Consider the following 115343-nt stretch of genomic DNA (forward strand, 5'->3'; position numbering starts at 1 on the left):
CGAGGAGAATCAGCGGGATGAGACCCTCACGCCGGAACCCGTCATCCGGTCGTTTGTGCTCCATGAACAGGAATGGGAACAAGAAGGCCAGGCCTGCGGCGCAGATTCCCATCCACATTGCATCCGCTTCGATGATTTCGAAGTCGTTGCCGACCATCAGCCCCGTCGAGGCGAGCCAGATGAAGAAAGTGAAGAACAGTGCCCCGAACAACGAGATCCCGAGGACGCGCAGAAAGTCGCGTGTCCACGTCGGGACCGGTTCCTCCTCGTGCAACGGAAGCGGACCCGGTGGCGGTGGTCCGGGCGGTGTCTCACTCATGATTTCATCCTCGCACAAGCACGGGCGACTGATGCCGGCAGCGATGTTTCAGATCCGCCACCGCGGACCTCAACCGGTCAGTCGCCGTCCCACAGGCCACGCCTTCAGTCCGGTTTCCGGAACACCGACGGCAGCTTCTTCTTCACCCGCTGCCCGGTGTCCCGGTACGACCATTGCCGCATCGGCTGCGGCACACGCCACTGCAGCTTCCAGGCGAGCATGCGGAAGCCGAAGGCGGCAGCCGCGATGATGAGTGAGGCGATGGCACCCAACAGTCCGGTCACCTCGGCGATGATCGTCAGCCCCGAACCGAACAGGGCGGGGATGAGGTAGAGGTCGGTGCCGCGGAAGATCGCCGGATCCTCACTGGCCACGGCATCGCGCATGAGCCCACCGCCGCACGCGGTCAGCGCACCCATGAGCAGCGCCGCCGGATAGTTCGTCCCGGCGGCGAGCGCGATCGTCGTGCCGGTGACGCTGAACAGGCCGAGGCCCATCGCGTCAAAGGCGACGATCCAGATCCGTGCCCGGGAGATGTGGGAGCCGATGATGTAGATGAGCAGGGTCGCGATCACCGGCGGGGCGAGGTAGATCGGTTGGCCGATGGCGTTGGGCACCCGGTCGAGGAGCACATCGCGGATCATGCCGCCGCCGATGCCCGTCATCGTGCCCAGCACCAACCCGCCGGTGATGTCGAAATTGCGTCGCGCGGCCAGCAGCACTCCGGAGACTGCGAAGACGAAGGTGCCGGTGAGGTCGAGGGCGAGGAACAGGATCTCCTGCAGGTTCATCTCCACCTCGGCCCCTCTCGTCGCTCCGTGCCCGGCCCGGTGCCGAGCGTCCTACCAGCCACTGTAATCCGCTTCGGCATCCAGTGAGCCATTGTCTGGTGTTCCGTTCCCCATCGCCGAGGCGGCCGCTAGGCTGAGGAGATGACGCAGCCGACGCTCATCCTCGTCCACGGCGCTTTCGCCACTTCCTTCTCTTTCGCCCCGCTGCAGGCCGAACTCGCCTTCCACGGAGTGCGCTCGGCTGCGGTCGACCTGCCGGGTCACGGTTTCGCCGCCACCTTCCCGCTCGGATATCAGGCACCTCAGGATCTCGCCCGGTTCACCTCGGAACCGGGATCGATCAGGGGTGTGACCGTCGACGACAATGTCCGGGCTCTCGCCGAGGCGGCCGCCCGTGCCAAGGAGCACGGACCGGTGGTCATCGTCGCCCACAGCCGCGGTGGGGCCACATTGACCGCCTTGGCGAATGCGCATCCGGAGCTCATCGACCACATGGTCTATGTCTCCGCATGGGCACCGGTAGACCTCCCGGCCGCCGAATACAATGCCGAACCCGAAATGAAGACCGTCGACAATGCGGCTCTCGCTCGGGCCCTGGCCGGTGATCCCGGGCAGTTGGGGCTGCTGCGCTGCAATTTCCGCCAGGCCGACCTGGAGGTCCTCGACGGCCTGAAAGCACTCTTCTGCGCCGACGTCAGCGATGACGAATTCCGCATCTTCCTGAACTCACTGCAGCCGGATGAGAACCTCGACGCGGGAGGCCCCGAACACCGGGCGCAGGCGGGCACGTGGGGGACGATCCCGCGCACGTTCGTCCGCCTCGGCGAGGATCGGAGCGTGCCGACCGCGATGCAGGATCGCCTCATCCGCGAAGGTGATGCGCTCACCCCGGACAATCCCTACCGGGTGCGCACGCTGGCGTCGTCCCACGTGGGATGGCTGATCCGCCCCGCCGAGGCGGCCGTGCAGTTGGCGCAGATCGCCGCCGACGTTGCCGCGGAGTCCGACAGGTAAAGCGCAGGTGCCGACGGAAGAGGCCCCGACCCTGACAGTCGGGGCCTCCCCTTTTCCGCTCAGCCGAGTTCAGCTGAGCTGGAAGTTGTCCGGGTTCTTGTACGGTTCGATCTCGACGACCGGGGTGCCCTTGCCCATGAGCAGTTTGGAGATGGGGCAGCGAGCGTGGGCGCGGGCAGCGTACTTCTCGGCGTCGGTGTCCGAGACCCCTTCGATGGAGATGAACGCCTTCGGGGCGAAGTAGAAGCCATTGCCGGAGGGTTCATTGTGCAGCTCGACCTCGACGCGCACGCGTGAGAGCGCCTCGATCTCATTGACCGCGAGGACGACCTTGAGCGTTTCGCCGAGGCAGGTCGACCAGGCCATGGCGAGGAACTGTTCCGGGTTGTTGCCCTCTTCGACCCGTGAGGTCGGGGCGGTGGACAGGGTCTGGCCGTCTTCGACGCGCACCTCGCCAGAGGTGCCGCCGAGGTTCTCGACCTTCGCGGTGTAGATCGGCGCACTCGGGCTCTTCGGCTCATCCGCGTCTCCGGTCGGAGCCTGCGGCTGGGCGTATCCGGGTTTCTCAGTCATTGCACCATGCTACGACAGGCACGCAACAAGGTCACTGGCGTTTCAGTGAATGGTCAGTAACAAAACCCGCAGACCCATCTGCCGTCCAGGCGGCTCCGAATGATCACTATGAATCGGAAAACCCGTGCAACCCACCGTTTCCGCGGCGTCGTGGCAGGCATCGTCGCCACAGTCATGATGTTCGGTCTCGCAGACCTCATCGCGCGTGCCTTCACCCCGAGCGCCGCACCCCTGCTCACCCTCGGTCAGGCGATCATCCCACTGGCTCCCCCGGCTACGATCAAACCCGTCATCGCCCTGTTCGGCGACAACGACAAACTCGTCCTCGTCCTCTCCACCGGCCTCGGTGCGATCGTCCTCGCCGGTCTCATCGGAGCCCTGGCCGTCTCCCGCCGGCGTCTGGCCACGACGCTGCTGGTCGTCGCCGGGCTCGTCCCAGTCATTGTCATCATCATCCGCCCCGAGGCGGGTGCCATCGACGTCATTCCCACGCTCATCGGCATCGCCGTGGGCATCACGGTCTTCCTGCTTCTGCTGCGCTTCGGGGTACCGACTTCCCCCGCCGAGGCGACCGACAGTTCCGATGTCGCGCGCAGTACCGCGCGCAGTTCGCGAACCTCAGACCCGCTCAGCCGCCGCCGTTTCTTCGGCCTCGCCGGTGCCGTCGGTGCCATCGGGGCTGTCACCATCGCCGCTGGTCAGACCGTTGTCTCGCTGACACAGGACGCCGGAGCTGCGATCGCCAAACTGGTTCTGCCCACCCCTGCGAAGAAGGCGGCCGCGATCCCCGACGTCGCGAGCACCGACGTCAAGGGGACTGTCCCCTTCGTCACCGAGGCGAAGGACTTCTACCGCATCGACACGGTGCTCTCACCACCGGTCATCGATCCGGAACAGTGGTCCCTGCGCATCCACGGCATGGTCGAAGAGGAGGTGACCCTGACGATGGACGACGTCCTCGGCCTGCCGCTGGAAGAACACCACATCACTCTCACCTGCGTGTCCAATCCCGTCGGCGGGGACCTCGTCGGCAATGCGACCTGGCTCGGCTATCCCGTGCGCGACCTGCTCGCCCGAGCCCGCCCGAGTTCGCAAGCCGATATGGTTCTCTCCCACTCGTTCGACGGATTCACCGCCTCGACCCCGATCGGTGCACTGACCGATGACCGCGCTGCCCTACTGGCGGTGGGAATGAACGGGGAACCGCTCACCCCGATCCACGGCTCCCCCGCCCGTCTCGTCGTGCCCGGACTCTACGGTTTCGTCTCCGCGACGAAATGGGTGACCGAACTCGAAGTCACCCGCTTCGATGAGAAGACCGCCTACTGGACCGACCGCGGGTGGGATGCCAAGGCCCCCATCCTCGTCGCTTCCCGCATCGAGGTGCCGAGGCCCTTGGCCAAGGTCCCTGCCGGGGACATCCAGGTCGGCGGCACCGCCTGGGCGCAGCGTTCAGGGATCGACCGCGTCGAGGTCAAGCTCGACGACGGCGAATGGACGAAGACGGATCTGGCCGAGGAGGTCACGATCGACACCTGGCGACAGTGGCGGGCCGAATTCGCCGAGGTGGCCGCGGGCTCACATACCCTCACCGTGCGTGCCACGGACAAGGACGGGACCGTGCAGACGTCGAAACGTCGGGATTCGATCCCGAACTCGGCCACCGGGCACCACCACATCCAATTCCGCGTCGAATGAGCCCGTAGCCGCCTCGGCGAAGAGATTCTCAAGATTTCTTCCCCATCCACCCATCCGAACCGGGCACCGCACCGAATACCCAGTACACAGCGAGCAATGGAGATCACTTCACAGCTGTGCGCGAATACGCATCACTGTTGATTAGGAGAAGAACAATGAAGACACTGCTTCGCACACGCACCGCCACCATCCTCTCGGCCGGCGCTATCGGCCTCCTGGCACTGAGCGGCTGCGGAATGGATTCCGGTTCCGGCGGGGAGGAGTCCGGTTCGGAATCGGGCAGCTCCGAATCTCAGCCCGCTGACTCGGGCGAGTCCGAGATGCCCGACGAGTCCGGCGACTCCTCCATGGCCGATTCCGACCTCGTCGGCAAGGGCTGCTCGGCCTACGCCGAGGCGAACCCGGACGGGGCCGGATCCGTCGAGGGCATGGGCCAGGACCCGGTGGCCACTGCCGCCTCGAACAACCCGATGCTCACGACCCTGACCAAGGCTGTCTCGGGCAAGCTCAACCCCGATGTCGACCTCGTCGACACCCTCAACGGCGACGAGTTCACGGTCATCGCCCCGGTCGACGACGCCTTCGCCGATGTGCCGAAGGACGACCTCGACGCCCTGGCCAAGGACTCGGACCAGCTGACGAAGGTGCTGACCTACCACGTCATCCCCGGACAGCTCTCCCCCGATGAGATCGCCGGTGAACACGAGACCGTCGAAGGTTCGAAGGTGAAGATCTCCGGTGAGGGCGAGGACATGAAGTTCGACGACGCCGGACTGGTCTGCGGCGGAGTCAAGACCGCCAACGCCACGGTCTACATGGTCGACGCCGTGATGATGCCGGAGAAGTGACCGGAAAGTCCACAGCGAGAGAACACCACGATGCAGTGGCCGGGAACCGATCAGCAGCAACAGGATCGGCTCCCGGCCGCCTTCGGTTCCTCGCCGGTTCGTGCGGCTTCAGGCGAACGTCGACTGACCGCCTCTGCAGCACACGCTCCGACCACTGCGCCCACCCCGCTCGACTCGCTCACCTGGGAAAGGTGTGATCGGTTTCTGCATGCATGGCATGATTGGGCAATGAGTTCTGATCACCAGCCGGCGGATTCCGCCGATCCCGGCGGTGCCCTGCTGATCCGCATCGCCGAGGGTGACCGGTCCGCATTCGAAGAACTGTTCACCACTCACTCCCGCATCCTCATGGCCGTCATCCTGCGAATCGTCAAGAGCCGAACACTGGCCGAGGAAGTCCTCCAGGACTGCTTTACCGAGGTGTGGACCCGGTGTTCGGGCTTCGACCCGGGGCGCGGCAGCGGACGGGCATGGCTGATCACCCTGTGCCGCAGGCGAGCCATCGACTGTGTGCGCAGCGTCCAGGCTCAACAGGACAGAGACTATGCGGACGGGCTCCGCACCACCGCCGAAGCAGGCGACCAGGTGGAGCAGACCGTCATCGCCCGTGCAGAGTCGGACCGGACCGTCTCGGCTCTGCGGATCCTCCCGGATGAGCAGGCCGAACCGATCGTCATGGCCTTCTACCAAGGCATGACCCACACCCAGATCTCTGAGAATCTCCAGGTGCCCCTGGGTACCATCAAGTCACGGATCAGGGACGGAATGAAGAAGCTGCGAGAAGAGTTGGAGGCAAGCCGATGAGCGCAGATCGTGACTATCTGGCTGCCGGGCTGGCCCTCGGCGGGCTCAGCGACTCAGAACTCACCGAGGCTCAGGCGCTGGCCGATGCCGACGCCGACTTCCGCGCCGAAGTCGCCGCCTATGCCGACGTGATGGCCGACGCGGCCGAATCCGATGAACCGGTCGAGGTCAGCTCGGCGACTCAAGAGGCGATTCTGTCGATCCCCGAGAGCCATGCACAGGAACCGGCTCCGGCAACGTCATCGGCCGCCGAGGCGGAAGGCTCATCGGTCGCGCCTGCCGCCACCGATGCACCGCCTGCACCGACATCGCTCACCGAACATCGGGAGACACGCCGATCCGTTAACCGCGATGGGGGCCGAGGTGAGCCGCAATCCGGCCGCAGTTCCTGGCTGCCCTGGGCGGCAGCTGCGGCGGCGATCGTCGTCGCCGCAGGACTCGGCGCCACCGTCTGGCAGCAGAATCAGCGACAGAATTCCTTGGAAGAGGACTTGGCCGCGACTCAGCAGCAGCTCGATGACTCCGCTCGTCTCATGGAGGCCAGTGACCTGAAGACGAGCACCGCAGACATGCCGGAGGGCGGGTCCGTCACCGTGCTCTCCTCCGAGAGCGAGCAGCTCATCCGCGTCGCTCCCCGTGATGTGGTGTCGACGACGTCGGCCACGTCGATGCAGATGTGGGTCATCGGTGCCGACGGTCCGGAAAGCGCCGGTCTGATGTCGGACGATCCGGTGACCATTGCGGGCGAGACGTTCGCCTCGGGCAGCGTCTTCGGCATCACCGTCGAGCCCGAGGGAGGCTCGAAGCAGCCGACCACGGATCCGATTGTCGCCATCGACCTCTGAGAGCTGTAGGGAGTAGGCTTCCAGGCATCGGCGGCGAAGGAGCTGTGATGTCCGATTTCGAGTGGGATCCGGAGACCTACCTGGCGCTCATGGCCGAAGAGATCCCCGACTACCCGCGTCTGCAGACGGAAGTGGCGGCTGCGGCAGCAACAGGAGCACCGACGTCGATCCTCGACCTGGGCATCGGCAGCGGGCTGACCGCACAGCGCGTTCTCGAAGCCCTGCCGGAGGCGAAACTGCTGGGCGTCGACGCGAGTTCCGAGATGCTCGCGGCCGCCGAGGCGACCCTTGACCCGGATCGCGCCCAGTTGCAGTCGGGTCGCCTGGAAGAACCTCTGCCTGACGGGCCGTTCGATCTGGTCATGTCCATGCTCGCCGTCCATCACCTCGCCGGCTCCGGCAAGGCCGACCTCTTCGTCCGCATCGCGTCGTTGCTCGAGCCCGGCGGGCGGTTCGTCCTCGGTGATCTCGTCGTACCCGCCGACCCGGCGAACGTCGTCACGCCGATCGACTGGATCGACGATACCCCCAGTTCACTCGATGAGCAGCTGACCTGGCTCGCCGAGGCAGGACTGACCACCCACGTGCACTGGCAGCACCGGGATCTGGCCGTCGTCGTCGCTCAGAAGGACTGATTAGGCTTCGCCGGGGCCGGAATCCGATTCAATTGATTCAGCGATCGCTCTCGGGCACCTCGCCGAACCCGGCGATGAGGACGTCGAGTGCGAAATCGAAGCGAGCAGTCGGGGAACGGCGCGCAGCCTTACCTGCTGCCTCGACGAGACGTGGGAAGTCCGCCTCGGAGATTCCCTCGAGATGAGCCGCTTGGCGCAGCTCGCCGCTCATGCCTCCGCCCCGTTCGCCGCCTTCGGCTCGCACCGCGCCTCTGCGGGCGGCCTTTCCAACCTCGGCATTGAGCGCGGCATGCATGAGAACGAACTCATGGATGGTGTAGATCATGTCGAGCCCGCGGCGAGCTGAGAACCCGGCGGCGCAGAGGAAGTCGACGAGTGCCTCCAACAGAGCAAGGTTTCCGGTGGTCACCGCCGGGCGGGTCATGACGAGATCGACGAGGTTCGGATGCTCGGACAGAGTGTTCAGCTGCGACCGGGCGTACCCCCTCAGAACGTCGTCCCACGGTGATCCGGCGATTTCGACTGGCGGCACGGAAGTCGATATCTGCTCGACGACGGCGTCAAGCAGCGCACCCTTGTTCGGGAAATGGTGGTAGAGCGCCATCGCCTCGACCTTGAGTTCGGCGCCGATCCTGCGCATCGACACAGAGGCCAGACCTTCTTCGTCGGCGATGGCAATCGCGGTCCTCACGATCGATTCCGGCTTCAGACCAGCATGCTGGCCCCGCGTACGCGCCGCGCCGGACTCGCTCCGCCTGCCGCTCGAAGTCGCACCTGCTGCGCGATCACTTCGCTTCACCATGGCCGCCTCCCTCACGAACTCTCGGGTTTTCCTCCATTGACCTGCTCTACAGCGTAAAACTAGCATGAGAACCACGTTTTACGCTGTATAACACAAGAGAAAGGGCTCCATCATGAATAGGCAGTATTCTCGTTCGACCTACGTCGCCCTCTGGGTCGGACTCGTCCTCACAGTCCTGGCCATCGTCAGCGCACAGCTGGGCAGGCCGCTCATCGGCGAACACATCCGCAGCGGCTACCCATCGATGTCCCAGGATGAGATCTCCTCAGGCGTGAACTTCTACGCCGCGTCCTTGACGGTCGTCGGTGTGCTCGGCGTCCTCGGCTGGGTCGCAACGATCTGGCGAGCGCATCGGGGCAGCCGCTGGATCCGGTGGGCGGCCGTGGTGCTCGCTCTCACCGGCACTGCAGTTGCGATGTTCGCTCTCCTCGTCCGTGACACTTCGGGAGACACCGGACTGCCGCCGCTCATCGGCACGATCGGGCTCCTCCCCTGTGCGGCAGGGCTTGTCGCGGTCGTCCTCATGTTCACCCAGGCAGCCACCTCGGCGAACAACGATCCACGACCCCTGCACCGTTCACCACGCGCACGAACAGCCTGAAAGGACGACCCATGACATGCCCTATCAGCTCCAAGCTTCACACCCAACGCGACCTGGCCGAGGCGGTGCGCGAGGTCCACCGGGCAGGCATGCCCGGCATCATCGCCGAGGTGGTCGACCATGGAGAGACCATGCGTGAATGCGCAGGTTTCGCCGATACCGGGACGGAGGTACCGATGACCCCCGATCTCCACCACCGGGTCGGCAGCATCGCAAAGACCTTCACGACGGTGGCCCTGCTCCGGCTCGCAGAAGCGGGAACCGTCGACCTCGATGCTCCGATCGGCCGGCACCTTCCCGTACTTGTGCCAGGTGTTAGCGGGGAGGCGATCACCGTGCGGATGCTCGCGAATCATACGAGCGGACTCAACGAGTACCTGCCTGTCATCTACGACTCGCTGCGAGCATTTCCGAACCTTGCGCAGACGAGCCCGCGCAGCCTCATCGAGCTTCAGTTCACCCGCTTCGACCGACGAGAACTCATCGGCATCGGAGTCGGAGCCCCACCGGCAGGCGAGCCCGGCAGTCTGCCCGGCAGGTATTCGAACACGAACTATCTGCTCCTTGCCGAACTCATCGAGTCCGTCACCGGCACCGCTGCCGAAGAGCACATCCGCACCGAAGTCATCGAACCCGCCGGTCTCGACGAGACATACTTCCCCGACGGATCCGTGCTCGCGGCTCCGCACACAAGTCTGTACGAATCATGGTTCGGCATGGCCGATCCACCGGTCGACCTCACCGACTTCGACATGTCGTGGGTGGGGCCCGCCGCTTCATTGGTGTCGACCGCAGCCGATCTCAATCGCTTTTTCGGCCTCCTCATCGACGGTCGACTGCTTCGACCGGAATCGCTCGAACAGATGCAGAGCACAGTTCCGGTGATCTCGTTCGAGGGCACGACGATCGAATACGGGCTCGGCCTGCACCGACGCGAGACCGTCGACGGAACAGTCTGGTGGGGACATGACGGTTCTGTGTGGGGAGGCGGAGCGCTCACATTCACCCGTTCGGACGCAGACAGGCAGGTGACTGTGTTCACCAATCGTCAGCGCTGGAACTCTCTCGATGAGTCCGGGCGCCCGCAGCCGCATCCGATCGACGCGGCACTGGCCAGTGTCGTCACGACGGGGATGGGCTGATCCGGCTTCGGGCAGCTATCCGATCCCGCCCGATCACTTCCTCCACCGATTGTCGGAGCCACGGCGTCTGATTTCCCCACTGCGGCGGATACCGGCAGGGCACGGCACTGTCTAAGCTGGAAGGATGACGGAGGACAGGACGAGAGAACCACGGACCTCGGCACGCCTGTCGGCCGCGGCTCGCAAGCCGAACCGGTCCGACCTCTGGCTCGTTGCCGCCCTCACCGTCGGCTCGCTCATCTTCGCCGTCCTCTATGAGGGCAGCGGGTTCTGGGAGTTCAAAGCACCGCTGTGGGTTGTCTGCGTGCTCTCAATCGCAGTCACCGTTCCCCTGCTGTGGCGTCGTCGTTTCCCGAATTTCGTCGCATGGTCAATCACCACGCTCTACGTCACCGCGCAGATCCTGCAGATGATGGAACCTGGTGTCTCTCAGATCGTCCTCTTCACATCGGTCTACGCGATCGGCGCGTTTCGCTACAGTCAACGCGCGGCTTTCATCTCACGCTGTCTGCTGTGCCTGGCCATCCTCATCTATGTCATCGTCTCGGCGTCCCTGCAGTTCCGGGATCTCGGCGACCTGACTTTCGTCCAGTTCGCCGCGGCTACCGGGGTGACTTTCCTGATCAACACGGTCTTCTTCGGCGGCGCGTGGCTCTTCGGCAACCGCGCATGGAAGCAGCGGCGACTGCTCGAGGAACTCCGTGCGGCCAACGAAGAAGTCCGCGAGCAGGAACAGCAGCTGACTCGGCAAGCCCTCGACCTCGAACGCGTGCGCATCGCGAGGGAACTCCACGACGGAGTCGCCCACCATATCGCCGGGGTCGGCATCCACGCCGCCGCCGCACGTCGCAGCCTCGAGAGGAACCCCGACAAAGCCAAGGAATCGCTCCAGGTCATCGAATCCTCGACTCGCGAGACCGTCGACGAACTCCGAGCCCTCGTCTACACGCTGCGCGACACGGACTCGTCGACCGACGTCACCGCCGCCACGGACAACATCGCCGCGTCTGGCGACCATGCGGCTGAAAGACCGGCCGACACTGCTACGGCGGCTTCGACGAAAGGCAACCCCGGCCTCGGCGACCTTCCGGAACTCATCGAATCGGCCCGACGATTCGACCAAACCGTCGAGTACACGACGATCGGGGCCCCTCGCCCGCTCACTCCGATCACCGAGATGTCGATCTACCGCGTGATTCAGGAATCCCTGACCAACTGTTCCCGCTACGCGGGCGCCGGCGCCGAAGTGGATGTGCGGCTGCGTTACGGCAGCACCGATCTCGAGGTGGAGGTCAGCGATGCCCGGTATGCCGGAAGACCGACATCAGCAGGACCCGACAGCGTTCAGGCAGACTCCGGAGTTCGTTCCACGAGCGAAGGGCTCGGCCTCGGCATCGTCGGCATGAGAGAACGTATGAATGCTCTCGGCGGCAGCCTCGAGGCAGGGCCGAAGTCCCGCGGCGGCTGGATCGTGCGCGCCCGGATCCCCTACCCTCGCAGCACCGCAGCGCAATCGTCCCCCGATACTCCAGCGAAGGCATCCACATGATCCGAGCCCTCCTCGTCGACGACCAGTCGATGGTTCGCACCGGTTTCCGCACGATCCTCGAAAGCGAGGACGGCATTGCTGTCGTCGGCGAGGCTGAGAACGGGCAGATCGCCATCGATAAGGCGCTCGAGCTGTCACCGGATGTCATCTGCATGGATGTGCAGATGCCGGTCATGGACGGGCTCCAGGCGACGGAGGAGATCGTCCGCCGCGGCGCCGCCGGGGCCGTCCTCATGCTCACGACCTTCGACCGCGACGACTTCCTGTTCCGCGCGCTCGATGCCGGTGCCAGCGGATTTCTGCTCAAAACCGCCGAGGCTGAACAGCTCATTGACGCAGTGACCGCTTTGGCGGCAGGCGACGGTCTGCTCTCCCCCGAGGTCACCCGCCGAGTCATCGAACGGTCCGTGTCGACCCCGGAACCGGCGGCACCAAGCGCGCCTGAACTCGAGTACCTCACCGACCGTGAGCTCGAGGTACTGCGGCTGGTGGCTACCGGGGCCAGCAATTCCGAGATCGCAGGGAAGCTCTTCGTCGGTGAGGCGACTGTGAAGACACACGTGTCGAACCTGCTGTCGAAACTCGGCATCCGCGATCGCATCCACGCGGTCATCTGGGCGTATGAGAACGGGGTCATAGCCATCGGTCAGCAGGAACGAATGCGATGAGGTGGTCTGAGTCAGCCGCCTCGGCGAGGGGATCGTCCCTTTCGCCGGAGGTAGCGCATAACAATTTCGGGCAAAGAATACTCCCCCATCGACAACGGGAGTAATGTTGTTCGCGTCGAGTCCCGAAAAGCGACTCGTCCCTCCCCACGGATACCCACCCTCCCATTCACGGTCACCCCCGGCGAACAGGACTGCGGCCCGCACGGCTGCTCCGTTTCGCAGACCGGAAAGGCTGCACCTCCATGCACAGTGTGGACAGTTTCGTCCCAGTCGACCCCGCCTACGACCGCCTCGTACATCTCGCGCCCACACGCAGCAGAGAGTCGACCCAGATCCTCGATCTGCTCCGCTCCGGTCGCTCCGTCATCGTGGTCTGTCTGACCGGCGACGGCGCCCTGGATTTCGGACGGTCGCTGGCCGTTGCTCTTGGTCGTCCCGATCAGTCCCTGCTGCGGATCAGTGCCCACACCACCACCGAGGAGGTCGCGGAGTTCGTCGACGCCGGCAGGATCGCCGGGGGGCCGAGGATCATGAGCGGGGCCCACCTGCTCACGGACGACACCGCGCCGGTGATCGACCAGGCTCTCCACGTCTCTCGAGTACCGGTGGCCTACCTCGTCGATGGTGATCTTCTGCGCACGGTCCATCAGGGCGGCAACAGTGTACTCAAGCAGATCGCCATGAGCTGGAGCGCCGGTGAAGTCGATCGCATCGATCTGGCGCCGCTCACCGGCAGCGAATCCATGGCACTCGTAGCGGGTCTGTCTGCGACGACTCCACTCGATGACCTGCAGCTGCGCACTTTGGCGGCGCTGTGCGGGGGCAGGCCATTGGTGGCAGCCGACCTCGTCGCCTGGGCGGAAGAGGACCCAGATCGAGTTCCCCGCCATTACCCGCACGCCAGCTTCGATACGCCGTTCTTCGGCACCAGGGTGCTGTCGCGACTTGCTCCGCTGTATCCGCGGATGCCTGATTCCACGCTCATCGCTGCTCGCCGCCTCGGCGATCTCAGCCCCATGCCCACCCGCACGGCCAAACAGCTCTTCGGAGAAGCGGTCATCTCCCGCCTTATCGACCTGCGTCTGGCCCGAGAGTTCGAGGTCAGCGGTCAGCCGTCCGTGGCGGTCCCACCTCTGCACATCGATGCCATGGCCAACCAGCTCATCGGAGAGGCCGATTCCGCGGACGAGGAGAAATTCAATCGTCGGCTCGCGGTCCTGTGGCAGGCCGGCTATCCGGTCGGTGAAGCTGCTGAGATCGGTCTGGCTCGTGACGTCATCAGCGAGGGCCGCGAGATCGATCGCTCCGTTGCAATGATTCTGCTCAAGGCGGCGCGCACGCTCAACCGCCTCGGCGATCCGATGGAGGCGACGATCATGCTCCACATGGTCGAGGACGAGGCTCGAGACGAACCGCCGATGTTGCTCGAATGGGAGCTGCAGATGATCACAGCCCGACTGCTGAGCGGCGATCGGGTCGGAGCGATCGCCCTCATCAGAACCGGTGTCGAGCACGGGCCTCTGGGCTGCGACCGCGAAACGGTTCTGTTCGAGCTGCTCTTCACGGCGGCCGCGGCGCTCGCAGGTGAACCCGAGCTTCCTCAGTGGTGGACCGATCACCTGCGAGACGAAGTCGATCCGGTCATTCCGGGTATCGCGAACCTCGTCACCTCGTTCGCCGGGAGCGGCATGACCCGCCTCGATGACGCTCGCGCGGTCGCCGATTCTCAGTCGGCGTCACATGCTCTGCGGTTCGCCGCATATGCGGCTCTGTGCCAGTACCACCTCAAGACGGACAACGCAGAGGCACTCATCGCAGCCGCTGAGGAAGGCTACGAATACTACGTCGGACTCACCGGCGCCAACCCCAGGTCACTCACCGGTTTCACCTACACCATGGCCTGGTACTTCATGGTCGGAGCGACGGTGAATTGCCTGTTGGCCGGAATCGAACCACAGCGATCTGAACTCATCACCCGCAAACTGCTGGAAGCCGCGAGCGGAGCCTCCACCCACAGCGGCTGGCAGCTGAATGCGACGGCATCCTGGTGCATCGGCATCCAGCGCCTGCTTGATGGAGAGACCGATCTGGCCGCACGGGACTATGCGGCCGTCGCAGCCACTGTCACCCCGGCACTGCTGGCGGTGGGATGGGGATTGCGCGACACCCTCGGACGGTGGCAACGCAGCAATGCGCCGTACTATCGCCCGACGTCGGGCGATGGCTCGATTCCGGCCCAGGGCTATCGCTTCCACGATGGCTTGGCCGCCTTCCTGCTGGGTCCTGGGGCGTCGAATCCCGGCCCGATGCCTGCGTGGATGCATACCGTGTTCGCTCATGCGCGAGTCCTCGACGGCACCATCACCGCCGCCGAGGCGGTCCAGAGTCTTCCGGATGAATCCACGGACCTGAATCTGCCCGGGCCGCGTGCCGCGCGGCGTCATCTCGATGCCTCGGCCGCTGAGGACGCCGAGGCGCTCCTGGCCGCCGGTCTGGAACTGCGGTCCGTCGGCTACCGGGGTGCTGCCCGCCACGCCTTCGCCGAGTCCAGGGCTCTGTTCCTCGCTCAACGTCTCAGTTCCCGCGCACGCGTGGCCGGCGAAGCACTCGACGCGCTGCGACAGCGGGCTGCCACGCCTCCGGAAGATCCGCAGCCACGTGAGGACACCGCGATCTCCGATGCTGCGGCTCCGGCCGTCACCCTGACTGAACGGGAGCTCGAGGTATGCCGACTCGTCGCCGAGGGACTGACGAATGTGCAGATCAGTCAACGTCTGGTCCTGTCGGTGCGCACTGTCGAGTCACATGTGCTGCAGGCTCGAGCGAAGCTCGGTGCCGAACGGCGCCGCGACATCCCGAAACACTTGCTCAAGCTCCGCGACACCGGCCGGATCAATGCCGTGGGCCGCGCGAAGGCCTAACCCTCGTCGAACGGGACTGAGCGTCCGCCTCGGCGGGGGTGTCGGTCTTCGGTTTCTCGCCCTTCGGGCGGACCGGACGGCCTGACCACCAGACGTAGATTCCGGCTGCCACGAGACCCGTACCCATGATGACGATCCACCAAGGGAAGCCGGGCAAGTCGGATTCGGCGAGCCCGGATTCCTGATCTGCGGCCGGGGTCGGGTACACGCGTTCAGCGGTGACGAGGATCCTTTGGGAGTTGATGCCCAAGGGCGTGCAGGTAACGAGCGTAACGAGGTCGCGGTCGGAGATCGTGCCCAGAGATTCAGTCTCGTCCGGGTCGACGACTTGGGTGCGCACCACCTGGTAGCTGAGCACCTGTCCGAACGTCGTCAGGGTGAATCGGTCACCCTTGCCCACCTTGTCGAGGTTGGTGAACATGGTCGCGTCGGCCAGACCTCGGTGGCCGGTGATGACCGAATGGGTGCCGTCCCCGCCGACAGGCAGACTCGTGCCCTCGAGGTGGCCGAGCCCTTTGAGCAGGGTCGCGTCGTCGGTGCCGTGGTAGACGGGCAGGTCCACATCGATGGAGGGGATCCGCAGACGGGTCATCACTCCGGGTCCACCGTCGTCGAGCACATCCTCGTACGCCGGGGCGCCCTCGGCCGAGGTCCCTTTCCCCGAAGGCAGACGGTGGTTCGACTCCAGCTGCGCACCGGACTCGAGGGCATGGTTGTACTTGTGGGCGAGCGCGATCTGACGGGCGTTTTCGGCTTTGTCGCCCTCGGTCGTCGTCGCCGAGTTGCCGATGATCTTCGACTGATCGAGCTGGGAGAACCACGCTGCCGCACTCGGGTAGGTCCAGATGCCCAGTCCGGTCAGAGCGATGAGCGCGATGACGAGGGAGAGAATCGGCACGCGCCAGCGGCGCCCGTCGGGGGACGGACGCCGCATGGACGTGCCCGGCACGGCAGCCTCGGTGGACTGCCTGCCCTCAGGTGAGTGGGTCACACCTGGTTCTTGCGGCGGTTGGCTGCGACGATGCCTGCACCGCCGGCGATGAGCATGAGGCCGATTCCGGCGATCATCGCGAGCAGCTTGCCGTCGGCTCCGGTCAGCGGCAGTTCGGGGTGGCCCTGCTGGGTGTTGGCGAACTCGTACTTGACGGCTGCGGTGGTGGCGCCGGCCCTCACGGTCACCTCGTTGAGGGAGTCATCGAGGATATAACCGGTCGGAGCCTTCGTCTCCTTGACCCAGTACTTCTGGGTGGTGTCGTCGTTGTTGCCGACCCACAGGGTGATCGTTGCAGTGCCGTCAGCGGCAGTCTTGACCGAGGCCACCTTGTTCTGGCCGTCCTTGTCGGAGAAGATATCGAACTCGGCTCCGGCGAGGGTGTGTGCCTTGTCGCCGGCGACGTGCTTGATGATCTGCAGCGAGCCCCAATTCGTGCTCACGGCCGGGGTCTCGACGGACGAATCGTTGGTGTTGACGAGCGCAGTGTTCTCGATGGTGCCGTCACCCTGAGAGGTGACCTTCGTGGTAATCGTGGAAACGACCTTCTGTCCGGCCGTGAGCTTGCCGAGTCCGACCTTGGTGAAGTTGATCGTCACGGTCTGACCGTCCCTGACGATGTCGTAATCGGTGCCTTCGGTGAAACCGGCGACTTTGGCAGATACGAATTCCAGGCGCGAGTCGAGCTGGTCGACGATCGAGAACTTTTTGTAGCCGTTGTTCGCGGCAGGAACCGGCGCCGTAATCGTCCAGTCGACAGTCGAACCGATGACGGGCGCAGTCGGGTTGGAGACTTCCTTCGTCGGCTGCGTCTTGTTCACCGAGTTCTTCGGGTAGACGTTGACGTCGTAGAGCCATTTGCCGTTCGACTGTGAGAGCGGCAGCGTGACGAGGAATGGATCCGTGGTCGAGGTCGCGTTCGTCGGAGTCTTGGTCTCTTCCACGAGGTAGAGACCGAGCGGCAGACCTTCGAAGGTCGCGAGTCCGCCGTTTGCGGTGGTCTTCGCGACGCCGTTGCCCAGCGAGAATCCGCCGGCCTTGACCTCGGAGGCCTTGAGCCCGCTGATGAGGTCCCAGCCTTCAGGAGTCTTCAGGTCGATGGCCTGGCCGCCCTTGGCCGTGACCTGCTTGACCGTGAACTCGGCGCCGTCGAGTGGGGTGCCGAGGTTCGAGGTGTCGGTCTTCACCGAGCCGTCACCGCCGTCGGTGCCGTAGGCGCCGTCGTACTTGTGGACGATGATCGAGCCGGAGCGTCCGGTGTCGATGTTGCCGACGTTGCTGTCGGCCTGCGCCGTGCCCGTCATGCCGAGCACGCTCAGCGAGGCGATCGCGGCCACCGCGGTCAGACGCCGCAGAAGACCCAGTTTCTTAGTTTTCATTGTTTCCCTTTCAGTGCTTCCGGTTCCTGCGGCGCAGGCCCTTGAGAAGTGCGATGGCACCGGCGGCTGCGAGCAGAGCTGCTCCGCCGATGAGGTAGATCTGGCTTCCGGTTCCACCCGTGAGCGGCAGCGCCACCTGGGGCTTCTGCTCGTTGGTGTACGACCCGAGCGACTTGTCGAGTGCGGATCCGGAGACCGTGAACGTGTGTGGTGTGTCGTCGAGAATGTATCCGGCCGGGGCTTTCTTCTCCGTCAGCGTGTAGTCGCCCCATTTGAGGCCGGTGACCGAGAATTTCCCTGCCGTCGGGTCCTTGTCGGCTCCGGTGCATTCGCTCGCCGAGGCGGCTGCGCAGTCCTCGATCGTGAGCTCGGCTCCGTCGGGTCCGGTGAGAGTCCACACCGATCCCTTGAGAGCGGCGCCGGATTCGTCGGTCTTGCCCCAGGTCACGGCACCGGTCTTTGCAGTGTTCGTAATAGTGCAGGTGACGTCGTCGCCGGGTCTCAAATTCACCGAACTCTTATCGGAGGTGACTGTTCCGGAGCCGGAGCTCGGTTTGCAAACCCAGTCGGAGGCTTCGTAGCCCTTTAGGGTTCCGGCTTCGGAGAGCGAGTACTTGCCCGCCTTGACTTTGGCCTTCGTGACTTCGGACGATCCGGTCTTGCCTTCGATCGTCTTGTTGCCCGAGGCTGCGTCACCGGCGGCCTTGAGCGTCCAGTCGGTGTCCTTGGCAGTGCCGGCGGCGGCCTTGTTGTCGACCTTCTTCACCAGGGTCAGTGCGGTGTCGCTGACCTTGTTGAGGTAGGTGCAGTCGACGTTGTCGCCGGGCTTGATTCCGGTGAGGTCGGTGCTCTTGTCGCTCGTGAGCTTCGTCGTGGTCTTGGACCCGTCGATTCGAGTGATATCGCAGCTGCCGCTCTTGAACTCGAAGCCGTCCTGCTGGGTTTCAGAGATCGCAACAGTGGCCCGACCGGTGCTCTTCGAGAACTTCAGCCCCCATTTCGCATTGCCGTTCGCGTCGGTCTTCTGCGTGGCTGCCGTCGGAGCCGAAGTCACCGAGTCGGTGGTGGCGGTCGCTTTCGCGCCAACTGTCCAGTCCTTGCCCGGTTTCTTATTCTCACCGTTCTCGTCGACGACGTCCTTGTGGATGGAGACGTTGGCAGTCAGCGGGGCATTCGTGATCGTGCAGACGACGGCGTCACCGGTGTTCGGGATGGTGACTGAGCCTGAGCGACCTTCTCCAGAGACGCCGTTCATAGGTTTGCCGTCGGTTGTGCAGGTATAGGTGATGCCGTAGTCATCCAGCGTCGCACCCCTCGCAGCCGTTTCGGAGAAGGTGATAGCCGCGCCCCGCTTGGCAGGCAGGGGTCCGACGATCTCTTCCTGAATTCCGGTTGCCGAGCCTGTGGTCGTAGCAGATCCCAGTTCTGTGCCTCCCTGCTTAAGGGAGAGAGCGAACTGATCGTCTGCCTTCGCACGCCCGCCTTGGACGTCCTTCTGCAGCGTGATGGTCGCGGGGGACGAGCATGAAGCGAGGTCGGTGCTCGACCACGAGCCGCTGGCGAACGACTGTTTGTTCGACCAGTTGGGCATGTCGTAGGTCGTAATGGTGTCACCGGTGCCGAGATACGCTTTGCCGGCAGCGTCGAATGACACACCGTTGACGTTGGAGTTCGTCGTGAAGCCCGCGGACTTCGCCGAGGCGATGGCGCCACCGTTTGCCTTTGCCAAGTTGGCCGAGGTCACGGAGAAGACGGTCGTTGTGGTTCCAGATCCCCTGACGATGAAGAGGTTGCCGTTGGTATCGAAGGCGATGTCACCGTTGGCCGCGCCACCGGAGTCGGCGCTCGTATCGATGGTGCCCTTCAACGAGATGCTGTTGTCGGACGAATCGTAAGAGTACAGGCTGAACGTCGTACCTCCGCCGTTGAACCCGCCGAAGTAGAAGACGCCGGTGGACAGATCGACTGCACCGCCGATGAACTGGACACCGCTTTTCGACTGAGTGGCTTCGGTTGACTTCCACGAACCCAACGAGGAGTCGAACTGATAGATCTCAACAGTCTGCGCAGAATCAGTCCGTTCGTATGCATATATTGGGGAGCCGTTCTTGCCGATCCCAAGGCCATTGAACGACGTGACGTCAACATCCCGATATCGCCATCCGAGGAGCGTCCAATACCTTTCCTTTTTTGTGGCGTTGTCGGCGACATCTGTCGATCCGGCCGCCGTCACCTTTCGCAGCTGTCCATCTGATGACGCTGAATACGCGATCCCTGGCTCGCAGCTGATCGATACCGGTGCTGCCTGGACAGGTGCGGCCGGAAGCACAATGGCACCGCCGGCAGCAACCATGAGCACAGCTGTGAGTGCAGCCCACCAGGCGCGCACGCGCAGACCTAACCGGGTCATACATTCCTCATTTCGAAGTCGAGCAAGATGTTTCAGCTCGCTTCGAATCCCTGACCGCGCACGACTAAGTGCGATCAAGTTCGGGGACGGGGAGAGAGGAGCTGGTCGAACTCCTCCAAGCTATGGAATTGCAGACTCAACTACATTGCTCAGACCCCGCTCTTCAGCAATAGACAGGTAGTCCGAGGCCGCCTGAGTAGTTTCGGTTTCGACTACTCAGTAGTTTGACTTTCAATTACTGAAACAACTGTCCGACCGCCAGAACACGGACCGATGACGCGCAGAAAGCAGTCAGTCGCCGACGTTGCGGTCGATCATCTCGCGCACGATGTCCGCGTGCCCCGCGTGCCGGCTGGTCTCCAGGATCACGTGCAGGTACACCCACCGCAACGTCAGCTCCCCGCCTGGTGGTACGTAGTCGAGGCTGTGCTGGGCGGCGATCTCTCGGGAACGGTCGCACTCCGCCTGGTAGGCACCGATGACTTCATCCAGCTTCTCGTCCGGCTCCAGCCGCAAGTCGGCCTCCGGTTCCGCGTCGGTCCAGGGCGGCGTGGGCAGCTCCGCGGCAGGGATCTGCCCGATCTGCTCAGCGAACACTCCCAACTCCACCCAACGCAGGTGTTTGATCAAGCCGCCGAGGCTGGTGCCGGTCGGCACTGGGCTGCGCCGAGCATCCTCCTCCGACAGGCCGCTGACTTTGCGCACGACGGCGTCGCGCAGATAATCCAGGAACGTCTCAAGCTGCTCGCGCTCGCTGGCGGCGACTACGCTGCCGAGGATCTCACTCGGTCTCGTCATGGGCTGAATGATACTCGCGTACCGAACCACGCAACAGGGGATATTCGGAGTCTTCGCAAGCGCCGACCGGCCCTACTTGCACCCTCGATGGTGAAGAGCCGCGATCCCCCTCACGCAGGGTCCCGAATTCACCCTCAAGACTGATCCGCTCACGCCGGTCTCCGCATAGCGTTGAGACATGATCACCTTGGAGAACATCAACCGCAGCTTCGGAGACAAGCAGGTGCTGCACGACCTCAGCTTCGACATCGGCGACGGCCGGATGACCGGATTCGTCGGTTCGAACGGCTCCGGCAAGACCACAACCATGCGGATCATCCTCGGCGTCCTGGCCGCCGATTCCGGGCGCATCCTCGTCGACGGTGAACCGATCACCGCGAACCATCGCAGCGCGATCGGCTACATGCCCGAGGAACGCGGCCTCTACCCCAAGATGCCGATCATCGATCAGCTCGTCTACCTCGCCCGCTTCCACGGTCTCACCCGCCATGCGGCGAAGAAGCGCGGACTCGAACTCCTCGAACAGCTCGACCTCAAAGGCAATCCCACCGACACCCTTGAATCAGTCAGCCTCGGCAATCAGCAGAAGGTCCAGATCGCCGCGGCTCTCATCCACGACCCGCAGGCACTCGTCCTCGACGAACCGTTCTCCGGCCTCGACCCCGTAGCCGTCGAACGCACCCTGAGCGTCCTCACCGACTTTGCCTCCTCCGGCGCCCAGGTCCTCTTCTCCAGTCACCAGCTCGACCTCGTCGAACGTCTCGTCGACGACCTCGTCATCATCAATGACGGCCGCCTCGTCGCAGCTGGCACCACCGCGGAACTGCGCCGTCAGCGCAGCCTGCCCGAGTGGACGCTGCAGACGGATGCGGACCTCGGCTGGGTGCGTGGTCTGCCCGATATCGCTGTGGTCGAACTCGACGGAAATTGGGCCCGGTTCACAGCCCCGAACGCCGATACTGCCGAGGCGGTCCTGCGCAAAGCGCTCACCGTCTCGACGGTGTCATCCTTCGGTCCGCACGAAGTCGCCCTCAACCGTCTCTTCCAGGAGGTCACGCAGGCATGAGCACCACAGATACGACCGCCGCAGCCGACAGCACCCGCAAGTCTCCAGTCAGCACGAACCGAGCCGGTTTCACCACTGCCATGGGCCTGGTCATCGAACGCGAGATCATGGTGCGAATCAAGTCGAAGGCGTTCATGGTTTCGACGATCCTGAGCATCGTCCTCTTCGGCGTCCTCGTTGGGGTCTCCGGGGCGCTGCCCTCTTTGTTCTCCTCCACGGACAAGGTGGCGGTCACCTCGGCGGGGGCGAAAGCCGTCGAGGGGATCGACGATATCGAGACCGTCGAAGTCGCTGACGTCGACGAGGCAAAAGCCCTGATCACTTCCGAGGAGGTCGAATCCGCCGTCGTCGAATCGCAGGATTCGCCGACCGGGGTCTCGGTGCTGTCCCTGCGCTCGGCACCGGAATCACTCATCGGGGCACTCAGCCTCACTCCCGAGGTCGAACTCCTCGATCCCGACGCCCCCGACCCGGCGCTCACGTACTTCATCGGGCTCGGCCTCGGCCTGGTGTTCTTCATGGCGGCGATGACGTTCGGGAACACGATCGCTTCGTCCGTGGTGGAGGAGAAGCAGTCGCGGATCGTGGAGATCCTGCTCGCGTCCACCTCGGCGCGGGTGCTCATGTTCGGCAAGGTCATCGCCTGTACGATCCTCGCTTTCGCACAGATCGGACTCACCGCGATTGCGGTCCTCGCGGGTGCCGCCATCAGCGGAAACGACCTGGTACTGGGCAAGGTCGCCGAACCGATCGCCTGGTTCGTCCCGCTCTTCATCGTCGGCTTCGTCATGGTCGCCGCCCTCTATGCGGCGGCCGCCTCGATGGTCTCGCGCACCGAGGACCTGCCGTCGACGAGCACGCCGATCATGATGCTCATCTTCCTGCCCTACATGGGCGTCATCATCTTCTCGTCGAACGAAACGGTCATGGCGGTGCTGTCCTACATTCCGTTCTCCGCGGCGGTGGCAGTGCCGATGCGAGTCTTCCTCGGCACCATCGAATGGTGGGAACCGCTGGTGTCCCTGCTCATCCTCATCGTCACCACACTGCTCGCGCTGCTGCTGGCCACGCGGATCTTCGAACGCTCAATCCTCAAGTCGGGACCGAAGCTGACCTGGGGGCAGGCACTGAAGCGGTCCTGAACCGTCCGAAGAGCCGAACTCGGCGGATCTGCGTCCGACTCTGGAACCGGGGGATTTCCTCGCCTAGACTCGTCAACGGGGCAGTGCACCTTGTCCTCAGCCGAAATCGCGCCGCTGAACTCTCATCGTCAGTCAGGAGGCATCACAGTGTCGGTTCCTCCGGGCACTCCCGACGACCACCTCGCGCCCGGTTCGACGTTCGACCGTTGGAGCCCGTTTCCCGGGCAGATTCTCGGCAGTCTTACGCTGATCGTCGGTCCTCTGGCGTGGACATCGGGCTTGTTTCTGCAGTGGCTGGCAAGGCAGTCAGCGGCCCTGACTCCGACTGAGCTCGATGCACTCGATGCGGATGCGTTTGCCGCACCAATGCTGCTCGTGGTCCATGAACGAGCACCAGGACTCTCCACCGCGGGGTGGACGCTCCAGCTCATCGGCGCCCTCGTACTGATACCGGCGATGATCGCGCTCGCTCACATCGCGTCCCGCCGAGCTCCGCTGATCCCTGCGCTCGGAGCCTGTCTGATGACATTCGGACTCAGCGCGCGGATCTTCTATCTGGGGGTCGATGCCACCGCTTTCAACCTGGTCGAACGATTCGGAAGCGACGCGGCGTCCTCGTTGTTCCTCGACGGCTACGGAGAACTCGCCTATGCGTTCTGGCGAGTTCCTGTGGTCATCTCCGTCGGAACCATTCTCGGCTCTGTTCTCATCGCCGTCGCCGCCTATCGGTCTCGAACTTTCGGATTGATGCGAAGCCTGTTGATCCTTCCGGCCGGCTGGCTCGGCATGGGAATCCTCAAGGAACATGAGCCCGGAATCGGCGGTCTGTGTCTTGCTCTTGCGCTCGTCCCGTGCGGTCTGGTCCTGCTGCGCAATCGTGCTCCGCGCTCCCGTGTCCTGTTCGACGAGTGGTCGCGCGCACCGCGTCCGGTCCGGGACCTCATCAGCTGGTGAACCCGGCCCCGACCTGCAGCGAAATGGGTCATCACCCTCTCGTCCTGCCGGGGCTGACTGCACTTACAGCCAGCCGTTCTCCGCGGCGATCCGTGCGGCATCGGCACGGTTGCGGGCGTTCGTCTTCCCGATCGCCGAGGACAGTCGATTCCGCACGGTGCCGGCCGACAGATAGAGCTGAGCGGCCACCTCGTCGACGCTCGCCCCGTCCGCGGCCGCGCGCAGCACATCGGTCTCCCGCGCGGTCAGCGGTGACGCCCCGTGCATCGTCGATTCGACGACGAGTTCGGGATCGATGACCGACATCCCGGCCATGACCCGGCGGATCCCCTCGGCGAGGTGATCGACCGGAGCGTCCTTCACCATGAACCCGCTGACCCCGGAGTCCAGGGCACGTTTGACCCAACCCGGCCGCCCGTAGGTCGTAACGATGATGACTTTGACCTCGGGAAACTTGTCCTTGAGCGTGGCCGCGACCGAGAGCCCATCGGGTTCCGGCATATCGACATCGAGCAGCGCCACATCCGGCCGCATCGCGGTGATCGCCGGAACGACCTCGGAACCGCGAGCGCACTGGGCGACGACCTCGAAGTCGGATTCCATGCCGAGCAGGGCGGCGAGCGCCTCACGGACCATGGTCTGATCGTCAGCGATGAGCAGCGTCGTCACCGACCCCACCTCTCTGCGTTGAGATCGGCATCGCCCGCGTCGAGTTCGTCGCCGCCTGCGTCCCAGCGGGGACGCGCGAGGTCCGCATCCGGTCCTTCGACAATGAGTTCGAAACCAGCGTCGGTCTGCTGCGTCCGCAGGCTCCCGTCGAGTGCGCGCGCCCGACTCCGCAGTCCCTGCAGACCGGACCCGGCACCCACCTCGCCGAGGTTGAGCTCCGTGACCGGGTGCGCGGGGTCATCACGGCGACCGTTGTCGTTGCTGATGGTCAATCGATTCCTCTCGAGAACGATGGTGGCCCGTCGGGCTCGGGCATGCCGGAGGATGTTCGTGCTGCCTTCCCGCAGGCTCCAGGCGAAGAGTTCTCGCAGCCGTGGGTCGACGACATCGACCGAGGTGGGAGCCTCGACCGTGATGTCGGCGGCGCGCAGCGCACGAGTCGCCTCGACGAGCTCCTCGGCCAGGGAGATCGTCCGTGTCCCCTGCACCGTGGTCCGGACATCGGCCAGCGCACCACGGGCGAGTTCTTCGATCTCGGCGATATGCCGAGCCGCATCAGGCGAGCCGGCCGCTTCGAGTTTCGAGGCCAGTTGCGCCTTGAGCGCGATGACGGTGAGCGAATGTCCGAGCACATCATGAACGACTTGGGACACGCGCAAGCGTTCGGCCTCTCGCTCGAGTCGCCGGTTCTCCTCTTCTGCCGCCCGTGCCGCGCGGGCTCGGTCGCCGGCCATGAGCGCCATGACCATGGCGAACCCCGAGATCGAGATCCCGAAGGTGGAGGACCAATCGTGAGTCCACCCGGGGACGAGACGTTGGGCCGCCTCGGCGACGATGAGCGTTGATGCCGCAATGATGAGGCCGGGAATCACCCGACGAATCGAGACGACGGAGAGGACGGAGATATAGGCGAGGAATGCCAGCGCCTGCTCACCAATGATGGGAACGGCCACCGCAGTGATGACGACCATGCCGGCGATGGAAGCATTGACGATGATGAGCGCCTGGCGGGTGCGGCGGGCGTGGGGATCGCGCATCGTGCGGGCGAAGGTGCCGAGACCGACCCCACCGGCGATCATTCCGCCGTAGAAGATGACGGCGAATGCGACGGTGAGGCTCACGCCCCAGATCCGCTGTGCTCCGCCGAGCTGGAACGATGCGCTCAGGGGGTAGACGAGGAAGACGAGCCAGAAGAACGGGAAGAACCAACTCATGAAGTTGAGCGAACGCAGCCCGACAGGCGGGGACTCTGTCCTCGCCTCGTCGGAGGTGTCGTGCGTGGTCACCGTGGTCCTTCCTCGGTCACTCTGCCCTGGTCGTCATGCTGGTCGTCGTGCTCGTTTCGTTCACGTATGCAGTGTCGTGGCCCGTTCGCGACCATTCGCCTCACACTCTTGCGGTGTCTCGGCGCAGGGCCCAGGCCGAACCTGCCACGAAGATCCCCAGCCACACGATCACGCTGACAATCGCCCAATGATCGTAACCCCCGCCGAGCGGTGCGCGGGCGATTTCGCCGACTCCATACGCCGGGGTGAAGCGGGCGATCGTCTGCAGCGTGTCGGGCCAGATCTCGAGCGGAACGAAGAGTCCGCCGATGAGCGAGAGGATGCCGAGGACCATGCTCGCGACCTGGATCGCGTTTTCGGCCGGCAGCAGGTAGCCGAGCATGACGCCGAAAGCGGCGAAGACCCCGGAGGTGAGGATGACGAGGAGACCGGAGGCGATGAGTGTGCCCAGTGGTGCGTGAACGCCGGTGACGGCGGCAAGAACGAAGACGACGATGACGGACACCGCGCCGAGAGCCATGGACACGATCACCTTGATGAGAATGTAGGCCGCCGGATGCAGCGGCGTCAGTGCGAGCTGCCGGCTCCACCCGAGCGCGCGTTCGATGGCGACCTGCGCACCACCCGTGGTCGTAGCAATCATCGCCCCATACGTGGCCAAGGAGACCGAGATGTAGAGCGCGGCATTCGTGCTCCCGAGCATCTCGTCCTTGTTCGTCAGGCCGAAGATGAGGTAGAAGACCGCGGGCATGATCATCGTGAAGATCAATGTGCGCCGGTTGCGCAGCTTCCGCAGCAGTTCGAGGCGCAGAAGGGTTACTGAGAATCCGCCGAGGCGGGGCACCCGTCGGTTCTCCAGCGAGGTGAGGAACGCCGCCGAGGCGGCGGTGCGGGTTTCGGTGTCAGTGAGCGAGTCGGTGTGGGCAGCGGTGTCGGGGCGAGTGGTTTCGGGGTGGACGGACATGTCAGGCTCCTTTCGAGGTAAGGCTGATAAAGGCGTCTTCAAGGGAATGGGAGGTGATCTCGAGGTCGGTGCACGCGTTGTCGAAGAGCATCTTCGCGGCTGCATCCGAGTCTGTGGTGCGCATCTTCAGACGTCTGGCAGCGACGTCGATGGATTCGACACCGGCCAATCCGCCGAGGCGGTCGAGCAGGTCATTGACGCCCGATTCGGTGGTGTCGTCGGTCATCGGCAGGGTTGCGCTCACGGTCTTCGCGGCGGTCATGCCGCGGATCTCGTGGGCGGGTCCGTCGGCGACGACCCGGCCGTCTGCGACGAGGACGACGCGGTCGGCGAATTCATCGGCCTCTTCGAGGTAGTGGGTGGCGAAGAGGATTGTCTTGCCGGTCAGTGCGTCGGCGCGCATCTGGTGCCAGAAGTCGCGGCGGCCGGTGACGTCCATTCCGGTGGTCGGTTCGTCGAGGACGATGAGGGCGGGGTCCGGCAGCAGGGCCATGGCGAAGCGCAGGCGCTGCTTCTGCCCGCCGGAGCATTTCTTCACCACCGAATCGGCGATGTCGGTGATCCCGGCGCGTTCGAGGACGAGGTCCGTGTCGAGGGAGGAGGCGAAGATCGCCGAGGTGTAGTCGACGGTTTCGCGGACGGTGAGGTCATCGAGCAGTCCACCGGTCTGCATCACCGAACTGACGAGCCCGAGGGCGACCGCTCGCCGAGGCGGCATCCCGAAGATCTCGACAGAGCCGTCATCTGGTCGGCTGAGTCCGAGGAGCATGTCGATGGTCGTTGTCTTACCAGCCCCGTTGGGTCCGAGGAAGGCGACGACTTCGCCGGGGCGAATGTCGAGGTTGAGGCCGTCGACGGCTGTCAGTTCGCCGAAGCTCTTGGTCAGGCGGTTCAGGCTGACAGCTGCAGGGGTCGCGGCGGATGTCCGGGTCGGAGGGGCTGTGTGAGTCGCTGTCTGTGAAGTCATGTCCACAGACTAGAAATCGGAGCCGGTGTGTACAGATGCCATTTGTCATCGGTTGGTCTCCGACAATGCGTCACAAACGCCACGGCAGAAAATTGCTCAATCAACAATCCTGACAACATCGGCTGTCACAAACTGGCAGACTGGAACCATGTCCGATAATTCTTCTGATGACGCCCGGTCGCCGGAGGTCGATCCGCCGCCGGTCAGCCGTCAACAGCGCCGTGAAGAAGAATCCGCGAACTCCCGCTCCCCTTGGAAGCGCCGATTGAGCATCGCCCTGCAAGTGATCGCCTGGACACTGGCCGGCATCTTCGCGCTCATCATCGTGCTCACGGTTGTGGTGCCGAGAATCATCGGAGCAGAGCCGTTCACGGTGATCTCCGGATCGATGGAGCCGACCATTCCGACCGGCTCGATCGTCGTGGCCAAGCATGTCGAAGCTGGCGAGGTCGCTTTCGGCGATGTCGTGACCTATCAGCTGAAGTCTGGAGAGCCTCTGACGGTGACGCACCGCGTCGTGGCGGTGGATGTCGTCGAGGGCAAGACTCGCTATCGGACCCAGGGAGATGCGAACAACGCCGAGGACCCCCTCCCGGTCCGCCCCGAGCAGATCCGCGGAGTCGTCGCCTACCATATTCCGCTAGTCGGGTACCTCGGCCAGCTGGTGCCGATGGGCAACAGGCAGACGATCGCAACGATCGTCGGAATCAGCCTCCTCGGCTACGCAGTCATCATGCTAGTCCGCAGCTTCGTCGAGCATCGACGGACGAAACGTCTTTCACCCGACCCTGATAACAAACAATGAACTCTGCGGTCAAGATCACTTCTTTTTTGCGCAATCTACATTGCCTGTTGTAACTTTCACGGTTACCATCATTCACGGATGCTGAATATCTGCACCATGACGCAGGTGAAGTTCGGTAAGTGACTCTTTGATGACTTCACGCGTCGACAACCACCCCTCCCGTACACACAGGATCACACGTGAAGAAATCAACGAAGGCACTCATCGCAGGCGGCATCGGCGTCGCTCTCCTCGTCGGCGGAGCGAGCACCGTCTCATTCTGGACCGACGAAGCAGAAGGCGGCGACGGAGTCATCTCCTCTGGAACTCTCGACCTCGGCACACCCGCCGGTGGTGGCTGGGAGATCAGCCACGAAGGCGACGGTTCCGGCACCGCGACTGAGCCGGTGGCGTTCAACCCCGGTTCTGACCAGATCGTCCCTGGCGACATTCTCACTTACACTCAGTCGATTCCCGTCACCCTCGAAGGCGAGAACATCAAGGCTGAGTTCAACGGCAATATCGACGTGACTCCGTCAACTGACGCGGCCGCCGATACTGCGCTGTCCGATGCCATCGAGTCCGAAGATCTTGCGGCGACTGGTCTGACCGGAGCAACAGGCGACCTCACACTCGACGGCGAGACTCTCACCGGTGAAGGTGAAGGCACCGTCGAGGTGACGACTACGATCACCTTCCCGTGGGGCACCGAGGGCCAGTACAACGATGCCAAGCTCGGTGCGCTCAACTTCGCTGTGGACTACACCCTCACCCAGGTGCCCGGCAACTGATCAACATCACCTTCAGGGTGGGTTCGGCTGATTCGGACCCACCCTTCGACTCTTCCTCAATCCCCATCTCTACCTGAGGAGTACACACATGTCTCTCCGTCGCGCAGTGTTCGCTGCCGCAGCCGCCGCTGCGGCCGGCGCACTGCTCATCGGCGGCGGAGCGACATACGCGGCATGGTCGGATTCCGCAGAATCCGAATCCTCAACAGTCACGGCGGGGACTCTGACGGCCGCAATCGCACAGAACGGTCCCACCAACGTGTCGACCGGATCGAATCCGAACATCATCGTGCCCACAGGGAGCAAGGGGCTCATTCCCGGAGTCCAAGCTCAACGCTGGACGTACACGGTCACGAACTCCGCTAAGTCGGCGACCGCTGCAGTGGGAACTCTCGATATCGTCGGGTCTCCGTCGAACGCCAATGACTACGCGGCCATGCGAACCTACCTGCGCGCTTCCGCCACCATCGACGGAACGAAGAAGGACATACCCAACTCTGCTTTCACCTCCAGCGGGTTCTCCCACAAAATCGATCTCGGCAAGGCTCTCAAGCCCGGTGATACTGCGACCGTCACTCTCGATCTGTCGATGCCGGCAACTGCGACGAACTCGGCGGGGAAGAAAGTCGACCTCACCGTCGAACTTCTCAACCGCCGCAGCGCCAACTTGGACGTCCAGTCCATCTTTACGATGAGAAACTCGCTTCAGCTCAAACAAGCAGGCAAGCTTTGAAGCATCACTTTTCGAAACCGACAAAACGTAGAGCGTGGATGGTCACGGCAATCCTGGCCGCACTGCTGCTGCTCGTCCCGGTGGGCGTAACGACGGCCTACCTCATCAGCCGAGCGACGGCTGGCCAGACCGCCGGCGGGCTCGGCCGCTGGTGCTCTGTGCCGAACCCCGCCGAACAGCCGAACGTGTATCGGCTGAAGGACTTTCCCACGTACTCATCGAGCGGTTCATCGATGATCATCGTTCCCGTTGTCCGCAACGGTGAGTTCGGTTCCGGTGGCGGCGACGGACGACTGGGCGTAAGGGCGTGGACGTGCAGCTCTTCGGCTTTGACTTCGAATTCGACAGTGAAGGTCACAGCTTGGCGCAATACGGATAAATCGGCGACGCTCAATTGGCTGGCTCCGGTCAATGGCAACGGGTTCCCATCACGTCGTCTCGACCCCGAAAACGGCTTAGGCGCGCAGTTCAAGAAACTGCACCGGACCGGATCGAACGCGGCCGGAAATCCGAACCTCACCCTCAGCGACCGGCAACGGTACACCTGGCTCATGTCAGCGGACCGAACTAAAGCCAACCCGACCGCGGCTGCCTCTTGCGGTCTTCTTGGTTGCGCAATCGTCCGAGTCGGAGACGGCCCGACATTTGCGAACGGTTTCGCCGCTGATACGCCGGGAAGCAGGGTCCCGTCGAACAGCGTCGAATATCTGGGAGCAGGATATTGGAAGAATGCTGACGAGTACGACACGAGCACCGCGCATCCCGTCAACCTTTCCAGCTACGGCAACGACCTCACCAGCTCCGACGGACGTCAGGTCCAATGGGTCGTCATGGAATGGTGGGGTTCGACACCCCCGAGCAATGACATGGTTCTCGAGGTGTTCGTGCGATGACTCGCGCCAACGCACGTCTCACCATCATCTCGGCGGTTGCCGTCGTCCTTGGCCTGATCTTCACAATGACGACTCCCGCCTCGGCGAGCGCCGATGGTCAGATCGTCGTCACCCGGCCCGACGGGAGCGCACCCGGCAAGCTCTTCACCGATCTCACCTTCGTGCCCGGTGACACGAAGACGGAGAAGCTTGTCGTCTCGCAGACCACCGAAGCGGACGTCACGACCGGTATTCGCTTCGAATCCACCTCACCGCACGGTCCGCTCCATGATTCCGCCGAGGTTACGATCAGCGGTTTCGGCGACTCTGTATCCTCACCCCTCGGCGAAGCCCTTGATACCGAATCCCCAGTCTGGCTCGGCACGCTCTCCCCGAGCGACAAGGAATCAATCACGATCTCCGTTCGCCTCCCCGAATCTGCAGGGAACGACACCAAGCAAGAACAAGCGCGGTTCCGCGTCATCGTCACCGCTCAGGGCGACGGCGTCGGCCCCACGACTCCGCCGGAGGACGCCACAGCCGATTCCGACGACAGTGCATCGAGCGATGCAGATGCCTCTGGCTCAGATCAGGATGACGACTCGTCTGCAGACGGCGGCAGCGAAGCCACTGCCACCTCAGATTCGACGTCGAATGGTGACAAGAGCACCGCTGCCGACGGCAGCTCAGGTTCAGGCGCAGATTCGGACGCGGGAAGTGGAAGCAGTTCGGACGCCGGCGGCACAGATCGTGGCAGGGCGAACTCAATCACGGACACAAACGCAGACTCAGATTCCGATGCCGACGGGTCGCTGCCGCGAACAGGACTCGGATCGTTAGCAGTGCTCTTTGTCGGCGCAGGCCTGCTGCTCCTCGGCGCCCTTGCCGTCTCAATCGTCCGGCGACGCAGAGACCGAACTGCGAGTTAACTCAGGCTTCACGTTCCCTCCACTCGCCTTGTGTGAATGCTGAGTAGGTTGGAGGCCGTCTGCTCGCACACGACGCTCACGCACTCGTCCGAGCCCTGCCTCCGGCACCGCTCGAATCGTTCCGACGCCTCCTCTTCGGTGAGCGCCTGTGCACCTCAACGAAAGGACTGCACATGGCCAGGACAACCCTGCGTCTCGCCGCGGCAACCGGCGCACTCAGCCTCGCACTCTTCGGATTCGCAAGTTCCGCCTCGGCGGCAGGAATCGACGAACCCGGCGGAGCCCGCCAACTCGACAGCGACAATACCGACGCCATCCGCGACGCGGTCGAGGACTCCGGTGCGAAGAACGTCATCCTCCTCATCGGCGACGGCATGGGCGATTCGGAGATCACCGCCGCCCGCAACTATGCGAAGGGCGCCCACGGTCGCTTTGACGGCCTCGACGAACTGCCGCTGACCGGGCAGTACACGACGTACGCGGTGGACAAGGACTCCGGCAAGCCGGACTATGTCACCGACTCCGCGGCCAGCGCCACAGGCTGGTCATCGGGAACGAAGACCTACAATGGCGCACTCGGCGTCGACCGGACCGGCAAACCGCACAAGACTCTCATCGAGATGGCCCGCGCCAAGGGCATGAAGACCGGCGACGTCTCGACCGCGGAGATCCAGGACGCGACTCCGGCCGCGCAGCTCGCCCACATCAGCCAGCGCGGCTGCTACGGCCCCGAGGAGACGGCCAAGGACTGCGCGGACGAGACCCTGGAGAACGGCGGCCTCGGCTCGATCAGCGAGCAGATCCTCAACGCTCGCGCCGATGTCACCCTCGGCGGCGGTTCGGCATCCTTCGAACAGAAGGCCACCGCCGGCGATTGGAAGAACAAGACGCTGCGGGAGCAGGCGGAGGAACGTGGCTACCAGCTCGTCGACGACTCCGACTCACTCGACTCCGTCACCGAGGCGAACCAAGATGCACCGGTGCTCGGTCTCTTCACAGAGGGCAATTTCCCCGTTCGCTGGGAGGGACCGAAGGCCACGCACAGAGGCGGCACCGAACCGGCCGTGAAGTGCAAGAACAACCCGGAGCGCACCTCGGACGTACCGAAGCTCGATCAGCTGACGAACAAGGCCGTCGATCTGCTCGACAATGACAAGGGCTTCTTCCTCCAGGTCGAGGGAGCGAGCATCGACAAGCAGGACCACGCGGCCAACCCGTGCGGTCAGATCGGTGAGACCGTCGACCTCGACGAGGCGGTCAAGGCTGCCCTCGACTTCGCGAAGGAAGACGGCGAAACTCTCGTCATCACCACCGCCGATCACGCTCACACCAGCCAGATCGTCAGCACCGGTACGGACACCCCGGGTCTCACCCGGACCCTGACCACCGCCGACGGCAGCGAGATGACGATGAACTACGCGACCGCCGACGAAGAGGAGTCGCAGGGCCACACCGGAACGCAGCTGCGCATCGCGGCCTACGGACCGGGCGCGGCCAATGTCGTCGGGCTGACCGACCAGACCGACATGCACTATACGATCGCAGACGGTCTGGGACTCGACCCCGACGCCGAAGTGCCCGGCGACCCGGGCGACGATGCGAACGGCGATGACGACTCGGCCGGTTCCGATGATGCGAACGGTTCCGACGATGCCGCGGGCTCGTCCGACGCCGGTGGCAATGACGGTGGGGCAGGGACCGAGGACTCGAACTCATCCGAGGACTCCAACGGCTCCTCCGATTCCACCGGAGGCGGCGCCGGCGCCAACGGCGGCTCCGAAGGCGGCGAAGGCAATGCCTCGACCGGCGGCGGAGACGAAGGTCCCGGTCTGGCCGGCGGTGGCGGCGGAACCCTGCCGCGCACCGGCGTTGAGATCGGTGCCGCGATCTTCTTCGGCGTGGCCGCGATCATCGGCGGATCGGCCCTGATCCGCATGGCCAAGCGCCGCGGAATCCTCCCCGCCTGACAACAGCCCGACCACAGCCCGTCTGCGCACGATGCCGGATGCTCCCAGCGAAGCGTCCGGCATCGTTCGTCGTCTCCACAGGTCGACCTGGCAGAGTGGGCCCATGGAACCCATCGAACTTCCGCTGACCACCGACCGACTGCGGCTGCGCACCTATGTCGAATCCGACGTCGACGAGCAGCTGCGGATATTCTCCCGCGAGGACGTCTCCCGGTTCCTCCTCGAAGATCCCTGGACCGCCGAAGTGGCCCGGACCAAGGTCTCAGAACGCATGCAGCACACGGGGCTCGAGACCGAATCCCGTGCCCTGGCCCTGGTCATCGAGACGGCCGACGGTCTCGACTCCCTTGAAGGCTCGCACGTCATCGGCGACATCGCGATCTGGCTCGACGACGACAGTGAGCAGAAGGCCGAGATCGGCTGGATCCTCGATCCGGCCGCCAGTGGCCACGGGTTCGCCACCGAGGCGGCCATCGCGGTCCTCAACGTCGCCTTCGACCACTACGGCCTCCACCGGGTCTTCGCGCAGATGGATTCCCGGAACACCGCCTCGGCGAATCTGGCTCGCAGGATCGGGATGCGGGAGGAAGCGCACCTGCGCAAGGACTGGTGGTCGAAGGGCGAATGGACCGACACCCTCATCTTCGGGATGCTTTCCAGCGATCGGCAGACAGCCTGACTGCTGCGTTCCAGACGCCGGTCCGACCCGATTTTCTGAGATCTCGGACTCTTTGTGCCAGCTTCCGTATTCGCCCGCCGCCCCGGTGTGAGAATCTGAGGTGGCCGTGGAGCCGGGTCCGTCGATCGCATCGGGGCCGAGGCGACCACGGTCAGTCGAGAGAAGAGGACAGCAGACACCGATGGCTCCAGCCGACAAGGACCGCAACGAGGCGCTCCCCAGCGACGCAAACGCTGACGGACATGAAGAGAACGCAGGCCTGAAAAGAGGCCTGACCGCCAGACACATCCGCTTCATGGCCCTCGGCTCCGCCATCGGCACCGGCCTCTTCATGGGCTCCTCGGAGTCGATCCAAGCCGCAGGACCAGCAGTGCTGCTCGCTTACATCATCGGCGGTGCCGCCGTCTTCATGGTCATGCGCGCCCTCGGCGAACTCGTCGTCCGCCATCCCGTCTCCGGCTCCTTCGGCCAGTATGCCTCCCGCTACATCCACCCCTTCGCCGGCTTCCTCGTCGGCTGGACCTTCGCCTTCGAGATGGTCCTCGTCGCCGTCTTCGACGCCACCGCGATCGGCGTGTACATGGGCTTCTGGTTCCCGGGAGTCCCCCGCTGGATCTGGGTGCTCGCCGTCGTCTTCTTCATCGCCGCGATCAACATGATCGGCGTCAAGGTCTTCGGTGAGCTGGAATTCTGGTTCGCGCTCATCAAGATCGTCGCGATCATCGCCCTCATCGCCGCCGGCGTGGCCATCATCATCTTCGGCTTCGGCATCGCCGACCACGATCAGATGGGCCCGCAGGCCCTGTTCGACCACGGCGGCTTCTTCCCCAACGGGTTCTGGGGTCTGCTCTCATCATTCACCATCGTGATGTTCGCCTTCGGCGGCATCGAGATCATCGGCGTCACCGCCGGAGAGGCACAGAATCCAAAACAGGTGCTGCCGGCCGCCATCAACTCGGTGCCGGTGCGCATCCTCCTCTTCTACGTGCTCACCCTCGGCGTGATCATGTGCATCCTGCCGTGGAACCAGATCACCTCCGAGATCAGCCCTTTCGTCGCAATCTTCGACTCCGTCGGCTTCAGTGCAGCGGCCGCCATCCTCCAGGTCGTCCTCATCACGGCGGCCCTGTCGGCCATCAATGCCGACATCTTCGGCGCCGGCAGGATGCTCCACGGCCTCGCCGAACAGGGGCAGGCTCCGCGGTCCTTCGCCCGCACCTCACGCAGCGGCGTGCCCGTGATGACCGTGGTGACGATGATCGTCGCGCTGCTGGCAGGCGTCGTCCTCAACTACCTCTACCCCGACCAGGCCCTGTTCCTGCTCGGAGCATTGGCCACCTTCGCCACGGTGCTGGTGTGGCTGATCATCCTCGCCTCCCATATCCGGATGAAGAAGGTGATCGCCGAGGAGGCGCGCCTTCCCAGCGAATTCCCCATGCCGCTGTGGCCGGTGGGATCGTGGATCACCGTCGCGTTCATCGTCTTCGTCGTCGTCATGGTCGGCATCGTCCCCGACTCACGACCGGCCCTGTGGGTCGGACTGCTGTGGGTCGTCGCGCTGTGGCTGTGCTATTTCGCCTTCGTCCGTGGTCGGGGGCGCCGCCCCTTTGAGCTCACCGACCGCACCGAACCCGTCACGGCGTCCGACGCCGCAGAGTGAGCGAGCCGACGATGACGGCGCCGATGATCCAGCAGGCGATGAAGAGCACCCGCAGCAAGATATAGGCATTGTCCTCATCTCCGGTCGACACGGCGTCCAGCGCATCGATCGCGTGCGAGAGCGGCAGCCAGTCGCCGACCACCCCGAGCACATTGGTGGGTATCACCCGTCGACGCCGCGACGCTGACTGCTCCACCTCCCGAGCCCGAGAAGACTGAGACCGGCGACCAGGACTGTCACAACGGCGAAAGTGATCGTCGAGGTGACGAGCCCTGTCAAGAGTGCGAGCGCGCCGACGCCGATGATCGGCGCGGACATGGCCAGGTAGGCGAGAATGAAGTACGAGGTCGTCACAGCAGTCCTGTTCCGCACCTCGGTGACGGCGGTGATGGCGCGCATGCCCGTCGTGAAGAGGAAGCCCTGCCCGGCCCCACCGAGGATCGCCGAGACGACGAGCAGCAGGGTCGAGTCCGCCAGGAGTGCGAGCGACAGGAACGCCATACAGGCGATCTGAATGATCCCTCCGCACAAGACGAGAGTCCGATCGGCCAGCCCCTGGAACAGCAGCTGGCACGCGGCCGAGGCACCGAAGAGTGCGAAGACCACTGCGCCGATGACGGCGGCGGAGCCGATGTCGAGGGTCTGCTGCATGAAGCTCGGAGCCACGGCGGAATACAGCCCGGCGATCGCGAAGCTCGCGACGGCTCCTGGCACCGCACGGAGAAAGACCGCACGGGACTCTGGCGGGATAGCGGGCAGCTGCAGGCGCAGGGAATGGGAACGCGAGAGCGCACTCTCCCTGACGCCCAGCAGCGCCGCTCCCGCGAGCAGAAGGAGGACGGCGTGAATGAGGAACGGCGTGAACAGAGGGCGCGGCAAAGCCTCGGCGACCGTTCCCGACATGAGGTTGCCCAATCCGAGACCGCCGATGTTCGCCGCCGTGGCCAGTGACGTCGCGAGCCTGCGCCTGCCGGGCGGAGCATTCTCGAGCACTGCGACAGTCCCGGTGGCTGTGAAGATGCCGGCTGCGATCCCGGACAACACCCGTCCGGTGTAGAGCAGACCGAGATGACCACCGGCCATGAACAGCCCCGCCGAGGCGAGGGAGACGAGGACGCCTGCGGCCAGTAGTGGCTTCCGGCCCCAGGCCTCCGAGAGCCTGCCGAAGAAGACGAGCGCGGCGATGACGGCTCCGGCGTATATCGAGAAGAGCAGCGTGGTCTGTGTGCTGCCGAACCCGAACTCGACCTGATAGCTCGGGTAGAGCGGCGTCGGCAGAGTGGTGCCGATCATGACGACCGCGAACACATAGGTCGCCGCGCCCAGCGTCCAGCCGGTGCCCGACCGCTCGCCGACCGCAACACTGTCAGCAGCTGTGCTGCGCTTCATCTCTGTCTCCCCTCTCGGTCCGTTCGCTTCCTCTCCTCCCCCGCCTGACTTCCCGGCTTGAGTTTCCCGGTCCTCACAGGTCGGGACGGCGCCGCGCATGTCCGGTGGCTGCCTCGAAGCCGCGGGCGACGCGGAGCACTGTGGCATCACCACCGACCGGTCCGATGATCTGCAGACCGATCGGCAGACCGGTCGAGCTGAAGCCGGCGGGCAAGCTCAGTGCCGGACAGCCTGTGGCGGAGATGAGAGTCGTCGAGTCGACCCACGCCATGTAGTCCTCGACCGGTCGAGAGTTGATCCGAATGGGATATTCGTCCTCCGCGGAGAACGGGAGGACCTGCGAGGTCACCGTGACCAGGACGTCGTGAGTGGAGAAATAGTCATTCATTGCTGCCCACAGCCCCGCGCGTGCCCGGTCGAAGTCGAAGAGGTCGGGAGCAGTGAGTGCGAGACCGGCATCAACATCGGCCTGCAGGGAGGCCTTCAACCGCCCCGGGTGGGCCGCATCCACCTCCCGCAGGTTCGCCGCGAACTCATAGGCCCTGGCCGTGCGGAACACGTCGCGGGCCGCACGGAGATCCGGCACGGACTCGCTCAGTCGGGCGCCGAGGTCGGCGAACACCGAAGCGGCGCCGGCGACCACGTCGCGGACTTCCGCCTCGAGTTCGAGTAGACCATCGAGGTCGAGGGAGAACCCTGCGGTGATTCCGCTGAGATCGGTCGCCTCCCCGCGCCAAGGCCCGAAACGCGGCGAGGCAGGCCCAGAGCCGGTCCCGCTGCACAGCTCCATGAGCCAGCCGACGTCGTCGACGGTGCGCGCCATGAAGCCCGGCTGGCTCAGCCAATGCCAGGGATCCTCGGGGAAAGTCCGGGGAATCCATCCGTGCGAGGGCCGGAGCCCGACGATGTTGTTGAACGAGGCGGGTAGGCGCAGTGAGCCGCCGGTGTCGGAACCGTCCCCGGCAGCCTGGACTCCGCAGGCGATGGCCGCGGCCGCGCCTCCCGAGGATCCGGCGGCCGACCGAGTGGTATCGAAGGGGTTCCTCGTCGTCCCGAAGACGCGGTTGGTCGTGTGCGCCCCAGCCGCGAATTCGGGCACGTTCGACTTACCCGTGGAGATCACGCCTGCCGCCTGCAGCCGAGCGATCACGCTGCTGCTCCGCTGCGGCACATGATCGGCGAAGAGCTCGCTACCGTAGGTCGTGCGCATACCTGCGGTATCATGCGTGTCCTTGTGGGTCATGGGCACTCCGCAGAGTGGCGGCAGGCCCTTCTCGCCGGCCGCACGCCGCCGGTCCGCCTCACGTGCCGCAGCGAGCGCGCGTTCGGGTTCGAGGGTGACGATCGCATTCGTCACCGAGTTGACCTCAGCGATGCGGTCGAGGTGCGCGGTCACGAGCTCGACGCTGCCGATCTCGCGGCTGGCGAGCGCGGCCGCCTGCTCGGCCAGGGACAGCCAGGCCGGGGAATCCGCCGTCAACGACGACCGGCCAGGAGGCCGAGGCAGACGCCGAGCAGCGCTGCCCCCGCACCGACGGCGGCGCCGACGACGAAGCCGTCGCCGCAGGGTCGGTGGCTGCCGGCCGTCCAGGCGGCGGGAACCGCGGCATTTCCTGGGACGGATGAACCTGCCGGCGCGCCCGCGGCGGCGGTGACCGATGTGACAGGAGCGGCAGCACCGGAACCGGACAGCCCGTCCGCCTCCGCTCCGGTCGAAGCACCTGCAGGCGCACCCTTCTCCGGCACACCGTCGCGGATGGCCGCGTCGATGTCGGCGAAGAACTTCTTCGCGATGCGTTTGGCGACTCCGCCGAGCATCCTCTGTCCGACTCCCCCGATCGGCCCGCCGAGCACGGCATCGGCTTGCCAGGTGATGTCGCTGCCGCCCTCGGCTCCGGAAACCAGTGCCACCGAGATGTCAGCGCCGATAGTGCCGGGTCCGCCCGCACCCTTGGCGCTGAGGACGAACGACGTGCCCTCGACCTCCTCGGAGAAGACGACGGTGCCCTTGTATGTGCCCTTGATGGCGGCGACGCCCATGGTGAGGACGACGTCGAAGCTGCCCTCACCGGTCCGAGTGAAGCTCTCGACTCCCGGAATGGTCGCGGCGAGGATCGACTCGTCGTGGAATGCGGCATAGGCCGTCGCCGGATCGGCGATCATCGTGGCTGTGGAGGAGATGAGCATGGTTCGGATGTCCTTCGGTCGGATTCAGCGGGAGCGATTGAGCTCGCCCGCGGCATGGTTCGTTCTCATATGCCACAGGCTCGAGGGGTCCAGCGGCATCGAGCGGATGGGGATCCCTTCGGCGTCCTCGAGCGCCGAGGCGATGGCAGTGGCGGCGGGAATCGTACCGGCCTCGCCGGCCCCCTTGATGCCGAGCGGATTGAGCGGACTCGGAGTCTCGAGGTGGTCGGTCTCGACGTGAGGGACCTCGGACGCGAAGGGCATGAGGAAGTCCATGAAGGAGGCGTTGAGCAGCTGTCCGTCGGCATCATAGGCCATCTTCTCGTACAGCGCCCCGCCGACTCCTTGGGCCACACCTCCGTGGACCTGCCCTTCGACGACGAGCGGGTTGACCATCGGTCCGCAGTCGTGGACGACACAGTAGCGGAGGATTCTGATGTCCGCGGTCTCCGGATCGGTCTCGACGATCGCGGCATGCATGCCGTTGGCAACGGTTGAGCGCAGCGGCGAGAAGAACTCCTGCTCCTCAAGCCCCGGTTGCTCTCCCGGCCCGATCGAAGGCTCGTCCTCGGCGGAGTCCTTGGCGAACTGGGTGGCCGCCCGTGCACTCTCGTCGAAGGCGTAGCGCAGCGGGTTCGACAGCACCGACACCGCCGCCAACGGCATCGACGCGCTGGGATCGCCCTTGACCTGGATCATGCCCTCGTCGATCTCAAGGTCCTCAGGATCGGCCTCGAGGGACTCACCGGCGATCCGCAGAGCCTTCTGCTTCACCTTCTTCGCGGTGAGGTGGAGTGCGTTACCGGCCATGACCGCTCCGCGCGAACCCCACGTGCCCACCGAATAGGGCAGCTTGCGCGTATCGCCGGTCTTGACATGGACTGTCTCGAGCGGGACTCCCAGCTCATCGGTGACGATCTGGGCGAAGACCGTCGCATGAGCCTGCCCGTGGGTCGTCAGGCCGGTCCAGACATTCACCCGTCCGGAGGACTCGACCTCGATGTGTCCGCCTTCGTAGGGCCCGGCACCGGTGCTCTCGATGTAGCAGGCGAGACCGATGCCCACCCGGCGGCCCTCGCTGCGGGCCTGCTCACGGTAAGTTTCGAACTCGTCCCAGCCGACGATCGACTTGAGTTTGTCCATCGAGGTGACGAAGTCTCCCGAGTCGATGCAGCCCTCGGCTCCGTCCTGCATCCGCAGGCCCATGGGATGCGGGAAGTCGCGGACGAAGTTGCGCAAACGCACCTCGGTGCGATCGAGGCCGAGCTCGGCGGCGATCGCGTCCATCGTCCTCTCCATCATGAACACCGCATGGGCGCGACCGGCACCACGATACGGGGTGACCATGACAGTGTTCGTGTACAGCGACCAGTACTCGACGCGGAACGCCGGGATCACGTACGGGCCCATGATGTGGGTGGAGGTGTTGAGCGGGACGATCACGCCGTAGGGCAGGTAAGCGCCGTTGTCATGCCAGAACTTCACGTCGAGTCCGAGAATCCGACCCTCGTCGTCGAAGCCGACCTTGACCCACTGGGTCTGCGCTCTCTCATGTGCAGAGGAGATGAAGTGCTCGCGACGGTCCTCGGTCCATTTGACCGTGGTCTCGAGCGAACGCGCGGCGCAGGCCACGGCGAGCTCCTCCGGCCAGGGGTGGTTGATCTTCACGCCGAAGGCTCCGCCGACATCGGGGGTGATGACCTCGACCCGGGTCAGCGGGATCTCGAGCTTGGCTGCGAGCACGGCCCGCAGACCTGTGCTCGTCTGCGTCGAGGAGTGAACCTCCAGGCTCTCCTCGCCGGGATCCCACCGCGCCACGACGCCCTTGCCCTCCATCGGCATGCAAGCGCTGCGCTCGAATTCGAGGTCGAGTTCGAGGACATGGGGCGCGTCCTCGAAACCCGCATCGACATCGCCGACGTCCTGCACGATGTGAGCGGCGACGTTGTCCTCCATCCCCTCATGGACGATTCGCGTTCCCTCGCGGGACGCTTCGACGCCGACGACGGCCTCGCGGAAGCTGTACTCGACCTCGATGCGGTTCGCAGCGTCCTCCGCGATGTAGCGGTTCTCGGCGATGACCATGACGATGGGCTCGCCGACGAAGTTCACATGGTCCTTGGCAAGGGCGTAACCGGTGTGCGGGGCGACGATCGAGGGATGCGGAATGAGCATCGGCAACCGTTCCGCGGCCTGTCCGGGCAGGTCCTCGTGCGTCCACACCGCGATGACGCCGCCGACGTCGAGGGCGCCAGTGACGTCGATGTCGAGAATGTCGGCATGGGCGTGAGGGCTGCGCACGAATGCGGCTGCGATCGCCGTTCCCGAGACGTCGTCGACATAGCGGCCGTGGCCGGTGAGCAGGCGTGGGTCTTCGCGTCGGGTGATCTTCTGGCCGAAGAGGCGAGTGGTCATTGCGAAGCCCCCTCTGCGCGCAGTTCGGCGGCTCGACACACTGCGGAGACGATGTTCTGGTAGCCGGTGCAGCGGCAGAGGTTGCCGGATACGGCCTCGCGGGCCTCCTCCTCGGTGGGGTTCGGATTCTCGTAGATGTAGGCGTCGATGGTCGTGACGAAGCCCGGGGTGCAGAAGCCGCACTGGAGACCGTGGCAGTCGATGAAGGCCTGTTGGACGTCAGACGGGTTCTCGGGATCGTCGCCGATACCCTCGACCGTTGTGATCTCATGGCCCTGAGCCGTGACGGCGAACATCAGGCAGGAGCGCACGGGCTCACCGTCGAGCTGGACCGTGCAGGCCCCGCAGACTCCGTGTTCGCAGCCCACATGGGTGCCCGTCAGCTCCAGGTCCTGCCGGAGCACGTCCGAGAGCAGCTTCCGGTCGGGAACCTCGAGCTCGTAGAGGGTGCCGTTGACTGCGAGTCGGATGTTCGATGTCGGTTCTGTGTCGATGTCTTCGGTCATGCTCGCCTTCTCTCCGTGTCGTCACCGGTCGTCACGACCGGGCTGTCCTCGCCGCGCGAATCCGCGGCCGTGCCGCGACCGCTCGCGCCGTCGCTGCGGCACAGGCGCCGGAACAGGCGGGAGGCGATCACTCCGGCAAGGTGTCTCCGGTAGTCCGCCGAGGCATGAATGTCTCCGCCGGGGTCGATGAAGTCGCGCGCCGCCTCGGCGACCGTGGCGGCAACCTCGGAGGCATCGCTGAGCCTTGCGCCCGATACGGCTTCGCCGAGGTCGAGGATGTCGGGAACGTCGGTGACGGAGACGAATCCGCAACGCAGCCCCGTCACAGTCTCGCCGTCGACGTCGAGGATCATCCCCACTCCCGCAAGCGCGTAGTCCCCGCTGCGCCGGGCGAGTTCGTCGAAGCCTGTGCGCGAACCCGCAGGCAGCGCTGGGAAGATCGCACGGGTGATGAGCTCATCGGATTCCAGCGAGGTCTCCAACGGCCCGATGTTGAGTTCCTCGGCGCCCAATGTCCTCTCACCGCGTCGGCTGCGCGCCTCGATGCGACCACCGGTGAGCGCGAGGACCATCGGCATCTCGCCGTTGGGATCGGCATGGGCGATCGAGCCGACGGTCGTGCCCCGATTGCGCACCGCGGGGTGCGCAACGAAACGCAGAGCCTCGCCGAGGAGAGGGTTGGCCCTGGTGACTTCCGCGCTGCGTTCGACCCGTCGATGCGTGACGCTCGCTCCCACGCAGATCTCCTCCGAACCGTCGGCGTCCGAGACCTCGAGCTCGTCGATACCAACCACGGAAGTGATGTCGAAGAGATCGCTAGGAGCGGCCAGGCGCATGTTGAGGACGGGAACGAGGCTCTGGCCTCCGGCGAGGATCTTTCCGGTGTCACCTCGAGCGGCAAGGAGGTCGAGAGTCTCGTCGACTGTCGTCGGTCGATGGATTCGCAGGGGTGATGGCTTCATCGTCTCATTCACTCGATTCCTGACCGCGTCGGCCGCGGTCGCTTTCCGCACCATCGACAACACGTCCTTGGTGCCCTTCCCGCCCGACAGAGAGACCAGCCCCACCGGCACCGCCGTCGGAGTCGGAAAGCATGTCAGCAGGTGCCAACCGGCGGGCAACATGGTACATGACCAGCATAGATATCGTTCCCAAGGCAATTCCCGAGAGGACGAAATCCTCGCTGAAGTTCAGGCTCACATCGCCGATCGCAATGATCAGGCCCGCCGAGACAGGCACGATGTTGAGCGGGTTAGCGAAGTTCACGCGGTTCTCGATCCAGATCTTCGCGCCCAGCATGCCGATCATGCCGTAGAGGACGACGGTGATGCCTCCTAGGACACCTCCGGGTACCGCTGAGATGAGGGCGCCGAACTTCGGCGAGAGGCCGAACAGGATCGCCACCAGAGCGGCAACCCAGTAGGCAGCTGTCGAATAGACCCGAGTCGCTGCCATGACTCCGATGTTTTCCGCGTAAGTCGTCGTCGGAGAACCGCCCACGGAAGTGGCGACGACGGTTGCGACGCCATCGCCGATGACGGCACGCCCCATATACTTGTCGAGCGGGGCTCCCGTCATCTCTTCCACGGCTTTGACGTGACCAGCATTCTCGGCGACGAGGGCGATGATGCCAGGAAGCATGACGATGATAGCCGCGGCATTGAAAACGGGCAGATGGACACCGACGACTCCGGCCGCGGTGTCGGTCATGGGCGGAAATCCGATCCAGGGCGCCGCAGCGACACCAGAGAAGTCGACACGGAAGTGGGTCGTCACCTCACCGGCGGTAGCACTGAAAGAGGTGATCTGGCCGAACACCTGGTCGAAGATCCAGGACAGCACATAACCGAGCACAAGGCCGAGGAAGACAGCGATGCGACCAAGGAAGCCGCGCACCCATACTGATACGAAGACGATGAAGACCATGACGATGACGGCGATCCACTGGTCCTGAGGCCAATAGGTGTTCGCAACCACCGGTGCGAGATTGAAGCCAATAAGCATGACGACGCCGCCGGTGACGACGGGCGGAAGGACTTTCATCAAAGCCGCAGAGCCGATGTAGTGGATGAACGTACCGACGAGGGCAAGGATGACGCCCGAAACCATGATCGCACCGGTGACCTCTGCGGGAGTACCTCCCTGAGCGGTGACAGCTGTGACGCCCCCGACGAAGGCGGCCGAGGTGCCGACATAGCTGGGCACCTTGCCCTTGACGATGAGCAAAAAGATGATCGTGCCGACTCCGGACATCATTACTGCCAGTTGCGGATTGAGCCCCATAATGATCGGGAAGACGAAGGTCGCTCCGAACATCGCAACGACGTGCTGGACGCCGAGCCCTACGGTTCTGCCCCACGTCAGGCGCTCGTCCGGAGCAACAGCCTGCCCAGGCGCTATGGTTTTTCCGTCGCCGTGGAGCTTCCAGGAAAACATCGACATGTGCCTCTCCTCATCGTTGAGAATTGCCGGCTCCGATACATGGTTCATCAGTGATATAGGCCGCTTGACTCGATGTCTGCACGGTTGCGGACCACTCCGACTCAGGAACCGACTCTATTGCGCCCTCGAGTCCTGTATCACGTCATTTCCTGCCAAAGAAAGTCCTGGACCTTCGGCAGTCTTCGCCAATTTCCCTGCTCGCAACATTCCTGCTCCGCAGATCCCGAACCCGCGCCTTCAGGGCAGCTTGACGATCTGCAGGGCGAGCGCGAGGGAGAGCCGCAGGTCCGGGTCCTCGGTGAAGGGACCGACCATCTGCTAATCGACGATGCGTTCGTTGTTCAGCTCCTGGTTGTCGTCGAGAGTAAATCGCCGTTTGTTATCGTCTTCTCCGATCATGCCCGATCGGGATATCTCTCGGGTGTCTGTTGCGGCCGCACGCATAGACGCCGGAGCTAGCCACCGAGCCAGGTGGTACATGGCCAACATGAGTATCGTTCCCAGTGCGATTCCTGAGACGACGAAATCATCCGTAAAATTCACGCTCACGTTGCCGATAGCCATCACAAGGCCGGCTGCCACCGGCACGATGTTCAGAGGATTGCTGAAGTCCACACGATTCTCGATCCAGATCTTCGCACCCAACAGACCGATCATCCCGTAGAGGACAACGGTGATTCCACCGAGAACTCCTCCTGGCACCGCAGCTATCAGAGCACCGAACTTCGGCGAGAGGCCGAAGAGTATGGCGGTTAGGGATGCGACCCAGTACGCCGCGGTCGAGTACACTTTCGTCGCCGCCATCACACCAATGTTCTCAGCGTGCGTCGTTGTCGGGGATCCTCCAATCGCCGTTGCTGCGACTGTTGCCACGGCATCGCCGATCACCGCTCTCCCCATGTACCGGTCCAAGCGCTCTCCCGTCACCTCTTCAACAGCCTTGACGTGACCGATGTTCTCGGCGACGAGGGCGATGATGCCCGGAAGCATCACGATGATGGCGGCGGCATTGAAGACGGGAAGATGGACGCCGACGATACCGGCCGCGGTATCGGTCAGAGGCGGAAAGCCGATCCATGAAGCGGCCTCGACCCCTGAGAAGTCGACCCGAAAGTGGGTCGTCACCTCCCCTGCAGTCGCACTGAAGGAGGTGATCTGGCCGAACACCCGGTCGAAGACCCACGACAGCACATATCCGAACACGAGGCCGAGGAATACAGCGATGCGACCGAGGAAGCCGCGTACCCATACAGACACAGAGACGACGAAGACCATGACGATGATCGCTATCCACTGATCCTGCGGCCAATAGGTGCTGGCCACCACCGGCGCGAGTTTGAAACCGATGAGCATAACCACGCCACCAGTGATGACAGGCGGAAGCAGCTTCATCACCACGGATGCGCCAATGTAATGAATGACGGCGCCGACGAGGGCGAGGATGACGCCGGAGACCATGATCGCACCGGTGACCTCGGCGGGAGTGCCTCCTTGAGCGGTGACAGCGGTGACACCGCCCACGAAGGCCGCCGAAGTGCCGACATAGCTGGGCACCTTCCCGTTGACCACGAGTAGGAAGAGTATCGTGCCGACACCGGACATCATCACAGCGAGCTGGGGATTGAGCCCCATCACGATCGGGAATACGAATGTGCCCCCGAACATGGCGACTACGTGCTGGACACCGAGTCCGACAGTCCGCCCCCCAGTTGAGACGCTCTCCGGGAGCCACGCTGCCACCCGGTTCTATTGTCTTGCCGTCTCCATGCAGCTTCCATTTGAACATCAACATATAAGCCACTCCTCCTCGTTGAGAAATGCCGGCCGTGATTCTTTGCCTGAGGAGCAGAGCCACCTGAAACGGCGCCTCAGCGACGGTGTCTCACCCCGGCTCAGCAAACGACTTTATGACGAGGAAATGATGTTCTTCACGTCATCTTCTGCCGAAAGGTGCGACTAATAATCATCACTATCCGCCAAGCATGTTAATCAGGTAAAAGCGCGCCTTCAGGGCAGCTTGACGATCTGCAGGGCGAGCGCGAGGGAGAGCCGCAGGTCCGGGTCCTCGGTGAAGGGACCGACCATCTGCTCGAGCTTGCCGATCCGGTAACGCAGAGTGTTGTAGTGGAAGAACAGCGCCCGCGCGGTCTCGGCGACGTTGAGATTATGGTCGAGCAGCTCCTGCAGGGTCTCGCGCAGCCCCGCGTACTCCTCCTTGGCATCAGTCGCCAATGGTCCGAGGACCTCTTCGGCGAAGTTGCGCAGCTCCTTCCGCTCCCCGACCTGGAGCAGCAGTCGGTAGACGCCGAGAGAGTCATAGTGACGCAGACCCTGACCGCGGGCGAGCTGCCGGCCGACCTCGAGCGCCCGCATCGCCTCCTGATAGGCCGGTGCCAGACGCGAGACGCCCTCGGCGGGGCGAGAGATCCCGACGGAGAACTGTCGCCGTCCGCCTCCCCCGTGCCCCCTCACCGAGGAGACGAACTCCTCCAAGCGACGGACTATCCTCTCTCGTGGTTCCGCTGCCAGGAGCACGATCACCTGATCGCCCGAGCCGACTACCGCCGCACGAGGATCGAACTGGGAGACGACCTTCGTCCAAGCGTCGGCGAACAGCGACTGCATTGTGCGCTTATTGCTCGCGTCCGTGGAATCGGCTTCGGAATCCACCTCGGCGACCGCGATGCTGATCGGCCGATCGAGGTCCCAGCCGAGCGAGTGCGCGTGGGAGAGCACCCGGTCACTCGAGGCGATGTGACCGCGCAGCACTTCGAGGACGAAGTCGGTGCGGTACTTGCTCTCGACAGCGGTGATGGCCTGCTCGCGGGTGATGACGAGGGCGGCCGCGGCCGCGGCCTGCTCGAGCAGACGGAAGTCGCCCGCTCTCAGCGTCCGGGCGCCGAAGGCGACGATCCGGCCGAGGTTCGAAGCGGCGGGCAGAGTCTCGTCCGCCGGCCGCCGACCACCCTCGATGACGACGTTTCCCCAGTTCAGTGCCTCGTTCGCGGTAGTGTTTTCGTCTCGGCCGGGCCCTGTGCGTGCACTGCGCGCGTCTCCGCTGCCGCCTCGGGGTTCGCCGCGTCGACTGGAGCCGGCGGGTTCGTCCTCGACACGGAACCGACCGGAACGGTCGAAGCACTCGAGAGCGGAGACTTCGGCAGACGAGACCTCCGCATCGGCCGTGCGCAGACATCTCACACGGCCGTCAAGCGTCGTCACCGCAGCGGCCACGCCCGTCCACTGTGCGAGCATGCGGCACACGTCCGCGAGGTCCCCGCCGCCGACCACAACGTCGACGAGTTCGCGCATCGACGCCTCCGTGCGAGCGATGACCTGAGCGCGCCGGTCGAGATTGCCGGTGAGCACCTCCTGCATGATCTCGTCGAAGCCGACGTCCTCGCCGAGGTGGATGAGCGGCAGGCCGAGGGCATCCGCGGCTCTCACGGCAGCCTCGGGGATCTGCTCGAGATAGCGCCCGGATTTGAGGCCGATGGCCGCCAGTCCGTGCCGGTCGAAGGTCTCGAGCAGACCCGCGAGGTCCTCGGGACGGTCACGGATCGGATACGCGGTCGTGAGCATCAGCTCCCCGGGCTTGACCCAGGGCAGGATGTCCGGAACCTCCATGACGTTCGACAACTCGACGACTCTGTCGAGACCGGCGGCACCGCCGATGAGTCTGGCTCCACGCATGCTCGGCAGGCTGAGCACATCCGCCACGGTGAGGGATTCGGCGGAGAAACCGTGTCCTTCTCCCCCGTCGAATGTCAATTCCTGCTGACCACATCCCGAAACCTTGGCATCATTTGACATGCATTGACGATAACAGGGCGGGATACTCTGTCGAAATGAGGTCTCGGTCCGTGGTTCTTCCCGCCACCGCTTCCCTCCTGCCGGTCCCCCGGATCGATGCGGCACGGGTCGGCGGCGCTGAGCATTCCCCGATCGCCCGCGACCCCGCCGAAGTCCGCCGGGCCCCCGCCGAAGTCCGCCACGCTCCCGCCGAAGCCCGCCTGGCTCCCGCCGGGGTCGGCGCTATCCCCGCCGAGGTGGTCCATGTTTTCGCCGCGGGGCTCTACCTCGCAGTCGGCAACAGCGAAGGTCCCCGAGGTACCGGCCGGCGCCTGCTGCCCATCATGGGGCCTGGCGCCCTGGTGCTGCCCTTCGGGGTCAGTGTCCCGCAGCTCGACAGCACGCACCTCGCAACACTGCGGGTCGGAACCATTGCACGGGTGATCCCCGCCGTCTCACCGATGCGACTCGGCTCTCATCCGCCGATCTTCGAGCACCATGTTCCCTCACCTCGGTGGATCGGGTTCCCTGACTTTGCGCTCCACATCGTTCGCACGCACCGGCCGCTTCGTGTGAAGACACAACCGTGGAAGGGCATCGACCCAACAACGCTCGCCGCCCTGGCCGGCCATCTGCGGCCCGGGCTGTCGGATCTGGGCTCCCGTGCCGGTGACCTCGCCTCCGCCCTCCTCGACGAGGACGTCGCCGACACCGAGGCTGGGGTGCAAGCTCTCATCGGCGCCGGACCCGGCAGCACCCCCAGCGGTGACGACGCTCTGTCCGGCATCGCCCTCGCGCTCCGATCCACAGGCAGGAACCCTCCGCTCGATCTGCTTTCGCGCACAGTCGAACCTATTGACCTCGCCCAAGCGACTCCTGCACTGTCGGCAGCGCTCATCCGGGCGGCCGTAGCCGGTCACTGCGTGCCCGAGGTCGCCACGGCGATCGAAGCCGCTCACACGCTGCTCACCACGCACAGGAGAGAACCACCGCCTCGGTCAGCCGCCTTCGCAACCCCGGCAGCGGGTTTCCCCGCCGTGCTCTCTCCGCTCGACCGGATCGGACACAGTTCCGGCCACGACCTGTTCACGGGGTTCCTCGCCGCCCTCACAGCTCTCACCTGCAGCCGCCCAACGCGGCCGGGAGCGAGCCGTTCGCTGTCACCATCCCGGCCTCCAACCGCGGCGACGATCTGCATCCGGGGCGGCGACGGCCCGCGGACTCCGACCCAGCACTCATCGAAAGGGACTCATCCATGCCACGCTCACTGACCGTCCGCCACGGCGTCTACGTCGACTCGGTCGCCCTCATGCAGGTCTCGACCGAGGTCAAGACCACTCCCGGGGTCGACGACGCCCTCATCGGGATGGCCTCGGAGCTCAACCTCGACCTCATCCGTGGAGCCGGTTTCGACATCGCCGAAGAGGTCACTCCGAACGACCTCATCATCGCCATCCGCGCGCAGTCGGAGGCGGCCCTGTCACACGGCAGCGACGCCGTCGACGTCGCCTTCGACAGGCTCACCGCCGCCGCCCGCGAGTCCACTGGCCCGGGCGGCTCCGTGCAGCCGGCGCTCACCGTCGAATCCGCGCTCGCCGGGTCCGACGCCGGGCTCACTCTCGTCTCGGTGCCCGGCGAGAGCGCCGGAGTCGAAACCCTCGCGGCCCTCGATTCCGGGTCCTCGGTGCTTCTCTTCAGCGACAATGTCGATGTCTCGACCGAGGTCGAACTCAAAACTCGTGCCGGCGAGCGCGACCTCATCGTCATGGGCCCAGACTGCGGCACTGCGATCATCTCAGGGGTCGGACTGGGATTCGCCAATGAGGTGCGCCGCGGGACCTTCGGCATCATCGCGGCCTCGGGCACGGGCGCCCAACAAGTCTCGGTCCTCCTCGATGCCGCCGGGGCCGGGGTCAGCCATCTCATCGGCACGGGCGGACGCGATCTCTCCCACGAGGTCGGCGGCCTCAGTGCACGACAGGCCCTACGGGCACTCGCCGTCGACGACGAGACCGAGCACATCATCGTGGTCTCGAAACCCGCCGACGCCGAGGTGGTCGCCGAGATCGAGGACCTCGCCGCCGAACTCGAAGTGCGTGTGAGCTGGGCGATCCTCGGCCCTGATTCCCCGAGTCTCACGGCTGGGGTCGAAACCGCCCTCAGCACAGCCGACTTCACTGTGCCCGAATGGCCGCACTGGGGAGTCTCCGAGCCGGCCGGGGCGCTGACCGGTTCGCTCATCGGCCTGTTCTGCGGTGGGACCATGGCCGATGAGGCGATGCTCATCGCGCGGTCCGCGCTCGGCCCGATCTCTTCGAACATCCCCCTGGCCGGAGCTGAACTGGTGAGCGGAACGGCCGTCAGCGCCGACGCGCACACCGTGATCGACTTCGGTGCCGACGAGATGACCCGAGGCCGGGCCCACCCGATGATCGACCCCTCGCTGCGTCTGCAGGCGATCCGGGATCTCGGCCCTTGGGCCGGTGTGCTGCTGCTCGACCTCGTGCTCGGCCACGGCGCCCACGCGGACCCCGCCGATGATCTGGCCGCAGCGATCACCGAGGCCAAGTCGGCGGCCGCCGAAGAAAGCCGAGTCCTGCCCGTCGTGGTCAGCCTCATCGGCACGAGTGCCGATCCGCAGGGCTTCTCTGCCGCCGTCCGCGCGCTCGTCGCCGCCGGCGCCGAGGTGTTCCTCTCGAACGCTGAGGCGAGCGCCCGTGCACTCGCCCACCTCGGCTACGAGGCACAGGTGAGTACGGTCGCCGAATCCTCGATGCCACCGTCGCGCGCCTGCCCGAATTCCTCCGGCGCACAGGCAGCGACCGACTCAGCCGACACCCAGAGCCTCTCGGGCCTGCTCGAAACCGCACCCTCCGTGGTCTCCGTGGGCCTGAGCCTCTTCGCCGAGGAGCTGCGTGCCCAGGCTGTGCCTGTGACGGAGGTTCCGTGGAAGCCCGCCCTCGGCGATCCGGCTGCGCTCTATCAGGTGATGGCCGACCCCCGTCGCCGTGAGGCGAACGCCCAGGCGGTTGAGCGCATGCTTGCCGCGGGGGCCGAAGTCGTGGGGCTTCGACCGGCCCGCGAGTGCCTCGGATTGCGCGAGGACGAGTTCCTTCACTCCGGCCCTCCGCTCGAGTGGGACCGAGCCTCTGGCCCGATGCGCGGGGCTCTGGCCGGCGCCGTCGTCTTCGAAGGACTCGCCGAGACGTTGGAGGCAGCGGAGGCTGGTCTCGCCGATGGCCGTTTCTCCTTCGCCCCCTGCCATTCCCGTGACGCGGTCGGGCCGATGGCCGGCGTGGTCAGCCCCTCGATGTGGATGTTCGAGCTCGTCGACCCGGTCCACGGCAATCGCGCCTACTGCTCTCTCAACGAGGGCCTCGGCAAGGTGCTGCGCTACGGCGCGAACAACGAGGAAGTGCTCACTCGCCTGAACTGGATGCGCGTTGTGCTCGGCCCCGTGCTCGCCGCGGCCGTGGCCGCCACCGGGCCGCTGGACACGAAGAATTACGTCACGCAGATGCTCCAGTCCGGGGATGAGGGGCACAACCGCAATCGGACGGCGACCCTGCTCTTCCTCCGTGACATCATGCCGAAGCTCTTCACCCTCGACTTCCCCGATGACGACCTCGCCGAGGTCGCGCGCTTCCTCGGGGCCAACGACTACTTCGCGCTCAACCTCGTCATGCCCACGTGCAAGCTCGCCATGGCGGCAGCGAAGGGGGTGCCCGGCTCAACTCTCGTCGTCACCATGGCCCGCAACGGCACGGACTTCGGCATTCAGCTCGCCGGCACCGGTGAGCAGTGGTACTCGGGCCCGGCGCAGATCGCCGACGGTCTCTACCTAGGCTCCTACGGCGTCGAGGACGCCAATCCCGACATCGGCGACTCCGCGATCACGGAGACCGCGGGCATCGGCGGCCTCGCGATGGCCGCAGCCCCCGCGGTCGTGCGTCTCGTCGGAGGGGATGTCGCCTTCGCGGTCGACACCACCCGACGGATGTATGAGATCACCCTCGGCGAGCATCCGCAGCATCAGATCCCCGTCCTCGAGTTCCGCGGGGTGCCGAGCGGAATCGACCTCGCGAAGGTGGTCCGTACGCACGTGCTGCCGCAGATCAACACCGGTATGGCCGGGAAGGTGGCCGGAGTCGGCCAGGTGGGCGCGGGACTCGTCACGCCGCCGGCCGAATGCTTCACCTCGGCAATCGAGGGCCTGAGCGCACATCGGCGCTGATGCCCTGCGCCCATCGGGGCAGACCGCCGTCAGCGGTGGATCGCTCCGGTGGTCGCGCTCAGGGGCGCCCCGGTGCCCTGCGACCTCTCGGCGAGCACTTCGGCGAGGATCGAGAGCGCGGTCGCCTCGGGAGAGCGTGCGCCCAGGTCGAGACCGATGGGACCGTGGATCCGCGCGATCTCCTCCTCGCTCGCCCCGGACTCGAGAAGAGCCTCGGTGCGTCGGGTGTGCGTGCGCCGGCTCCCCAGGGCACCGACATATCCGGCCGCAGACCGGACGGCCTCGAGGAGGACCGGGACGTCGAACTTGAGGTCGTGGGTGAGCACGGCGACCACGGTCGAGGCATCGATGCGACCAGCTGCGGCCTCGGCGGCGAAGTAGCGGTGGGGCCAGCGGACGACGACCTCGTGGGCCGCGGGGAAGCGCTCTGCGGTGGTGAACACCTGCCGGGCGTCGCAGACCGTGACTCGGTAACCGAGGAACCGGCCGAGCTCGGCCAGGGCCGCGGCATAGTCGATGGCACCGAAGATGAGCAGGCGCGGCGGAGGCGTCGAGGTGGTGACGAAGACGCGAGTGCCCGAGCCGAGGCGACGTCCCGTCTCATCGTATTCGAGGATCCCGGTGGCGCCGTCGGCGATCATCGCTCGGGCGTCGGTGGAGATGTGTCCGGTGAGGCGCTCATGAGCGAAGTCACCGTGCGCTCTCCCTTCCGTGTCGAGGGCGAGAATGCGGCTCGGTCCATCAAGTTCTGCGCCATCCTCCTCGGTGGCTCCCGGCAGCTCGAGAGCCAGTGCTGCCGCACGGGATCCGGAGACCGCCTCGAGGTAGATCCGCAGTCGGGAGACAGCGGCGGGCTCGAGGACGGGGGTGACGAGGACGTCGATCTGTCCTCCACAGGCCAGTCCTACTGCGAACGCCTCCGCATCGCTCGTTCCGTAATGGGCCGAGGCGGCACGACCGGTGCTGAGGACCTCGAGTGCGAGTTCGTGCACGGCGGATTCGACGCACCCGCCCGAGAGGCTGCCGATGACCTGTCCGTCCGCGGCGACGGCCATCATCGCGCCCGCCGGTCGCGGCGCCGATGACCAGGTCTTCGTCACCACGGCGAGTGCGAAGTCCCGACCTCCGTCCAGCCAGGCGAGGATCGCGTGGGCCTCGTTCATGCGTGCGCCCCCTGATCGGTCGCTGTCGGCACGGCGCTCGCTGTCGCGTCCACGGCGGTCACAGGCCCACGGGCAGCTCGCGGAGTCGCGAACGCGCCTCCGTCGCCGGTGCCATGCGCCGATCCCGGTGCAGCGATGAGGTCGGCGACGTTCTGCCACTGGGCGACGGTGGTCGCCGGAAGCACGGCCTCGGTATGTGCCGCCGCGACGGCCAGGCCTCGAGTGCGCGCTTCGAATCCTGCGCGTCCGGCGCGGGGATTGACCCAGAGGAACCGATGACTGAGTCGGGCCAGCCGCGCGCAGGCGGTGTCGAGCTCCGCACAGTCCCCGTGTTCCCAACCGTCGCTGATGACGACGAGGATGCTGCCGCGGACCAGGTCCTTCATCCGCCCGCTGAGGAGTTCGGTCAGAGAATCGCCGAGGCGCGTCCCGGCTCCCGCGTCGAGGACATCACTCAGCGCCGAGGCGACACCGTTGCCTCCTCGCCCGTGCCCGGCCGCAGCTCGTGTGCGTCCGTCGACTCTGGTCAGGCGGGTCCCCGCCGTGAAGCAGCGGGCACCGAGCACTGCGGAACCGCGGGCGAGGAAGCGCAGTGCGGGCTCCCGCCATACGGTCATCGAGGCGGACACATCGGCGACGAGGGTGACGGGACGCCGGCGATGGAGGCTGCGCCTGCGCGGGATCGCGGAGATCTCCTCGGAGCGGATGAGCCTGCGCAGGATCCGTGGGGCGTCGATGATGCCGGTGTGTCCCGGGCGAGTCCGATGTGCAGGCCCGCGCGGTGGTCGGAAAACGAGGCCGTCGATGAGGGCGGCAGCTTCACTGCCGTGTTCGAACCCGAGGTCGACATGACGCAGATGTTCGGTCCGGCCCGCTTCGGTGATCTCGCTGGCCTCCCCGCCTGCGCCCTCGGTGCTCATCTCGGGCCGGGGGTATTCGACGTCGATGCCCAGCTCCTCGGCATCCTGTCTGCCTGCCAGTCCGAAGACGGCGTCGAAGATCGCGTCGTGGAGGCGAAGATGTTCGGGTCGGGTGCAGGTCAGCGCACGGGACGCGGCTCGGACCTGCTGCGGATCGAGCGGGTCGAGGCAGGCCGCGGCCGTGATGAGCGACCGCACCGCGTCCGGTTCTGCGGGCAGTCCCGCGGCCCGCAGCCGGATGCCAAGGGTCAGGAAGGTGTCCGTCAGGGTCCTCACGTTCCATCGCCTCCGGATGGGCTTAGAACCGTGCGGGCGGCGGCGAGGTCGTCGGCGTCCTTGAGAACGGCGGAAATCGTCGCCGCGATCGCTGGGTCGTCGAGTTCGCCGAGGCCGAGGGCGTGCAGGGCGCGCAGCCAGTCGATGGCCTCGGCGGTGCCGGGAGGTTTGAGCAGATCGGCGCTGCGGAGTCGGTTGGCCGCAGCGATGACGGCCCGGCGCAGGGACGCGTCGGCCTCGGGGACGTGCAGGGAGAGGATCCGTGATTCCGCCTCGGCGCCGGGCTGGTCGAACCACTGGTAGAGGCAGCGTCTGCGCAGGGCGTCGTGGAGGTCGCGGGTGCGGTTCGAGGTGAGGATGACCAGCGGCGGGGTCTGCGTCGAGATCGTGCCGAGTTCGGGCACGGTGACCGACCAGTCGGCGAGCGCCTCGAGCAGCAGGGCGTCGAATTCGTCGCCGGCGCGATCGATCTCGTCGATGAGCAGCACTGGTCGCGGTTCGTCGGGCCCGAGTCCCCGCGAGTCCTCGATCGCGCGCAGGATCGGACGGGCGAGCAGGAAGGCCCGGTCGTGGAGCTCATCGTCGAGGCGGAGCGCGTCGATGCGCTCCCCCGCCGAGCCGGACGCCGCCTCGATCGTGCGCACGTGGAGGATCTGCTTCGCGAAGTCCCAGTCGTAGAGCGCTTGGCTGGCCTCTAGCCCGTCGTGGCACTGCAGCCGGATGAAGGGGCCGCCGGAGGCGCGGGCGAGCGCGCGGGCCAGACTCGTCTTGCCCACGCCCGGGAAACCCTCGCACAGCAGGGGTTTGCCGAGGCGGTGGGCGAGCACACAGGTGGTCGCGAGTTCGGGTGCGACGATGTGCCCCACGCGCTCCAGCTCCTGTGCCAGGGCACGGGGATCGTCGAAGATCGTCATGGCTGCGTCGCCTCCTCCCGAGTCGAGTCTACTGATCGTCTCTGCTCTCTCGAACGTCCGCTGCCACCCGGTCATCCGAGTGCGTCTGACCGTGCGAACTCACGGCGGTGCCGACTCTCCCGGTCACCGCCGCGGCGAGCTGCGAGAGCTCGGCGATGACGGCTCGTGATCCGCCGTTGTCGACGAAGTCGAGCAGCGCGTCGACCTTCGGTCCCATCGAACCGGAAGCGAAGGTGCCGGTGGCACGCAGGGCTTTGAGCTCGGCTGCGGTGACGGCACCGACATCGCTCGCGTCCGGAGTGCCGAAGCCGGCGACCGCGCAGGGCACATCGGTGGCGATGATGAGCAGATCCGCGCCCACCGAGGCGGCGAGCTTCGCGGCACTGAGGTCCTTGTCGATGACCGCGGAGACCCCGGCACAGCCCCCGTCTCCGGGCACGACGGGAATACCGCCCCCGCCGGCGGCGACGACGATCCAGCCGGAGTCCGCGAGGAAGGAGATCATCGGGGTCTCGAGGATCTCGACGGGGCCCGGAGAGGCCACAACGCGACGCCACCCCTTGTCGCCGAAGTCCTTCCAGGTCTGACCGTGAGCGGTCATCTCCGTGGCGAAGTCCGCATCCTGATAGGACCCGATCGGCTTGACCGGGTCGACGAACGCTGGGTCGTCGGGGTCGACGACGGTGCGGGTGACCACGGCGGCGACCTTGTTCTCCAGCCCGCGGGCTGCGAGTTCGCGTTCGAGGGCGCTGACGATCGTGAAGCCGATGGTGCCCTGGGTCTGCGCTCCGCACCAGTCGAGGCTCACGGGCGGCAGCTCGTGAGCGGAGAGTTCGTTTTTGCGCAGGATGTTGCCGACCTGCGGCCCGTTGCCGTGGGTGATGACGAGTTCGTGTCCGGCCGCGACGAGATCGGCCAGATGCACGGCCGCGGCGGCGATTGCGCGTTGCTGGGCCGACGGAGACGGATCTCCGTCGGGCCCGGTCATCGCATTGCCGCCGAGAGCGACGAGGACTCTCACAGCCAGTCGACCGCCGCAGCTGAGGCTCCGTCGACGGAGAGCTGGGCATAGCCTGGTCCACGGTCGAAGAAGGGCTCGTTCGCATCCCGGGCGGCCCGCATCTGCTCGCGCAGCGCGGTCGTGGCCGCCTCGTCGGCCTCGGCACCGTCGACTCCGGCGGCATCGGCGCCGACGGATGCGTTCGGATCGGCAGTGACGACGACTCCGTAGGACTCACGAGCGCCGGCGATGCTCACCTTGCCCCAGCTGACGTCTCGGACCACCTCGGCGATCGGACGGTCGAGGGGGTCGCCCCAGCCTCCACCGCCCGTGGTGCGGATCCGCACGACCTCACCGGCGCTGATGACCTCGGCATCGGCGAGCGCATCGATCTCACGTTCGTTCGGGCCTCCCGGATCGATGGTCACTTCGAACGGCTTGCCCGCCTTTCCGCCCTTGACGCCCCAGCACGCGAGGATCGAACGGTCGGCGATCGACATGAAGTGTCCGTCGCGCAGCATCCGGATGTGCTTCTCGTAGCCGAGACCGCCGCGGTAACGACCGGCACCGCCTGAGTCGACGGCCAGACCGAGGCGTTCGACGCGGAACGGGAACCGGGACTCAGTGAATTCGGTGGGCAGGTTCCGGGAATCGGGGACGACGTGGATCGTGTCCTCGCCGTCGGAGTAGTAGCGTCCGCCGGAGCCTCCGCCGAGGACCTCGCGCATGAGGTAGTCCTTGCCGTCGCGGTCCTTGCCATAGACCCCGGTGTAGCGGATCGTCTCCTGGTCCGCGGGCATGCGGCCGTCCACGGCCTTCGCGACTACGCCGGCGAGGACACCGAGGAGTCGGAGGATGACGAACGTGCGTGCGTTCGTCGGTCCGGGGAACTCGGGGGTAAGCAGGGTGCCCTTCTCCGGGAAGCGCATCTCGATGAGCGGCACGATGCCCTCGTTGACGTCGAGTTCGCCCATCCGCTCGGGAGTGTCGGCGAGGTTGCGCAGGATCGGGGCGAGCCACTTCTTAAGGAAGTTTCCGCCCACATAGTCACCGCAGTGGTTGATCGGTCCCGCGGCCTGGGCGGCGGTGCCCGTGAAGTCGACGATGAGCCGCGGTCCGTCGTCCGGTCCCCCGGTCGGCGTCTTCGTCAGCGTGATGCGCTGGGTGTGGAGCATTGGGTCCGAGACGCCGTCGTGCTCGGCATAGTCCTCCCAGACGTACTGGCCGTCGGGGATCTTCGACAGGATCTCACGGCGGTAGATCTCAGTGGAGTTCTGCAGAATCGCGTCGAAGGCCGTCTCGACGGTCTCGACTCCGTAGCGGGTGAAGAGTTCCGAGAGACGACGAGCGCCCATCAGGCAGGCCGAGCACTCGGCGTCGAGATCGGCCGACAGCGAATCCGGCATCCTGGAGTTGCGCGACATGATCCGCAGTGCGGACCTGTTCGGAACCCCTTCGGACCACAACTTGATCGGCGGGATCATGAGGCCCTCTTCGAAGACGCTCGTCGCCCCTGAGGGCATCGAACCGGGGCACGCCCCGCCGATGTCGTCGTGGTGGCCGAAAGCCTGGACGAAGCACACGACCCGTCCCTCGGCGAAGACGGGAACGGTCACGCACATGTCCGGCAGGTGGCCGATGCCGCCTTCGGATTCGTAGACGTCGTTGTGGAAGAACACATCGCCTTCGCGCATCTCCTCGATGGGGAAGTCCCGGACGACGGGGTGGACGAGTGCGGAGTACGAACGGCCGGTGAGCTTGCGCAGCTGCCGGTCGTGGATGCCGGCGCGGAAGTCGTGGGCATCGCGGATCATCGGGGAGCGTGAGGTGCGCGAGATCGAGGTCTCGACCTCCATCTCCACACTGGCCAGGGTGCCTTCGACGATCTCGACGATGATCGGGTCGACGCTCGACCCTTCCGCGGTGAGGCGATTGCCGTGCTCGTAGGCGGTCGGCAGGCCGGCCGGGTTGATCGGCGAGGCGGCGATGTAGTCGGCGAGCTCCTGGCCGGTCAGGGGTTCGGTGCGCAGCATCGAACCCGAATCGACGGCGCTCGTGTTCGCTGTGGTGGTCACTTGCTGTCCTCCTGACCGGTGGTGCGGGTGATGATGATGTTGGCCGCGCGATCGATGCGCGCGCTGAACTCGGGGTGCAGAGGCACCGTCGAACCGAACTCCTCGATGATCGCGGGCCCCGCGATCTCGTCACCGGCCAGCAGCTCCTCGCGCCAGTAGACCGGGGTGTCGACGAAGCCGTCGGCGGCGTCGAAGCAGACGGGACGGTGTCCGGTCTTCGCCCTCTCGTCGAGGGCGGGCGCACCGTCAGCCGAGGCGATGCTGCGAGTCTCCGGTCGCGTGATCGGTCCGATGCCGGACACACGGAGGTTGACCCATTCGACGAACTGGTCGTCGGCGGCGGCGAAGTCGTAGCCGTAGAGCTTGCGGTGCTCGGCGTGGAAGGCTCGGGTTACCTCGTCGGCCCATTCCCTCGTGATCGCGCCCGCCGGTGCCGGGACGCGGACCTCGAAGGCCTGTCCGAAGTAGCGCAAGTCGACCGAACGGTCGAACTGGTGCGCCGACGCGGGGAAGCCCTCACCGTCGAGTGCGGCGGCGGCCCGGTCTGTGAGTCCCGTGAAGAGATCGGCCACTTCGGCGATCTCGAGGCGGTCGTCGCGGCTGACGTGGGTCTGCACGTAGTCGTTCTTCACGTCGACGGTGAGCAGACCGTACGCCGAGACGTTGCCCGGGTCGTGCGGGACGACGACGCCGGCGAGGTCGAGGACGTCGACGAGGGTGCAGGCGAGCAGGGAGCCGGAGCCGCCGAAGGTCGCGAGCATGAAGTCGCGGACGTCGAGTCCGCGCTGGACGGAGATCTGGCGCAGGGCATTGGCCTGATTCCAGGCGGAGATCTCGAGGATGCCGGTCGCCGCCTTCTCCGCGTTCAGTCCGAGGCGTTCGGCAATCCGGACGATGCCGGACTTCGCCGCGTCGACGTCGAGCGGGATCTCCCCACCGAGGAGGTGGGGCGGGATCCTTCCGAGGAAGACGTGGGCGTCGGTGATCGTCGGCTCGGTGCCGCCGTTGCCGTAGCAGATGGGGCCGGGATCGGCTCCCGCGGACTGGGGGCCGACCTTGAGCTGGCCCTCCGGTGTGGTCCAGGCGATGGAGCCGCCGCCGGCGCCGACGGTGACGACGTCGATCATCGGGATCTTCGAGGGGTAAACGCCGACGGTTCCCTCAGTGGTCAGGGCCGGTTCTCCGTCGATGACGACGGTGACGTCGGTCGAGGTGCCGCCGCCGTCGCAGGTGAGCACCTGGTCGAAGCCCGCTTCCCGGGCGATGAGCCCGGCGCCGAGCGCACCGGCGGCTGGCCCCGAGAGCACGGTGGTGATGGGCTGGTGGACGACCTCTTCGGCGGAGAGGACCCCGCCGTTGGACTTCATGATGTAGAAGGGCAGAGCGGAGTCCTCGCCGACGCCGGTGTAGGCGTCGAGGCGTTCGTGGATGTTGTGCACGTACTTCGAGACCTTCGGTTTGACGGCCGCGTCGACGAGGGTGGTCATCGACCGCTCGTACTCGCGGTATTCGCGCAGCACCTCGGAGCTCAGCGAGACCGTCGCCTCGGGGTGGATCTCGGTGAGGATCTCCCGCATCCTCTGCTCGTGGGCTGGGTTGGCGTAGGCGTGGAGGAAGTTCACGCCCAGCGTCATCACGCCCTGATCCTTGAACCACTGGGCGACCTCGCGCGCCTGCGCCTCATCGAAGGGACGGACCTCGCCGCCTTCGAAGTCGAGCCGACCGGACACGGTCTTGACGAGGTCGGCGGGGACGATGCGTTCGGGCTTGACCCAGAAATAGGAGTTGCCGTAGCCGTCGGGCACGGCCTGACGGGCGATCTCGAGGACGAACTCATAACCTTCGGTGGTGATGAAGCCGAGACGGTCGAGCTTGCCCTCGAGCAGCTGGTTCGTCGCCACGGTCGTGCCGTGGCTGACTGCGCTGATGTGCTCCGCTGAGACCGAGTCGCCGAGCATGGCCAGCACCTTGTCGATGCCGTTGATGAACCCGTCGGCTGGGTTCGACGGCGTCGACGGAGTCTTCGTCGTCGTCAGAGTGCCGGTGGATTCGTCGAATGCGACGATGTCCGTAAATGTTCCGCCGGTGTCGATGCCGATGCGGATCCGTGGAGCGTGGGGCGACATCTTCGTCCTTCCAGGTCGCGTGGGATTTGTCACCATCTTTCCCGGTAGCCACGCTGACTGAACCGGCAAGAGCTGACAAACGCGAGTGCGTCTGTTGGCGAGAGTTCACAACAGGCTCTCGCCAAGGCTGGTGCGCAGCTCCTCGGCGAGCACCTCATCGAGGCTGCGGGCCTCGCGCCCGAGGATCGCCGGGATCCCGGCACTGCCGCAGGGCAGTCCGTAGCGATCGTAGTAGTCGAACATCGCCGTCAGCCATGCGCGTTCACGGGCGTCAATGCCGGAATCGGCGTGGGCTTCCTGGGCGGCGGCCCAGGCCGCTGGATTCGTCACCTCGAGGCCCACCTTGACGCCGAGGACCTCTCCCGCGGCCCGAGCGACGTCCCGGACGCTGACGAGCTCCGGTCCGCCGAGCTCAAGGGTCGCGCCGAGGTGGTCCTCGGTCGTGAGCAGCCGGGCGGCCGCCTCACCGACATCGCGCAGACCGATGAGCCCGAAGGGAGTGTCGGCGCTGTAGGCGACACTGATGGCGGGTGGAGCCTCGCGCAGTCCGGGCAGGAGGTTCTCCATATAGGCGCAGGGTTGGACGATCGTGAAAGGCAGAGAGCTCCTGCGCACTCGGTCCTCGGCCTCGGCCTTCGCGACGTGGTGCGGCATCGAGGGGGCGTAGGGAGCAGCCACCGAGTGATAGACGATGCGCTCGATGCCTGCTCTGTGTGACGAATCGAGGAGCATCTCGATGAGCCCGAGTTCGTCGCTGTGCAGGTTCGGGGCCATGAGGTAGGCGGCGTGACAGCCGCGCAGAGCGGCAGTGGGATCGGCCAGGTCCCTCCGCCCGAGAGGGACCGGTACATGGCCTGCGGCACTCACTGCGTCTCCGATTGCACGCCCGGTCTTCCCGGTGCCGGAGACGATGGCGACCCTTCGCGCTTCGGCTGCTCTGTTCGATGGGATCTGGGTCATGAGTGGGTTCCTTCCAAGTGCAATCCGAATTGGGCTGCGGCTTCCGGGGTGTCGACGTCGACCAGCCCATCGCTACCCGGCGGCAGCAGGTCCGCGCACTCGACGCCGGTGACGCCGCCGCTTCCCGAGTGGCGTCTGAGCATGGCCCGCAGCCCCTCGTCCCCGGCGGCGGAGGCGAGCGCTTCGGCGATGTGCTCGCGACCGAGGGCGACGGGGTGACCGGGAACCGAGTTCCACTGCGCTCGGGCGAGAGTCTCGGGGGCTGTCACATCGAGCAGGCGACCGTGCGCTTCGGCCGGGACGTCGGGCAGGTCGAGCAGTGAGATGACGACACCAGCGGCCGAGTGCGGCACAGCCCGCAGCCCGGCACACAGGGAGCTGCTCAGACCCTGACGGTGGTCTGAGTTCTCGACGATCCGTGCGCTGCGGGGCACCAGAAGGGACGCCTGCGCCGACACCGGGCCGAGCACGACGATGACGTCCGAGGCGAGTCCTCGTGCGGCTGCCGCCGTCAGCATCCTCTCGACCTGGTCAGTCAGCAGCGCAGTGCCGTCCGTGCGGCGCAACAGGGCCTTCGGCCCGCCCATCCGAGTTCCGCTGCCGGCGGCCAGCAGAAGAAGACTCGGTGCCTCATTCACCTGCTCCATGTGCCCAGACTGGCACCCCTGTCGCCGCTGCGCCACTGCACATCTCACCAAAGACGGACGGGGTCCGTCGTCAGATCTCGTGGTACCGGATGGCCGCCTCCGGGCGTATCGCTCCCGACGTAGCGGGCCGTTGCTTAATACGCTCTTTACTGCGATCTGGCCAGCAAACGGGCGACCACATAGGACCGGCTGGCTGAAGACTTAAGCGACCAAACGCCACCAAACCTCACGGCGTCCGACGCCGCAGAGTGAGCGAGCCGACGATGACGGCGCCGATGATCCAGCAGCCGATGAAGAGCACCCGCAGCCAGATATAGGCATTGTCCTCATCTCCCGTCGAGACCGCCCCGAGCGCGTCGATCGCGTGCGAGAGTGGCAGCCAGTCACCAACCACCTCGAGCACATCGGGCAGCTGATCGCGCGGGAGGAAGATCCCGCCGAGCAGGATCTGAGGGAAGACGAACACGGGCATGAACTGCACGACCTGGAACTCCGTGCGGGCGAAGGCGCTGGCCAAGAGGCCCAACGCCGTGCCGAGCAGAGCATCGGCGATCGCGACGACAAAGAGCAGCCCGACCGATCCTTCGATCTCGAGACCGCACACCAGAGTTGCGTAGCCGACCGCCACGGCCGTCTGCGCTACGGCCAGTAAACCGAACGCCAGGGTGTATCCGAGGATGAAGTCGCCACGGCCCAAGGGCATCGACAGCAGACGTTCGAGCGTTCCGCTGCGGCGTTCGCGCAGGGTGGCGATGCTCGTGACGAGGAACATGACGATGAAGGGGAAGAGCGCGAGCATCGCCGGCCCGATGTCGGCGAACACTTCGGTCTCGTCGAAGATCCACGCCACGAGGCCGATGAGCAGGCTGGGCACGATGAGCAGCAGGGCGATCGTGCGGGGATCGTTGCGGATCTGAGCGAGGACGCGTCCCGTCGTCGCCAGGGTGCGCATCGGATTCATCGCCTGCCTCCTCTGCCCCGGGCATGGCTTCGTCGCCCATGCCCCCTTTTCCCTGGTCCCGCGGCAGCGCGCGAAAGCAGATGAGTCTCCGAACGCCCTCGCCCGGCCGATCCATGACCGGCGGCGTCCCTTTCGATGATGGCGAGGAACGCCTCCTCCGCCGAGGCAGCCCCCATGCCGGCGAGCAGATCGTGCGGTGTCGTGTCCGCGATGATCGCGCCCTCCCGCATGAGCAGCAGCCGGTCACAGCGTGTGGCCTCATCCATGACGTGACTCGAAACGAGCAGCGTGGTCCCCTCCTCCGCGAGCCCACGGAAGAGATCCCACAGATCATTGCGCAGCACCGGGTCGAGTCCCACCGTCGGCTCATCGAGGACGAGCAGGTCCGGAGACCCGAGCATTGCTGCGGCCAGGGACACCCGATTTGCCTGACCACCAGAGAGCGTCCTGGCCAGCTGATCGGCCTGCCCGATGAGGTCCGTGCGTTCGAGCACCCGGTCGACATCGGACTTCGGAGCTCCCTGCACCCGTGCGAAGTAGCGCAGATTCGCCCGCACGCTGAGATCCTCGTAGATGCTCGCCGACTGGGTCATATAGCCGACCCGATGCCGCAGATCCGCCGATCCGGCAGGTCGACCGAGCACCTGCACACGTCCGCCCGCGACGATCTGCACTCCGACGACGGCCCGCATCAGCGTCGTCTTCCCGCTGCCGCTGGGACCCAGCAGACCGACGATCGCGCCCCTGGACACATCTAGATCCAGTGAGTCGATGACGGTCCGTCGACCCCTCCGAACCGTCAGCCCTCGTGCTTCCACCGACTTATTCATCATGTGCTGAATATGACATCCGAGAATGCTCCGGTCAAGGGTTCTCACGGAGAGATCTCATGACTGCCGTACCGCCACCGTTGAGCGGTACCTGCACGGCCGCCGTTCGGGCTCACATCGAGTCGCCGACTCCATCGAGATGGCCCTGCACCGCCGGCGCCAGGCGCGCAGTGAGGTCGTCGACCGGCATCGATGCCAGCGGTTCGAGTTCGAGGACATGGCGAAACATGAGCGCACCCGCCATCTGCGTGAGGACGAGCGTGGCCCGCAGATCTGCTTCGGCGCGGTCGACGCCTCCGTCCGCGATCCTTCCCGCCACTGCTCCTTTGAGCTCGCGCAGGAGAAATTGTCTGATCAGTCGGCCGGCTGCCGAATCGCTCACCGCAGAACGCAGAACGGTCACCCCGATCGACTTCACGCTTGTCTGCTCCCAGGCACTGAGCACCGTGTGCACGAGTGATTCGCCGAGGCGGTCGACCGAGACGTCCAAGGCCGAGCGGATGATGCGGTCCGGCCGCACGGGAAGCTTGACCACCTCGGCGAAGAGGCCGGCCTTGGACTCGAAATAGTGGTGGACGAGTGCGGAGTCGACCTGGGCGCGACGGGCGATTCCACGGATCGACGCCTTGTCGTAGCCCTTCTCGGCGAATTCGGCCGAGGCGGCATCGGTGATCGCTGTCCGCGCATCATTGCCGCTTTCCTTACGGGGGCGTCCCCTCCGGCGGGGCCCCGGCTTCACATCCGCCATGCTCCCCAGAGTATCGTGAGGCCCAGTTGCAAAAGGTCTGCACAACGGTCCTCCGAACCGAGCAAAGGTCTGGGAAACGGGCCTCTGTTTGGTCAGAACCACCTCGGCGGGGGTCCTAGCGTGGATGTAGCAGCAGTCGTATGAAAGGTTTTTCGGTTCACATGTTCAGGCAGTCGTCGAAGTTGGCCAATGTCCTCTATGACATTCGAGGACCTGTCCTCGAAGAGGCCCAGGCGATGGAAGCCGCCGGGCACACGATCCTCAAGCTCAACATCGGCAACCCTGCCCCCTTCGGATTCGAAGCTCCCGAGGCGATCGTCCAGGACATCGCTGCGAACCTGCCGGTGACGCAGGGCTACTCCGACTCGCGGGGAATCCTCTCCGCCCGCCGCGCCGTCGTCCAGTACTACGAGACCCTCGGCATCCACAATCTCGGCACCGACGAGGTCTTCCTCGGCAACGGCGTCAGTGAGCTCATCACGCTCAGCCTGCAGGCCCTGTGCAACCCCGGTGACGAGATCCTCGTGCCCGGGCCCGACTATCCGCTGTGGACCGCCTCGGTGGCGCTGTCCGGCGGCACCCCCGTCCACTACCGCTGTGCGGAAGAGGACGCCTGGCAGCCGGACCTGGACGACCTCGAATCCCGGATCACCGAACGCACCCGCGGAATCGTCGTCATCAACCCGAACAACCCGACCGGGGCGGTGTACTCGAAGGAGACGCTGCAGAAGATCGCCGATATCGCCCGCCGTCACGGTCTCATCGTCTTCTCCGACGAGATCTACGAGAAGATCACCTACAACGGCGTCGAGCTGGTCAATATGACCACGCTCACCGGAGACGACGTGCTGTGCCTGACCTTCTCCGGACTGTCGAAGGCCTACCGGGTCGCCGGCTACCGTTCCGGCTGGTTGGCGATCACCGGACCGCTGGACGAGGCGCACAGCTACCTCGAGGGCATCAAGCTGCTCGCGAATATGCGCATGTGCTCGAACGTTCCGGCCCAGCACGCCATCCAAGCGGCCCTGGGCGGAAAGCAGTCGATCGACGACCTCGTTCTGCCGACCGGCCGCCTCGGCGCGCAGATGCAGGTCGCCTACGAGGGGCTCAATTCGATCGACGGCGTCTCGGCCCACCGGGCCGACGGTGCGCTGTACATGTTCGCAAAGCTCGATGTCGAGAAGTTCGGCATCACCGATGACGAGCAGTTCGCCCTCGACCTGCTGCGCGAACAGAAGATCCTCGTCTCCCACGGCACGGCCTTCAACTGGCCCAAGCCCGACCACTTCCGACTCGTCACCCTGCCGTCCGTCGAGGTGCTCACCGAGGCGATCGAACGCCTCGACACGTTCCTCTCCGGCTACCGGCAGGTCGCTCCGACGACGTGCGAACTGCCTGTGGTGCGCGAAACCGAGCACGCGGGAGCACCTGCGGCCGGCTGACGGCCACGACCGCTCAGGCGAAGCACCCACCCGATGCCGGGTGCGGCGGAGGCACCGAGCCCCTGCGACACTGGTCTCATGACAGAGATCGATGATGAGTCGGGGACCGTGTCCGCCACCGCCGTGGCCGACATCGTCAGAGCCCTCTCCCGCGGGATAGATCTCGACCGGTCGGCCCTATCCCGTGGTCTCGAGGACCACCCCGACCTCATCGACTCCTTCTCCGGTCTCTCCGCGACCATGACCCGGTGGAAGCAGAAAGATCGCGAGCGTTCGGCTCTTCTGGAGAGCGCCTCGGAGCTCATCCGTGTGCGAGACACCGAGAAGCTGCTGCAGAAGCTCGTCGACCGTGCCCGAACACTCATCGGATGCGATATCGCCTACCTCTCCCAGTACTATCCGGAGACCGACGACCTGCGTGTTCAGGCAAGTCGCGGAGCGATCTCGGCGAATCTCAAAGAACTGCGAGTGCCTCCCGGCGTCGGACTGGCAGGACAGGTCGTGCGTGATCGCGCCGCACAGTGGACGTCGAACTACGATCTGACCCGACTGCCTCACGAAAGACGCGTCGACTCCGCGGTGAAGGCCGAGCGCATGGAATCACTCCTCGGAGTGCCGATGGTCGTCGACGGCGAAGTCCTCGGCGCCCTCTTCGCGGCCAACCGCTACCCACATGACTTCACCACCGACGAGATCACCCTGCTCTCGGCTCTCGCGGACCACGCTTCCGTGGTGCTGAAGACGGCGCAGCTGATGGGAGACCTCGCAGAGGCGGCCCACGCCTCCGCGGAAGCCGAGGAGACGGCAGCCGCGCAGGCCAGCACCCTCCAACGGCTCGTCGAGGTCGAGGAGCAGCTGACGCAACTCGTCCTGCAGGGACAAGGAGTCCCCGCAGTTCTCGACGCCATCTCCGAATTGCTCGAGGCTGACGTGATCGTCGTCGACAGCGGACGTCTCGGCTCTCCGCGCTTCCCTGCCGATGAGTCGTTCTTCGACGGCATCACGGTGGACGATGCCGACGTCCGAACGGCACTGAGTCACAGTCGGGCGACAGGCCGAAGCGCGCAGGTCGCTGGTGCGCAGCACATGTACGTCGCTTCGGTGGCGTCCCACCGCCGACAGCACAGCGCACTCTTCGTGCGTTTCAACGACGAACCGGCGGACGGCGACGCGAATATCGTCGCCCAGGCGGCGCAGACGCTCGCGCTCATCCGAATGAACGAACAAGCCCGGGCTGATGCCGAGAACCGAGTCCGTGGAGAACTCGCAGTCGACATCATTGCCGGCACTCGTGATCTCAGTGAGCTCGAGGCCCGTTCCCGAACCGGCAGCTTCAGCCTCTCCGGACCCTGGAGACTCATGACGATTCAGGGCGACATCGAAAACGATGACCGCATCGCCGCTCGCCTGGTCCGCGTAGAGCCGCGCATTCTCATGACGCAGCGATCCCCCGGAATCACGGTGCTCCTCCCCAGCGCCGTGATCCGCGACAGGCCCACCCTGGACACCCTGTTCGAAGAGTCGGGTGCCCTCGACAGTTCGCTGGTGATCATCTCCGAGACCGATTACGACAGGAAGCAGCTGCGCACTGCCGAGGACGAAATGTGGTCGTGCATCCGCATCCTCAATTCACTCGGCATCAGCGAAGGAATCTTTCCCACGGAGGATTTCGCGCCTTACACCGCAATGTTCGGCACCGCGCCGGAGCAGACGGAGAGATTCATGCAACGGCTGCTCGAACCGCTGCGCCGATGGGACCGAACCCATTCAGCCGAGCTGCTCTCGACTCTGCGGGAGTATTTCGAGTCCGGCATGAACATCCGCAGAACCGCGACTCAGATGTCAGTGCATGTCAACACCGTCAAGCAACGGCTGGAGAGAGCCGATCTCGTGCTCGGTCAGGAATGGAGGACACCGGAGCGGGCGTTCCGCCTCCAGGTCGCGCTCCGCCTGGACAAGCTGAAGTCATCCTTCTAAGCCTCCATGTCTGGAACAGCCATAGCTGAGCGATATTCACATCCGAAAAAGACATGGCAGATTCGCGCGTGCATTGTTTGACTGATCTCTGCGGAGGAACTCCGACCGACAGCCGATGTCGGCCAATGACGACCTGACTGGAGATACACGATGGCAGTGAACAGCCGAATTGCCGAATTCCGAAATATGTCGGTCGATGATCGCAGGAAAGCCGTCGCAGCCTCGACTGGGCTCGACGCCGAACTGTTCAGCCAGCTCGATGCGGACGCTTTCGGTCCCGAAGACGCCGCCAACCTCAGCGAGAACATCTTCGGCGTGTTCTCGCTTCCGCTCGGCGCAGCCACCAACTTCACGATCAACGGCACCGATGTGCTCGTACCCATGGCGACCGAAGAGGCCTCGGTCATCGCCGCCGCCAGCAACGCAGCACGAATGGCACGTCCGCACGGCGGTTTCTTCACAAGCTCGACCGAGCCCGTCATGCAGGCACAGATCCAGCTCGTCAACGTGGCGGACCCGCAGGCCGCGCGCACACGTGTCCTCGAACGCCAAGCAGAGATCATCGATCTGGCCAATGCGCAGGACCCCAAGCTCGTCGAGGTCGGCGGCGGAGTCAAAGGCGTCGAGGTCCGCCTCGTCGAGGCACGGACGATGACGTATGTTCTCGTCCACCTCCTCGTCGATGTTCGAGACGCAATGGGGGCGAATGCGGTCAACACGATGGCTGAGGCGGTCTCCGGAACCGTGGCAGCCATCGCCGGAGGTGACGCACTCCTGCGCATCCTCACCAACAAGGCAGACCGTCGACTGTCTCGGGCACGGGCGGTCTTCGACAGGGATCTGCTCGGCGGAGACGAGGTCATCGACAACATCCTCCACGCCTACGAACTCGCCGCAGCCGATCCCTATCGAGCGGCCACTCACAACAAGGGCATCATGAACGGAATCTCCGCAGTCGTCCTCGCCACCGGGAACGACACCCGCGCGGTCGAGGCCGGAGCGCACTCCCATGCACTCGTCGACGGCCGCTACTCTTCCCTCTCGACGTTTGAGAGGAATGCCGACGGTGACCTGGTCGGCACCCTCGAGATGCCCATGCCGGTCGGCCTTGTCGGGGGCGCCACCAAGGTCCATCCCGCCGCGCGCACAGCTCTGCAGATCGCCGAGGTGGCCAGCGCACAGGATCTCGCCGAGATGATCGTCGCCGCCGGCTTGGCGCAGAACCTCGCGGCAATGCGAGTTCTCGCCACCGAGGGCGTGCAGCGCGGACACATGTCACTTCATGCGAAGAACCTCGCGGCCTCTGCCGGAGCGAACGCCGAGGAGACAGCGATCATCGTGGACCGCCTGATCGAAGAGAGGGCCTTCCGGTTCGACAGGGTCCAGTCAATCCTCGACGAACTCCGCTCCGGTGTGTCGCGATGACGGCACAGCTTCCACAGCAGTTCGCGTCGTCGAACCTGCCGACCGAGGTCAGTGTCTGCGAAGTCAGCGCTCGAGATGGTCTGCAGTCGCAAGCACGCACACTTCCTGTCTCAACACGGCTCGAACTGATCCGGCGGCTCTCCGGAGCCGGCCTGAAGACCATCGAAGCCGGAAGCTTCGTCTCTCCGCGGGCCGTTCCCCAGATGGCCGACACCCGATCGGTGCTCGCCGGGCTCGACCTGGACTCCGAAGTCTCGTTCCCCGTCCTCGTCCCGAACCAGCGGGGTCTCGATGATGCCGTTGCGGCGGGAACGAAGGATGCCTCGGTCTTCATCAGCGTCACAGAATCGTTCGCGCAGGCCAACCTCGGCGGTTCCCTTCAGCACACCACCGATCGCAGCCTCGAGGTGGCACGCGCAGCGACTGCGGCGGGCCTGCGGGTGCGCGGCTATCTGTCGATGGTCTTCGGGGACCCTTGGGAAGGCGCGGTCGATCCTGATCGCGTCGCCACGGCTGCGCGTCGCCTCGTCGATGTCGGCTGCCTGACAATCTCGCTCGGCGATACCATCGGAACCGCGACTCCCGGTCATGTGACCGCTGTTCTTGATAGCCTGGTCGGCGCCGGGATACCGATCGATCGGATCGCCCTGCACACCCACAACACCTATGGCCAGGCGCTTGCGAATGTCTATTCCGCGCTTCAAGCAGGTGTCAGTCAGTTCGACGCATCGGCAGGAGGGATCGGTGGCTGCCCCTTCGCCCGCACAGCTTCCGGAAACCTCGCCACTGAGGATCTTCTCTGGATGCTCCAGGGGCTGGGCATCTCCACCGGCGTCGACAACGAGGCCGTGGCGTCGATCAGTCAGTGGCTGGGCGAGCAGCTCGGCATTCCGCTTCCATCCGCAACATCATCGGCCATCCTCGGCCGGTAGTTCCATCGTTCACGTTCCCGACAGCCGTCGGCCGACAGAAGGCAGGCAATGATGCCGCAATTGCTCGAGGTGTGGAATGACACCGTCGACCCCAGACATCTCATCGGCGGTATCGCCATAGCCGTCGGGACAGCAGTCCCGGCCTACCTCATCGCCGATCATCTCTTCGCTGCCGGAGGCGATGAAGCGCTGGGCCACTCCTATGCGCTCCTCATCGGCATCGTCGGCTGCATCGTCGGCGCCGTGATCTCCGGGCTTCTGTTCAAACCCAAGAGAGTGATCACCACCTCGGCGGCCGACACCCGCAACCGGCAGGAGATCATCGACGAGGTCGTCGAGGAATACGGGGATCTCGGTGACCCCCGCGACCTCGGGCCGGGGGTTCAGGCAGAAGTCCGAGCCCTCGGTCTCTTCGACGCCCTCGTCGACAACCATGAGGCGCGCATCCGTGAGAAGGGCGGGCACCAGTGACCGCGGAACTCATCGAACCAGTCCTGTGGGCCGTCGGGATGGCGCTTCTCTCCGGGGTGCTCTTCACCGGAATCGGACTGATCTCGGGCACGGACGAGACGGCGATCGTGGCACCGTTGGCGCTGCTTGTCATCCTCATCGGGGTGCCTCCTGCCGGGGTGCTCGCGTTCTTCCTTGCCGCGATCATTGCCAAGCACATCTCCCACGCCGTACCGACGACTCTCCTCGGGATCCCCGGTGACACCACAGCGGTGCCGATGCTGCGTGAGGCGCAGCTGCTGAGGTCGCTCGGAATCCCGCATATCGCACTGCAGAAGGCGATCTCCGGTGGAGTCGTCTCAGTTGCCATTGCCATTCCGCTGTCGATCGTGTTCGCCCTCGTACTCACCCCTTTCGCCGAGGCGATCGGCGCTGCCGCTCCCTGGATCTTCATCGCCGCGGCCGTCCTCGTCGCCTACACCTCGAAGGGAAAGCTCGCTGCGGTTGCGGGGCTCGTCCCATTCGTCCTGCTCATCGTCGGCCTGCAGGCCTTCATCATGGAACAGAAGGACGCGGCGTTCACGACGTCCTTCTTCCTCGGCATCGCCACCGGGCCGCTCATCTTCGACCTGTTCGCTGCGCTCTCCCCCGCCGGACGCCGCTCGATGCAGCAGTCGGGCAAACGGGAATTCAATCTTGCTCCCGACGTCCGGCCCGCAGGGGGATCGAGGATGCCGAACCCCTTCAGGGTGCTGACCGGAAAGCAACTGGCATACACCAGCGGTTCAGCGGCGATCACCAGCGCGACCTTCGTCTTCTCCCCCGTGGCCATGGCTGTGCTCATGGGCGAGATCGTCGGAAGCCGGGTCAAGAACGGGTACGAACGACTCACCACCGTCATCACTGTCCGCAACGGAACCACAGAGTCGACCTATATCGCCGAGACTCTCATCCCGCTCATCGCGATCGGCCTGCCCCTGTCACCGATGGCAGCCGGTCCCGCAGGACCGCTGTTCAACGCTCCTCCTGTTTATACACTCGATGCCGAGGCAGGGACGACGAACAACCTCCACGACCTGCTCACGACCGGACAGTTCGCGCTCTTCTCCGTGATCGCGGCGGTCATCGCGGTCGCCATCGCCTACCCATTCGTGATGACGAACGCTCACCGAGCGGCGACCTGGGTGATGCGATCGGTCTCCCACGAGGCGATCATCGCCGGCTTCGCCGCTCTCATCTGCGTCATCTGCCTCTACGAAGGCGGACTGCTCGCCCTGGGGGTGACGCTCACCGTCGGCCTCGTCGGCGGACTGTTCAACCGGTTCATCGGCATGCACGCCGGCGTCCAGTTCATGGGCTACTACGTCGCGGTGCTCACCGTGCCCGCGATCCTCGCGCTGTGAGGCACGTTCTGACCGCCGCTCTGAAACCGCAGCATCACCGCCACTGCCGGGTGACGGTACGGACGTCGGCGACCACCTCGGCGATAGCGGAATTGTGCGCATCGACGATCGGATCGTGACGGGGGCGCCCCTGCGGCCGCGAGGACCGGGAGACGAGCAGAACGTCACGGCGGCAGTCGCTGAGCGGCATCGGGATGACGGTGATGTCCGGGTCGGTCGACAGTGATGATTCGGGGATCATCGCCACCGCCAAACCGGCCGAAATCATCCGGTTGATGGCCGCATAGTCGTCCATCCGCATCCCCACCCGCGGCTCGAAGCCCGCGGACAGACAGAAGGAGCGGACCACCTCGTCGATGGCGTCACCGGGGTCGATGCTGAACGCCCAGGTCTGTGAGACGAGTGCCGTGAGGTCCGGCAGACCGTGGTCGTCCACACCGATCGGTCCGATGGTCTTCGGCACGCACAGATACAGCCGCTCCGAATACAGGTGGGCGGCGGTCAGCGTCGCCGGGATCCACGTCCGGTCGAGGTCGGTCGATACGAGCAGGGCGAGGTCGAGGTCCCCGGACTCGAGCCGGGAGACGAGCTTCGCGTGCTCGTCCATCGTCACGTCCAGGGCCGCGGTGAGCACGTCGGTCCGGTCGCCGGCGACCGCCTCGTCACGGGTCTGCCACCTCGGGCGGGCCTGCAGCTGATCGTGCAGACGCGGGATGACGCGAGCACCGACAGTAGGCACGGCCCCGATGCGCACCGGCACGGCCTGAGATTCCCGCCAGAGGGCCACCTCGGCGCCGAGGCGCTGGCACAGTCCGAGGATCTCCACGGCTCGGGTCACCACGAGGCTGCCCACGGTCGTCGGCTGTGATCCGCGCGGTGTGCGATCGAGCAGAGTTGCGCCGAGGGCCCGCTCGAGATTGCGCAGATGATGATTGACCGTCGGCTGGCTCCACTCCAGCTCGGCGGCGGCCGCGGCGACGGATCCGGTGTCAGCCACGGCACGCAGAGCGGTGAGGCCGCGGGTATCGAGTGGTTCCATTGCTCTCCCTCATTGAGTTCAATACTGACTATAGAGCAAGAGAGGAAAGTTGCTATTCTCTCGTACCTGCTCGCCTCCTTAATCTGGACGCATGACCGTGCACCAGGACTCCCCCATGCCCCCGGCCCCGCACTCCTCCTCGGGGTCGCCGATGCATCCTGCCCTCACGCAGTCACGCGCGCCCTATGCCGAAGCTCTGGCGCACGCGGCCGACCGCAATTCGCTGTTCCTGTCCACCCCCGGGCACGGAGGCACGACCGAGGGCATCTCTGCAGGTCAAGCCGAATTCTTCGGCGAGCACACCCTCTCCCTGGACATCCCCCCGCTCTTCGACGGAATCGACCTCGGTGTCGGCACCCCGAAGGACGAAGCACTGCAACTGGCCGCCGAGGCCTGGGGCGCCCGCCGCACCTGGTTCCTCACCAACGGCTCCTCGCAGGGCAACCGCATGGCCGCCCTGGCCATCGGCACCCTCGGGTCCGGTGTCGTCGCCCAGCGCAGCGCGCATTCGAGCTTCATCGACGGCATCGTGCTGGCCGGACTCAACCCCGGCTTCGTCTACCCCAACGTCGACGAAGTCAACGGCATCGCCCACGGCGTCACCCCCGATGCCCTGCGCCAGGCCATCCGCAATCATCCCGAGCCGGTGATCGCCGTCTACCTCGTGACCCCGAGCTACTTCGGTGCCGTCGCCGACGTCGAAGCCCTCGCCGAGGCGGCCCACGAAGCAGGTGCCGCACTGATCATCGACGCCGCCTGGGGTGCCCACTTCGGCTTCCACCCTGACCTGCCGGCCTCCCCCGTCACCCAGGGCGCCGACATCGTCATCATGAGCACGCACAAGCTCGCGGGCTCGCTCACCCAGTCCGCACTCCTCCACCTCGGCGACACCGAATTCGCCGATCGCCTCGAACCGGCGCTGGCCCGGGCCTTCATGATGACCGCCTCGACGAGCGAGAACGCCCACCTCATGGCCTCGATCGACCTCGCCCGCCGCGCACTCATGACCTCGACCGAGGCGATCACGGACTCGCTGGAGAACATCCGCCACATCCGCGCGCAGATCGAAGCCACCGACCGCTACCACCTGCTGTCCGGCGAGTTCCTCGGCCACGCTGACGTCGTCGACATCGACCCGTTCCGCCTGCCCATCGACATCACCGCGACCGGACTCGACGGTCACACGGTGCGCAAACGCCTGGCCGAGGAATTCGACATCTTCCCCGAAATGTCGACGGCGACCACCCTCGTCGCCCTCATCGGCATCGGCAAGTCCCCGGACATCGGCCGCCTCATCGATGCCTTGGAGACCATGCGACTCGAAACCGCGGACTCCGCCACGGCAACGAGCCCGGCCGCCGCCCTCCCGCCGCTGCCGACGGCTGGCCGGTTGGCGATGACCCCGCGTGAGGCGTATTTCGCCGATTCCGAACTCGTCACCGCCGCCGAGGCGGTCGGACGAGTGAGCGTGAGCTCGCTGGCCGCGTACCCGCCAGGCATCCCCAATGTCTTGCCCGGCGAGGAGATCACCGCCGACACCGTCGACTTCCTCCAGGCCGCGGCGGCGAGTCCGTCCGGCCACGTCCGCGGCGCCGTCGATCCCGGCCTCGAGACCTATCGCGTCGTCAGGAACTGATCTCCGCGCAGTCACCGTCCGCCCCGTGCCTGCCGGCCTCAGCTGACAACGCCACTGGACAAGTGACGCTGCGAATTAGGCAACATCTTTCTTGCGTATTTTCTGGACCACTGGACGAATTTCAACGAAGCTATCTGCCATCCGGCGCATTCCTCGTGAACTGTGTCACAATTTTTATTGACACTCCCTGAGTACCAAGCAAGGATGTTCTGCATTGTCGAAATCCGACAGCAACTGCCGCGCAGAGTTCGCACCATTCCGGCGACTCGGCCCTGCAACTTGCCTAGCAGCAGCTGAAACGAGGAACCACTGATGTCAGAAGGCCACGACAGACCCGCGCAGAAAGACAAGAAGCCGACCCGCAAGGAACGGCGTGCAATAAAGAAACAGAAGCGGTTCGAGGCCGATGACTGCATCGTCGTCGAAACCAAATCGATCCGCACCGCCATCGGCGGCACCACAGTCGGCAACTTCATGGAATGGTTCGACTTCGGCGTCTACGGCTACCTGGCCGTGACGATGACCTCCGTCTTCACCGAAGGCATGGACCGACAGATGGGTCTGCTCGTGACCCTCCTCGGCTTCGCCGTGTCCTTCCTCGTCCGCCCGCTCGGCGGCATGGTGCTCGGTCCGCTGGGTGACAAGATCGGCCGCCAGAAGGTCCTGTTCTTCACGATGGCCACGATGGCCACCGCCACCGCCCTCATCGGCGTCCTGCCCACCGCGGCCCAGGTCGGCCTGTGGGTGATCGTCCCCCTCTACCTGCTCAAGATGATCCAGGGCTTCTCCACCGGCGGCGAGTACGCCGGTGCCACCACCTATGTCTCGGAGTTCGCTCCGGACAAGTCCCGCGGATACTGGGCGTCTTGGCTCGATGTCGGCTCGTACCTGGGCTTCGCCGCCGGTGCCGGAACCGTGGCTCTCACGACCGTGATCACCACGTCCATCAACGGCGAGAACGCTATGCTCGACGGCGGCTGGAGGATCCCGTTCCTCATCGCCATCCCGCTCGGTGCCGTCGCCATCTGGTTCCGTCTGAAGATCCCGGAGACCCCGAGCTTCGAATCGAGCGAGGAAGCCGGCCGCGACGTCAAGATCAAGGACGACAAGTACGCCCGCCACGGCCTCATCGGCGTCATCCGTCACTTCTGGAAAGAGATCCTCATCGGCATCGCCGTCGTCGCAGGGTCCCAGACGGTCGGCTACGCGCTGACGAGCTTCATGCCCACCTACCTGGAGGAGACCGTCAAGGTCTCGAATGTCCAGGCTGCCGTGGCCACGATCCCGGTCCTCGTCATCATGTCGCTGTGCCTGCCGCTCATCGGCAAGCTCTCCGACAAGATGGGCCGCAAGTTCGTCTTCCTGGCAGCAGCCATCATGACGATCGTCCTCATCATTCCCGCGTTCGCCGTCATGCAGATCGGTGAGATGTGGGCAGTGATGGTGGCTCTGTTCATGGTCGCCCTGCCCGCCGGGTTCTACATCGCCTGCCTGGCCTCGACGCTGCCGGCGCTGTTCCCGACCGCGTCGCGCTACGGTGCGATGGGCCTGACATTCAACCTCGGCGTCTCTCTGTTCGGCGGCACCACGCCGCTGTTCGCCCAGGCGCTCATCGATGTCACCGGCAACTCGTACATGCCCGCGTTCTACATCATGTTCTTCTCGGTCGTCGCACTCGTCGCCGTGCTGCTCATGAAGGAATCGGCGCACCGACCGCTGCCGGGCTCGTTCCCGACGGTGAACACCCACGAGGAGGCCGAGGAGCTGGCTCGCACCCAGGCCGACAACCCGGACATGGACATCGAGTCCATGCCGATCGTCGACATCGACCCGGACAAGGCACCCGCCTGAACGAGGTGAGAACCTGATCGGCTGCGATGCCTGATCGAGTGCAACGACGCTGGGCCATCCCGTTTCGGGGCGGCCCAGCGTCGTTTCGTCGTTTCGCGGTGCGGTTCGTGGGCGTGGACAGGCAGTCAAGGGTCTTTTGGCACTGTCTTCTCTGAACTGCTCACGTTCCTCCCTGTGCAGTTGAGAAGAAGGTGTACCGATTCGCCAGGTCGCTTCGATGCAACGGCGCCGCAATCGCCTCGTTCAAGCCGCAGCGCGCCTGTCGAAAGGTGCAGAGCTCGACAGTGACGAATCAACCTTCGCCGTCGGCCGTGGCCGGGACGCGTTTGAAGAAGTAGAGGTTCGACGTGACGAGGTCGGCCGCCTCGGCGGCGTTCCCGGACTCGATGAGGTCGACGATCCTCGGCAGCTCGCGAGCGGAATCGACCGCGATGGCCCCGATCTGATCCTGGTGCCGGTAGAGGCGTGACTGATCGCGCAGGCGCAGGCTGATCGCGGCGGCACGCCCGCCGAGGCCGTGCTCGAGCAGAGCCTCATGGAACCTGCGGTCCTGCGTATAGAACTCGGCGAATTCGCCGGCCTCGGCCGCGTCCACGGTCGCCTCGGCGAGTTCGCGCAGTCGGACGATCGCCTCGGATTTGGTCGTTGCCTCGCCGGTCTCGGTCACCGACCCGTCCGTCACCGCCTGCACGCCGTCAGCATTCAGGCCGCGACCGACGATGTCATCGCTGCCGGCCTCTGCCAGACTGCGGGCGGCGGGGACCGCGAGAAGAACGCGGATGGCGATGATCTCCTCGAGGTCCGCCTCGGTGATGGTGACCAGGCGGAAGCCGCGATTGGGCACGGCTTCGACGGTCCCTTCGGTCACGAGCGCCATCATCGCCTCGCGCACCGGACTGAGTGAGATGCCGAGCTGCTTGGCCAGGCCCGCGGCCGAATAGATGCGATCCTCGGCGAGCTCACCTGAGGTGATGGCATCGCGGATGATGCCCAGTGCCTGCTCGCGCAGCGATTCGGCCTGCGGTCTCACTCGCTCCATCGCACACTCCCCTTCGAATCGTGGTCGGCGACTATTGACAGCATAACCGCGAGATCGCACAATTGAACTGAGTAGTCGGTAACCGATTACCCACCCGGACTCCCCACGGAGTCGAACCCACAGTGACGTTCCTGCAATGAAGGAGGAACCCATGACCGCCGACCCCGCAACCGGCACACCCGCACCGACCACGTCTGCGACCGACGTGTCCGCCGATCCGCTGCTCCAGCCCTTCGAACTCGGCAGACTCACGCTGCGCAACCGCATCGTCTCGACCTCGCACGAGCCCGCGTACACCGAACTCGGCATGCCGAAGGACCGCTACCGCCTCTATCACCGGGAGAAGGCCCGCGGCGGTGTCGGCCTGACGATGATCGGCGGTTCGGCCATCGTGTCGAAGGACTCCCCTGCCGCGTTCGGCAATATCGACCTGTCCACCGACGAGGTGGTTCCGTGGCTGTCCGCGATCGCTGACGACTGCCACGACGAGGGTACGGCCATCATGATCCAGGCGACCCACCTGGGCCACCGATCCTCGAACTTCGCCGGCGACTGGCTGCCCCTGGTATCGGCCTCTCGGACCCGGGAGGCCGCGCACCGGTCATTCACGAAGGCGCTCGAGGACTTCGATATGGATCGCATCGTCGCGGACTTCGCAGCCGCCGCCGAACGCGTGGCCGCCGCCGGATTCGACGGACTTGAGGTCATGCACGCCGGTCACCTGCTCGATTCCTTCCTCGCCCCGTGGCTCAACGACCGCGACGACGAGTACTCCGGCGAACTGGAGAATCTCATCAAGTTCCCGATGCGCATCATCGACGCCGTGCGTGCATCAGTTCCCAACGACTTCGTCCTCGGTATCCGCATGGCCGTCGACGAGCGCCGCGAAGACGGCATGGACGAAGCGAGGGCCACCGAGATCCTCCGGACCTACACCGATCACGGCATCGACTTCCTCAACCTCAACGTCGGGATGATCAACTCGGACCGTCAGCTCGCCGAGGCGATCCCCGGCATGGGCACCCCCTCGGCCCCCTGGCTCGAGACCTGCCGTCGCATCCGCGAGGCCATCGACATCCCCGTCCTCCACGCCGCACGCATCTCCGACGCCGCGACCGCCCGGTTCGCGATCGCCGATGGCTGCCTCGACCTCGTCGGGATGACCCGGGCGCAGCTGGCCGACCCTCACCTGGCGCGCAAGGTGGCCGAAGGACGTGAGGACGATATCCGTCCCTGCGTCGGCGCCAACATGTGCCTCGACTCCATCTACACCTCCGGTTCGGCCACCTGCATCCACAATCCCGCTACCGGCCGGGAGGCCGATCTGCCGCAGGAGGTTCCCCACGACGTCACGACCGGACCCAAGCATGTCGTCATCATCGGCGCCGGTCCGGCCGGGCTCGAAGCCGCCCGTGTCGCGGCCGTGCGCGGTCACCGGGTGACCCTGCTCGAGGCCGAGGACGCCCCCGGCGGGCAGGTCCGCATCGCCGCTCGCTCGCAGCGCCGCCGCGATCTCATCGGCATCATCGACTGGCGTGTCCAGCAGTGCAGGAAGCACGGCGTCGACCTGCGACTGAACACCTTCGCCGAGGCGGACGACATCCTCGCACTCGACCCCGACGTCGTCATCGTCGCCACCGGAGGGGTTCCCGATGCCGGGTATCCCTTCCGTGAGCAGGGCCCGAGCTTCGACGCCTGGGACGTCATGGACGACCGACTCAAGTCGAAGCAGCGGGTGCTCGTCTTCGACGACCACGGGTTCTATCCGGCGCTCGACGCCGTCGAACGCCTGGCCCGAGCCGGCCAGCAGGTCACCTACGTCAGTCCCGAACGCACGATCGGCATCGACGTGGGGTCGATGAACTCCCCCGCCTATCTTCAGGTGTTCTCCGAATTCGGAGTCGAGGTCCGCCTCGGCGAGCGCCTGAGCCGGAAGCCGCGGATCGAGGGGAAGGAGATCGTGGCGGTGCTGCGCAACGACTATTCGGATCGGGAGGCAGAGGTCGTCACCGATGCCGTGGTCGTCGATTTCGGGACGACGCCGAACGATGAGGTCTATTTCGAGCTCAAGTCGCGGTCGACGAACCACGGGGCGACGGACCTCGAGGCGTGGGTCCACGGACGCCCGCAGCCGGAATACGCCGGTGTGACGAGCACTCGCCCAGGTGCGACGGCAGTCGCGGAACCGACGACCACGTCCGCCACCACCTCCGCTGAGGCGGGGCACCCGTTCACGCTGTATCGGATCGGTGACGCTGTCGCCTCCCGCAATGTGCATGCGGCGGTGCTGGAAGGACTGAGAGTGGGAATGGGGCTGTGACGGAGACTGTGACGACGATCTGCACGAGTGTCGACTTCCATACCGCCGGCGAACCGTTCCGGATCGTCGCCGAACCCCCGGTCGAGATCCCCGGTCGCAGTGTGGCGGAACGACGGGAACTGGCCGTGCCCGGTTCGGCGGCCGATGATCTGCGCAGGTTGCTGTGCTTCGAGCCGCGCGGTCATCCGGACATGTACGGCGGTTTCATCACCGAACCCGATGACGACGGGGCCGATTTGGGGGTTCTGTTCTGGCACAAGGACGGCTTCTCCACGGCCTGCGGTCACGGGGCGATGGCGCTCGGCGCATGGGCGGTGTCCTCCGGGATCGTCGCCGTCGATCCGTCCGGGACCACGGAGGTCACGATCGACGTACCCTCGGGTCGAGTGCGCGCGCAGGTGCACACGGACGCCGAGGGGAGGGCCACCTCGGTGGACTTCGTCAACGTGCCCAGCCGGCTCGTCGCCTCTGGGATCACTGTGGATACGAGCCTGGGTCCGGTGTCGGTCGATCTCGCGTGGGGTGGGGCGGTCTATGCGCTCGTCGATGTCGCTCAGTTGGGTGCTGCCGCCGGTTCCGCCCAGGCCGACGAGGTGGGCCGCCTCGGTGAGGTGAGTTGCGAAGTCGTGCCCGAGAATCTCACGGCGCTCATCGCCTTGGGCAGGGAGGTCAAGGCGGGCCTCGCGAATCATCCGGACACCGCCCACCCCGAGGATGACAGGCTCTCCGGTGTCTACGGCACGATCTTCGTCGACCGGTTCGGCACTCTGCCCGGCGGCGAACTGCATCAGCGCAATGTCACGGTCTTCGCCGACGGTCAGGTCGACCGCTCTCCGTGCGGTTCGGGAACGGCGGCTCGGGTCGCCGCACTCCATGCCGCCGGTGAGCTTCGCCCGGGGCAGACGCTCGTCCATGAGTCGATCGTCGGCACGCGATTCCGGGCGCGAGTGCTCGAAGAGACCATCGACGGCGTCGTCCCGGTCGTCGCCGGCAGCGCCCACCGGGTGGCCACCTCGACGTTCGAGGTCGACCCGCTCGATGATCTCGTGCCCGGCTTCGTGCTGCGGTGAGGTGGCGTGAACAACTACGTCATTTCGGAATCGAGAACGACCGCTGCTGATTATTGAGAGATTCCGCTGTTGGGCAAACTGCATTTCAGCAGAGCGTCTGCTTATCCAAGACGAACACCCCGATTTCTCCGCACACATAACCGATAAAAACGATCGTCCGCATCGACAGGAACATCGATGCGGACGATCGAGTCGGGTCAGGCACTGAGCGACACGCTAGTATCCCCACACGCACCCCACATAACAAATGTTGACCCCCAGAGCGGAATCTATAACTGGGCCTATCCGAGTCGCCGTCGCGCCAAGAGCAACCCTGACCCGAAGACCACAGCAATACCGAATATCACCCAAGTGACCCAGACTCGCCCCGAAGAGGCATTATCGAACAGACCGGGCAACAATACAATGAAGACTCCTGCAGACACTGCCAGCCCAAATATCAGCCCTGCCAGCGCATATGGCTTCGACATTCCACTCTCGCTCTCGTTCAAAAGCAGTTGGCAACCGCTGTCACTGACGCACCACCGACAGTCGCGTACGCGCCGATGCACGCCACGCATACAGGAATGGTCACACCAGTTTCACCCGCCGCACAAGCACCAGCACATGCACCCACAATCAGATACCCAACTGTGCCAGACACGCCAAGGACGCTCGCAACGCAAGCTACTTTGTCTCCAGTGCTCTTCTGGGTAGAGAGCTCTCCCGAGACACCCTTCTTGCTCTCTGCGGTAATCTGAGAATCCGTCTTGTAAGAAATATCCGTGTTTCGATCCTCAGTAATTTTGCCATTCTCATACTTGGCTAGGTGAAATTTGCCATTATCGCCTTGGGTGTAGAGAACCTCACTATAATTGACTTTCTTACCATCGCCATCAAACAATACAGTCAAATTACTGGTGGTGGCGTATTTTCCCTCCACCGGAATCGTGACAGATGTGAATTGCTTATCGCCGGAAGTTACTTTGTAAACTTTACCCTTATTGAAATTCAACAGCGATGACTTTGCGTGACTATTGAAGGTTCCATTACCGACTCCCTCAGAGACGGTCTCGATAAGCCCCTCGGCACTCTTGCCAGTCATCTGTTTCATATCAGTACTGGTCTCGCTGGAGCCGGCTTGAGCACAATTTTCTTGCTTAGAGTTAGCGCCAGCCGTCGACGCCTGGGCAGGGCCAACCGCTGACCCAAGACCACCTGCAGCCAATCCCGCAACCAATACGGCGGCGGCGAGCTTATTGCCAATAATACGCATCCTCACGTCCCCCTTCGAGGCAAATGTTGATCGATTCATTTGGACACGTTCACGCTACATCAAGTAACACCCCTTGCTGTATTCAACGTATTACGATCAGGTAACGAGAAATCAACATTGTTGTCATATTCGAGCACTTCCGCGTCTGCGATTGGGTTAAATTTCAACATCCGGAGCGCCTGCTAATAGAAACACCCGCCTGGCGGGCCGCCTAGATGCGATTTAAAATTCAAAATTGAGCTTACCCGACAGACTTCAAAACTTTTAAAGTATCGATTTGTAGCGGCGCAAGCTTTTCGGGTGTCGTTATCCAAGGTGCATTCACCAGAACATTCTTAGACCAAAGAGCCATCGCAAAAGTGCCGACTTGAGCAAACATCGGCGACCACGACCAACTTTGGTACGTCTAGTAATACGTGATGGAGCTGCTTCCTGAGTCCGATATGGCTACGCGAATCCCAAGGTGGAGAAATGGGCGGAGGAGGCCGTGGCCGAAGAGGATCCGGAGAAGCAGAACGAGCTCTACGCCCAGATCCAGCAGCAGGTCGCCGACGAGGCCCCGATCGTACCGATCGCCTACCAGCGAGCACTGTACGGAATGAGCCGGGATGTCGTCGGCTTCGAACCCTACGTGCTGGGCACCTATGGGCTGAAGGAGACGAAGCTCAAGCACTGAGCAGGCAGCTCACCTGTCGACGACGATGTCGGTCAGCGGAGTCGAGCAGCAGGGCAGGAACTTTCCTGCGGCGATCTCCTTCGGCCGGATTCCGCCCGCATGCTTCATCTCGACTTCGCCGCTGACGAGCACGGACTTGCAGGTTCCGCACGCGCCTTCCGAGCAGGATGAGGGCAAGGACAGTCCGGCGTCCAGAGCAGAATCGAGGACGGTCGTGGACTCATCGCAGTCGACCACGCGCCCGGAGGCCGCGAACTCGACGAGATGGCTCATTCCAGTGCCGCCGACGACGCCGACTCCGGCAGCTTTGGCTCTCGCACCGGCCTTGGCCAAACGATCAGCAGGTGAAGTGGCGAAGACGAACGACTCCTCATGCATCCGCGCCGATGCCACCCCCGCCTCGGCGAGCAGGGGCCGTACCGCATCCATATACGGACCCGGCCCGCACACGAAGGCTTCACGGTCGGCCGCGTCAGGGACCACCTCGGCGAGGGTGGACGCATCGATCCGATTCCGCCGACCGGCCCAGGGCTCGGCCCCGGAATCCCTGGAGCACAGAATGGTGACGCTGACTCCGGCGACCTCGGCGAGCTGTTCGAGCTCGGCACGGAAGATGATGTCGATCGGCGACGAGGCGCTGTGGACGAAGACGATGTCCGTGCCGAACCCTCCCTGTCTGGCCAACAGACTGCGCACCATCGACATGATCGGAGTGATTCCGGAGCCGGCTGAGAGGAAGAGGTGACGTTCGGCCTGATGGAAGCTCGTGCTGAACAGCCCGTACGGCCCGTCCACGTGCAGCCGATCGCCGACCCGCACATTGTCATGCAGATGGGTCGACACCACTCCCCCGGGAACGCGCTTGACCGTGATGGTGAAGATGTTCGTGCCGAAGGGCGCAGAGGAGATCGAGTAGCAGCGCTCGAGGCCGAGCTCGGGGATGCGCATCGTCACGTACTGACCCGGCGCGAAGTCAACCGCGTTCATCCATCCCGCCCGCAGCTCGAAGGTCTTCACGTCGTGGGTCACCTGGGTGATGCCGGTGACCTCGACGGGACCGGTGAGCAGTTCGGGATCGAGCTGAAGTTCGGCGAGCACGGGACCAGCTGATTCTGCCGACACCCGGTCGATCGGCGCGGCGAGCGCGGGCTCGACTGCCGTATCGAAGACCGGCGGGGCAGCGGCCGCGGTTGCGGGTCGCCTGCCCCGAGTGGGCACTCGGAACGTCGCCTTGCCCACGGGCGTGGATGCAGCCTGGGCGAATGTCGAATGGCGGTACCTCATCGTCGCTCAGCTCCTTCCAACTGCACGGTCCGCTGTTCTCTATGGGCCTTGAGCCGTTCGATGTACCAGGTGACGAAGTCATCGACCTGCGATTCGGTGGGTGCGTAGGGACCAGGCACATATGCCGGCGACGAGATTCCCAGGTGCCCGCGTTCGCAGAAGGTCGCGTCCTGTTCGTTCGTCTTGAGCCACACCGTCGTGAGGTTGTCGAGGTCGTAGTCGACGCCCTCCTCCGCATCGGCGTGGACGAGCCAGGTCGTGCGCACCAGCGTCTTGTCCTCGGCGAGCGGCAGCAGGCTGAACGTCACCACGTGGTCGCCCATCGCGTGGAACCACATGTTCGGCTGCACGTGCAGCGAGGCCCGGCCCAGTACGAAGGTGTCGAGGTCACCCAATAATTTCGCCGAGGCGGCCGATCCGTCCATCGTGTACGACTCGCCCTTTCCGTCGAGAGCTGCCCGTTCGATCCGGAATCCGGTGGGCCGGCCGCTCAGCTCTTCGACGAGGGCATAGGGCAGGCCGTTGCGATCGCAGTCAGCGTGCAGCTGGTCCTCGGCGTCGAGGTACCGCTGGTAGGCCGGCTGCAGGCGTTTGGGAATCTCGTCGGGTTCATAGCCGTAGGTGGGGAAGAACGTGCAGGTCAGCTCCGGATGGCCGGCTTCGCAGTGGTAGCACTCACGGTTGTTCTCCATGACGAGCTTCCAGTTCGAGTCCTCGATGAGGTCACTCTGCGCGGCCACCTTCGCCCCGGCGATGTCATGCCCTGTCAGATAGGGCTCGATGACCTCAGCCACCTCGTCGATGTCATCGGGCGGGGTGGGACTGAGGCAGATGAAGATGAGCCCGCCGATGACGCGGAGGTTCACCGAACGCAGAGAGAAGCAGCTCCGATCGAAGCCGGGAGCTTGAACGCCTGCAGAGATGAGCTCTCCGGCAGGGGTGTATGTCCACTGGTGGTAGCCGCACACGATGTTGCCCACCGAGCCGGACAGATCATTGAGCAGCCGAGTCCCCCGGTGACGGCAGACGTTGTGGTGGGCGCGGATCTCACCGTCGTCATCGCGGATGACGATGACGGAATAGGGACCGACGTCGACCGTGAGATAGTCACCGGCTTCGGGCACTTCTGCAGCAGAGGCGACGAAGATCCAGGTCGAGGCGAAGATCGCCTCGATATCACGCGCGAAGAACTCCGGGCTGATGTAGAACGGTGCCGCCAGCGAATAGCCGGGCACACGTTCGTCGATGAGCCGGTCGATATCGGCCCTGCCGTGCCCGCCCGATCCGGCCCCCGACCCGGCGGGTCCGCTCGTGCTGGAACCGGTCCGCTTCTGCTCTGGTGCCAGAGTCAATTCGTCCACCACCTCGTCGTGTCTCGGCCACGTCTGATGTCGGCCCCTTCGCCGACCGCGACCGTGGAGTTCGTGCTCCTGCCCCCAGTGTCCGCCAGAGGTTTGCTGAAGAAAAGCGAATCTTCTTCATCCGAAACGTGCAATACTATTGCATGATCGATCCGCGTCTCCACGTCCTTCGGGTCCTTGCCGAAGTCGGCACCCTCACCGAGGCGGCACACCGCCTCGGATACACCCCTTCGGCCGTATCGCACCAGCTCAGAGGCCTGTCGAAAGATCTCGGCGTCCGCGTCGTCGAACCGCGCGGTCGCGGACTCGTCCTCACTCGCGCCGGTCAGCTCCTCCTCGAACGCTCGCAGGAGCTCTTCACCAGGTGGGAGGAGATCCGAGGCGAGCTCGACGGCCTCGGCACCGGCCTCGACACACGCACCAGACGGCTGCGCCTGTGCGGCTTCTCCACTGCCGCGGCGGCTCTGCTTCCACCGACAGCCCTGACGGTGATGGAGCGATTCCCGGGCGCCGAGGTCACGATCATCGAAGCCGACCCCGAGGAGTGCTTCGACCTTCTCCTCTCCGACCATGCCGACGTCGCCGTGGTCGTGGCCACCGACCCGCTGCCGCCGCGCAGCGATCCCCGCTTCGAGCAGTCGGCGCTGTTCAGCGATCGCCTCGATCTGCTGGTTCCCGTCGGACATCGCCTGGCAGAGAAGTCGACGGTGGCGTTGAGCGAGGCCGCCGAGGAGTCCTGGATCCTCGACCGGTCGGGTTCGCCGTATCACCGTCTGGTGCGTACGGCGTGCGCGGCTGCCGGCTTCCAACCGGAACAGGCCCATCAGTCACGGGAGTGGGAGACGGGGGCGTCGTTGGTCTCGGCGGGACTCGGTGTCGCGCTCATTCCTCGCCTGGCACGCCTGCCGGACGGCTTCGATGTGGTGCGTGTGGCGCTGCGCGGTGATCCGGTGCCGTCGCGGAAGATCCTCTCGGGCATCCGCCGCGGTTCGGGCGCTCAGCCGATCATCGCCTCGGCGTTGGAGGTCCTCCGGGAGTCTGCTGAAACTGCGGCCCACCAGGAGGCCTGACCACCCAGATCTGCCGCGGGTACAGCTTTCGCCGCCTTCGCGCGACGACGGTGGTGAGAACGATCCCGGCGATCAGCACCAGAACGGATATGACAGCCACTACGAATCCGGTGGTGTAGAGGCCGGAGGCGAAATCGTCGAAGGCGTCGACGTTGCCACCGCCGCCGAGGAGGAACAGGAACATCGGGATGACGAGGATGCACAGTCCCACCCCGAGGCCGAGGACTCCGGCGATGATGAGGAGGATTCCCGGCACCACGGACGGTTTCTTTGCAGGCACGCCTCCCGGCGGGGCCCCTCCGGGCTGGATCATCTGCGGGTGATACGTCATCCGGGCCTCCTTCGTCTCCCCCGATCCTATCGGGGACTCGAAACCACGCCATGACCTGCGCGTAGAGTTGAAGCACATACCTCGAAAGACAGGCACCACGATGGACGATATGACCGCCGACGATCGGTCCAACCGGTCCGACAGCGAAACTCGGGCTTCCGCACCCGAGGACACGGCCGCCTCGGCGCGAGGTGGGACGCTCAAACGGACGATCGGTCTGAGCGAGCTCGTCTTCTTCGGACTCGTCTTCATCGGTCCCGCGGCCGCAGTCGGTGTGTTCGGCACCCTCGATGCTCGCTCGGGCGGGGCCGTGGCCCTGGTGTACATCGTCGCGACGATCGTCATGGCCTTCACCGCGGTCAGCTATATGCGCATGTCACGGGAGGTTCCCCGCGCGGGCACGGTGTTCGCCTACGCCTCGGCGGGAATCGGAAAACCGGCCGGTTTCGTCGCCGGCTGGATGATCCTCCTCGACTATCTCTTCATCCCCTCGGTTGCCTATCTGTTCACCGGGATCGCTCTGAACTCGATCTTCCCCGCGCTGCCCGTCTGGGTGTTCGTGGCCGTGGCCGTCATCCTCACCACCGGGCTCAATCTCGCCGGGGTCAAGGTCGCCTCCCGCGTGATCACCGGGGTCGTCCTCGCCGAGGTGGCCGTCCTCGCCCTGGTCCTCGTCCTCGGCATCGCCTACCTCGTCCAGCATGGGCCGACGCGGGGATGGTTGACCCCGCTGACCGGGGTCGATGCGTTCTCCGTGACAGCGGTGCTCGCTGCCGTGTCCGTGGCTGTCCTGTCGTATCTCGGCTTCGATTCGCTCGCGACATTCTCCGAGGAGGCCAAGGGCGGGCCGCGGATCGTCGGCCGTGCCACGCTGATCTGCCTCGTGCTCGCAGGTGTCTTCTTCGTCGCGCAGACCTGGGTGGGCAGTCTGCTCTCACCGTTGACTCCGGCGAACCTGCAGGCCGATCCCGCGCTCGAGGGAGCCGCCTACTACGACGCCGTCGACTCGACTCTCGGCCCGTGGCTGCACTGGCTGCTCGCCTTGGCCAAGGCCGTGGGCGCGGCGTTCTCCGCGATGATCGGTCAGGCCGCAGGCTCCCGCATCCTCATGGACATGGGACGATCCCGTCAGGTGCCGAAATTCCTCGCCGAGGTGGCCCCGAAGACCGGTGTTCCGTGGAAGGGAATACTCGTGGCCGCCGGCGGCAATGTGATCGTGGCCGGGTGGGCGGCGACCCGTGCCGATGGTCTCGACCAGCTGACCTCGATCGTCAACGTCGGGGCGCTGACGGCGTTCATCTTCCTTCAGGCCTCGGTGGTCGGATACTTCCTCGTGAAGAAGCAGGGCAGCGAGACTCCCAACTGGTTCAACCACGGCGTCATTCCGGTCATCGGCGGCGGTCTACTCATCGCAGTGCTCGTCAGCGCAAACCCGCTGGCCCTGGTCATCGGGGCGGTCTGGCTCGTCATCGGCATTGCCGTGTTCGCGGTGAACAACCGGCGGCGCGCCCACGTCTGAGCCGGTCCGGCGGCCCATCATTCAGCCGCCGGTTGCGGGTGTGACCGGACGGACCGGCTCGGGAGTCTCAGTCCTGCAGGCGGGTCGTTCCTTCGTGCCCGCCGGAGGTGTTGAGCTGTTTGGCGTAGCAGCTGTCGGGGCCGAGTCCGTGCGATGAGCACCACGACAGGGCGTCCTCGGGGTCGTCGTAGCCGATGCCGACGACGGTGACCCAGAAATTGTCTTCCTTGAAGCTGCCGAAGTCGCCCGACCAGATGAGCTTCACGCGGGGGAACTCTTCGCGCAGCCCTTCGAATTCTTCGAGGATCGCTTCTTCGTCCCAGGTCTTCCCCTCGGCTTCGAGGCCGACCTTCTTCGAACTCAGCTGCGGCACCCATTTGCCGTTGAGTTCGCTCTTCGCTGTCTGTCCGTCGGAGTCGGCGAGCTGTTCGAGTGCCTTCTTCGGGTCGTCGGGAAGCGCCGATTCGGTCTCGGTGGGTTCGGGTGAATTGCTGGCCGCAGCCGAACCGTCACCGCTGGCGGCGTTCGTCGGCTCATCGGTGGAGGCGACATTGGCGGGGTCCTCGGAGTCCTTCGAGAAAAACGTCGCCGCGCCCCATCCGATGCCCCCTGCGAGTACGATGCCGACGATGACGAGGAGCGCGATCAGCCCGCCGCGCTTCTTCTGCGCCGGCGGTCCGGCCTGCTGATACGGTCCCGGACCGTAGCCGTAGGGCTGCTGGTGCGCGGGCTGTCCGGGCTGCGGAGGCATTCCTGCGGCTGGTGCTTGGCCGCCGGCCGGGAAGGCTTGGGAGACCTGAGCCTGGGAGGGTCCGCTCTGCTGGTGAGGAGACTGACCGTTGCGATGAGGCGGGCCGCTCTGCGAGTGCGGGGTCTGGATATAGGGGCGCTGCGGCTGAGGTGACTGAGGAGGCGGCGGAGGTGTGCCCCATCCATTGCCCGACTGAGGCCCTGACTGCGGACTCGGCGGGGGTCCCGGCTGGGATCCGGGCTGCGAGGACCATTGGCTTCCCGACCGGTCGTTGACGTCCCATTCGTTCTCATCCCCGCGCCCGGGAGGGTTCGTACTCATCCGTCACTCCAGATCGATCACGCCGTATTTCAGAAAAAGTCCCAATATAGAACTTCTCTTGCATTAACAGCCTAATATAAGTTGTGAACTACACATGCTTGATCTGCTCAGTTGATTGTTTCGATTTGAATGACATTGCGGAGCTGTCGGGCAACTGCACTTGAGGACTGGGTATGCACGACGAATCCGACGAGACGAAACCGACCGCCGCCGAGGATCCGAAGGATCAGACCGCCGAGGACCAGGAGAGTCCCGAAGACGAGGTTCCGGACGCCGCCGAGACCTCGGATGATCCTGCAGCTCAGGATTCTGAGGCCACCGAGGTGATGGACCCCGTCTCCTCGGATGCCAAGAGTTCCGAAACGACTGGTTCAGCAGAATCTGCAGGCGCCGATGAACCCGATTCAGGCGAAGATGATTCCACCGAGGAGACCGCTCGCTGGGCGCCGCCGGGAGACGGCACGCCCACCACCGAGCAGACAGTCGACCCGTATGAGAACGCAACCGAGAGCGACTCTGCGAACAAGGGCCCTCAGCCCCATGAGGCGAACGCAGCCCCGCAAGGCTCGGGCCCGTATCCTCAGGCCGCCGGTCCATACGCTCAATGGCCCGGGACAAATCAACCCGATCCATACCAGCAGAGTGCTTACCCGCAAGGGGTCTATCCGCAGGACTCGAGTCCCTACCAACAAGACCCCTACCAGCAAGTGCCTTATCAGCAACGCCCTCACCAGCAAGGTCCCTACCAGTCCGGTCCAGTGCCCTACCCCGCACCGCCGGGCTACCCGGCGAATGCCCCGAAGTCGAAATTCGCCTCGGCGCTGGCTAAGGGAGCGACGTGGAAAACGGCCCTGATCCCGCCGGGGATCGCCCTCCTCGGCGGCATCATCGTCTCCATCATCCTCACCGTCATCCTCACGTCGATGTCGGAATTCGACTCGCTGACCGAGGAGACCGGCCTCAACCTCGACAGCCTCAACTACGCCCTGCCGTTCATCCTCATGGCTCTGTCGCTGTTCGGTTCGGCGGCGCTGCGTTTGGACATCAACGTCCCTGACACCTTCAACGCCCAACTGGGCATCTTCACCACCGGCGCACCCCTGGTGGTCACCATCGTCACCGTGGGTCTGCTGTGGTGGATGACGAAATTGAGCGAACGCCGCTCCCCCGCACCCAACCGAGTGTCCACGTGGATCCGCATCGGGGTCGCGACCCTGGCGATGACGCTCGTGCTCTTCCTCCTCCAGGTCATCTTCGCCGCTCGCGCCTCCGCCTTCGAAGAGGAAGGATCGTTCACCTTCACCTTCTCGGCGGTCACCGTCCGATCGTTCTTCCTGCCGATGCTCGTCATCCTCATCACGAGCATCGCCGGTCGTGTCGCCGGACATTTCAAGGGCACCGAGGCGATCGGTGCACCGTTCCTGCGCTGGGCTGTTCCGCCTCTGCTGGTGACCTGGATCCACCTCGCCCTCACCGTGGCCGTGTTCTCGATCGTCGCGCTCTTCGTCCTGCCGCTGTCAGTCGAGATGCCGGGTCAGCTGGTGCCGCTGACGTTCGTCAACATGGGCCTCATCCTCACCTCGCTGACCCACCTCGGCGGAATCAGCGCCACCGCCCAAGGCGACTTGGGCTTGTACTCGGACACCTTCTCCGAGAGCCTCACCATGTTCAGCCGCGAGGCTCCCGGGCTGCTGTGGCTGGGCCTGCTCGTCGTCGTGGCCGCCGTGCTGATCGCAACGATCGTCGCCACCGTCACCCGGCGTCCGGCCTGGACCGTGATCGAGCAGGACAAGCAGCAGTGGTCGAGCGCGTGGAAGCTGCCTGTGGCGTTCTGCCTCGTCTGGGGTCTGCTGTCGCTGTTGGCCATCCCCGCGAACCTGTCGATGTCCGGATCCGCCGAGGCGGCCATGTTCTTCGGCGGTTCCGGTGCGGCCCGTGCGGGGATCGGCCCCCTGGCCTGGACGTTCCTCATCTTCGCCGTCTGGGGCGGGATCATCGAGGTGCTCTCGCGCACCCTCGGCCCGAGACTCGCCCTCACCTTCCCGGCCGTGGCACGGATCACCGCCGGACGGACCGTGCACCCGCACTGGGGACCATACCTGGGCATGAGCGAACCGCAGTTCGCGTTCATCCATCCCGATCTGGCTCGAGCCGCCGCCCCGACGCCACCGCCGGTCGCTCCCGGACCCGGCGAAGTCGGACCATTCGGGGCGGGTGGGCTCGGACCACAGGGGCCTGCCGGATATCAGGGCCCGCCCGCATCACCGGATGCGTTCGGCTCGCAGGGCCAACCGCCCCATCCCCAGCAGGGTCCGCAGCAGTTCTCCGCTCCGGTCGGCCCGCAGCAGCATCCGACTCCGTCCGACCAGCAGCCTTATGCCTACCCGCAGGGTGCCGCCGGGCAGCAGTCATACTCGGCCCCGCAGGGAATGTATGCCGCGCAGCCGTACGCGGGCCCGGCCAAACCCTTCGACAAGAAGAAGACGACGCTCGTATCGGTCGTCGCCGGCGGTGCCGTCCTCCTCCTCGTGGCCGCACTCATCGTCGTCACCCAGCTCAACGGGCACATGTTCGGTCCCGAGGCGACGGTGGAGAAGTACTTCTCGGAGCTCTCCGACGGTGACGCCGAGGGTGCCCTCGAGGTCGCCGACGTCGACGTTCCGCAGGAGTCACGGACCCTTTTGACCAATGATGTCCTCGGCGGCTCCAAGGCACTGCCCGACGATGTCACCGTCGAGGATGCCGAGATCTCCGGAGACACGGCGACGGTCGCGGTCACCTATGACGTCGGCGGCTCCAAGGGCAACAGCACGCTGACCCTGCACAAAGCCGGAAAGAAGGCACTGTTCTTCGACGACTGGGCGCTCAAGAGTCCCGACCTGCTCACTCTCACCGTCGATACTCCCGGCCTCAAAAAGGTCAAGGTCAATGGGATCGACGTCGACAGCGACGGGTCGACACTGTCCCTGCCGGCCTTCCCCGGTCTCTACACGATCGACCTGGCCGAGAAGTCCGATCTCATCACCGCGGACGCGGTCGAGGTGCGGGCGTTCCTCGGCGATGACGCGAACATGGAGGGTGAGGACACGCCGCTGCTCGCCGCCCATCCCTCGGACGCGTTCCGCAGCGAGGTCGACAAGCAGGTCAAGACCCTCATCGACAGCTGCGCGAAGAAGACGGTCGCCCAGCCCGACGGGTGCCCGTTCGGATCCTCGCTGGCCGACAGCTATGACGCCACCGGCCTCACCTGGTCGATCTCGTCGTATCCGACGGTGACCGTCGCCGATGACTCCATTGGTGCCGACCAGTATTCGAACCCCGAGGACGCGACCGGTCCGAACGGCGGTCCGGCGTGGCTGATCTCCTCCGACACCTCCGGTGAGGCGCTCGTGACCGGCAGCTACGACATGTTCGACGAGTCCGAACCCTTCGATGACACCGTGACCTTCGACCTCAACGGCACGGCCGAGATCGTCGACGGCAAGATCGTCATCACCGTCAACGACGACCCCTGGGACTGGTGACAGAGGCAGCATGACCCGGCCCGGGGCACGCCGTTCAGTCGACGAAGATCGCCGAGGCGGGGCTGCTGATCCGTTCGACGATTCCCAGTCCGTCGTCGACGTAGGCGGCGCGTTCGTCGCCGGGGACCATCGCCCCACCGGTGAGCCACACCAGGTGGACGCCGGTCGGGGACCGAGCCGCCGCCCCGCCCATCCGCCACGGAATGGTGAGCCCGGCGGTCGCCGAGGGTTCGACATCGATGCCTTCGGTCTCATGGAGCACCCCGACGCCTGCCCGGATGACTTCGTCGGGGACCGTGGCGAAGCCGGAGATGAGCGGCCCGATCGTCGGTCCGATGAAGCGTGACGGGCGGGCGACCGCGAGTCCGTCGGCGGCGGTGGCTCCGGACAGTCCGATGTCCTGGACGGAGATTCCGCTGTGCCGGCCGGTGCGCACGCCGAGGAACATCGCCGGTGCCTGGCTCGGTTCGACGAAGACGCAGCGCACCGCAGTGCCGAAGACCCGTTTGAGCCCGAAGGTCACTCCCCCGGGGCCGCCTCCGATTCCGCACGGCAGGTAGACGGTGAGCGGATTCCGCTCGTCGATGCTCACACCGGCGGCCGCGAACTGGCGCCCCAGTCGCAGGGCAGCCACCGAATATCCGGCGAAGAGGCTCTTCGAGTCCTCGTCGTCGACGAAGTGCGTGTTCTCGGCGGCCAGCGCCGAGGCCCGGCCGGCCTCGACGGCTTCGACGAAGTCGCCGGTGTGTTCGATGACGTCGACACCGTGGTCGCGCAGCATCGACTTCTTCCATCCCCGGGCATCGGCGGACATGTGCACCGAGGCGGCGAAGCCGAGGCGAGCGCTCAGAATCCCGATCGACAGCCCGAGGTTGCCCGTCGAGCCGACGACGATGCGGTGGTTCGCGGCGATCTCACGAAACTCACGAGTCGAATAGGTGGTGGGATCAAGAGCGTCGAGTCCGTGGTCGGCGGCGACCGCCTCGGCGAATTCGAGCACCTCGTGGAAGCCGCCGCGGGCCTTGATCGACCCGCTCACCGGCAGGGAGTCATCGCGTTTGAGCCACAGCCGTCCGCCCAGCTCGGATCCGAACAGACCGTCGAGGCGGTGCTGCGCCGCAGGCGCCGGAACCAGCGCCGATTCGATCAGTCCGCCGCTGACGTCAGGGAACGCCGATGCGAGCTCGGCTGGAACGGTCGCCGTCTCCGGGAAGGTCTCGGCGAACCAGGGGGCGAAGCGGTCGAACCGGGCCGCCGCGGAATCCATCACGTCGCCGAGGTCGGGCAGGGCCGCCTCGGTGACGGTGGAGCGGAGCCACGTGGTCGGGGCACCCGATGCCAGGGATCGGATGATCTCGTCGGTGCTGAGTTCGTCAGGCAGGTCGGTCATGCACCGATCGTAGCCCGGCGGGGTGCGGGCCTCAGCTCTTGACGATCTTCTTCGCGGATTCGAGGACGTCGGCGAGTTCGTTCAGCCATTTCGCGTAGCCGTCATAGGTGTAGGCGCGTTTGTCGTCCCAGGTGCCGATCTGGTCCTCCTTGACTGCGGGCAGGCTCTTGTACACCGGGTTGTCCTCGTAGTCGGTCGAGGCGTCGTGGACGAGGACGACGTCGGCCGGGTAGTCCGACATCTTCTCCCAGGAGACTTCTGCCCAACTGCTCTCTCCTGTGGCGTCGGGGCCGACGAGGGTGAGCCCGTCCTCGTTGAGCATCTCGGCGATGCCCAAGGAGTTCGAGGTGTAGTTGATCTCTCCGGTGAAGTTCGCCAGCAGCACTGTCAGCTGGTCCTGCTTCTTCGCCACGCTGCGGATGCGTGCCCGAGCGTCGCCGAAGGCCTTCCGCTTGTCCGCGATGGCGCCGGTGTCTGTGTCCTTGCCCAGCGCCTCGGCGATGGCCGCATACTGAGCGAACATCGCGTCGGGGCCCTGCCCGCCGAGTTTGACCGGGACGAACGGCACGAGCTCGCTGACCTGGCCTTTCACCTTCTCGTCCCACCAAGTCCACCCGTCGCCGGCCTCATTGCCGTAGGCGACGAGGATGTCCGGCTCGGCGACCGCGAGGGCCTCGATATCGAGTTCCATATCGGTGCCGACGACCTCGACTCCTTCCGAGTCGAAGGACTTGCCCGGGGACTCGTTCTGTCCGAACCCGAAGACCGCGACCGGCGTGATTCCGTACTGCGCGAGACCGGCTGCCGAATAGAAGTCCGCGGCGATGCGCTTCGCCGGGCGGTTGAGTTTGATCGTCAGCCCGTCATAGCCTTCGGGCGAATACGTGAAGTTCGGGACGCTGCCCGCAGCGCCGGAAGCGCCGTCACCCGCATCGCCATCGGCTTCGCCGCGGCAGCCGACGAGGGCGAACGGGGCGAGAACGGACAGGGCAAGGAGCTGACGACGACGCATCGAGAGCCTTTCGGTGGGCGTCCCCGCAGGGACGGAACTGGTGCGCCTGTAGTGACGCCGGGACCACCGTAGCACTATTTGGAAAGGCTAGCCTTACTAAATTAGAGTAGAGTAGCGTTGCGGATGTTGACATATCCACGACAGCTGCACACACGAACACAACGCGTCCCCGCGGGGACGCCCTCACGGCCACATGGTCCTGGGGATGCGAAGGAGAATCAGTGTCACGAGCCCCCATCGGTGCCTTCGAAGCAGAGGTCCTCGCCGTCGAAGACCTCAGCCCGTCCTTCCGTCGGGTGACTTTCGGGGGTGCGGGACTCGGGGAATTCGGCCCGAACACCCACCCTCGTGATCTACGGATCAAACTCGTCATCCCTCCTCAGCGTGCCGCCTCGCCGCAGTTCGATCTGCCGGCATTCCTCACCGAGCAGGAAGCCGCTGGAGTGTCCTGGTACCAGGCATGGCTGCAGGTCAGCCCCGAGGAGCGCGGCGCGATGCGCACCTACACCGTGCGCGAATGGGACGATGCCAAGCGCAGACTCGTCATCGACATGGTCCTCCACACCGATGAGCACGGCCACTCGGGCCCGGCGGCCGAGTGGGCCGAAGCCGCCGAGGTGGGCCACCGCCTCCATATCATCGGCCCCTCCCGTGCCTCGGAGACTCCGTGCGCCGGGATCGAGTTCGCCCCGGGAGATGCCCACCAGATCCTGCTCGCCGGCGACGAGACCGCTGTGCCCGCCATCGCCTCGATCCTCGATTCACTCAAGGACAGCCGGGCACAGGGCAAGGCCGTTCTCGAGGTCCCGAGCGCCGAGGACATCATCGACATCACCGCGCCCACCGGCTTCGAGATCGAATGGCTGCCGCGCGGGGAGGCCGATTTCGGTCAGCTGCTCGAACCTGCCGTCCGCGAGGCGGTGCGGTCGGAGACCCGGATCCCCGTCGGGGCCGGAGCGGCGGGGTCGGCCGGCGGGCCGGATGGTCAGGTCCGGGAACTCGACGATGTCAACATCGACGAAGAGATCCTCTGGGATGTTCCCGCGGCCCTCACCGAGGCGGCTCAGGGCAGTTCGAGTGCGACGGACAAGGACGACCGCCCCTTCTATGCGTGGATCGCCGGAGAGGCCGGACCGGTCAAGCGCCTGCGCCGCTACCTTGTGCAGGAAGTCGGGGTCGATCGCAAGCAGATCGCGTTCATGGGCTACTGGCGTCAGGGCAAGGCCGAGGGCTGAGCCCTCAGACCCAGCTCGACCGAGCCTGCCGACTCAGCTCGACCGAGCCTTCAGACTCTGCCTGACTGAGCTCTCAGACCTTGCTGGGCTGAGCCGGCGACCGTCGCAGAGCTCCGATGATCTGCGGCCCGATCGCGGCAGCCGCCCCGGCCAGGCAGAGCACGCCGCCCACTGCGGCCAACGGAGGCGGGACCTCTCCGAGAACGACCCAGGCCATCACGACGACAATGGCAGGGACGAGGAGACTCGAAGAGCTGAGCAGACCTGCCGGCAGAGATTTCAGCGCAAATCCCCACAGGTTGAAGGCGATGGCGGTCGGTACGACCCCCAGGTAGATGATCTGCAGCGTCATCTCGATGGGCGCCGTGGCCACCTCGCCGATGAGGCCGGGGGCGAAGATGAGACTGACGACTGCGCCGATGAGGATTCCCACCCAGGTCACGGTCACCGAATCCTCTCCGGACAGGAAGTGCTTCTGCAGCAGCACGCAGGCGGCGTAGAGCACTGCGGCGACGAGGCTGAGGACGAGACCGCCGACGGTGAAGAAGCCAGTGAAGCTGGCGGCCGTGATCAACCCGATTCCGAGCAGAGAGACGATGATGCCGATGAGCAGGCGCTTCGGCAGCCCTTCTCCGAAGACGAGGCCGGCGAAGACGGCGATGATGAGCGGTGCGATATTGACGATCATCGAGGCAGTTCCGGCATCGATCGACCGTTCCGCGGCGTTGAGGACGACGACGTAGGCAGAGAACCAGGCGACTCCCCACAGGACGAGAATCAGCCAGACGACCTTGCCGGAGGGGAATCGGGGGCGGCGGAAGAGCATCCACGCGGAGAGCACCACAGCCGCGGACGCGCCGCGCAGCAGCGCCATCGGACCAGGTGAGAAGAACTCGCCGGCATCGCGGATGACGACGAATGATGACGCCCAGAACGTCATGGTGAGCAGGGCAGCGACCCAGGGCAGGACGCGGGGCGCTGTCATCTGGTGAGGATTCGAACTCGCGACTCGGGGACTGAGGGCTGATCTGTTCATAGGAACGATTATTCGTCGCATGATCGTGAAAGAAAAGCGCACACTATTGCACAACTGTCCGTGATGTGCGTACGGTTCGACTGTGTACAACGTTGCCCACCTGAAGTCGTTCAAATCGGTCGCACTCACCGGGTCCGTCCGGTCCGCCGCACAGCATCTCAGTCTTTCTCCGTCTGCGGTCAGCCATCACCTCAAAATTCTCGAACAGGAGACCGGTCTGACTCTGTTTCAGCGACAGGGACGCGGCCTGTGCCTGACCGACACCGGTTCGGCGATCATGTCCGACGTCGACTCAGTGCTCGAGAGCTCGGGGCGATTGGGCCAGCGCATCTCGGACCTGCATGAGAATCGGATCGGACGCCTGTCGATCGGGTACTTCGGCACGGCCGGCACCCAGTGGATGCCCGAACTCGTGTCCTACCTCGAGAACCGCCATCCCGATGTCGCCGTACAGCTCAACCTGGCAGAGGGCCCCTGGAACGAATTCCACTCCGATGTCCAGGTCGTGATCGCAGATTCCGAGGATCCCGTGTTCCCATCGCAGGTGGAGAGCCACTTCCTCACCGAGGATCCGTATGTGGTCGCAGTGCCCGACGATCGCCCCCTGGCCTCGCGTCCGGAGGTCAGCCTCGACGAGCTGGAGATTCATCCTTGGATCGACAACGACACCGGAGACGGTCCGTGTCGGACGATCCTCTTCGACGCCTGCGCACGTGCAGGGGTGGCGGTGCACTTCAAGCACGAGGCTCACAGCTTCGCCACGGCCCTGCACATGGTCAGTCGGGGTTTGGGTCTGACGATCCTCCCGCGGCTCGGTGTCGAACCCCTGCCTCCCGGGGTGGCCATCATCCGTCTGGCGGCGCCCGAACCGATCCGCTTCATCCACGCGATCAGCGATCCGGGCCACCCGCAGCAGGAACTCATCGAGGATGCGGTCACAGCCCTGCGCGAGCTCGCCACCGGCTGACAATGGGAAGACCGCCGGCCTCCTGCTTCGGGGGCGCGCCGCCACGGAGCATGCGTGCAATGCCGACGGCCCGACTGCGCTCAGATCTCGGCGAGCATCTTGCCCGGGTTGAGGATGCCCAGCGGGTCGAGCGCGTTCTTCACGGCCAGCTGGATCCGTCGTGATCCTTCGTCGAGTTCTTTCGGCAGCCAAGCGCGCTTGAGGAACCCGACCCCGTGTTCGCCGGTGATCGTTCCGCCGAGTTCGAGGCCGACGCGCATGATCTCAGCGAACACCCCTTCGGCCTTCGCCGTCTCGGCCGCATCGCCGGAGTCGAAGAACACCGATGGGTGCATATTTCCGTCGCCCGCGTGCGCGACGAGGGCGATCTCGAGTCCGGATGATGACCGCAGCTCGGCCAGACGGTCACAGAACTCGGGCACGGCGGTGCGCGGCAGGCATACATCGTCGAGCAGCTGACCGCCGCCGTGTGCGTTGGCGAATTTCTCGTAGGCCGGCTGGATCATCCGCCGTGCGGTGATGAGAGCCGCGGAATCGCTCGGGTCGTCGGAGTACGCGACGTCGAGGGCACCGCAGCGCTGGGCCACCTCGGTGAAGGCAGACATCGCGGCCTCCGCATCGGTCGGGTTGTCGTCGACCTGCATGATGAGCATCGACCCGGCATCGCCGTCGAGGCCGAAGTCGCCGTAGTCGTTGAGCATGCGCAGGCTGGCCCCGTCGAGGAATTCGAACAGGCTCGGCACTCCGCCGCCGGCCATGAAGTCGGCGACGGTCTGCAGTCCGCTGCGCTCATCCGGGAAGGTCGCGATCGCGGTGAACGGCTCGGGCAGGGCGGGCACGAGGCGCAGCGTCGCTTCGACGACGATGCCCAGGGTGCCTTCGGAGCCGATGAAGAGATGGCGCATATCGAGTCCGGCCACGCCCTTGGCCGTCTGCGGGCCGAGCGTGGTGATGGTCCCGTCGGCGAGTACGACTTTGAGTGAGCGCACGTAGTCCCTGGTCACACCGTATTTCACGCAGCAGAGTCCGCCGGCATTCGTTGCGATGTTCCCACCGATCGATGACAGTGCCACCGATCCGGGATCCGGCGGGTAGGACAGTCCGAACGGGGCGAGGTGGTCCTTGAGGTCCTGGTTGATGATGCCAGGTTGGACGGTGACGAGACGTTCGGCCTCGTTGACGGCCACGACGTCCTTCATCTTCGACACGTTGAGCAGGATCGCTCCCGGTGAGGCGTTCGCGCCTCCCGAGATCCCGGACCTCGCCCCCTGCGGGACGACCGGCACCCGATGTGCGCTGGCGAAGGCCATGACCTCTTGGACGTCTTCCGCCGAGGCGGCCCTGACCAGGGCGATCGCCCCCTCGCACGGGCAGAACAGGGCCTCATCGCTCGAGTGGGCGTCGATGACATCCGGGTCAGTCGTCAGCGCACCCGGACTCAGTTTCGCTGTGAGGTCGTCGAGCGCCACCGGGTCGAGGGCGGGGAAGTCGGGTGCGGTGGACGTCGGGATCGTCAATTCTGCTCCTCGGATCGGTCGGTCGAAGGCGGACGGCGGGCCGTTACTTCATCACGTCCAGGTTATCGGGGGCGGGTGCGGCCCGGAGGATGAGGGTGACGATGCCGGCGGCGACCATGGCCGCGCCGACGACCCACATGCCGGCATTCTGGGTGCCGGTGAGATCGGCCAGCCAACCGGTGATGTAGGGGGCGAAGAAGCCCGCGGAGTTGCCGAGCGAATTGATGAGCGCGAGTCCCGCGGCGGCACCGGCACCGGCGAGGAAGGTCTGCGGCAGCGGCCAGAAGGTCGGCAGGGCGGCGCAGATCGCCATGCAGGTGATCGTCACGGCGATCATCGTGGTGAACGGCGAGGACAGGTAGAGGGCGATGGGGATCGCCACACCGCCGACGAACAGCGGGATGGCCACGTGCCACACACGCTCACTCGTGCGATCGCCGTGCCGGGACCAGAAGTACATGGCCAGGGCACCGAAGACATAGGGGATGGCCGTGATGAGGCCGATCTCGACGATCGAGTACTCGACGCCGAAGGACTCCTGGAAGCCGGCGATGATCGTCGGGAGGAAGAAGCTCATGGCGTAGAGGCCGTAGACCATGCCGAAATAGACGAAGGACAGGGCCCAGACGCGGGGCTGGAGCAGCGACCGGCGGACCGGGTAGTGGAAGGTCTCTTCCTTGCTCTTCTCCTCGGCGTCCATCGTCGACTGCAGCCAGTTGCGCTCTTCGGCGCTCAGCCACTTCGCGTCCCGCGGGCGGTCAGTGAGGTAGAAGATGCACATGATGCCCAGGAGAACGGCGGGCACGCCTTCGATGATGAACATGAAGCGCCAGCCGGCGAAGCTCTCGAAGATCGAGTTGCCGCTGGAGATCAGCCACGACGACAGGGGCGAACCCACGACGCTGGAGAGCGGGATGGCGAGCATGAACAGGGCCGTGGCCCGCGCGCGCATCGAGGTCGGGAACCAGTACGTGAGGTAGAGGATGATGCCGGGGAAGAATCCCGCCTCGGCGACGCCGAGAAGGAACCGCAGCACGTAGAGCCAGCCGTGGTTGGGCACGAATGCCATGGCCGCGGCGACGATGCCCCAGCTGATGAGGATGCGGGCGAGCCAGATGCGGGCGCCGAACTTGTGCAGAGCGAGGTTCGAGGGCACTTCGAGGATGAGGTAGCCGAAGAAGAAGATGCCTGCGGCGAACCCGAACTGGGTCGCGTTCATCGCGAGGTCTTCGTTCATTCCGCCCGGTCCGGCGATGCCGATGTTCGTCCGATCGAGGTAGTTGATGAAGTACATCGCGATGACGAACGGGATGAGACGGATGAGGACCTTGCGCAGGGTCCTCTTCTCCAGTACCGAATCGGCGGGGGTCTGTCCGCTCACAGGCGGGCTCACCTCGGATGACATGCGATCTCCTTCGATCAGGTCGGGCCACGGTGGTGGCGCTGGGATGCGCCGCGAACATGGTCGTTGGCGCATGATGGCAACACATTACGACAGCGCGGGCGGCTGACCTAGCGTTCGCTGCAAAAGTACCGAATACCGGGACGGGGACTTCAATCGGCTCGTTCAAGCCGTAGCGCGGATGTCGAACCGTGCTCGACTCGACATCCGCGTTCCGCCTTGAACGACGTTTCGGTTGCCCGCTCGCCGTCGGGCAACTGGTCGGTACGATGAAGTCACTGAGGCGCGGATACCACTGCGAGGGGGCGACATGCAGCCGATGACGGAACTCGAAGCCGAAACCCTGCGCGACTACTACGGCAAGTTCGCCCGACTCGAAGCGGCCGAGACCTCCCCGATCTACGCCTCGTGGGCTGAGGGCGTGGCCGCGGACGATGAGGTCATCGCCCTCCTCCTCGAGCTTCCCCGACCGAAGCGCCAAGCTAACCTTCTCTTCGCCGCGGCCCGCCACCTCGGCGCCGGTGCAGGGTCCTACGCTGACCTACGCACGTGGCTGCTCGAGCATTGGGCGAAGGTGCGCGAGCTCATGCTCGCCCGGTCGACGCAGACGAATGAGGCGGGTCGCTGCGCGACGCTTCTGCCCGTGCTCGCACAGATCCCCGGACCGCTTGCGCTCATCGAGGTCGGCGCCTCGGCCGGGCTCTGCCTATATCCCGACCGATACAGCTACAGGTTCACCGTCACCGAGGCGGCCGGATCGTCCGGTTCAGATTTCTCGAAGTCGACGACGCTCGATCCTGCGGATGGACCGAGCGCGGTCACACTCGAATGCGAACTGACGAACACCACGGCACCGGACCACCTTCCAGAGGTCGCGTGGCGCGCCGGAATCGATCTCAATCCTCTCGATATCACCGATGCTGACCAGAGGGAATGGCTGACATCACTGGTCTGGCCCGAGCATGAGTCGAGACGGGAGCGCCTCCTCGCCGCTGCCTCGGTCGCGGTCGCCGATCCCCCGCACCTCGTCCGCGGAGACCTTCTCGACACTGTCGAGTCCCTCCTCGCCGAGGTGCCCGCCGGGACCCAGCCAGTCGTCTTCCACAGTGCGGTGCTCGCCTATGTCGACGCAGAGGCGCGTGCCCGCTTCGCCTCGCTCATGCAATCGCGCGACGACGTCGTGTGGATCAGCAATGAGGGAGCCGGAGTCCTACCCGACACTCGCGCGCAGCTCGAGACACTCGGGATCGAGCCCGATGGGCGATTCGTGCTCAGCGTCGACGGCCGAGCTCTCGCCCTGACTGGTCCTCACGGGCAGAGCTTCACCGGACTGCCGACGTCCTGAAGAGCAGTCATGTGGTCTCAATCAAGCGGAGTGCGCGACGCTCCAATGCGCTCATTCAAGCCGCAACGCGGATGTCGGACTGTGCAACTTTCGATAAGTGCGCGCCGCCTTGATCGACGCGAAGTTTCCGCGAAATCGGGGCCCGGCCTTGATCGACACCTCGTCGACGCGCTGCAGCCCGGCCGCCCCGACAGCTGAGGCCGCTCACGCCCAACCGACGACGAGGCGGGCCGCTTCGGCGGGGATCATCGGATCGACTCCGGTGAGTTCGGCGAAGCGGCGCAGACGATTCGCCACAGTATTGCGATGGCAGAACAGCTGCGCGGCAGACGCACCGATGCTCCCCGAGGCGAGGTAGACCTGCACCGCCTCGATGAGGCGCTCCCGCTCGACCGGACCACAGGCGGCCAGCGCGGACTCGACATCGGCGAGGATCGGATTGCCGGCGGCATTGAGCGACCGTGCGGCCAACCGCGCCCACCCACTGCGCCACGTCATCGCAGACGTCTCATCAGCGGCGATGACATCGGCGAGGTCACGCGCGGTCAGCGCCGAGCGCCGCAGGGTGCCGATCCCGTCCGCCCGGACATACCCCACCCTGGCCTCGGCGATCTTGCCGGCCAGCGCCCCCAACGAATGACCGGTTCCGCCCCCGATTGGAGTGGAAGCATGGCCCGCAGCTCCTGGAACCTGCGTGAACGCAATGAGCACCTCGCCGAGGTGGTGCGTGAACATGGTCCCGCCCGCGCGGACATGATCGGAGATGATCACCCGCAGCGTCCGGACATCGTCCCCGGTGGCAGCGATGACGAGTAGCGGAGAGTCGACATCGAGACCGAGCCCGGTCGCGATCCTCGAGAGGCGCTCCGCGGTGGGATCGGGGTCGTCGAAGAGGCTTGCGATGAGGCCCGCATGCACCGAGTCCTCTTCCGCGCGCATCCGCGTGCGCTCGGCGGTATAGGCCTGTTGGACCTGCGAGACGTATTCGTCGACGGTGGATAAGACGATGCCGGTGTGCCTGATGACGAGTTCGGCGTCCTCCTGGTTCGCCACCCGGGTGAGCACCTCCCAGAGCACATTGAAGTCGTGTCGGATCGCGGTCATCAGCGCCTCGAGCGGAATTCCTGCCCGCGCCCGGGAGACCCCGACTTCCGTCGACACCGCCACAGGGCCGTCGAATCCGCCGGCTCGCAGTCCCTCGATGAGGGTGGAGAAGGAGAGCCGACCGGTCCGCCGCAGCTCCGAGACCGGAATCGGTGCGGGATCGTAGCCGGAGACCGTGACGACGCGGGTCATGAACCGATCGGTCAGCTCGTCGAGGTCAAGAGCGTCGAGGAGCTCGAGCCACCGGCGTTCGTCTCCGGGCTCCGGACGGTCCCGAAGCTGTCGTGTGCCCGCAATTCCATCCTGTTCATCCATCACACATTCCAGAATATGTGCATCTGCACAAGCACTGCTCGCTTTTCGGCGACAAATGTGCCTGGATCTGGACATGTGGCACTCTGTAAGGTCGATACCTGCCGGTCGATCGCAACGATCGACCGCTGCACCACCCGCACCCGGACACGGCCGACCAGGCCCAGGTCCCCGGACTCGACGGAGAGAATCCATGAGCGAGCAGAACACCACGGCGTCCGCCGAGCTCAACGCCACGACGGAACTGAGCATCAAGGACGCGAACAAGGTCGCCGCCGGCGCCCTGATCGGCACCGCCCTCGAGTGGTACGACTTCTTCCTCTTCTCGGCAGCGGCCGCCCTGGTCTTCAACGTCCAGTACTTCACCAGCGAGAACGCCACGGCCGCCGCCATGGCCTCCTTCGCCACCTTCGGTGTCGGGCTGGCCGCTCGTCCCATCGGCGGTCTGATCTTCGGCCGCATGGGCGACAAGATCGGACGCCGCAAGGTCCTGCTCATCACGATCATCGGCATCGGCGTCGTCACCGGACTCATCGGCCTCCTGCCGACCTACGCCGCGATCGGCTTCGCCGCCCCCGCCCTGCTCGTGCTCCTGCGCATCCTCCAAGGTCTCTTCGTCGGCGGCGAATGGTCGGGCGCGATGACCCTCGTCGTCGAGAACGCCCCGCTCCACCTGCGTGCCCGTTATGCAGCGATCCCGCAGATCGGCTCCCCGATCGGCACGATCCTGTCCTCCGGCGGCTTCTTCATCATGACCCTGGTGTTCTCACAGGACAGCTTCGACTCGTTCGGCTGGAGGATCCCATTCCTCGTGGCCCTGCCGCTGCTCGTCGTCGCCGTCTACCTCCGCTCCCGCCTCGAGGAGTCCCCGGTCTTCCGTCAGCTCGAAGAGTCCGGCGAGGTCGAGAAGAGTCCCATCCGCACGACCTTCCGTGACTCGTGGAAGCAGATCATCATCGGCATGGCAGCCGCCCTGCTCGGTGTCGGCGGCTTCTACCTCGTCACCGCATTCTGCGTCTGGTACGGCGTCAACGTCCTCGGCTACGACGATTCGCTCCTCCTGCTCGGCAGCATGGTCGCCGCCGCCGTCGAGATCCTCGCCCTGATCTGGGGCGGTGCCCTGGGCACGAAGTTCGGAGCCTCGAAGGTCATCCTCTGGGGCGGTGTCGCCTCGGCGGTCGTCGCCGTTCCCGCGTTCTTCATGTTCGAGTCCGGCAATCCGGTCCTCGTCGTCATCGCCATGACCCTGGCCGTGTCCACTCTGTCCCTGCCCTACGCGGCATCGGGCACCGTGCTCACCGGACTGTTCCCCGCCACCACCCGCTACACGGGTGTGGGCATGGCGCAGAACGCCGCAGGCATGCTCTCCGGGTTCATCCCGCTGCTGGCAACGAGCTTCGTCGCCTCCGCCGGAGACCACTGGTGGCCGGCCGCCGCGATGCTCGTCTTCCTCTCCCTGTTCACGGCGTTCGCCGGCTACGTCGCTCCCCGCATGAGCGTCGACCTGCCCGGCTTCAAGCACTGAGACTCGCACAGCGCTGAGAACCCAGCGCAGCACCGGGCCGGGAGCCCCGGACCCTCACCGTTCGATCCTCGAAAGGACACCCCCACCATGTCGCGTTCCGCCGGCCACCTCATCGTCGACACCCTGGAGAAGGCGGGCATCGAACGTGTCTACGCGGTCCCCGGCGAGTCCTACCTCGACGTCCTCGACGGGCTGTACGACGCGAACATCGAGACCGTCGTGTGCCGGCAGGAGGGTGGTGCGGGGTTCATGGCGCTGGCCGAATCCCGGCTGACCGGCCGTCCCGGAATCGCCATGGTCACCCGCGGTCCGGGGGCGGCGAATGCGATGATCTCCGTCCACACCGCCTGGCAGGACGCGACCGCGCTCGTCCTGTTCGTCGGCCTCGTCCCGCTCAACGATCGCTCCCGCGAATCCTTCCAGGAGTTCAGCCTTCCCGAGTGGTTCTCCTCGACGGCGAAGCGCGTGCTCACCATCGATGATGAGGACCGTGCCGGTGAGATCACCGCCGATGCCCTGCGCATCGCCGCATCCGGTCGCCCCGGGCCCGTCGTCGTCGGCCTGCCCGAGGATGTCCTCGTCCGTCTCACCGAGGCCCCCACTCCGACCCTCCCCGAGGTGGCCCCACCGACCCCTGCCCCCGCCGTCATCGATGGGCTGGCTTCGCGGATCGCGGCCGCCGAGCGTCCCGCTTTCGTCCTCGGCGGGGACGGGTGGCACAACGGCTGCGGAGCCGAGCTGGCCGGTCTGGCCGCCTCGGCGGGGGTGCCGATCTTCTGCGATTGGCGCGCCTACGATGCGATTCCGCATTCCTCGCCGGCGTGGGCGGGTTGGCTCGGCTACGGTCGCGCCGATGCTGTGGCGGCCGGTTTCGCCGAGGCGGACCTCGTCGTCTTCATCGGCTGCACCCGCTCCGATGTCTTAAGCGACGGCTACACGATCGGCTTCGACGCCGAGACCGTTCTCGTCTCCCTCGATATGGAGGCCACCCAGCACGCAGGGCGCATCGATGAGCACATCATCGCCTCCCCGGACTCCTTCACTCGCGCCCTGACCAGGACCGATGCCGCTGATGCTCGGGATGCGAGCCAGCTGCTCGGTGACCGGACGGATGAGTGGATGCAGGGACGCGCGGACGCGCAGTCCCGGTTCGCCGCTCACCGCCCCGACGCCGAGGCGGCACCGGATAATCCGGGCCGTGCCGGGGTCGACCTCGGGGTGGCGTTCGGGATTCTCGATGACCGCCTCGGCGGGGATGCGATCCTCACCTACGGGGCGGGCAATGCGACGATCTGGGGGCACAGGTTCATCCGGCATGAGCGCCCGGCCAGCCTCGTCGGAGCCCGCAACGGGGCGATGGGTCTCGCCGTTCCCGCCGCGGTGGCGGCTTCTCTGGCGTACCCGGAGCGGCGTTCGGTCGCGGTCTGCGGCGATGGGGACTTCCTCATGAACGGCCAGGAGATCGCCACGGCCTTCGCCCACGGCGGATCACCGCTCATCATCGTCGTCGACAACGGCGTGTACGGCACAATCGTGTCTCACCAGGAGAATCACTATCCGGGACGGCCCTCGGGCACGCGCATGGTCAATCCGAACTTCGCGGCGTGGATGTCGGCATTCGATCTCAGCAGTTCCGGGGCCGCCTCGGCGAGCAAAGCGTCCATGAACGGCGACGGGGCCTCCGTAACCGGACCGACCGGGCACGGGGAGCGCGTCGAAACGACCGAGGAATTCGGGCCGGCGCTCGACAGAGCGCTTGCCCACGACGGGCCCGCCCTCATCCATGTGCTCATCGATCCGGCGACGATGCCGCCGGCCGCCGACGAAACCGCCTGATCCATCCTGGGCGCCCACCCGGCACCACCGACCTGACACCGGCACCGCCGGCGCCGCACCCCTCCCCCGCATAGTCGCAACCCACCCGTCCGCGACACCTCTCGAAAGGACCCGCTATGACCGTTTCACCCTCTCTGATCAGCGCCGATCGCGAAGCCGAGTTCCTCGCCGATTGGGCCGTGCATTCGCGTTTCGGTGCCGTCGAGGGCACGAACGGCGTCGACCGCCAGGCGGCGAGCGCCGCCGATGGTCAGCAGCGGAAATGGTTCGAAGAGCTGCTCACCAAGCACGGTTTCAGCGTGCACCGGGATCCGATCGGCAATCAGTTCGGGCTCCTCGAACTCGCGCCCGGGGCCCCATATGTGCTGACTGGTTCGCATATGGATTCGCAACCGACGGCCGGCCGTTTCGACGGTGCCTACGGGGTGATGGCTTCGGCGCATGCATGTTTCGCGATCGCCGATGAGATGCGGGCGGACCCGTCGAAGGCGACGTTCAACCTCGCCGTGGTCAACTGGTTCAACGAGGAGGGTTCCCGGTTCAAGCCCTCGATGATGGGATCGAATGTCTTCACCGGCAAGGCCGAGCTGGAAGCGGCCCTGACCACGCGTGATGCTGCTGGAGTCACCGTCGCCGAGGCGCTCGATGAGTTGGGAGAACGCGGAGACTTCACGGCCCCGGAGATCGCCTCCTATGCGGAGATCCACGTCCAGCAGGGCCGCAGCATGGAAGAGGACGGGGTGACGATCGGGCTCGTCAATGCCACGTGGGCGGCGCACAAGTACGAGTTCAAGGTCACCGGCGCACAGGCGCACAGCGGGTCGACGCTCATGGCCGATCGGCAGGATGCCCTGCTCGGTGCGGCACGTCTGGTCGTGGCCGCACGGGAGCTCGTCGACGGCTTCGAGCCCGGTGCCCTGCACACCGCGTGCGGTCAGCTCACCGTCTACCCGAATTCTCCGGTCGTCGTCGCCAGCGAAGTCAGCCTGCTGCTCGATCTGCGCTCTCCCAGCGCCGAGGTGATCGCCGCCGCCCATGAGAAGCTCATGGCTACGATCGCCCAGGTCAGCGCCGATGATCGTGTGGAGATCGAGATCGTCGCCGAGCACAGCTGGGATCAGAACCCGTACTCCGAGGACGGGGTCGAACTGGCCCGCACGGTCGCGGACGACTTGGGACTCACCTCGGCGAAGGTGATGACCGTGGCCGGGCACGATTCGACGAACATGAAGGACGAAGTGCCCACCGTCATGCTCTTCATTCCCAGCGTCGACGGGGTCTCGCACAGTCTGGCCGAGTTCACGAAGGACGAGGATCTCGTCTCAGGTCTCCATCACCTCACCGCGGTGGTTCGCCGGCTCGCCGCCGGCGCGCTGGCAGAGTGACCGCGAAGGAGGTCAGTCCTCCCAGGGATTGAGCAACCTGACTCCCGTATTCGCGAAGTCAGCGATGTTCCTCGTCACCAGAGTCAGCGAGAGCGCGAGTGCGGTCCCCGCGATCAGACTGTCCATGTCGGGCATCGGGTCAGGGACATGCAATTGCGACGCCTGCACAGCCACTTCTGCATCGACGGCAAGAATTCTTCTGGCGAAGACCTCAGAGACCTGCTCGTCGAGCCACTGTCGAAGGACGGATCCGGCGTGGGGGTCCCGTCGCTCTTTCCGTCGGACGCCGACGTCGAGTTCGAGGACCGTGATGGCGCTGATGGCCAGATCGTCGATCCTCTGGGCCGCGATCCAGGATCCGACGGGAGTCCGGTTGCCGCGGCGAGCTTCACTGACGATGTTGGTGTCGAGCAGATACCTCACAGTTCGGGCACCCGCAGCGATCGCTGAGAACGATGAGGCAGATCGAGGTCCGGATCATCGTCGTGGATGACGAGGGCATCTCCGACGAGGTCCGATCTGCCGCTGAGCTGATCGTACTCATCGGCAGTCAGCAGAACGTGCGCGCGACGACCATGTTCGGTGATGGTGACCGGTCCGTGCTTGGCCGCACGTTTGGCCGCTGAGACGTCCCGGTTGAATTCCCGACTCGACATCGTGGTCATCGCCCGCCTCCCGAAATGTCACTACTGTAGGTACATTCTATCTCGGGGTTGCGGACGAATCCATAGCCAGATGCCGAGTGGACAGGACTCTCGGACCCGCGGTCATCAGTCGATGGAGTCGACGTCCTGGTTCTCGTCGACGAGCTTCTCTGCCAGCGGTTCCCACTTGTCGTAGGCGTCGGGGTAGCCGGAGTGCTGCACTTCCTGTGCGGCGTCACCGGGTTCGATGCTCTCCCAGTTGTCGATCTGGGTCAGCCCCGGATTGTCGGTTCCGGAGTCGACGCCGTAGAAGGCTTTCGATGCGTACACGGTGTCGGTGACTTCGTCAGCTGATCCCCAGTTCATCGAGGGACGCTGCTGGAAGGCACCGGCGGAATCGCGGTCGCCTCCGTCGAGGTCGTTGAGGCTCGATTCCTGCAGCGCGGTCATCACGGCGATCGTCTGAGCCTCCTTCGACAGGTCCGCACCCTTGCCGACGCCGATGATGGTGCGCGCGTTGTCGATCTGCTCCTCGCTCAGCTCATCGGGGTCGTCGATCCCTCCGGTCGAGCCGGCGTCGGACTGGGCCGCTTCACCCTCCTGGCTGACGCCTCCGGAGATCGGGTCGGCCGAGGCCGAGGTCGCCGTTGCCAGGGAGACTCCCCCGGCGAGGACGGCTGCGGACAGTGCAGTCACCGCAAGTGTGCGCGCACGTTTCATCTGTTCTCACTTTCTCTTGATCGGGTGCTCGACCCGGTCGGCGACTCCTGGTGCGCGGCACACGTGGTGGGTTCTGCGGCATTTGATCTGTGGTCGGCACAGGAACACCAATGCAGAAGGTGCCGTGGAATCGCCCCACACAACACTGACGGACCGATGGGCCCTGTTCAATGCAGAGAGACTTCGAGATGACTTATTCTCGCCGCAACGAATCGTCACGGATCCGTGTGCATGCGATCAGAGTTCGCTGAACGCCGCGCGGTCACCAGCGGTGCTCCCACCCGCCCGTGACCGGGGTCTCGATCCGCTCGTCGGGCGGTTCGCATGCGCGAACCAGGGAAAATTCAGGCGCCGGCGGCGGTCGATGGGGGTCGATCCTCGGCGATCCTGCACTTCGAGGTCGGCCCTGTTCCCCGAGGCGGCCCTCCTCGTCACATGCATCGACGCCGCGTCCCATGGGAGGGGCGCGGCGACGATGTGCGCTCAGGTACGCAGAGCACGGCCAGCGGATCGGTGCCGCCGGATCGGCTTCGGATCAGTGCCGGATCACGGGCGGTTCAGATCACAGACCGTTCAGACGGTAGGGGACGAAGCTGTCGTCCTGGTCGTACGGGTAGGAGACTTCGTGGGCGACCGAGCCGAGCGTACCGTTCTCCTCGAGGGCGTGGTAGGCGGTCTTGTCGTCGTTGGCCCAACCGTTGAAGATCACGACGTGGCCGTTGGCGCCTTCGGTGCCGGGGCCGCCCTTCATCAGGACGTCGCCGGGCTTGAGTTCGTCCTTGTCGATCTTGTGGGAGACATCGGGCAGGGTCACGGTGTTGAGGCTGTCGTCGAGTCCCCAGGCCATCGAGACGAATCCCGAGCAGTCCATGCGATACTGCTTGCCCTGTGGATCCGGATGGGTGGTGTCCCAGTTGTAGGGCACTCCCTGGTCGACCCAGGTCTGAGCGCGGCTGATGATCTCATCGCGACGATCATCGGCCTGCGCCGAGGCGGTTCTGCCGGATTCTGCCTGTGCGGCAGAGGACTGCGCAGTGGGGGCCTGAGCGGCGGGTGTCTGGTCGGCCTGTGCCGGTGCGGTGGCCAACGTGGTGCCGCCGGCGAGGATTCCTGCGGCGAGGACGGCGGTCGTGAGTGTGCGCGAAGTTGTCATCTTCTCTCCTGATGCTTCTCGCGTGTGCACTTCTGGCTTCGGAATGAATGATGTCGGGTACATGCCAGAGACGGATCAGCTGATCGGGGCAACATCCTGATTGCCGTTGACGAGCTCGGTCGCCAAGGGATCCCACTTGTCGTACTCGGCGGGGAAGGCGGAGCCCTGCACTGCCTGAGCTGCGGCTCCCGGAACCATCGTCTCCCATCCTTCGATCTGGATGAGGCCGAGGTTCGAGCCTTCGGGGTTGACGCCATAGAACGACTTCGAGGCGTAGACCGGGTCGGTCACCTGGGCCAGAGTGCCCCAGCCCATGGACGGACGCTGCTGGAACAGTCCGGCGGAGTCGCGGTCTCCGCCGTCGAGGTTGTAGAGGCTCGACTCCTGCAGGGCAGTCATCACGGCGATCTTCTGTGCCTGCGTCGACAGGTCCGCGCCCTTGCCGACGGCGATGATCGTGCGCGCATTGTCGATCTGCTCCTGGGTGAGCTGAGTGGCGTCCTGAGCGCTCGGAACCTTGCCGCCGTCGAGTGCTTTGCTCGTGAACGGAACGGCCTCCTTTGAGACGGCAGCCGGCTCTGCGGACGCGGCGGTCGCCATGGAGACACCGCCGGCGATGACAGCCGCGGAAAGGGCTGTCACTGCGATTCTGCGTACGAGTTTCATCGGTTTCCTGTTCTCTTGAGGGGCAGTTGCCGTGAGCGAGAACTCGAGACCAGCTGAGTGGGGAAGCGATCGGAAACCAGCATCGATCACGCAAGCGATCCTGTCGTTTCGCTCACGTCCTCCAGACTGTCCGATCCGATGAGAGGCCTCAACAAACTCCGTTTCAACATCACGTCACAGGGTTCTCAACACGAGTTCAACACCACGTGAACCAGGTCACTCGGATCTGAACCCCTGCAGCGTCCGATCTCGCCCGACGACGAAGGAGGCACCCACTGCGATGACACTCGCTGCCGCAATCATGGCGCCGGTGCCGAGCAGTCCGACGATGAGACCGATGAGCGGATTGACGATGACCTGAGGGGCCTGCTGGACGACGATGAGCAGACTCTGAAATCTCGATACCTTGGACGCAGGTGCCAGCAGCACATAGACCGGGAAGACATGCGCAGTGAAGACCACGACCCCGGCCCCGACGAGGGCGGTCGCTGCGAGACCCACTCGCCAGTCGGCCGACACAGCCAGCACGATGAGCCCCAGTGCCACGACGCACGGACCGATGACCATCGGAGTCCACACCCGATTCGCAATGCCGCGCCATGCGAACACGGCGCTCGTCAGCAGGCCCCCGGCGATCCATCCGGATTCGATGAGCCCCGCCTCGGCGGCGGTCCAGCCGCGCTCGCGGGCGGCAGGGGGAATGCCGAGGAGTACCGACGGGATCACGGCTCCGGCCATGAGGGACACACCGGTCAGCAGCGCCGGCACTCCCGGCGTCGTCCGCGCCGCTCGCACCCCGTCGACGATTCCGCGCACGCTGACCGGGTCGGGCAGGTGATCCCCTCGCCGAGGCGGTCGGATCGCAAGCAGGGCGATGAGCATGATCAGGCATCCGAGCACATCGAGCAGTGCCACCCCGGACAGGCTGATGATCCCGATGAGGATTCCGCCCAGCGGCGGGGCGATGGTGCGTGCTAACTGTCCGGCCATGCCCGATCGGGCCATGGCTGTGCCCAATGATCTCTCGGGGACGAAGAGCCGTGGGAAGACTCCGACGGCGGGCCGATAGAACGCCGCCGCCGACCCGATGAGCACGGCGGCCGCCAGCAGCACCGGCGGAGCCGCCGACCAGACGGCAACGGCGAGTGCGATCCCCGAGCCGATGAGCACGAAGGCGAGTGTGCACGCGAGCATCACCCGACGCGGCCCGAATCTGTCGGCGACCGCGCCGCCGAGTAGCCCGAGCAGCACCGCAGGCAGGACGGTGAGCGTGAATACCCAGGCGGCGAGATGAGGGCCGTGGCCGGAGGCCACCCATGTCAGAGCGAATGCGAGGATCCCGGTGCCGAGTTCGGTGACAACCGAGGTGAGCACCCAGGCGTTGAATCCCTTCGGCAGCGGGACCCGGTCCCCGCCTGAGACTCCCATATCGACGGGGCTCAGGCTCTGCGGGGCATGAGGAGCGCCAGGAAGTCGGGTTGGCTGGGAGCACGCCAGATGAGGGGGTCGTCCTCGTTGCCCCAGTCGCAGATCAGTTCGTCGCCGATACCCGCGTCGACGATGGACTTCATGGAGCCGGCGGAGA

At 65.3% G+C, this 115343-nt stretch carries 97 protein-coding genes (2 of these 97 cut by a window edge); 44 read left to right on the forward strand and 53 right to left on the reverse strand.

Annotation, left to right across the window (positions count from 1 at the left end):
• On the reverse strand, nucleotides 1-319 hold the beginning of the coding sequence (locus AC3CD9_RS14840; protein ID WP_488364681.1) for a hypothetical protein. 509 nt of this gene lie to the left of the window's left edge; 319 of the gene's 828 nt are visible here — the first part of the coding sequence; it begins with the start codon at nucleotides 317-319; its stop codon lies beyond the left edge, outside the window.
• Nucleotides 320-423: 104 nt separating this feature from the next.
• Entirely contained in the window at nucleotides 424-1110 is a 687-nt protein-coding gene (locus tag AC3CD9_RS14845; protein ID WP_264801869.1) for a trimeric intracellular cation channel family protein, read from the reverse strand.
• A gap of 141 nt (nucleotides 1111-1251) precedes the next feature.
• On the opposite strand from AC3CD9_RS14845, the gene AC3CD9_RS14850 reads away from it, so the two are divergent.
• Nucleotides 1252-2124, forward strand: coding sequence for an alpha/beta fold hydrolase (locus AC3CD9_RS14850; protein WP_488364682.1), 873 nt, complete (start codon nucleotides 1252-1254; stop codon nucleotides 2122-2124).
• A gap of 69 nt (nucleotides 2125-2193) precedes the next feature.
• Here AC3CD9_RS14850 and AC3CD9_RS14855 read toward each other — a convergent pair whose 3' ends face one another.
• A complete protein-coding gene (locus tag AC3CD9_RS14855; RefSeq protein ID WP_052240173.1) occupies nucleotides 2194-2697 on the reverse strand; it encodes an OsmC family protein in 504 nt (167 codons plus the stop codon).
• A gap of 108 nt (nucleotides 2698-2805) precedes the next feature.
• On the opposite strand from AC3CD9_RS14855, the gene AC3CD9_RS14860 reads away from it, so the two are divergent.
• The 5 genes from AC3CD9_RS14860 (at nucleotide 2806) to AC3CD9_RS14880 (ending at nucleotide 7527) form a co-directional block, all read left to right on the forward strand.
• Complete coding sequence (locus AC3CD9_RS14860; RefSeq protein WP_488364683.1) at nucleotides 2806-4395, forward strand: molybdopterin-dependent oxidoreductase; 1590 nt, start codon at nucleotides 2806-2808, stop codon at nucleotides 4393-4395.
• 155 nt (nucleotides 4396-4550) lie between these two features.
• A complete protein-coding gene (locus tag AC3CD9_RS14865; protein ID WP_488364684.1) occupies nucleotides 4551-5243 on the forward strand; it encodes a fasciclin domain-containing protein in 693 nt (230 codons plus the stop codon).
• A 228-nt stretch (nucleotides 5244-5471) separates the two neighbouring features.
• Nucleotides 5472-6047, forward strand: a complete 576-nt coding sequence (locus AC3CD9_RS14870) for a sigma-70 family RNA polymerase sigma factor (RefSeq protein WP_139467496.1) — start codon at nucleotides 5472-5474, stop codon at nucleotides 6045-6047.
• Entirely contained in the window at nucleotides 6044-6892 is an 849-nt protein-coding gene (locus AC3CD9_RS14875; protein WP_488364685.1) for an anti-sigma factor, read from the forward strand. The genes AC3CD9_RS14870 and AC3CD9_RS14875 overlap by 4 nt, the downstream gene beginning before the upstream one ends.
• A gap of 47 nt (nucleotides 6893-6939) precedes the next feature.
• Nucleotides 6940-7527 (forward strand): class I SAM-dependent methyltransferase, encoded by a 588-nt coding sequence (locus AC3CD9_RS14880; protein ID WP_488364686.1) that lies wholly within the window; start codon nucleotides 6940-6942, stop codon nucleotides 7525-7527.
• Nucleotides 7528-7564: 37 nt separating this feature from the next.
• Here AC3CD9_RS14880 and AC3CD9_RS14885 read toward each other — a convergent pair whose 3' ends face one another.
• Nucleotides 7565-8218 (reverse strand): TetR/AcrR family transcriptional regulator C-terminal domain-containing protein, encoded by a 654-nt coding sequence (locus AC3CD9_RS14885; protein WP_488364687.1) that lies wholly within the window; start codon nucleotides 8216-8218, stop codon nucleotides 7565-7567.
• Between the two features lie 223 nt (nucleotides 8219-8441).
• On the opposite strand from AC3CD9_RS14885, the gene AC3CD9_RS14890 reads away from it, so the two are divergent.
• The 5 genes from AC3CD9_RS14890 to AC3CD9_RS14910 all read left to right on the forward strand — a co-directional run bounded on the left by AC3CD9_RS14890 (nucleotide 8442) and on the right by AC3CD9_RS14910 (nucleotide 15210).
• On the forward strand, nucleotides 8442-8930 hold the full coding sequence (locus AC3CD9_RS14890; protein ID WP_488364688.1) for a hypothetical protein: 489 nt from the start codon (nucleotides 8442-8444) through the stop codon (nucleotides 8928-8930).
• An 11-nt stretch (nucleotides 8931-8941) separates the two neighbouring features.
• Nucleotides 8942-10072 carry a serine hydrolase domain-containing protein gene (locus AC3CD9_RS14895; RefSeq protein WP_488364689.1) on the forward strand — a complete coding sequence of 377 codons (1131 nt, stop codon included), beginning with the start codon at nucleotides 8942-8944 and terminating at the stop codon, nucleotides 10070-10072.
• Nucleotides 10073-10196: 124 nt separating this feature from the next.
• Nucleotides 10197-11621, forward strand: a complete 1425-nt coding sequence (locus tag AC3CD9_RS14900; protein ID WP_488364690.1) for a sensor histidine kinase — start codon at nucleotides 10197-10199, stop codon at nucleotides 11619-11621.
• On the forward strand, nucleotides 11618-12289 hold the full coding sequence (locus AC3CD9_RS14905) for a response regulator (RefSeq protein ID WP_488364691.1): 672 nt from the start codon (nucleotides 11618-11620) through the stop codon (nucleotides 12287-12289). Before AC3CD9_RS14900 ends, AC3CD9_RS14905 begins: the two co-directional genes overlap by 4 nt.
• A gap of 242 nt (nucleotides 12290-12531) precedes the next feature.
• A complete protein-coding gene (locus AC3CD9_RS14910) occupies nucleotides 12532-15210 on the forward strand; it encodes a helix-turn-helix transcriptional regulator (protein ID WP_488364693.1) in 2679 nt (892 codons plus the stop codon).
• Here the strand turns inward: AC3CD9_RS14910 and AC3CD9_RS14915 are convergent.
• The 4 genes from AC3CD9_RS14915 to AC3CD9_RS14930 form a co-directional block, all read right to left on the reverse strand.
• The gene (locus AC3CD9_RS14915; RefSeq protein ID WP_370034913.1) at nucleotides 15182-16201 is read right to left on the reverse strand and encodes a class C sortase; all 1020 of its coding nucleotides are present in this window, start codon (nucleotides 16199-16201) and stop codon (nucleotides 15182-15184) included. The genes AC3CD9_RS14910 and AC3CD9_RS14915 overlap by 29 nt on opposite strands.
• A complete protein-coding gene (locus tag AC3CD9_RS14920) occupies nucleotides 16198-17580 on the reverse strand; it encodes a SpaH/EbpB family LPXTG-anchored major pilin (RefSeq protein WP_488364694.1) in 1383 nt (460 codons plus the stop codon). The genes AC3CD9_RS14915 and AC3CD9_RS14920 overlap by 4 nt, the downstream gene beginning before the upstream one ends.
• 10 nt (nucleotides 17581-17590) lie before the next feature.
• Nucleotides 17591-19612 carry a SpaA isopeptide-forming pilin-related protein gene (locus AC3CD9_RS14925; RefSeq protein WP_488364695.1) on the reverse strand — a complete coding sequence of 674 codons (2022 nt, stop codon included), beginning with the start codon at nucleotides 19610-19612 and terminating at the stop codon, nucleotides 17591-17593.
• Between the two features lie 669 nt (nucleotides 19613-20281).
• Nucleotides 20282-20788 carry a DinB family protein gene (locus AC3CD9_RS14930; RefSeq protein ID WP_488364696.1) on the reverse strand — a complete coding sequence of 169 codons (507 nt, stop codon included), beginning with the start codon at nucleotides 20786-20788 and terminating at the stop codon, nucleotides 20282-20284.
• 178 nt (nucleotides 20789-20966) lie between these two features.
• On the opposite strand from AC3CD9_RS14930, the gene AC3CD9_RS14935 reads away from it, so the two are divergent.
• The 3 genes from AC3CD9_RS14935 to AC3CD9_RS14945 all read left to right on the forward strand — a co-directional run bounded on the left by AC3CD9_RS14935 (nucleotide 20967) and on the right by AC3CD9_RS14945 (nucleotide 23950).
• Entirely contained in the window at nucleotides 20967-21854 is an 888-nt protein-coding gene (locus AC3CD9_RS14935) for an ABC transporter ATP-binding protein (protein ID WP_488364698.1), read from the forward strand.
• On the forward strand, nucleotides 21851-22996 hold the full coding sequence (locus AC3CD9_RS14940; protein ID WP_488364699.1) for an ABC transporter permease: 1146 nt from the start codon (nucleotides 21851-21853) through the stop codon (nucleotides 22994-22996). Before AC3CD9_RS14935 ends, AC3CD9_RS14940 begins: the two co-directional genes overlap by 4 nt.
• A 147-nt stretch (nucleotides 22997-23143) precedes the next feature.
• Nucleotides 23144-23950: a hypothetical protein gene (locus tag AC3CD9_RS14945; RefSeq protein ID WP_488364700.1), complete on the forward strand. Its 807-nt coding sequence runs from the start codon at nucleotides 23144-23146 to the stop codon at nucleotides 23948-23950.
• Between the two features lie 63 nt (nucleotides 23951-24013).
• On the opposite strand, the gene AC3CD9_RS14950 is transcribed toward AC3CD9_RS14945, so the two are convergent.
• From AC3CD9_RS14950 to AC3CD9_RS14965, 4 genes are all read right to left on the reverse strand, one after another.
• Nucleotides 24014-24619, reverse strand: a complete 606-nt coding sequence (locus AC3CD9_RS14950) for a response regulator transcription factor (protein ID WP_488364702.1) — start codon at nucleotides 24617-24619, stop codon at nucleotides 24014-24016.
• Nucleotides 24616-25905 carry a sensor histidine kinase gene (locus AC3CD9_RS14955; RefSeq protein WP_488364703.1) on the reverse strand — a complete coding sequence of 430 codons (1290 nt, stop codon included), beginning with the start codon at nucleotides 25903-25905 and terminating at the stop codon, nucleotides 24616-24618. The genes AC3CD9_RS14950 and AC3CD9_RS14955 overlap by 4 nt, the downstream gene beginning before the upstream one ends.
• A 100-nt stretch (nucleotides 25906-26005) precedes the next feature.
• Complete coding sequence (locus tag AC3CD9_RS14960; protein WP_488364704.1) at nucleotides 26006-26869, reverse strand: ABC transporter permease; 864 nt, start codon at nucleotides 26867-26869, stop codon at nucleotides 26006-26008.
• Nucleotide 26870: 1 nt separating this feature from the next.
• The gene (locus tag AC3CD9_RS14965; protein WP_488364705.1) at nucleotides 26871-27836 is read right to left on the reverse strand and encodes an ABC transporter ATP-binding protein; all 966 of its coding nucleotides are present in this window, start codon (nucleotides 27834-27836) and stop codon (nucleotides 26871-26873) included.
• Between the two features lie 148 nt (nucleotides 27837-27984).
• On the opposite strand from AC3CD9_RS14965, the gene AC3CD9_RS14970 reads away from it, so the two are divergent.
• From AC3CD9_RS14970 to AC3CD9_RS15005, 8 genes are all read left to right on the forward strand, one after another.
• The gene (locus tag AC3CD9_RS14970; protein ID WP_488364706.1) at nucleotides 27985-28641 is read left to right on the forward strand and encodes a signal peptidase I; all 657 of its coding nucleotides are present in this window, start codon (nucleotides 27985-27987) and stop codon (nucleotides 28639-28641) included.
• A 179-nt stretch (nucleotides 28642-28820) separates the two neighbouring features.
• Nucleotides 28821-29411: an alternate-type signal peptide domain-containing protein gene (locus AC3CD9_RS14975; protein WP_488364707.1), complete on the forward strand. Its 591-nt coding sequence runs from the start codon at nucleotides 28821-28823 to the stop codon at nucleotides 29409-29411.
• Between the two features lie 88 nt (nucleotides 29412-29499).
• The gene (locus AC3CD9_RS14980) at nucleotides 29500-30144 is read left to right on the forward strand and encodes a SipW-dependent-type signal peptide-containing protein (RefSeq protein ID WP_488364708.1); all 645 of its coding nucleotides are present in this window, start codon (nucleotides 29500-29502) and stop codon (nucleotides 30142-30144) included.
• A 38-nt stretch (nucleotides 30145-30182) separates the two neighbouring features.
• On the forward strand, nucleotides 30183-31037 hold the full coding sequence (locus AC3CD9_RS14985; protein ID WP_488364710.1) for a hypothetical protein: 855 nt from the start codon (nucleotides 30183-30185) through the stop codon (nucleotides 31035-31037).
• Nucleotides 31034-31945 carry an LPXTG cell wall anchor domain-containing protein gene (locus AC3CD9_RS14990; RefSeq protein ID WP_488364711.1) on the forward strand — a complete coding sequence of 304 codons (912 nt, stop codon included), beginning with the start codon at nucleotides 31034-31036 and terminating at the stop codon, nucleotides 31943-31945. The genes AC3CD9_RS14985 and AC3CD9_RS14990 overlap by 4 nt, the downstream gene beginning before the upstream one ends.
• Before the next feature lie 173 nt (nucleotides 31946-32118).
• Nucleotides 32119-33912 carry an alkaline phosphatase gene (gene phoA / locus AC3CD9_RS14995; RefSeq protein WP_488364712.1) on the forward strand — a complete coding sequence of 598 codons (1794 nt, stop codon included), beginning with the start codon at nucleotides 32119-32121 and terminating at the stop codon, nucleotides 33910-33912.
• Between the two features lie 103 nt (nucleotides 33913-34015).
• A complete protein-coding gene (locus AC3CD9_RS15000; protein ID WP_488364713.1) occupies nucleotides 34016-34591 on the forward strand; it encodes a GNAT family N-acetyltransferase in 576 nt (191 codons plus the stop codon).
• A 181-nt stretch (nucleotides 34592-34772) separates the two neighbouring features.
• A complete protein-coding gene (locus AC3CD9_RS15005; protein ID WP_488364715.1) occupies nucleotides 34773-36251 on the forward strand; it encodes an amino acid permease in 1479 nt (492 codons plus the stop codon).
• Here AC3CD9_RS15005 and AC3CD9_RS15010 read toward each other — a convergent pair.
• From AC3CD9_RS15010 to AC3CD9_RS15055, 10 genes are all read right to left on the reverse strand, one after another.
• The gene (locus AC3CD9_RS15010) at nucleotides 36226-36417 is read right to left on the reverse strand and encodes a hypothetical protein (protein WP_488364717.1); all 192 of its coding nucleotides are present in this window, start codon (nucleotides 36415-36417) and stop codon (nucleotides 36226-36228) included. The genes AC3CD9_RS15005 and AC3CD9_RS15010 overlap by 26 nt on opposite strands.
• The gene (locus AC3CD9_RS15015; protein ID WP_488364719.1) at nucleotides 36414-37640 is read right to left on the reverse strand and encodes an MFS transporter; all 1227 of its coding nucleotides are present in this window, start codon (nucleotides 37638-37640) and stop codon (nucleotides 36414-36416) included. The genes AC3CD9_RS15010 and AC3CD9_RS15015 overlap by 4 nt, the downstream gene beginning before the upstream one ends.
• Nucleotides 37641-37713: 73 nt before the next feature.
• Nucleotides 37714-39120, reverse strand: a complete 1407-nt coding sequence (locus AC3CD9_RS15020) for an amidase (RefSeq protein ID WP_488364720.1) — start codon at nucleotides 39118-39120, stop codon at nucleotides 37714-37716.
• Nucleotides 39117-39827, reverse strand: coding sequence for an SRPBCC family protein (locus tag AC3CD9_RS15025; protein WP_488364721.1), 711 nt, complete (start codon nucleotides 39825-39827; stop codon nucleotides 39117-39119). Before AC3CD9_RS15025 ends, AC3CD9_RS15020 begins: the two co-directional genes overlap by 4 nt.
• Before the next feature lie 24 nt (nucleotides 39828-39851).
• Nucleotides 39852-42242: an aerobic carbon-monoxide dehydrogenase large subunit gene (cutA, locus tag AC3CD9_RS15030; protein WP_488364722.1), complete on the reverse strand. Its 2391-nt coding sequence runs from the start codon at nucleotides 42240-42242 to the stop codon at nucleotides 39852-39854.
• Complete coding sequence (locus AC3CD9_RS15035; RefSeq protein WP_488364723.1) at nucleotides 42239-42748, reverse strand: (2Fe-2S)-binding protein; 510 nt, start codon at nucleotides 42746-42748, stop codon at nucleotides 42239-42241. Before AC3CD9_RS15035 ends, cutA begins: the two co-directional genes overlap by 4 nt.
• Nucleotides 42745-43710 carry an FAD binding domain-containing protein gene (locus AC3CD9_RS15040; protein WP_488364724.1) on the reverse strand — a complete coding sequence of 322 codons (966 nt, stop codon included), beginning with the start codon at nucleotides 43708-43710 and terminating at the stop codon, nucleotides 42745-42747. The genes AC3CD9_RS15035 and AC3CD9_RS15040 overlap by 4 nt, the downstream gene beginning before the upstream one ends.
• A 4-nt stretch (nucleotides 43711-43714) precedes the next feature.
• Entirely contained in the window at nucleotides 43715-45190 is a 1476-nt protein-coding gene (locus tag AC3CD9_RS15045) for a uracil-xanthine permease family protein (protein ID WP_488364725.1), read from the reverse strand.
• Nucleotides 45191-45508: 318 nt separating this feature from the next.
• On the reverse strand, nucleotides 45509-46855 hold the full coding sequence (locus AC3CD9_RS15050; RefSeq protein ID WP_488364726.1) for a uracil-xanthine permease family protein: 1347 nt from the start codon (nucleotides 46853-46855) through the stop codon (nucleotides 45509-45511).
• 342 nt (nucleotides 46856-47197) lie between these two features.
• Nucleotides 47198-49000 (reverse strand): PucR family transcriptional regulator, encoded by a 1803-nt coding sequence (locus AC3CD9_RS15055; protein ID WP_488364727.1) that lies wholly within the window; start codon nucleotides 48998-49000, stop codon nucleotides 47198-47200.
• A gap of 35 nt (nucleotides 49001-49035) precedes the next feature.
• Here AC3CD9_RS15055 and AC3CD9_RS15060 point away from each other — a divergent pair, with 35 nt between their 5' ends.
• Nucleotides 49036-50250, forward strand: a complete 1215-nt coding sequence (locus tag AC3CD9_RS15060; RefSeq protein WP_488364728.1) for an oxamate carbamoyltransferase subunit AllH family protein — start codon at nucleotides 49036-49038, stop codon at nucleotides 50248-50250.
• Nucleotides 50235-53213, forward strand: coding sequence for a bifunctional FdrA/YlbE family protein (locus tag AC3CD9_RS15065; RefSeq protein WP_488364729.1), 2979 nt, complete (start codon nucleotides 50235-50237; stop codon nucleotides 53211-53213). The genes AC3CD9_RS15060 and AC3CD9_RS15065 overlap by 16 nt, the downstream gene beginning before the upstream one ends.
• A gap of 29 nt (nucleotides 53214-53242) precedes the next feature.
• On the opposite strand, the gene AC3CD9_RS15070 is transcribed toward AC3CD9_RS15065, so the two are convergent.
• The 11 genes from AC3CD9_RS15070 to AC3CD9_RS15120 all read right to left on the reverse strand — a co-directional run bounded on the left by AC3CD9_RS15070 (nucleotide 53243) and on the right by AC3CD9_RS15120 (nucleotide 65833).
• Nucleotides 53243-54376, reverse strand: a complete 1134-nt coding sequence (locus AC3CD9_RS15070) for an XdhC family protein (RefSeq protein WP_488364730.1) — start codon at nucleotides 54374-54376, stop codon at nucleotides 53243-53245.
• Nucleotides 54373-55572, reverse strand: a complete 1200-nt coding sequence (locus tag AC3CD9_RS15075; RefSeq protein WP_488364731.1) for a VWA domain-containing protein — start codon at nucleotides 55570-55572, stop codon at nucleotides 54373-54375. Before AC3CD9_RS15075 ends, AC3CD9_RS15070 begins: the two co-directional genes overlap by 4 nt.
• Nucleotides 55569-56486, reverse strand: coding sequence for an AAA family ATPase (locus AC3CD9_RS15080; protein WP_488364732.1), 918 nt, complete (start codon nucleotides 56484-56486; stop codon nucleotides 55569-55571). The genes AC3CD9_RS15075 and AC3CD9_RS15080 overlap by 4 nt, the downstream gene beginning before the upstream one ends.
• A gap of 28 nt (nucleotides 56487-56514) precedes the next feature.
• Complete coding sequence (locus AC3CD9_RS15085) at nucleotides 56515-57507, reverse strand: carbamate kinase (protein ID WP_488364734.1); 993 nt, start codon at nucleotides 57505-57507, stop codon at nucleotides 56515-56517.
• Nucleotides 57504-59561: a hydantoinase B/oxoprolinase family protein gene (locus AC3CD9_RS15090; protein ID WP_488364735.1), complete on the reverse strand. Its 2058-nt coding sequence runs from the start codon at nucleotides 59559-59561 to the stop codon at nucleotides 57504-57506. The genes AC3CD9_RS15085 and AC3CD9_RS15090 overlap by 4 nt, the downstream gene beginning before the upstream one ends.
• On the reverse strand, nucleotides 59558-61687 hold the full coding sequence (locus tag AC3CD9_RS15095) for a hydantoinase/oxoprolinase family protein (RefSeq protein WP_488364736.1): 2130 nt from the start codon (nucleotides 61685-61687) through the stop codon (nucleotides 59558-59560). The genes AC3CD9_RS15090 and AC3CD9_RS15095 overlap by 4 nt, the downstream gene beginning before the upstream one ends.
• A 105-nt stretch (nucleotides 61688-61792) precedes the next feature.
• Entirely contained in the window at nucleotides 61793-62647 is an 855-nt protein-coding gene (locus AC3CD9_RS15100) for an SDR family oxidoreductase (RefSeq protein ID WP_488364737.1), read from the reverse strand.
• A complete protein-coding gene (locus AC3CD9_RS15105; protein ID WP_209324367.1) occupies nucleotides 62644-63294 on the reverse strand; it encodes a nucleotidyltransferase family protein in 651 nt (216 codons plus the stop codon). The genes AC3CD9_RS15100 and AC3CD9_RS15105 overlap by 4 nt, the downstream gene beginning before the upstream one ends.
• A 226-nt stretch (nucleotides 63295-63520) precedes the next feature.
• Nucleotides 63521-64255, reverse strand: coding sequence for an ABC transporter permease (locus AC3CD9_RS15110; RefSeq protein WP_488364739.1), 735 nt, complete (start codon nucleotides 64253-64255; stop codon nucleotides 63521-63523).
• Nucleotides 64252-65088 carry an ABC transporter ATP-binding protein gene (locus AC3CD9_RS15115; RefSeq protein ID WP_488364741.1) on the reverse strand — a complete coding sequence of 279 codons (837 nt, stop codon included), beginning with the start codon at nucleotides 65086-65088 and terminating at the stop codon, nucleotides 64252-64254. The genes AC3CD9_RS15110 and AC3CD9_RS15115 overlap by 4 nt, the downstream gene beginning before the upstream one ends.
• Nucleotides 65089-65197: 109 nt before the next feature.
• Complete coding sequence (locus tag AC3CD9_RS15120) at nucleotides 65198-65833, reverse strand: TetR/AcrR family transcriptional regulator (RefSeq protein WP_488364742.1); 636 nt, start codon at nucleotides 65831-65833, stop codon at nucleotides 65198-65200.
• 161 nt (nucleotides 65834-65994) lie between these two features.
• Here AC3CD9_RS15120 and AC3CD9_RS15125 point away from each other — a divergent pair, with 161 nt between their 5' ends.
• The 6 genes from AC3CD9_RS15125 to AC3CD9_RS15150 all read left to right on the forward strand — a co-directional run bounded on the left by AC3CD9_RS15125 (nucleotide 65995) and on the right by AC3CD9_RS15150 (nucleotide 73462).
• On the forward strand, nucleotides 65995-67275 hold the full coding sequence (locus AC3CD9_RS15125; protein WP_488364743.1) for a pyridoxal phosphate-dependent aminotransferase: 1281 nt from the start codon (nucleotides 65995-65997) through the stop codon (nucleotides 67273-67275).
• Between the two features lie 78 nt (nucleotides 67276-67353).
• Nucleotides 67354-69252, forward strand: a complete 1899-nt coding sequence (locus AC3CD9_RS15130; RefSeq protein ID WP_488364745.1) for a helix-turn-helix domain-containing protein — start codon at nucleotides 67354-67356, stop codon at nucleotides 69250-69252.
• Between the two features lie 150 nt (nucleotides 69253-69402).
• Nucleotides 69403-70677 carry a hydroxymethylglutaryl-CoA reductase, degradative gene (locus tag AC3CD9_RS15135; protein WP_488364746.1) on the forward strand — a complete coding sequence of 425 codons (1275 nt, stop codon included), beginning with the start codon at nucleotides 69403-69405 and terminating at the stop codon, nucleotides 70675-70677.
• Nucleotides 70674-71609 (forward strand): hydroxymethylglutaryl-CoA lyase, encoded by a 936-nt coding sequence (locus AC3CD9_RS15140; protein WP_488364747.1) that lies wholly within the window; start codon nucleotides 70674-70676, stop codon nucleotides 71607-71609. The genes AC3CD9_RS15135 and AC3CD9_RS15140 overlap by 4 nt, the downstream gene beginning before the upstream one ends.
• A 48-nt stretch (nucleotides 71610-71657) precedes the next feature.
• Nucleotides 71658-72080 carry a hypothetical protein gene (locus tag AC3CD9_RS15145; RefSeq protein WP_488364749.1) on the forward strand — a complete coding sequence of 141 codons (423 nt, stop codon included), beginning with the start codon at nucleotides 71658-71660 and terminating at the stop codon, nucleotides 72078-72080.
• Nucleotides 72077-73462 carry a tripartite tricarboxylate transporter permease gene (locus tag AC3CD9_RS15150; protein ID WP_488364750.1) on the forward strand — a complete coding sequence of 462 codons (1386 nt, stop codon included), beginning with the start codon at nucleotides 72077-72079 and terminating at the stop codon, nucleotides 73460-73462. Before AC3CD9_RS15145 ends, AC3CD9_RS15150 begins: the two co-directional genes overlap by 4 nt.
• Before the next feature lie 34 nt (nucleotides 73463-73496).
• Here the strand turns inward: AC3CD9_RS15150 and AC3CD9_RS15155 are convergent, their stop codons facing one another.
• Nucleotides 73497-74501, reverse strand: a complete 1005-nt coding sequence (locus AC3CD9_RS15155; RefSeq protein ID WP_488364751.1) for a LysR family transcriptional regulator — start codon at nucleotides 74499-74501, stop codon at nucleotides 73497-73499.
• 91 nt (nucleotides 74502-74592) lie between these two features.
• On the opposite strand from AC3CD9_RS15155, the gene AC3CD9_RS15160 reads away from it, so the two are divergent.
• Together AC3CD9_RS15160 and AC3CD9_RS15165 are read left to right on the forward strand one after the other, a co-directional pair.
• Nucleotides 74593-76137, forward strand: a complete 1545-nt coding sequence (locus AC3CD9_RS15160) for an aminotransferase class I/II-fold pyridoxal phosphate-dependent enzyme (protein WP_488364752.1) — start codon at nucleotides 74593-74595, stop codon at nucleotides 76135-76137.
• A gap of 312 nt (nucleotides 76138-76449) precedes the next feature.
• Nucleotides 76450-77988 (forward strand): MFS transporter, encoded by a 1539-nt coding sequence (locus tag AC3CD9_RS15165; protein ID WP_488364753.1) that lies wholly within the window; start codon nucleotides 76450-76452, stop codon nucleotides 77986-77988.
• Nucleotides 77989-78280: 292 nt separating this feature from the next.
• Here the strand turns inward: AC3CD9_RS15165 and AC3CD9_RS15170 are convergent, their stop codons facing one another.
• Nucleotides 78281-79027 carry a GntR family transcriptional regulator gene (locus AC3CD9_RS15170; protein WP_488364755.1) on the reverse strand — a complete coding sequence of 249 codons (747 nt, stop codon included), beginning with the start codon at nucleotides 79025-79027 and terminating at the stop codon, nucleotides 78281-78283.
• Between the two features lie 151 nt (nucleotides 79028-79178).
• Between AC3CD9_RS15170 and AC3CD9_RS15175 the strand changes: the two genes are divergently transcribed.
• Together AC3CD9_RS15175 and AC3CD9_RS15180 are read left to right on the forward strand one after the other, a co-directional pair.
• Nucleotides 79179-81347, forward strand: coding sequence for an oxidoreductase (locus AC3CD9_RS15175; protein WP_488364757.1), 2169 nt, complete (start codon nucleotides 79179-79181; stop codon nucleotides 81345-81347).
• 8 nt (nucleotides 81348-81355) lie between these two features.
• Complete coding sequence (locus tag AC3CD9_RS15180; RefSeq protein ID WP_488364758.1) at nucleotides 81356-82417, forward strand: proline racemase family protein; 1062 nt, start codon at nucleotides 81356-81358, stop codon at nucleotides 82415-82417.
• Between the two features lie 487 nt (nucleotides 82418-82904).
• Here the strand turns inward: AC3CD9_RS15180 and AC3CD9_RS15185 are convergent, their stop codons facing one another.
• A complete protein-coding gene (locus tag AC3CD9_RS15185; protein ID WP_488364759.1) occupies nucleotides 82905-83711 on the reverse strand; it encodes a hypothetical protein in 807 nt (268 codons plus the stop codon).
• A 424-nt stretch (nucleotides 83712-84135) separates the two neighbouring features.
• Between AC3CD9_RS15185 and AC3CD9_RS15190 the strand changes: the two genes are divergently transcribed.
• Nucleotides 84136-84348, forward strand: a complete 213-nt coding sequence (locus tag AC3CD9_RS15190; RefSeq protein ID WP_169253616.1) for a hypothetical protein — start codon at nucleotides 84136-84138, stop codon at nucleotides 84346-84348.
• A gap of 9 nt (nucleotides 84349-84357) precedes the next feature.
• Here AC3CD9_RS15190 and AC3CD9_RS15195 read toward each other — a convergent pair whose 3' ends face one another.
• Both AC3CD9_RS15195 and AC3CD9_RS15200 read right to left on the reverse strand, forming a co-directional pair.
• Nucleotides 84358-85632: an FAD-binding oxidoreductase gene (locus AC3CD9_RS15195; RefSeq protein ID WP_488364761.1), complete on the reverse strand. Its 1275-nt coding sequence runs from the start codon at nucleotides 85630-85632 to the stop codon at nucleotides 84358-84360.
• The gene (locus tag AC3CD9_RS15200; RefSeq protein WP_488364762.1) at nucleotides 85629-86984 is read right to left on the reverse strand and encodes an aromatic ring-hydroxylating oxygenase subunit alpha; all 1356 of its coding nucleotides are present in this window, start codon (nucleotides 86982-86984) and stop codon (nucleotides 85629-85631) included. The genes AC3CD9_RS15195 and AC3CD9_RS15200 overlap by 4 nt, the downstream gene beginning before the upstream one ends.
• Before the next feature lie 152 nt (nucleotides 86985-87136).
• Here AC3CD9_RS15200 and AC3CD9_RS15205 point away from each other — a divergent pair, with 152 nt between their 5' ends.
• A complete protein-coding gene (locus AC3CD9_RS15205) occupies nucleotides 87137-88063 on the forward strand; it encodes a LysR family transcriptional regulator (RefSeq protein ID WP_488364763.1) in 927 nt (308 codons plus the stop codon).
• Here the strand turns inward: AC3CD9_RS15205 and AC3CD9_RS15210 are convergent.
• Nucleotides 87999-88394: a hypothetical protein gene (locus AC3CD9_RS15210; RefSeq protein ID WP_488364764.1), complete on the reverse strand. Its 396-nt coding sequence runs from the start codon at nucleotides 88392-88394 to the stop codon at nucleotides 87999-88001. The two genes, AC3CD9_RS15205 and AC3CD9_RS15210, sit on opposite strands and share 65 nt — an antisense overlap.
• A gap of 109 nt (nucleotides 88395-88503) precedes the next feature.
• Here AC3CD9_RS15210 and AC3CD9_RS15215 point away from each other — a divergent pair, with 109 nt between their 5' ends.
• Nucleotides 88504-89913, forward strand: coding sequence for an APC family permease (locus AC3CD9_RS15215; protein ID WP_488364765.1), 1410 nt, complete (start codon nucleotides 88504-88506; stop codon nucleotides 89911-89913).
• 67 nt (nucleotides 89914-89980) lie between these two features.
• Here the strand turns inward: AC3CD9_RS15215 and AC3CD9_RS15220 are convergent, their stop codons facing one another.
• On the reverse strand, nucleotides 89981-90985 hold the full coding sequence (locus tag AC3CD9_RS15220; RefSeq protein WP_488364766.1) for a hypothetical protein: 1005 nt from the start codon (nucleotides 90983-90985) through the stop codon (nucleotides 89981-89983).
• A 173-nt stretch (nucleotides 90986-91158) separates the two neighbouring features.
• On the opposite strand from AC3CD9_RS15220, the gene AC3CD9_RS15225 reads away from it, so the two are divergent.
• Nucleotides 91159-94509, forward strand: coding sequence for a hypothetical protein (locus AC3CD9_RS15225; RefSeq protein ID WP_488364768.1), 3351 nt, complete (start codon nucleotides 91159-91161; stop codon nucleotides 94507-94509).
• A gap of 34 nt (nucleotides 94510-94543) precedes the next feature.
• On the opposite strand, the gene dsdA is transcribed toward AC3CD9_RS15225, so the two are convergent.
• Nucleotides 94544-95899 carry a D-serine ammonia-lyase gene (gene dsdA, locus AC3CD9_RS15230; protein ID WP_488364769.1) on the reverse strand — a complete coding sequence of 452 codons (1356 nt, stop codon included), beginning with the start codon at nucleotides 95897-95899 and terminating at the stop codon, nucleotides 94544-94546.
• A gap of 31 nt (nucleotides 95900-95930) precedes the next feature.
• Complete coding sequence (locus tag AC3CD9_RS15235) at nucleotides 95931-96911, reverse strand: ABC transporter substrate-binding protein (protein WP_488364770.1); 981 nt, start codon at nucleotides 96909-96911, stop codon at nucleotides 95931-95933.
• Between the two features lie 221 nt (nucleotides 96912-97132).
• Between AC3CD9_RS15235 and AC3CD9_RS15240 the strand changes: the two genes are divergently transcribed.
• Nucleotides 97133-98146, forward strand: a complete 1014-nt coding sequence (locus tag AC3CD9_RS15240) for a siderophore-interacting protein (RefSeq protein ID WP_488364771.1) — start codon at nucleotides 97133-97135, stop codon at nucleotides 98144-98146.
• Between the two features lie 73 nt (nucleotides 98147-98219).
• Here AC3CD9_RS15240 and AC3CD9_RS15245 read toward each other — a convergent pair whose 3' ends face one another.
• The gene (locus AC3CD9_RS15245) at nucleotides 98220-99131 is read right to left on the reverse strand and encodes a DMT family transporter (protein WP_488364773.1); all 912 of its coding nucleotides are present in this window, start codon (nucleotides 99129-99131) and stop codon (nucleotides 98220-98222) included.
• A 133-nt stretch (nucleotides 99132-99264) separates the two neighbouring features.
• Here AC3CD9_RS15245 and AC3CD9_RS15250 point away from each other — a divergent pair, with 133 nt between their 5' ends.
• Nucleotides 99265-100149 carry a LysR family transcriptional regulator gene (locus AC3CD9_RS15250; RefSeq protein WP_488364774.1) on the forward strand — a complete coding sequence of 295 codons (885 nt, stop codon included), beginning with the start codon at nucleotides 99265-99267 and terminating at the stop codon, nucleotides 100147-100149.
• Nucleotides 100150-100229: 80 nt separating this feature from the next.
• Here AC3CD9_RS15250 and AC3CD9_RS15255 read toward each other — a convergent pair whose 3' ends face one another.
• Both AC3CD9_RS15255 and AC3CD9_RS15260 read right to left on the reverse strand, forming a co-directional pair.
• Nucleotides 100230-101660, reverse strand: coding sequence for an FAD-binding oxidoreductase (locus AC3CD9_RS15255; protein WP_488367563.1), 1431 nt, complete (start codon nucleotides 101658-101660; stop codon nucleotides 100230-100232).
• Between the two features lie 49 nt (nucleotides 101661-101709).
• Complete coding sequence (locus AC3CD9_RS15260; protein ID WP_488364776.1) at nucleotides 101710-103071, reverse strand: MFS transporter; 1362 nt, start codon at nucleotides 103069-103071, stop codon at nucleotides 101710-101712.
• A 307-nt stretch (nucleotides 103072-103378) separates the two neighbouring features.
• Between AC3CD9_RS15260 and AC3CD9_RS15265 the strand changes: the two genes are divergently transcribed.
• Nucleotides 103379-104413 (forward strand): DUF2332 domain-containing protein, encoded by a 1035-nt coding sequence (locus tag AC3CD9_RS15265; protein WP_488364778.1) that lies wholly within the window; start codon nucleotides 103379-103381, stop codon nucleotides 104411-104413.
• A gap of 204 nt (nucleotides 104414-104617) precedes the next feature.
• Here AC3CD9_RS15265 and AC3CD9_RS15270 read toward each other — a convergent pair whose 3' ends face one another.
• The gene (locus tag AC3CD9_RS15270) at nucleotides 104618-105832 is read right to left on the reverse strand and encodes a PucR family transcriptional regulator (RefSeq protein WP_488364779.1); all 1215 of its coding nucleotides are present in this window, start codon (nucleotides 105830-105832) and stop codon (nucleotides 104618-104620) included.
• A 190-nt stretch (nucleotides 105833-106022) separates the two neighbouring features.
• Here AC3CD9_RS15270 and AC3CD9_RS15275 point away from each other — a divergent pair, with 190 nt between their 5' ends.
• The 3 genes from AC3CD9_RS15275 to AC3CD9_RS15285 all read left to right on the forward strand — a co-directional run bounded on the left by AC3CD9_RS15275 (nucleotide 106023) and on the right by AC3CD9_RS15285 (nucleotide 110575).
• Nucleotides 106023-107354, forward strand: a complete 1332-nt coding sequence (locus AC3CD9_RS15275) for an MFS transporter (protein ID WP_488364780.1) — start codon at nucleotides 106023-106025, stop codon at nucleotides 107352-107354.
• A gap of 87 nt (nucleotides 107355-107441) precedes the next feature.
• Nucleotides 107442-109190: a thiamine pyrophosphate-dependent enzyme gene (locus tag AC3CD9_RS15280; protein ID WP_488364781.1), complete on the forward strand. Its 1749-nt coding sequence runs from the start codon at nucleotides 107442-107444 to the stop codon at nucleotides 109188-109190.
• 116 nt (nucleotides 109191-109306) lie between these two features.
• Complete coding sequence (locus AC3CD9_RS15285) at nucleotides 109307-110575, forward strand: M20 family metallo-hydrolase (protein WP_488364783.1); 1269 nt, start codon at nucleotides 109307-109309, stop codon at nucleotides 110573-110575.
• A 12-nt stretch (nucleotides 110576-110587) separates the two neighbouring features.
• Here AC3CD9_RS15285 and AC3CD9_RS15290 read toward each other — a convergent pair whose 3' ends face one another.
• The 7 genes from AC3CD9_RS15290 to AC3CD9_RS15320 form a co-directional block, all read right to left on the reverse strand.
• A complete protein-coding gene (locus tag AC3CD9_RS15290; protein WP_488364784.1) occupies nucleotides 110588-110998 on the reverse strand; it encodes a PIN domain-containing protein in 411 nt (136 codons plus the stop codon).
• Nucleotides 110995-111240 carry a type II toxin-antitoxin system prevent-host-death family antitoxin gene (locus AC3CD9_RS15295; protein WP_265418636.1) on the reverse strand — a complete coding sequence of 82 codons (246 nt, stop codon included), beginning with the start codon at nucleotides 111238-111240 and terminating at the stop codon, nucleotides 110995-110997. Before AC3CD9_RS15295 ends, AC3CD9_RS15290 begins: the two co-directional genes overlap by 4 nt.
• Nucleotides 111241-111345: 105 nt before the next feature.
• Entirely contained in the window at nucleotides 111346-111915 is a 570-nt protein-coding gene (locus tag AC3CD9_RS15300) for a hypothetical protein (protein WP_488364785.1), read from the reverse strand.
• A gap of 586 nt (nucleotides 111916-112501) precedes the next feature.
• Nucleotides 112502-113092, reverse strand: coding sequence for an NlpC/P60 family protein (locus AC3CD9_RS15305; protein WP_488364786.1), 591 nt, complete (start codon nucleotides 113090-113092; stop codon nucleotides 112502-112504).
• A gap of 75 nt (nucleotides 113093-113167) precedes the next feature.
• Entirely contained in the window at nucleotides 113168-113758 is a 591-nt protein-coding gene (locus AC3CD9_RS15310; protein WP_488364788.1) for a hypothetical protein, read from the reverse strand.
• Nucleotides 113759-113974: 216 nt separating this feature from the next.
• The gene (locus AC3CD9_RS15315; protein ID WP_488364789.1) at nucleotides 113975-115186 is read right to left on the reverse strand and encodes an MFS transporter; all 1212 of its coding nucleotides are present in this window, start codon (nucleotides 115184-115186) and stop codon (nucleotides 113975-113977) included.
• Nucleotides 115187-115197: 11 nt separating this feature from the next.
• Nucleotides 115198-115343: the 3' end of a MerR family transcriptional regulator gene (locus tag AC3CD9_RS15320; protein WP_488364791.1), read on the reverse strand. 955 nt of this gene lie beyond the right edge of the window; 146 of the gene's 1101 nt are visible here — the last part of the coding sequence; the start codon falls outside the window, past its right edge; it ends in the stop codon at nucleotides 115198-115200.

It is taken from the genome of Brevibacterium sp. MGP-B1, from assembly GCF_057766545.1.

Coding starts and splice junctions, on each gene's coding strand:
- AC3CD9_RS14845 (WP_264801869.1), bottom strand. CDS start 1,110: ATGAACCTGCAGGAGATCCTGTTCCTCGCCCTCGACCTCACCGGCACC.
- AC3CD9_RS14850 (WP_488364682.1), top strand. CDS start 1,252: ATGACGCAGCCGACGCTCATCCTCGTCCACGGCGCTTTCGCCACTTCC.
- AC3CD9_RS14855 (WP_052240173.1), bottom strand. CDS start 2,697: ATGACTGAGAAACCCGGATACGCCCAGCCGCAGGCTCCGACCGGAGAC.
- AC3CD9_RS14860 (WP_488364683.1), top strand. CDS start 2,806: ATGAATCGGAAAACCCGTGCAACCCACCGTTTCCGCGGCGTCGTGGCA.
- AC3CD9_RS14865 (WP_488364684.1), top strand. CDS start 4,551: ATGAAGACACTGCTTCGCACACGCACCGCCACCATCCTCTCGGCCGGC.
- AC3CD9_RS14870 (WP_139467496.1), top strand. CDS start 5,472: ATGAGTTCTGATCACCAGCCGGCGGATTCCGCCGATCCCGGCGGTGCC.
- AC3CD9_RS14875 (WP_488364685.1), top strand. CDS start 6,044: ATGAGCGCAGATCGTGACTATCTGGCTGCCGGGCTGGCCCTCGGCGGG.
- AC3CD9_RS14880 (WP_488364686.1), top strand. CDS start 6,940: ATGTCCGATTTCGAGTGGGATCCGGAGACCTACCTGGCGCTCATGGCC.
- AC3CD9_RS14890 (WP_488364688.1), top strand. CDS start 8,442: ATGAATAGGCAGTATTCTCGTTCGACCTACGTCGCCCTCTGGGTCGGA.
- AC3CD9_RS14895 (WP_488364689.1), top strand. CDS start 8,942: ATGACATGCCCTATCAGCTCCAAGCTTCACACCCAACGCGACCTGGCC.
- AC3CD9_RS14900 (WP_488364690.1), top strand. CDS start 10,197: ATGACGGAGGACAGGACGAGAGAACCACGGACCTCGGCACGCCTGTCG.
- AC3CD9_RS14905 (WP_488364691.1), top strand. CDS start 11,618: ATGATCCGAGCCCTCCTCGTCGACGACCAGTCGATGGTTCGCACCGGT.
- AC3CD9_RS14910 (WP_488364693.1), top strand. CDS start 12,532: ATGCACAGTGTGGACAGTTTCGTCCCAGTCGACCCCGCCTACGACCGC.
- AC3CD9_RS14920 (WP_488364694.1), bottom strand. CDS start 17,580: ATGAAAACTAAGAAACTGGGTCTTCTGCGGCGTCTGACCGCGGTGGCC.
- AC3CD9_RS14930 (WP_488364696.1), bottom strand. CDS start 20,788: ATGACGAGACCGAGTGAGATCCTCGGCAGCGTAGTCGCCGCCAGCGAG.
- AC3CD9_RS14935 (WP_488364698.1), top strand. CDS start 20,967: ATGATCACCTTGGAGAACATCAACCGCAGCTTCGGAGACAAGCAGGTG.
- AC3CD9_RS14940 (WP_488364699.1), top strand. CDS start 21,851: ATGAGCACCACAGATACGACCGCCGCAGCCGACAGCACCCGCAAGTCT.
- AC3CD9_RS14960 (WP_488364704.1), bottom strand. CDS start 26,869: ATGTCCGTCCACCCCGAAACCACTCGCCCCGACACCGCTGCCCACACC.
- AC3CD9_RS14965 (WP_488364705.1), bottom strand. CDS start 27,836: ATGACTTCACAGACAGCGACTCACACAGCCCCTCCGACCCGGACATCC.
- AC3CD9_RS14970 (WP_488364706.1), top strand. CDS start 27,985: ATGTCCGATAATTCTTCTGATGACGCCCGGTCGCCGGAGGTCGATCCG.
- AC3CD9_RS14980 (WP_488364708.1), top strand. CDS start 29,500: ATGTCTCTCCGTCGCGCAGTGTTCGCTGCCGCAGCCGCCGCTGCGGCC.
- AC3CD9_RS14985 (WP_488364710.1), top strand. CDS start 30,183: ATGGTCACGGCAATCCTGGCCGCACTGCTGCTGCTCGTCCCGGTGGGC.
- AC3CD9_RS14990 (WP_488364711.1), top strand. CDS start 31,034: ATGACTCGCGCCAACGCACGTCTCACCATCATCTCGGCGGTTGCCGTC.
- phoA (WP_488364712.1), top strand. CDS start 32,119: ATGGCCAGGACAACCCTGCGTCTCGCCGCGGCAACCGGCGCACTCAGC.
- AC3CD9_RS15000 (WP_488364713.1), top strand. CDS start 34,016: ATGGAACCCATCGAACTTCCGCTGACCACCGACCGACTGCGGCTGCGC.
- AC3CD9_RS15005 (WP_488364715.1), top strand. CDS start 34,773: ATGGCTCCAGCCGACAAGGACCGCAACGAGGCGCTCCCCAGCGACGCA.
- AC3CD9_RS15015 (WP_488364719.1), bottom strand. CDS start 37,640: ATGAAGCGCAGCACAGCTGCTGACAGTGTTGCGGTCGGCGAGCGGTCG.
- AC3CD9_RS15025 (WP_488364721.1), bottom strand. CDS start 39,827: ATGCTCATCTCCTCCACAGCCACGATGATCGCCGATCCGGCGACGGCC.
- cutA (WP_488364722.1), bottom strand. CDS start 42,242: ATGACCACTCGCCTCTTCGGCCAGAAGATCACCCGACGCGAAGACCCA.
- AC3CD9_RS15035 (WP_488364723.1), bottom strand. CDS start 42,748: ATGACCGAAGACATCGACACAGAACCGACATCGAACATCCGACTCGCA.
- AC3CD9_RS15040 (WP_488364724.1), bottom strand. CDS start 43,710: ATGAAGCCATCACCCCTGCGAATCCATCGACCGACGACAGTCGACGAG.
- AC3CD9_RS15045 (WP_488364725.1), bottom strand. CDS start 45,190: ATGTCGATGTTTTCCTGGAAGCTCCACGGCGACGGAAAAACCATAGCG.
- AC3CD9_RS15050 (WP_488364726.1), bottom strand. CDS start 46,855: ATGTTCGGGGGCACATTCGTATTCCCGATCGTGATGGGGCTCAATCCC.
- AC3CD9_RS15055 (WP_488364727.1), bottom strand. CDS start 49,000: ATGTCAAATGATGCCAAGGTTTCGGGATGTGGTCAGCAGGAATTGACA.
- AC3CD9_RS15060 (WP_488364728.1), top strand. CDS start 49,036: ATGAGGTCTCGGTCCGTGGTTCTTCCCGCCACCGCTTCCCTCCTGCCG.
- AC3CD9_RS15065 (WP_488364729.1), top strand. CDS start 50,235: ATGCCACGCTCACTGACCGTCCGCCACGGCGTCTACGTCGACTCGGTC.
- AC3CD9_RS15070 (WP_488364730.1), bottom strand. CDS start 54,376: ATGAACGAGGCCCACGCGATCCTCGCCTGGCTGGACGGAGGTCGGGAC.
- AC3CD9_RS15080 (WP_488364732.1), bottom strand. CDS start 56,486: ATGACGATCTTCGACGATCCCCGTGCCCTGGCACAGGAGCTGGAGCGC.
- AC3CD9_RS15095 (WP_488364736.1), bottom strand. CDS start 61,687: ATGTCGCCCCACGCTCCACGGATCCGCATCGGCATCGACACCGGCGGA.
- AC3CD9_RS15100 (WP_488364737.1), bottom strand. CDS start 62,647: ATGACCCAGATCCCATCGAACAGAGCAGCCGAAGCGCGAAGGGTCGCC.
- AC3CD9_RS15105 (WP_209324367.1), bottom strand. CDS start 63,294: ATGGAGCAGGTGAATGAGGCACCGAGTCTTCTTCTGCTGGCCGCCGGC.
- AC3CD9_RS15110 (WP_488364739.1), bottom strand. CDS start 64,255: ATGAATCCGATGCGCACCCTGGCGACGACGGGACGCGTCCTCGCTCAG.
- AC3CD9_RS15115 (WP_488364741.1), bottom strand. CDS start 65,088: ATGATGAATAAGTCGGTGGAAGCACGAGGGCTGACGGTTCGGAGGGGT.
- AC3CD9_RS15120 (WP_488364742.1), bottom strand. CDS start 65,833: ATGGCGGATGTGAAGCCGGGGCCCCGCCGGAGGGGACGCCCCCGTAAG.
- AC3CD9_RS15125 (WP_488364743.1), top strand. CDS start 65,995: ATGTTCAGGCAGTCGTCGAAGTTGGCCAATGTCCTCTATGACATTCGA.
- AC3CD9_RS15130 (WP_488364745.1), top strand. CDS start 67,354: ATGACAGAGATCGATGATGAGTCGGGGACCGTGTCCGCCACCGCCGTG.
- AC3CD9_RS15135 (WP_488364746.1), top strand. CDS start 69,403: ATGGCAGTGAACAGCCGAATTGCCGAATTCCGAAATATGTCGGTCGAT.
- AC3CD9_RS15140 (WP_488364747.1), top strand. CDS start 70,674: ATGACGGCACAGCTTCCACAGCAGTTCGCGTCGTCGAACCTGCCGACC.
- AC3CD9_RS15145 (WP_488364749.1), top strand. CDS start 71,658: ATGATGCCGCAATTGCTCGAGGTGTGGAATGACACCGTCGACCCCAGA.
- AC3CD9_RS15155 (WP_488364751.1), bottom strand. CDS start 74,501: ATGGAACCACTCGATACCCGCGGCCTCACCGCTCTGCGTGCCGTGGCT.
- AC3CD9_RS15160 (WP_488364752.1), top strand. CDS start 74,593: ATGACCGTGCACCAGGACTCCCCCATGCCCCCGGCCCCGCACTCCTCC.
- AC3CD9_RS15165 (WP_488364753.1), top strand. CDS start 76,450: ATGTCAGAAGGCCACGACAGACCCGCGCAGAAAGACAAGAAGCCGACC.
- AC3CD9_RS15170 (WP_488364755.1), bottom strand. CDS start 79,027: ATGGAGCGAGTGAGACCGCAGGCCGAATCGCTGCGCGAGCAGGCACTG.
- AC3CD9_RS15175 (WP_488364757.1), top strand. CDS start 79,179: ATGACCGCCGACCCCGCAACCGGCACACCCGCACCGACCACGTCTGCG.
- AC3CD9_RS15185 (WP_488364759.1), bottom strand. CDS start 83,711: ATGAATCGATCAACATTTGCCTCGAAGGGGGACGTGAGGATGCGTATT.
- AC3CD9_RS15195 (WP_488364761.1), bottom strand. CDS start 85,632: ATGAGGTACCGCCATTCGACATTCGCCCAGGCTGCATCCACGCCCGTG.
- AC3CD9_RS15205 (WP_488364763.1), top strand. CDS start 87,137: ATGATCGATCCGCGTCTCCACGTCCTTCGGGTCCTTGCCGAAGTCGGC.
- AC3CD9_RS15210 (WP_488364764.1), bottom strand. CDS start 88,394: ATGACGTATCACCCGCAGATGATCCAGCCCGGAGGGGCCCCGCCGGGA.
- AC3CD9_RS15215 (WP_488364765.1), top strand. CDS start 88,504: ATGACCGCCGACGATCGGTCCAACCGGTCCGACAGCGAAACTCGGGCT.
- AC3CD9_RS15220 (WP_488364766.1), bottom strand. CDS start 90,985: ATGAGTACGAACCCTCCCGGGCGCGGGGATGAGAACGAATGGGACGTC.
- AC3CD9_RS15225 (WP_488364768.1), top strand. CDS start 91,159: ATGCACGACGAATCCGACGAGACGAAACCGACCGCCGCCGAGGATCCG.
- dsdA (WP_488364769.1), bottom strand. CDS start 95,899: ATGACCGACCTGCCTGACGAACTCAGCACCGACGAGATCATCCGATCC.
- AC3CD9_RS15235 (WP_488364770.1), bottom strand. CDS start 96,911: ATGCGTCGTCGTCAGCTCCTTGCCCTGTCCGTTCTCGCCCCGTTCGCC.
- AC3CD9_RS15245 (WP_488364773.1), bottom strand. CDS start 99,131: ATGACAGCGCCCCGCGTCCTGCCCTGGGTCGCTGCCCTGCTCACCATG.
- AC3CD9_RS15260 (WP_488364776.1), bottom strand. CDS start 103,071: ATGTCATCCGAGGTGAGCCCGCCTGTGAGCGGACAGACCCCCGCCGAT.
- AC3CD9_RS15265 (WP_488364778.1), top strand. CDS start 103,379: ATGCAGCCGATGACGGAACTCGAAGCCGAAACCCTGCGCGACTACTAC.
- AC3CD9_RS15270 (WP_488364779.1), bottom strand. CDS start 105,832: ATGGATGAACAGGATGGAATTGCGGGCACACGACAGCTTCGGGACCGT.
- AC3CD9_RS15275 (WP_488364780.1), top strand. CDS start 106,023: ATGAGCGAGCAGAACACCACGGCGTCCGCCGAGCTCAACGCCACGACG.
- AC3CD9_RS15280 (WP_488364781.1), top strand. CDS start 107,442: ATGTCGCGTTCCGCCGGCCACCTCATCGTCGACACCCTGGAGAAGGCG.
- AC3CD9_RS15285 (WP_488364783.1), top strand. CDS start 109,307: ATGACCGTTTCACCCTCTCTGATCAGCGCCGATCGCGAAGCCGAGTTC.
- AC3CD9_RS15295 (WP_265418636.1), bottom strand. CDS start 111,240: ATGACCACGATGTCGAGTCGGGAATTCAACCGGGACGTCTCAGCGGCC.
- AC3CD9_RS15305 (WP_488364786.1), bottom strand. CDS start 113,092: ATGACAACTTCGCGCACACTCACGACCGCCGTCCTCGCCGCAGGAATC.
- AC3CD9_RS15310 (WP_488364788.1), bottom strand. CDS start 113,758: ATGAAACTCGTACGCAGAATCGCAGTGACAGCCCTTTCCGCGGCTGTC.
- AC3CD9_RS15315 (WP_488364789.1), bottom strand. CDS start 115,186: ATGGGAGTCTCAGGCGGGGACCGGGTCCCGCTGCCGAAGGGATTCAAC.